General features: G+C 60.0%; 98 protein-coding genes and 22 pseudogenes (1 of these 120 running past the window's edge). 70 read left to right on the top strand and 50 right to left on the bottom strand.

Translation table 11 applies throughout. From position 1 onward, the window contains the following. A protein-coding gene (locus ACVJ5M_RS44125; protein ID WP_354081105.1) for a hypothetical protein crosses the window boundary here: on the top strand, positions 1–72 show its 3' end. It extends 120 nt beyond the left edge of the window; only the last 72 of its 192 coding nucleotides appear in the window; its start codon lies beyond the left edge, outside the window; it ends in the stop codon at positions 70–72. Here the strand turns inward: ACVJ5M_RS44125 and ACVJ5M_RS44120 are convergent. Together ACVJ5M_RS44120 and ACVJ5M_RS44115 are read right to left on the bottom strand one after the other, a co-directional pair. Beyond that, on the bottom strand, positions 69–410 hold the full coding sequence (locus tag ACVJ5M_RS44120; protein WP_354081107.1) for a hypothetical protein: 342 nt from the start codon (positions 408–410) through the stop codon (positions 69–71). The genes ACVJ5M_RS44125 and ACVJ5M_RS44120 overlap by 4 nt on opposite strands. Positions 411–449: 39 nt before the next feature. Next, a complete protein-coding gene (locus ACVJ5M_RS44115; RefSeq protein ID WP_354096700.1) occupies positions 450–701 on the bottom strand; it encodes an ABC transporter substrate binding protein in 252 nt (83 codons plus the stop codon). Between the two features lie 166 nt (positions 702–867). On the opposite strand from ACVJ5M_RS44115, the pseudogene ACVJ5M_RS44110 reads away from it, so the two are divergent. Beyond that, positions 868–1,321 (top strand): annotated as a pseudogene (locus ACVJ5M_RS44110) (AAA family ATPase); the annotation flags it as partial. A 161-nt stretch (positions 1,322–1,482) separates the two neighbouring features. On the opposite strand, the gene ACVJ5M_RS44105 reads toward ACVJ5M_RS44110, so the two are convergent. Continuing rightward, a complete protein-coding gene (locus ACVJ5M_RS44105) occupies positions 1,483–1,773 on the bottom strand; it encodes a WGR domain-containing protein (protein WP_354081111.1) in 291 nt (96 codons plus the stop codon). A 351-nt stretch (positions 1,774–2,124) separates the two neighbouring features. Continuing rightward, positions 2,125–2,385, bottom strand: coding sequence for a hypothetical protein (locus tag ACVJ5M_RS44100; RefSeq protein WP_354081113.1), 261 nt, complete (start codon positions 2,383–2,385; stop codon positions 2,125–2,127). On the opposite strand from ACVJ5M_RS44100, the gene ACVJ5M_RS44095 reads away from it, so the two are divergent. From ACVJ5M_RS44095 to ACVJ5M_RS44085, 3 genes are all read left to right on the top strand, one after another. Beyond that, the gene (locus ACVJ5M_RS44095) at positions 2,375–2,650 is read left to right on the top strand and encodes a TRAFAC clade GTPase domain-containing protein (protein ID WP_354081153.1); all 276 of its coding nucleotides are present in this window, start codon (positions 2,375–2,377) and stop codon (positions 2,648–2,650) included. The genes ACVJ5M_RS44100 and ACVJ5M_RS44095 overlap by 11 nt on opposite strands. 84 nt (positions 2,651–2,734) lie before the next feature. Further along, complete coding sequence (locus ACVJ5M_RS44090; RefSeq protein WP_354081115.1) at positions 2,735–3,046, top strand: GAP1-N1 domain-containing protein; 312 nt, start codon at positions 2,735–2,737, stop codon at positions 3,044–3,046. Between the two features lie 13 nt (positions 3,047–3,059). Continuing rightward, complete coding sequence (locus tag ACVJ5M_RS44085; RefSeq protein WP_354100664.1) at positions 3,060–4,559, top strand: hypothetical protein; 1,500 nt, start codon at positions 3,060–3,062, stop codon at positions 4,557–4,559. A gap of 402 nt (positions 4,560–4,961) precedes the next feature. On the opposite strand, the gene ligD is transcribed toward ACVJ5M_RS44085, so the two are convergent. The 3 genes from ligD to ACVJ5M_RS44070 are packed head-to-tail and all read right to left on the bottom strand — an operon-like array spanning position 4,962 to position 6,755. Beyond that, positions 4,962–5,909 (bottom strand): non-homologous end-joining DNA ligase, encoded by a 948-nt coding sequence (gene ligD, locus ACVJ5M_RS44080; RefSeq protein WP_456679745.1) that lies wholly within the window; start codon positions 5,907–5,909, stop codon positions 4,962–4,964. Beyond that, positions 5,851–6,546, bottom strand: coding sequence for a hypothetical protein (locus ACVJ5M_RS44075; RefSeq protein ID WP_456679744.1), 696 nt, complete (start codon positions 6,544–6,546; stop codon positions 5,851–5,853). Before ACVJ5M_RS44075 ends, ligD begins: the two co-directional genes overlap by 59 nt. After that, complete coding sequence (locus ACVJ5M_RS44070) at positions 6,543–6,755, bottom strand: hypothetical protein (RefSeq protein ID WP_456679743.1); 213 nt, start codon at positions 6,753–6,755, stop codon at positions 6,543–6,545. Before ACVJ5M_RS44070 ends, ACVJ5M_RS44075 begins: the two co-directional genes overlap by 4 nt. Positions 6,756–7,073: 318 nt before the next feature. Between ACVJ5M_RS44070 and ACVJ5M_RS44065 the strand changes: the two genes are divergently transcribed. The 4 genes from ACVJ5M_RS44065 to ACVJ5M_RS44050 all read left to right on the top strand — a co-directional run bounded on the left by ACVJ5M_RS44065 (position 7,074) and on the right by ACVJ5M_RS44050 (position 8,853). After that, positions 7,074–7,535: an isochorismatase family cysteine hydrolase gene (locus tag ACVJ5M_RS44065; protein ID WP_456679742.1), complete on the top strand. Its 462-nt coding sequence runs from the start codon at positions 7,074–7,076 to the stop codon at positions 7,533–7,535. 100 nt (positions 7,536–7,635) lie between these two features. Continuing rightward, positions 7,636–7,944, top strand: coding sequence for a hypothetical protein (locus ACVJ5M_RS44060; protein WP_354100665.1), 309 nt, complete (start codon positions 7,636–7,638; stop codon positions 7,942–7,944). A gap of 62 nt (positions 7,945–8,006) precedes the next feature. After that, the gene (locus ACVJ5M_RS44055) at positions 8,007–8,510 is read left to right on the top strand and encodes a YciE/YciF ferroxidase family protein (protein WP_354081123.1); all 504 of its coding nucleotides are present in this window, start codon (positions 8,007–8,009) and stop codon (positions 8,508–8,510) included. A gap of 190 nt (positions 8,511–8,700) precedes the next feature. Further along, positions 8,701–8,853, top strand: a complete 153-nt coding sequence (locus tag ACVJ5M_RS44050) for a hypothetical protein (protein ID WP_354081125.1) — start codon at positions 8,701–8,703, stop codon at positions 8,851–8,853. Between the two features lie 7 nt (positions 8,854–8,860). Here the strand turns inward: ACVJ5M_RS44050 and ACVJ5M_RS44045 are convergent, their stop codons facing one another. Continuing rightward, complete coding sequence (locus ACVJ5M_RS44045; protein ID WP_354081127.1) at positions 8,861–9,085, bottom strand: hypothetical protein; 225 nt, start codon at positions 9,083–9,085, stop codon at positions 8,861–8,863. A gap of 109 nt (positions 9,086–9,194) precedes the next feature. On the opposite strand from ACVJ5M_RS44045, the gene ACVJ5M_RS44040 reads away from it, so the two are divergent. Further along, the gene (locus ACVJ5M_RS44040) at positions 9,195–9,806 is read left to right on the top strand and encodes a cell envelope biogenesis protein TolA (RefSeq protein WP_354081129.1); all 612 of its coding nucleotides are present in this window, start codon (positions 9,195–9,197) and stop codon (positions 9,804–9,806) included. Positions 9,807–10,158: 352 nt separating this feature from the next. Continuing rightward, the gene (locus ACVJ5M_RS44035; protein ID WP_456679741.1) at positions 10,159–10,719 is read left to right on the top strand and encodes a DUF72 domain-containing protein; all 561 of its coding nucleotides are present in this window, start codon (positions 10,159–10,161) and stop codon (positions 10,717–10,719) included. A gap of 619 nt (positions 10,720–11,338) precedes the next feature. Here the strand turns inward: ACVJ5M_RS44035 and ACVJ5M_RS44030 are convergent. Together ACVJ5M_RS44030 and ACVJ5M_RS44025 are read right to left on the bottom strand one after the other, a co-directional pair. Beyond that, on the bottom strand, positions 11,339–13,012 hold the full coding sequence (locus ACVJ5M_RS44030) for an ATP-dependent Clp protease adaptor ClpS (protein ID WP_354081133.1): 1,674 nt from the start codon (positions 13,010–13,012) through the stop codon (positions 11,339–11,341). Beyond that, positions 13,009–13,287 (bottom strand): hypothetical protein, encoded by a 279-nt coding sequence (locus ACVJ5M_RS44025; RefSeq protein ID WP_354081135.1) that lies wholly within the window; start codon positions 13,285–13,287, stop codon positions 13,009–13,011. The genes ACVJ5M_RS44030 and ACVJ5M_RS44025 overlap by 4 nt, the downstream gene beginning before the upstream one ends. On the opposite strand from ACVJ5M_RS44025, the pseudogene ACVJ5M_RS44020 reads away from it, so the two are divergent. The 4 genes and pseudogenes from ACVJ5M_RS44020 to ACVJ5M_RS44005 form a co-directional block, all read left to right on the top strand. Continuing rightward, positions 13,286–13,483, top strand: a pseudogene (locus ACVJ5M_RS44020) (HesB/IscA family protein); the annotation flags it as partial. The gene ACVJ5M_RS44025 and the pseudogene ACVJ5M_RS44020 sit on opposite strands and share 2 nt — an antisense overlap. A gap of 57 nt (positions 13,484–13,540) precedes the next feature. After that, positions 13,541–14,635 carry an ISAzo13 family transposase gene (locus tag ACVJ5M_RS44015; RefSeq protein WP_354096683.1) on the top strand — a complete coding sequence of 365 codons (1,095 nt, stop codon included), beginning with the start codon at positions 13,541–13,543 and terminating at the stop codon, positions 14,633–14,635. Continuing rightward, on the top strand, positions 14,526–14,846 hold the full coding sequence (locus ACVJ5M_RS44010; RefSeq protein ID WP_456679740.1) for an ISAzo13-like element transposase-related protein: 321 nt from the start codon (positions 14,526–14,528) through the stop codon (positions 14,844–14,846). The genes ACVJ5M_RS44015 and ACVJ5M_RS44010 overlap by 110 nt, the downstream gene beginning before the upstream one ends. 1,544 nt (positions 14,847–16,390) lie before the next feature. After that, positions 16,391–16,859, top strand: a pseudogene (locus ACVJ5M_RS44005) (hypothetical protein). Here the strand turns inward: ACVJ5M_RS44005 and ACVJ5M_RS44000 are convergent. Both ACVJ5M_RS44000 and ACVJ5M_RS43995 read right to left on the bottom strand, forming a co-directional pair. Beyond that, positions 16,856–17,356, bottom strand: a complete 501-nt coding sequence (locus ACVJ5M_RS44000) for a hypothetical protein (protein ID WP_354134758.1) — start codon at positions 17,354–17,356, stop codon at positions 16,856–16,858. The pseudogene ACVJ5M_RS44005 and the gene ACVJ5M_RS44000 sit on opposite strands and share 4 nt — an antisense overlap. An 89-nt stretch (positions 17,357–17,445) precedes the next feature. After that, complete coding sequence (locus ACVJ5M_RS43995; protein ID WP_354081141.1) at positions 17,446–17,685, bottom strand: hypothetical protein; 240 nt, start codon at positions 17,683–17,685, stop codon at positions 17,446–17,448. A 118-nt stretch (positions 17,686–17,803) separates the two neighbouring features. Here ACVJ5M_RS43995 and ACVJ5M_RS43990 point away from each other — a divergent pair, with 118 nt between their 5' ends. Then, positions 17,804–18,298, top strand: coding sequence for a hypothetical protein (locus ACVJ5M_RS43990; protein WP_354081143.1), 495 nt, complete (start codon positions 17,804–17,806; stop codon positions 18,296–18,298). A gap of 105 nt (positions 18,299–18,403) precedes the next feature. On the opposite strand, the gene ACVJ5M_RS43985 is transcribed toward ACVJ5M_RS43990, so the two are convergent. The 3 genes and pseudogenes from ACVJ5M_RS43985 to ACVJ5M_RS43975 form a co-directional block, all read right to left on the bottom strand. Next, positions 18,404–18,622, bottom strand: a complete 219-nt coding sequence (locus ACVJ5M_RS43985) for a hypothetical protein (protein WP_354081145.1) — start codon at positions 18,620–18,622, stop codon at positions 18,404–18,406. Positions 18,623–18,654: 32 nt separating this feature from the next. After that, entirely contained in the window at positions 18,655–19,578 is a 924-nt protein-coding gene (locus ACVJ5M_RS43980) for a transcriptional regulator (RefSeq protein WP_354081147.1), read from the bottom strand. Between the two features lie 107 nt (positions 19,579–19,685). Further along, positions 19,686–20,860: pseudogene (locus ACVJ5M_RS43975) on the bottom strand (type II toxin-antitoxin system HipA family toxin). On the opposite strand from ACVJ5M_RS43975, the gene ACVJ5M_RS43970 reads away from it, so the two are divergent. Next, complete coding sequence (locus ACVJ5M_RS43970; protein ID WP_354081149.1) at positions 20,859–21,194, top strand: hypothetical protein; 336 nt, start codon at positions 20,859–20,861, stop codon at positions 21,192–21,194. The pseudogene ACVJ5M_RS43975 and the gene ACVJ5M_RS43970 sit on opposite strands and share 2 nt — an antisense overlap. A gap of 450 nt (positions 21,195–21,644) precedes the next feature. Here ACVJ5M_RS43970 and ACVJ5M_RS43965 read toward each other — a convergent pair whose 3' ends face one another. Next, a complete protein-coding gene (locus ACVJ5M_RS43965) occupies positions 21,645–22,688 on the bottom strand; it encodes a nucleotidyltransferase domain-containing protein (protein WP_354081151.1) in 1,044 nt (347 codons plus the stop codon). A gap of 139 nt (positions 22,689–22,827) precedes the next feature. Here ACVJ5M_RS43965 and ACVJ5M_RS43960 point away from each other — a divergent pair. Continuing rightward, positions 22,828–23,001 (top strand): annotated as a pseudogene (locus ACVJ5M_RS43960) (histidine kinase); the annotation flags it as partial. Here the strand turns inward: ACVJ5M_RS43960 and ACVJ5M_RS43955 are convergent. Next, positions 22,997–23,356, bottom strand: a pseudogene (locus ACVJ5M_RS43955) (MarR family winged helix-turn-helix transcriptional regulator); the annotation flags it as partial. The pseudogenes ACVJ5M_RS43960 and ACVJ5M_RS43955 sit on opposite strands and share 5 nt — an antisense overlap. Before the next feature lie 458 nt (positions 23,357–23,814). Between ACVJ5M_RS43955 and ACVJ5M_RS43950 the strand changes: the two are divergent. Next, positions 23,815–25,149: an IS5 family transposase gene (locus ACVJ5M_RS43950; RefSeq protein WP_063982113.1), complete on the top strand. Its 1,335-nt coding sequence runs from the start codon at positions 23,815–23,817 to the stop codon at positions 25,147–25,149. An 84-nt stretch (positions 25,150–25,233) separates the two neighbouring features. Here ACVJ5M_RS43950 and ACVJ5M_RS43945 read toward each other — a convergent pair whose 3' ends face one another. The 6 genes and pseudogenes from ACVJ5M_RS43945 to repA all read right to left on the bottom strand — a co-directional run bounded on the left by ACVJ5M_RS43945 (position 25,234) and on the right by repA (position 30,509). Next, on the bottom strand, positions 25,234–25,653 hold the full coding sequence (locus ACVJ5M_RS43945) for a hypothetical protein (RefSeq protein ID WP_354081060.1): 420 nt from the start codon (positions 25,651–25,653) through the stop codon (positions 25,234–25,236). A gap of 174 nt (positions 25,654–25,827) precedes the next feature. Further along, positions 25,828–26,562 (bottom strand): annotated as a pseudogene (locus ACVJ5M_RS43940) (DUF2130 domain-containing protein); the annotation flags it as partial. Positions 26,563–26,573: 11 nt separating this feature from the next. Further along, complete coding sequence (locus tag ACVJ5M_RS43935; protein ID WP_354081058.1) at positions 26,574–26,747, bottom strand: hypothetical protein; 174 nt, start codon at positions 26,745–26,747, stop codon at positions 26,574–26,576. Between the two features lie 48 nt (positions 26,748–26,795). Next, positions 26,796–28,028 carry a plasmid replication protein RepC gene (gene repC / locus ACVJ5M_RS43930; protein WP_354081056.1) on the bottom strand — a complete coding sequence of 411 codons (1,233 nt, stop codon included), beginning with the start codon at positions 28,026–28,028 and terminating at the stop codon, positions 26,796–26,798. A gap of 262 nt (positions 28,029–28,290) precedes the next feature. Then, a complete protein-coding gene (gene repB, locus ACVJ5M_RS43925; protein WP_354081054.1) occupies positions 28,291–29,307 on the bottom strand; it encodes a plasmid partitioning protein RepB in 1,017 nt (338 codons plus the stop codon). Next, on the bottom strand, positions 29,307–30,509 hold the full coding sequence (gene repA / locus ACVJ5M_RS43920; protein ID WP_354081064.1) for a plasmid partitioning protein RepA: 1,203 nt from the start codon (positions 30,507–30,509) through the stop codon (positions 29,307–29,309). Before repA ends, repB begins: the two co-directional genes overlap by 1 nt. A 2,004-nt stretch (positions 30,510–32,513) precedes the next feature. Between repA and ACVJ5M_RS43915 the strand changes: the two genes are divergently transcribed. Then, positions 32,514–33,638, top strand: coding sequence for an RHE_PE00001 family protein (locus ACVJ5M_RS43915; protein ID WP_354100618.1), 1,125 nt, complete (start codon positions 32,514–32,516; stop codon positions 33,636–33,638). 143 nt (positions 33,639–33,781) lie between these two features. Here ACVJ5M_RS43915 and ACVJ5M_RS43910 read toward each other — a convergent pair. Next, positions 33,782–34,309: pseudogene (locus ACVJ5M_RS43910) on the bottom strand (transposase); the annotation flags it as partial. A gap of 238 nt (positions 34,310–34,547) precedes the next feature. Between ACVJ5M_RS43910 and ACVJ5M_RS43905 the strand changes: the two are divergent. Together ACVJ5M_RS43905 and ACVJ5M_RS43900 are read left to right on the top strand one after the other, a co-directional pair. Next, on the top strand, positions 34,548–35,075 hold the full coding sequence (locus ACVJ5M_RS43905) for a hypothetical protein (protein ID WP_354081050.1): 528 nt from the start codon (positions 34,548–34,550) through the stop codon (positions 35,073–35,075). A gap of 536 nt (positions 35,076–35,611) precedes the next feature. After that, entirely contained in the window at positions 35,612–36,187 is a 576-nt protein-coding gene (locus ACVJ5M_RS43900) for a hypothetical protein (RefSeq protein ID WP_354081048.1), read from the top strand. A gap of 859 nt (positions 36,188–37,046) precedes the next feature. On the opposite strand, the gene ACVJ5M_RS43895 is transcribed toward ACVJ5M_RS43900, so the two are convergent. The 3 genes from ACVJ5M_RS43895 to ACVJ5M_RS43885 form a co-directional block, all read right to left on the bottom strand. After that, a complete protein-coding gene (locus tag ACVJ5M_RS43895) occupies positions 37,047–37,208 on the bottom strand; it encodes a hypothetical protein (protein ID WP_354081046.1) in 162 nt (53 codons plus the stop codon). Between the two features lie 50 nt (positions 37,209–37,258). After that, a complete protein-coding gene (locus ACVJ5M_RS43890; protein WP_354081044.1) occupies positions 37,259–37,810 on the bottom strand; it encodes a hypothetical protein in 552 nt (183 codons plus the stop codon). 66 nt (positions 37,811–37,876) lie between these two features. Continuing rightward, positions 37,877–38,215 carry a hypothetical protein gene (locus tag ACVJ5M_RS43885; RefSeq protein ID WP_354081042.1) on the bottom strand — a complete coding sequence of 113 codons (339 nt, stop codon included), beginning with the start codon at positions 38,213–38,215 and terminating at the stop codon, positions 37,877–37,879. 1,420 nt (positions 38,216–39,635) lie between these two features. On the opposite strand from ACVJ5M_RS43885, the gene ACVJ5M_RS43880 reads away from it, so the two are divergent. Further along, positions 39,636–39,839, top strand: coding sequence for a 4Fe-4S dicluster domain-containing protein (locus ACVJ5M_RS43880; RefSeq protein ID WP_354081040.1), 204 nt, complete (start codon positions 39,636–39,638; stop codon positions 39,837–39,839). A 1,958-nt stretch (positions 39,840–41,797) separates the two neighbouring features. Here the strand turns inward: ACVJ5M_RS43880 and ACVJ5M_RS43875 are convergent. Further along, complete coding sequence (locus tag ACVJ5M_RS43875) at positions 41,798–41,992, bottom strand: cytochrome-c peroxidase (RefSeq protein ID WP_354081038.1); 195 nt, start codon at positions 41,990–41,992, stop codon at positions 41,798–41,800. 198 nt (positions 41,993–42,190) lie between these two features. Between ACVJ5M_RS43875 and ACVJ5M_RS43870 the strand changes: the two genes are divergently transcribed. The 14 genes from ACVJ5M_RS43870 to gltB all read left to right on the top strand — a co-directional run bounded on the left by ACVJ5M_RS43870 (position 42,191) and on the right by gltB (position 63,233). Continuing rightward, on the top strand, positions 42,191–42,532 hold the full coding sequence (locus ACVJ5M_RS43870; RefSeq protein ID WP_354081036.1) for a hypothetical protein: 342 nt from the start codon (positions 42,191–42,193) through the stop codon (positions 42,530–42,532). 2,152 nt (positions 42,533–44,684) lie between these two features. Then, positions 44,685–45,158, top strand: a complete 474-nt coding sequence (locus ACVJ5M_RS43865) for a helix-turn-helix domain-containing protein (RefSeq protein ID WP_354081034.1) — start codon at positions 44,685–44,687, stop codon at positions 45,156–45,158. Between the two features lie 1,356 nt (positions 45,159–46,514). Further along, positions 46,515–48,017, top strand: a complete 1,503-nt coding sequence (gene nifD / locus ACVJ5M_RS43860; RefSeq protein WP_354081032.1) for a nitrogenase molybdenum-iron protein alpha chain — start codon at positions 46,515–46,517, stop codon at positions 48,015–48,017. Between the two features lie 81 nt (positions 48,018–48,098). Then, positions 48,099–49,658: a nitrogenase molybdenum-iron protein subunit beta gene (nifK, locus tag ACVJ5M_RS43855; RefSeq protein WP_354081062.1), complete on the top strand. Its 1,560-nt coding sequence runs from the start codon at positions 48,099–48,101 to the stop codon at positions 49,656–49,658. A gap of 110 nt (positions 49,659–49,768) precedes the next feature. Beyond that, a complete protein-coding gene (nifE, locus tag ACVJ5M_RS43850; protein WP_354081030.1) occupies positions 49,769–51,406 on the top strand; it encodes a nitrogenase iron-molybdenum cofactor biosynthesis protein NifE in 1,638 nt (545 codons plus the stop codon). A gap of 9 nt (positions 51,407–51,415) precedes the next feature. After that, positions 51,416–52,801, top strand: coding sequence for a nitrogenase iron-molybdenum cofactor biosynthesis protein NifN (gene nifN, locus ACVJ5M_RS43845; protein WP_456679739.1), 1,386 nt, complete (start codon positions 51,416–51,418; stop codon positions 52,799–52,801). Positions 52,802–52,818: 17 nt separating this feature from the next. Next, positions 52,819–53,214 carry a nitrogen fixation protein NifX gene (gene nifX / locus ACVJ5M_RS43840; RefSeq protein ID WP_354081026.1) on the top strand — a complete coding sequence of 132 codons (396 nt, stop codon included), beginning with the start codon at positions 52,819–52,821 and terminating at the stop codon, positions 53,212–53,214. A gap of 10 nt (positions 53,215–53,224) precedes the next feature. Next, positions 53,225–53,695, top strand: a complete 471-nt coding sequence (locus ACVJ5M_RS43835; RefSeq protein WP_354081024.1) for a NifX-associated nitrogen fixation protein — start codon at positions 53,225–53,227, stop codon at positions 53,693–53,695. Between the two features lie 7 nt (positions 53,696–53,702). After that, on the top strand, positions 53,703–53,903 hold the full coding sequence (locus tag ACVJ5M_RS43830) for a CCE_0567 family metalloprotein (RefSeq protein WP_354081022.1): 201 nt from the start codon (positions 53,703–53,705) through the stop codon (positions 53,901–53,903). Positions 53,904–53,916: 13 nt separating this feature from the next. Then, positions 53,917–54,201 carry a ferredoxin III, nif-specific gene (fdxB, locus tag ACVJ5M_RS43825; RefSeq protein ID WP_354081020.1) on the top strand — a complete coding sequence of 95 codons (285 nt, stop codon included), beginning with the start codon at positions 53,917–53,919 and terminating at the stop codon, positions 54,199–54,201. Positions 54,202–54,346: 145 nt separating this feature from the next. Beyond that, positions 54,347–56,425, top strand: coding sequence for a prolyl oligopeptidase family serine peptidase (locus ACVJ5M_RS43820; protein WP_354081018.1), 2,079 nt, complete (start codon positions 54,347–54,349; stop codon positions 56,423–56,425). An 819-nt stretch (positions 56,426–57,244) separates the two neighbouring features. Next, entirely contained in the window at positions 57,245–57,691 is a 447-nt protein-coding gene (locus ACVJ5M_RS43815) for a TlpA disulfide reductase family protein (RefSeq protein ID WP_354081016.1), read from the top strand. Further along, positions 57,658–58,362, top strand: coding sequence for a hypothetical protein (locus ACVJ5M_RS43810; protein ID WP_354081014.1), 705 nt, complete (start codon positions 57,658–57,660; stop codon positions 58,360–58,362). Before ACVJ5M_RS43815 ends, ACVJ5M_RS43810 begins: the two co-directional genes overlap by 34 nt. 119 nt (positions 58,363–58,481) lie before the next feature. Next, a complete protein-coding gene (gene gltB / locus ACVJ5M_RS43805; RefSeq protein WP_456679738.1) occupies positions 58,482–63,233 on the top strand; it encodes a glutamate synthase large subunit in 4,752 nt (1,583 codons plus the stop codon). A gap of 1,228 nt (positions 63,234–64,461) precedes the next feature. Here the strand turns inward: gltB and ACVJ5M_RS43800 are convergent. Further along, positions 64,462–64,641 carry a hypothetical protein gene (locus tag ACVJ5M_RS43800; protein ID WP_456679737.1) on the bottom strand — a complete coding sequence of 60 codons (180 nt, stop codon included), beginning with the start codon at positions 64,639–64,641 and terminating at the stop codon, positions 64,462–64,464. Between the two features lie 388 nt (positions 64,642–65,029). Further along, the gene (locus tag ACVJ5M_RS43795; RefSeq protein ID WP_354080962.1) at positions 65,030–65,620 is read right to left on the bottom strand and encodes a hypothetical protein; all 591 of its coding nucleotides are present in this window, start codon (positions 65,618–65,620) and stop codon (positions 65,030–65,032) included. A 318-nt stretch (positions 65,621–65,938) separates the two neighbouring features. Between ACVJ5M_RS43795 and ACVJ5M_RS43790 the strand changes: the two genes are divergently transcribed. The 14 genes and pseudogenes from ACVJ5M_RS43790 to ACVJ5M_RS43725 form a co-directional block, all read left to right on the top strand. Next, on the top strand, positions 65,939–66,259 hold the full coding sequence (locus ACVJ5M_RS43790) for an iron-sulfur cluster assembly accessory protein (protein ID WP_354080964.1): 321 nt from the start codon (positions 65,939–65,941) through the stop codon (positions 66,257–66,259). 39 nt (positions 66,260–66,298) lie between these two features. Continuing rightward, entirely contained in the window at positions 66,299–66,568 is a 270-nt protein-coding gene (locus ACVJ5M_RS43785) for a NifU family protein (RefSeq protein ID WP_148774670.1), read from the top strand. Positions 66,569–66,586: 18 nt separating this feature from the next. Further along, on the top strand, positions 66,587–67,780 hold the full coding sequence (gene nifS, locus ACVJ5M_RS43780) for a cysteine desulfurase NifS (RefSeq protein ID WP_354080967.1): 1,194 nt from the start codon (positions 66,587–66,589) through the stop codon (positions 67,778–67,780). After that, positions 67,777–67,998 carry a putative nitrogen fixation protein NifT gene (nifT, locus tag ACVJ5M_RS43775; RefSeq protein WP_354080969.1) on the top strand — a complete coding sequence of 74 codons (222 nt, stop codon included), beginning with the start codon at positions 67,777–67,779 and terminating at the stop codon, positions 67,996–67,998. Before nifS ends, nifT begins: the two co-directional genes overlap by 4 nt. A 384-nt stretch (positions 67,999–68,382) precedes the next feature. Next, positions 68,383–69,933, top strand: a complete 1,551-nt coding sequence (gene nifB, locus ACVJ5M_RS43770) for a nitrogenase cofactor biosynthesis protein NifB (RefSeq protein WP_354080971.1) — start codon at positions 68,383–68,385, stop codon at positions 69,931–69,933. A 16-nt stretch (positions 69,934–69,949) separates the two neighbouring features. Further along, on the top strand, positions 69,950–70,174 hold the full coding sequence (locus ACVJ5M_RS43765; RefSeq protein ID WP_354080973.1) for a 4Fe-4S binding protein: 225 nt from the start codon (positions 69,950–69,952) through the stop codon (positions 70,172–70,174). Positions 70,175–70,446: 272 nt separating this feature from the next. Further along, the gene (locus ACVJ5M_RS43760) at positions 70,447–70,722 is read left to right on the top strand and encodes a hypothetical protein (RefSeq protein ID WP_148774675.1); all 276 of its coding nucleotides are present in this window, start codon (positions 70,447–70,449) and stop codon (positions 70,720–70,722) included. Positions 70,723–71,271: 549 nt separating this feature from the next. Continuing rightward, positions 71,272–71,589, top strand: a complete 318-nt coding sequence (locus ACVJ5M_RS43755; RefSeq protein ID WP_354080976.1) for a nitrogen fixation protein NifZ — start codon at positions 71,272–71,274, stop codon at positions 71,587–71,589. Further along, entirely contained in the window at positions 71,589–71,843 is a 255-nt protein-coding gene (locus ACVJ5M_RS43750) for a nitrogen fixation protein NifZ (RefSeq protein ID WP_148774677.1), read from the top strand. Before ACVJ5M_RS43755 ends, ACVJ5M_RS43750 begins: the two co-directional genes overlap by 1 nt. Continuing rightward, on the top strand, positions 71,840–72,199 hold the full coding sequence (locus ACVJ5M_RS43745) for a DUF3024 domain-containing protein (protein WP_354080978.1): 360 nt from the start codon (positions 71,840–71,842) through the stop codon (positions 72,197–72,199). The genes ACVJ5M_RS43750 and ACVJ5M_RS43745 overlap by 4 nt, the downstream gene beginning before the upstream one ends. 11 nt (positions 72,200–72,210) lie before the next feature. Then, positions 72,211–72,480, top strand: coding sequence for a hypothetical protein (locus tag ACVJ5M_RS43740; RefSeq protein ID WP_187437101.1), 270 nt, complete (start codon positions 72,211–72,213; stop codon positions 72,478–72,480). A 1,338-nt stretch (positions 72,481–73,818) separates the two neighbouring features. Beyond that, positions 73,819–74,574 (top strand): annotated as a pseudogene (locus ACVJ5M_RS43735) (IS5 family transposase). A gap of 202 nt (positions 74,575–74,776) precedes the next feature. Continuing rightward, positions 74,777–75,256: a type IV secretion system protein gene (locus tag ACVJ5M_RS43730; RefSeq protein ID WP_354100579.1), complete on the top strand. Its 480-nt coding sequence runs from the start codon at positions 74,777–74,779 to the stop codon at positions 75,254–75,256. 333 nt (positions 75,257–75,589) lie between these two features. Then, positions 75,590–75,801 (top strand): annotated as a pseudogene (locus tag ACVJ5M_RS43725) (VirB8/TrbF family protein); the annotation flags it as partial. 30 nt (positions 75,802–75,831) lie between these two features. On the opposite strand, the gene ACVJ5M_RS43720 reads toward ACVJ5M_RS43725, so the two are convergent. Then, positions 75,832–76,977, bottom strand: a complete 1,146-nt coding sequence (locus ACVJ5M_RS43720; RefSeq protein WP_456679736.1) for an IS630 family transposase — start codon at positions 76,975–76,977, stop codon at positions 75,832–75,834. Between the two features lie 128 nt (positions 76,978–77,105). Here ACVJ5M_RS43720 and ACVJ5M_RS43715 point away from each other — a divergent pair. The 10 genes and pseudogenes from ACVJ5M_RS43715 to ACVJ5M_RS43670 all read left to right on the top strand — a co-directional run. Continuing rightward, a pseudogene (locus ACVJ5M_RS43715) lies at positions 77,106–77,330 on the top strand (VirB8/TrbF family protein); the annotation flags it as partial. Between the two features lie 65 nt (positions 77,331–77,395). Next, complete coding sequence (locus ACVJ5M_RS43710) at positions 77,396–77,554, top strand: VirB8/TrbF family protein (RefSeq protein ID WP_354080982.1); 159 nt, start codon at positions 77,396–77,398, stop codon at positions 77,552–77,554. Between the two features lie 89 nt (positions 77,555–77,643). Beyond that, positions 77,644–77,802 (top strand): hypothetical protein, encoded by a 159-nt coding sequence (locus ACVJ5M_RS43705; RefSeq protein WP_246207864.1) that lies wholly within the window; start codon positions 77,644–77,646, stop codon positions 77,800–77,802. A 99-nt stretch (positions 77,803–77,901) separates the two neighbouring features. Continuing rightward, positions 77,902–78,347 (top strand): annotated as a pseudogene (locus ACVJ5M_RS43700) (transposase); the annotation flags it as partial. Between the two features lie 785 nt (positions 78,348–79,132). Further along, positions 79,133–80,457: pseudogene (locus tag ACVJ5M_RS43695) on the top strand (lysine N(6)-hydroxylase/L-ornithine N(5)-oxygenase family protein). Between the two features lie 565 nt (positions 80,458–81,022). Beyond that, a complete protein-coding gene (locus tag ACVJ5M_RS43690; RefSeq protein ID WP_148774680.1) occupies positions 81,023–81,802 on the top strand; it encodes a phytanoyl-CoA dioxygenase family protein in 780 nt (259 codons plus the stop codon). 306 nt (positions 81,803–82,108) lie between these two features. Further along, on the top strand, positions 82,109–84,106 hold the full coding sequence (locus tag ACVJ5M_RS43685; protein ID WP_354080985.1) for a class I tRNA ligase family protein: 1,998 nt from the start codon (positions 82,109–82,111) through the stop codon (positions 84,104–84,106). A 30-nt stretch (positions 84,107–84,136) separates the two neighbouring features. Further along, entirely contained in the window at positions 84,137–84,484 is a 348-nt protein-coding gene (locus ACVJ5M_RS43680) for a type 2 periplasmic-binding domain-containing protein (protein WP_354080987.1), read from the top strand. Positions 84,485–84,545: 61 nt separating this feature from the next. Beyond that, positions 84,546–85,499 carry an MBL fold metallo-hydrolase gene (locus ACVJ5M_RS43675; RefSeq protein WP_354080989.1) on the top strand — a complete coding sequence of 318 codons (954 nt, stop codon included), beginning with the start codon at positions 84,546–84,548 and terminating at the stop codon, positions 85,497–85,499. A gap of 84 nt (positions 85,500–85,583) precedes the next feature. Then, positions 85,584–87,065: an alkaline phosphatase family protein gene (locus tag ACVJ5M_RS43670; protein WP_354080991.1), complete on the top strand. Its 1,482-nt coding sequence runs from the start codon at positions 85,584–85,586 to the stop codon at positions 87,063–87,065. Positions 87,066–87,276: 211 nt separating this feature from the next. Here the strand turns inward: ACVJ5M_RS43670 and ACVJ5M_RS43665 are convergent, their stop codons facing one another. The 7 genes and pseudogenes from ACVJ5M_RS43665 to ACVJ5M_RS43635 form a co-directional block, all read right to left on the bottom strand. Further along, complete coding sequence (locus ACVJ5M_RS43665) at positions 87,277–88,578, bottom strand: NAD(P)/FAD-dependent oxidoreductase (protein WP_354080993.1); 1,302 nt, start codon at positions 88,576–88,578, stop codon at positions 87,277–87,279. Further along, positions 88,550–88,825 carry a Rid family hydrolase gene (locus ACVJ5M_RS43660; protein WP_354100578.1) on the bottom strand — a complete coding sequence of 92 codons (276 nt, stop codon included), beginning with the start codon at positions 88,823–88,825 and terminating at the stop codon, positions 88,550–88,552. The genes ACVJ5M_RS43665 and ACVJ5M_RS43660 overlap by 29 nt, the downstream gene beginning before the upstream one ends. A gap of 111 nt (positions 88,826–88,936) precedes the next feature. Next, the gene (locus ACVJ5M_RS43655) at positions 88,937–89,524 is read right to left on the bottom strand and encodes a hydantoinase/oxoprolinase family protein (RefSeq protein WP_354100577.1); all 588 of its coding nucleotides are present in this window, start codon (positions 89,522–89,524) and stop codon (positions 88,937–88,939) included. Positions 89,525–89,662: 138 nt separating this feature from the next. Further along, positions 89,663–91,113, bottom strand: a pseudogene (locus ACVJ5M_RS43650) (hydantoinase/oxoprolinase family protein); the annotation flags it as partial. Next, positions 91,106–92,776 carry a hydantoinase B/oxoprolinase family protein gene (locus ACVJ5M_RS43645; protein ID WP_354080995.1) on the bottom strand — a complete coding sequence of 557 codons (1,671 nt, stop codon included), beginning with the start codon at positions 92,774–92,776 and terminating at the stop codon, positions 91,106–91,108. The gene ACVJ5M_RS43645 and the pseudogene ACVJ5M_RS43650, both read right to left, overlap by 8 nt. Then, positions 92,773–93,891: a hypothetical protein gene (locus ACVJ5M_RS43640; protein ID WP_354100574.1), complete on the bottom strand. Its 1,119-nt coding sequence runs from the start codon at positions 93,889–93,891 to the stop codon at positions 92,773–92,775. Before ACVJ5M_RS43640 ends, ACVJ5M_RS43645 begins: the two co-directional genes overlap by 4 nt. A gap of 45 nt (positions 93,892–93,936) precedes the next feature. Next, positions 93,937–95,202 carry an extracellular solute-binding protein gene (locus ACVJ5M_RS43635; RefSeq protein ID WP_354100573.1) on the bottom strand — a complete coding sequence of 422 codons (1,266 nt, stop codon included), beginning with the start codon at positions 95,200–95,202 and terminating at the stop codon, positions 93,937–93,939. 1,148 nt (positions 95,203–96,350) lie between these two features. Here ACVJ5M_RS43635 and istA point away from each other — a divergent pair. The 3 genes and pseudogenes from istA to ACVJ5M_RS43620 all read left to right on the top strand — a co-directional run. Continuing rightward, a pseudogene (istA, locus tag ACVJ5M_RS43630) lies at positions 96,351–97,841 on the top strand (IS21 family transposase); the annotation flags it as partial. An 8-nt stretch (positions 97,842–97,849) separates the two neighbouring features. Then, a complete protein-coding gene (istB, locus tag ACVJ5M_RS43625) occupies positions 97,850–98,716 on the top strand; it encodes an IS21-like element helper ATPase IstB (protein ID WP_354100572.1) in 867 nt (288 codons plus the stop codon). A gap of 74 nt (positions 98,717–98,790) precedes the next feature. Next, positions 98,791–99,816 (top strand): IS110 family RNA-guided transposase, encoded by a 1,026-nt coding sequence (locus ACVJ5M_RS43620; protein WP_354079412.1) that lies wholly within the window; start codon positions 98,791–98,793, stop codon positions 99,814–99,816. Positions 99,817–100,202: 386 nt separating this feature from the next. On the opposite strand, the pseudogene ACVJ5M_RS43615 reads toward ACVJ5M_RS43620, so the two are convergent. From ACVJ5M_RS43615 to ACVJ5M_RS43600, 4 genes and pseudogenes are all read right to left on the bottom strand, one after another. Next, positions 100,203–100,398, bottom strand: a pseudogene (locus ACVJ5M_RS43615) (IS30 family transposase); the annotation flags it as partial. A 357-nt stretch (positions 100,399–100,755) separates the two neighbouring features. Further along, positions 100,756–102,732: a RiPP maturation radical SAM C-methyltransferase gene (locus ACVJ5M_RS43610; RefSeq protein WP_354081261.1), complete on the bottom strand. Its 1,977-nt coding sequence runs from the start codon at positions 102,730–102,732 to the stop codon at positions 100,756–100,758. Between the two features lie 326 nt (positions 102,733–103,058). Next, on the bottom strand, positions 103,059–104,591 hold the full coding sequence (locus ACVJ5M_RS43605; RefSeq protein WP_456679761.1) for a radical SAM family RiPP maturation amino acid epimerase: 1,533 nt from the start codon (positions 104,589–104,591) through the stop codon (positions 103,059–103,061). A 151-nt stretch (positions 104,592–104,742) separates the two neighbouring features. After that, a complete protein-coding gene (locus tag ACVJ5M_RS43600; RefSeq protein WP_354081263.1) occupies positions 104,743–105,099 on the bottom strand; it encodes a Nif11-like leader peptide family natural product precursor in 357 nt (118 codons plus the stop codon). A gap of 350 nt (positions 105,100–105,449) precedes the next feature. Between ACVJ5M_RS43600 and ACVJ5M_RS43595 the strand changes: the two are divergent. Continuing rightward, a pseudogene (locus ACVJ5M_RS43595) lies at positions 105,450–105,874 on the top strand (transposase); the annotation flags it as partial. 783 nt (positions 105,875–106,657) lie between these two features. Here the strand turns inward: ACVJ5M_RS43595 and ACVJ5M_RS43590 are convergent. The 6 genes and pseudogenes from ACVJ5M_RS43590 to ACVJ5M_RS43565 all read right to left on the bottom strand — a co-directional run bounded on the left by ACVJ5M_RS43590 (position 106,658) and on the right by ACVJ5M_RS43565 (position 111,432). Further along, positions 106,658–106,951, bottom strand: coding sequence for a hypothetical protein (locus tag ACVJ5M_RS43590; RefSeq protein ID WP_354081265.1), 294 nt, complete (start codon positions 106,949–106,951; stop codon positions 106,658–106,660). A 616-nt stretch (positions 106,952–107,567) separates the two neighbouring features. After that, positions 107,568–108,684: pseudogene (locus ACVJ5M_RS43585) on the bottom strand (IS630 family transposase). A gap of 137 nt (positions 108,685–108,821) precedes the next feature. Further along, positions 108,822–109,142 carry a transposase gene (locus ACVJ5M_RS43580; protein ID WP_456679735.1) on the bottom strand — a complete coding sequence of 107 codons (321 nt, stop codon included), beginning with the start codon at positions 109,140–109,142 and terminating at the stop codon, positions 108,822–108,824. A gap of 13 nt (positions 109,143–109,155) precedes the next feature. Beyond that, on the bottom strand, positions 109,156–110,529 hold the full coding sequence (locus tag ACVJ5M_RS43575; RefSeq protein WP_456679734.1) for an IS30 family transposase: 1,374 nt from the start codon (positions 110,527–110,529) through the stop codon (positions 109,156–109,158). A gap of 7 nt (positions 110,530–110,536) precedes the next feature. Further along, positions 110,537–111,133, bottom strand: a complete 597-nt coding sequence (locus tag ACVJ5M_RS43570; protein WP_456679760.1) for an IS3 family transposase — start codon at positions 111,131–111,133, stop codon at positions 110,537–110,539. Further along, positions 111,082–111,432 carry a transposase gene (locus ACVJ5M_RS43565; RefSeq protein ID WP_063981905.1) on the bottom strand — a complete coding sequence of 117 codons (351 nt, stop codon included), beginning with the start codon at positions 111,430–111,432 and terminating at the stop codon, positions 111,082–111,084. The genes ACVJ5M_RS43570 and ACVJ5M_RS43565 overlap by 52 nt, the downstream gene beginning before the upstream one ends. 469 nt (positions 111,433–111,901) lie before the next feature. On the opposite strand from ACVJ5M_RS43565, the pseudogene ACVJ5M_RS43560 reads away from it, so the two are divergent. The 5 genes and pseudogenes from ACVJ5M_RS43560 to ACVJ5M_RS43540 form a co-directional block, all read left to right on the top strand. Continuing rightward, a pseudogene (locus ACVJ5M_RS43560) lies at positions 111,902–112,126 on the top strand (transposase); the annotation flags it as partial. Positions 112,127–112,247: 121 nt separating this feature from the next. After that, complete coding sequence (locus ACVJ5M_RS43555) at positions 112,248–112,496, top strand: VOC family protein (protein WP_354081196.1); 249 nt, start codon at positions 112,248–112,250, stop codon at positions 112,494–112,496. Beyond that, positions 112,457–112,795: pseudogene (locus ACVJ5M_RS43550) on the top strand (VOC family protein); the annotation flags it as partial. The gene ACVJ5M_RS43555 and the pseudogene ACVJ5M_RS43550, both read left to right, overlap by 40 nt. A 59-nt stretch (positions 112,796–112,854) precedes the next feature. Continuing rightward, a pseudogene (locus tag ACVJ5M_RS43545) lies at positions 112,855–113,468 on the top strand (electron transfer flavoprotein subunit beta/FixA family protein); the annotation flags it as partial. Between the two features lie 141 nt (positions 113,469–113,609). Then, positions 113,610–113,815 (top strand): annotated as a pseudogene (locus tag ACVJ5M_RS43540) (FAD-binding protein); the annotation flags it as partial. A gap of 361 nt (positions 113,816–114,176) precedes the next feature. On the opposite strand, the gene ACVJ5M_RS43535 reads toward ACVJ5M_RS43540, so the two are convergent. After that, the gene (locus ACVJ5M_RS43535; protein WP_354081194.1) at positions 114,177–114,374 is read right to left on the bottom strand and encodes a hypothetical protein; all 198 of its coding nucleotides are present in this window, start codon (positions 114,372–114,374) and stop codon (positions 114,177–114,179) included. 1 nt (position 114,375) lies between these two features. Next, positions 114,376–115,343 (bottom strand): hypothetical protein (locus ACVJ5M_RS43530; protein ID WP_456679733.1); only part of this gene is annotated, 968 nt, incomplete at its 5' end.

Here is a 115,343-nt window from a genome sequence, read left to right as displayed (position 1 = left end):
CAGCTCGCCGAATGGATGAACTTAGCGGGCTGGCGCTGCGTGATCGGCAAACAGGATGGCAGGGGAGCTTAGGGTGAAAAGCCGCTTCCCCGGTTGCGTTGAACCACGCTCGTCAGGATCTCGCAATCAGGAGCCTTACCACTCGCCAGGCCTGAACTGCACCACGTTGAAAACGCCCGTGCCTTCTCGCCGGCATAGCGGAGGCGCGAGAACTCGGTTTCGAAAGCGCCCCATCGCCACGGACGCCCCAGGTCGACCAGCAGGAAGCCGCGGCGATACTCGGTCAGCTGCTTGCCCTCACCTTCCAACTCGACATTGCTGACAATCTCGCCGTCGCGGGCGAGCCGGTAGGCGATCCGACGGAGCGCTTTGGCTAGTTCAACTCGCGCGGCGCGATCGGAATTCGGCATCGGCCTGTCCCGGGGCTGGGCAGCCGAAGCAGCCCATCATCAATCCAGCACAACGTCGGAGGCAATCAGAAGAGAGGCTGGCATCGTCAAGTTAAGCGCTCTCGCCGCCTTAAGGTTTATGACCTGTTTGATCCGTGTGGGCTGCTCAGCGGGGATCTCCGCGGGCCTGGTCCCCTTCAGGATCTTGTCGGCCAAGCCCGCCGACAGTCGGAAGAACTCCACGAAGTCGGGGCCATATGTCATGAGAAGGCCGTACGGGACCATTTCAGCGATGAAGGACATCGTGGCCATTTTGCTGTTCAGCGCTGCTCGCCCGACGCGTGCGCGTTCATTAAAGAACATTGACCCTCCAACAAGCGCTGCGCCAAACCCCACTGTGGCGAGCCGTGCAAACGTCGGGTCGATGCTGTCGGGGCCAGCGACCGGCACATCTGCAAACGCGATCCCCAGCGCCTGAGCAGCGGTCCCAGCAGATGCCATCAACATGATGTATGTCGACGACAATCGCCCGATTGATTTTCAAATGGCGACACCCGGTCAGCAGGCTTCCGCTATTGGAGCTCCTGCTGAAGCAGTCAGCCGGGACGTTGATCATAGACCAGCCTGAAGATGACTTGGACAATCGCGTCATCATGCGGATTGTCGAGCTTTTGCGGACGTCGAAGGCCACGCGACAGCTCATCTTCACTACGCACAATGCGAACATCGTCGTAAACGGGGATGCGGATAAGATCATTGCGCTTAAGTCACCCGAGCCATCGCCGAACCCGAACAACAACGCGCCTCGTGTGCAGCTCGATTGCGACGGAGCTATTGAAACTCCGACTGTCGGCAGCACGATCACATCAATCATGGAGGGCGGCCGCGAAGCATTTGACCTGCGCAGCCGCAAGTATCGATTTGACGTATGACCCTGGCATTTGCGCATGGGCAGAGCAGGGACTATACTTATCTAAGTCATTGATAATATTAGCATAACATAGATTATGGAATACTTGGGCAGTCCTTGAAATATGACTGAGGATGACTTCGGATTACTTTGATAGACACTTGCACGGACATTTTGTCCAGATCAGCCAGCTTGCGGCGCGTCGCGCACGGATTCCGCGCGCGAAAAATGCCGCTGGACATAACCATGACGGGTTTTGCGCCTGAGCCAGGACTCGAGGGCCTCGACGGCCTGCACCTGACCATCGAACAGATCGAGCCGCCGTCGGCCGCGCCCACCGAGACGGCCCCATTCACGCACCAAGGCGGTATCGCCAAACAGCGTCGGCTCGATCGTGAGCACATAGAACCGCGCCATGTTGCGGGCCGGATCGCGACGCTCGAGCACGAGGTATTGCACGGTGAATTCGGACATGCGCTAGAATCGCAATTCCCGAATCGACCGTCCAATTAAATAAATGAATCGATCTAAGCCTAAGATTCAGAAATTTTATGCAGGCAACGTGACAGTCGAGGCCGGGCTCGCTAGGCGGCTGAGCTGAAGCCGGCAAGCTCAGGTCTCGCTGGGTAGCGCCGTACTCCCTGGAGATGTCGTCTGAACAAGTTGGCCGGCGCGAGTTCGACGGAGATCCCCTCCTCCGACCTGAGGCATTGCGCAAGACTTTCTCAAGCTGCGTAACGAGCTTCGACCTCTGCTCGGCAGGAAGCTTGTCCAGATTGATCTGCTTCCAGCGCACCGCCGGCAGCTCCGCCGCGCCAGGGAACGTCAGGCCGGCTGATTAGGCCGTCGCATAAACTCGGCGGCGTCAGAACAGATGTCGGTTACTCTATTACCTCGTCGGCTCGGCCCAGCAGCGTTGGCGTCAAACCGGGTTGGCTGTTCTAACGGGAGGTCACTTGGCTTAATCCCTTTGAGGATTTTAGCAACGTATCCTGCGGATCGTCGGTACATTTCAGGAAAACTGGGACCATAGGATATTAAGCCGCCATCGCGGATGTAGGCCACCGCTTCCCAAATCGATGGCAATCGATCTTGGCTCTCAAAACAGCTTCCGCTGCTGGATCAGTTTTTGCGCAACGGAGAAATTGCAACAGAAGTCCGGATGTACGGCGTATCGGCGCAAGGGGGCCTCTGTCGAAAAAAGGCCAAGCTGCCACTCCCGAGCGAGCTTCACTATTGGCCAAGCGTCCTGCCAGTAAGCGGATCCAGATTGTGGGTCACGGTGCGGAAGAACATGACCTCACCCATCCAATACGGTGGGTGCGCCATCAGGACGAGACAAATTGACTAGCAACTTACCAATCGATCAGGCACTTTTTGGCTACGCGGGTGGTCACCGGCAGATTGCGGCATCCGTGCGCATCCCCCGCGTGATATGTATCATCTTGCAGCGGCCAGTGATCTTGCGAGCAATGTTTCGCTAGGACCCGGCGAGAGCTATTTGACCGGCCTGCCGCTTACCGAGCCAGTTAGGTACGCCCTCATCAGAACTTTGCCGGCTCCGGAGATGCCTCGGCCAGGCTGTGTCTGGAGCGATGTCCTGCTGCTTGATCAGAGGCTGCTCACCACCATCGGAAGTCTCGCGAGTCTTCTAGGGGAGTTTCGCCATCCGGGCGAGGTCGACCGATCAACTTACTCCGCTCATCTCAAATGGGGAGGAATCGCCACCCTCTCGACCGGACACTGACATCACGTCGGAGGTGACCGCGAGCTACTACACGGGCTTGCCAACGATTGTGGCTCCAGGAAAGGACACGCAAGCACTTGAAAAAGCCATTTTGGCGGTTTGGTCACAGCAATGGCCCCGGCTTCGAGCGGAATTCTCTTTTCGAACCGCAGTTATGTCGGGCAGGCGTCTGAAGAACAACTTCGCCGTTCAGGTTTCCGCTTCAGCCGTCGCCGATACCCGCCCGCATGGTAATTGGGTTGAGGCCGCAGCATGGGATGCGACAAGCGTAGCGGTGACCCCGCTGCGTCGATTTTTGTGGCGTTACGGTCGCGATATGGCTTTTCCTCGGACGCGCTTCAGGGAATTGGTCGACCTATTTCTAATCGCCGAGCAGCGCGACGAGCTTCCCCTGAGGGTAGCTCAGCACGTCACAGAAGCGATGCCGGAGCTAGCCGACGGCGAAGTTCTGAAGCGGGATATCTTGGGCATTAGAACGATGTCGTTGCCACTGTGCCCGCCAGTATCGCTCCCGAACATGCTGTCGCTTATCGATGACGATCGATGGAGGCCACTGATCGGATCAGCCGACATAAAGCGCCGTCTCGAAGCGACCTCTGCGTCTGATATTGCGCTTGCGGCTAATATCATTGGCGAACGTCCTCAGTATTTCGAGCATTGGCCCGAAGTACTGGACGGCATCGCCGAACGTGCAGACGAGCAGTTGCTGGACCAAAATATCCCGTCCAGAATGATGGTTGAGATTCTCCGCAGGCGTGGAGACCTGGTGCAGGCGCAGAGCGTGAAGTCGCTTCGCAGCGAAGACCTTATGTTGCTTTTCGACTGTCATGCCGATTACGCCATCCGCAATCGACTTGTTCTTGAGGCCCTTCAGCGAGTTTTCGCTCCTGAATTGTTAAAGCTGCTATCTCATGAGTGCGAGAGGTTTATCTTTATTGCGATCGGGGCCCATCGGTCCAATCGGCTGGATCAGTCTTGGATTGCGCCGATTAGCGGTGCGCGAGAGATCATCCTCGCTTCGCAGTTTGTCGATCGAATTTCGTCTCTGGGCGATGTTTGCACCGCCATATATCTCTTGGGATTATGGAACGGCGCTTCCGGGCTGAACAGGGATGCTTCGTTTTGGGCCAACGCGTTACCGCGTTTGAGGCCGGACGCCTCGGAGCTCGATGTGCTGTTTCTATATGCGTCCTTGTTGATTTTGGCTCTTGATGAAAGGTCGCCCGCGAGCTGGAAGCTCATCGAGCTGACGCTGCCGACGGTGAGAGCCGGTGTTCTCCGCGGACAATTACCCAATAACGTTTACTCCTTGCTTGATCGAGCCGTTCCTTCGATCAGGGACAATTGGGATCTGAACAAGCGAATCCTTATGGCGTTGCATCGGCTTTACGAAACGAATCCAGCCACGCGTCAGGAGCTCGGGAGAGCTGGCGTGTGGGACGACGACCTCGACATCGTTTTCTACGGAATGCCGGAGCCGCCGAGACAACGACTGTTTTGGTGGCTGCCATGAGCTAACCGTAAACGGGAATAGCGGTCTCTCTCTCTCGTGAATCACGCTTCTAGATGAAGTCCTAGCGGGACGCCGGCGCGTCTCCTCGCCAAGGAATCACACTAGTCCGGTAATCCTGATCCTGGTGGAAGACGAGCTCACGATTAATACCCCGATGGGTGACATGGTGGGGGTGGCCGGGCCGACGAGGCGAGCCGTACGCGGCACGATGAACGCTCCGGCTTAAGGTGTCCCCCATTTTTCGGCTTTCGAGGTTCGCGCGAGGCAGCTTGGACGAGTTACTCGATGCCTGGGGAACCCTGATCGCCGAAATCGCGGGAAAAAATGCCGCAAGCTCACAGGGAATTCCTCATGGGGTTCAAGCGCGGCGAGCCGGATTGGAGCCTGGCAGGCGATGCCGCGTCATCCGCGCGGCTTTTCGCGTTCCATGACGACGTCTTTTGCCTGCTTGTCTTTTCTCAGGCCGAGATAAACGGGGTGCCGCATCTCGCCGGAGCTCGTCCACTTGGTAACTTTCACCTCGGCGACAATTTGCGGCTCCACCCAGGTGGTGACCGCTTCGTCCTTCACTTTTTTGCCGAAGGGAGATTTGGCGGCTTTGAGCCTGATCATCTTTTTGTGGAGCTCTTCGAGTGTTTCATGACTGAAGCCCGTCCCGACATGGCCGATATAGCGCCAGCCGTTGCCTTCCCGCAGCGCGAGTGTCAGCGCCCCAAAGAAAGGTCTCGTCCTCCGCGGTGCCGTAAACCCGACGATCACCACTTCCTGGCGTTTTGAGGTTTTGATCTTCAGCCAGTCGTCGGTTCGCGCGCCTGACAGGTACTTGCTGTCGGCGCGTTTTACCATGATGCCTTCAAGACCCTTGCGCTCGGCCTCATCGAAACATTTCACGCCGGAAGTCTTCCGATCGCGACTGAACCCGATGAGCCTGTGCTTCGGCAGGATAGCTTTAAGGCGCTTCTTCCGCTCCGTGAGCGGGAGGCCACGAAGATCCTCTCCGTCCTGAAACATCAGGTCGAAGGCAAAGTACTGCAGCTTTGCTTCATGGCGCAGCGCATTCTGCAGGAGCTGGAAATGCGACACGCCGTCCTTGCCGATCGCTACAAGCTCTCCGTCAAGGACGGCATCGCCTTTAATACCTTCGAGCGCCTGGGCGACTTCGATATAGCTGTGGCTGATGATCTTGCCGTTGCGGCTATACAGCGTCACCTTGCCGCCTTCGATCTTTGCAACCATCCGGAAGCCGTCATACTTGTCCTCGAATATCCAGCCCTTATCGTCGAAAGGCGCGTCAGTCAGCGTAGCGAGCATGGGCTGGAGCCGCTTCGGCAATGTAGATACGCGCGCCACTAGGATTCGCCTCCTTCGAGCACGTTACGAAACGTGACGGAGTAGCGCAGGCTTTCGACGCCGGGAATGCTGTGCTGCCATTCAGTGCGCGACGGACCGCGGAGAAGGTAGACAGAGCGCGGCTCGGCAACGAGGGTGCTCCTCTCGAACGACTTAGCCGTTCGCCTGCGGAGCCTGAAGGTACAGGAAGACAGCAGCGAAATGCCGGCAACATCGCCAAAAACGGGGCGATCCTTATGCCAGCCGATCCCGGCGCCCGCGCGTACTCGGTCACGCGAACCTGCTGGAAGCTGCCGGGCGCAACGCCGGCGAATACCTCGGTACGGGCCCGAACCGGGCTCAGAAATTCAGGCATGTCCTCCGTTCTGGTGAGACCACCGCCATTAAGATCGTAGCGCCAGCCAAAGGAAACGGTACGGCGCTTGCCGGTGAAGCCGCGGAATTCAAACTCCCTGAATGGTAGCGTCTCAATATCGGCCAGAAGCGCCAGCTCTTCATCAGCAGAGAGAAACTCCGGCTGATACTTCATGTCTTCGGGAAGGAGACCGCCTCCAAAGAGATCGAGGGTTGCGTTAGTTGCGGCCACTCGATTTTTTCCGCGCCTTGGATTTTGCGGGCTTGCGGTCACCCCGGTCACCCTGCCCCGCTTTCACTTTTCTTTGCCGTCTTGCGCCGATCCTGAGCAAGCGACCGGCTCACATCATCGCTTTCCTCGATGCGGCCTTTCGCATCGCGGCGGACATAGCGCTTGTCCCCGCGAGGGGCGATCAGCTCACGCTTCGCCCCCGCCCGCCATTTCGTAGTTCGCTTCATATGCTTCCCCAGCGTAATTTCCTGCTTTACCAACCTTCCCTGGAGGCTCCCGGTTCCGCGTTGGGCGCGTCCGCCTGCTACGCAGCCGTCCGGGCTCTAGCGCGTCCTTGACAGTCCCGCGCCCGGGTCTTCGTCCCGGCCATCCGGTGACGATCCCTCGCGCGCAAAAGGGGCTGCCGCCACTTCAGTCGTCAAGGGAAAGTCCGCGCGAGCGCGGTGCGTCGGCGCACCCTTGACCGCCTCCCTCCGCTCATTGCCGCGTGGCTGGCCGGGCTGCTGGCCGCAACGCCTTTAAGGACAGGAACCAAGCCCGGGCCGCTCCGTTGGAGCTCACTTTCGAGGACGGCGCCAATGGCGAAGAACGATGAGCTCCGCTATGGGGCACCCGGAGAAAATGCGGTTCATATCTGCGTCGACATGCAGAGGATGTTTGCGGAAAGCACGGAATGGAAGATGCCGTGGCTGCCGCGCGTCCTGCCAAATATTATTTCGGTCACGGCTTCCCATCCCGAGCGCACCATCTCTACCCCGTTCATTCCGGCGCAGAAGCCCGGCCAGGGCGCCGGCATGTGGCGGCGTTATTACGAGCGATGGGGATCGATGACCATCGACGAGCTTGGCCCGGAGATGATCGGTCTGGTCCGGGACCTCGCGCAGTTCGTTCCTCCCGCGCGAATCTTCGACAAGCATGTTTACTCGCCGTGGACAGGGAGCGATTTCCACGAGCGGCTGGGCGCCGCTCATGTCGATACGATCATCATCACCGGCGGCGAGACCGATGTCTGCCGGCGGACGAAACGCACGATTCCATGATGAACATCTACATGAACCGCTTCGGGCAGCAGGTTGAGTGCGTAACCACCGAAACGCTTCTCGGCAGCTGGACGGGCAGCGCCAGGGCAAGGCTCGTGTCATGAATAAATCCTACCTCGTGCAGATTCTCCTGCCGAAGGAGCGCGGTGACGGAGAGCCGGTTTCGCTGGTTCGAGGACTTCCTGGAAGAGCTGACCGGCAGGTTCGGCGGCGCGACCAGCTTGTCCGGGCCCCGGGCCAGGGTCTATGGCGCAACGCCAACGAGACCGAGCGGGACAATATCGCCGTCATCGAGGTCATGGCCGCGAAGCTCGCACCCGAGTACTGGCGCAGCCTGCGCGAGCGGCTCGAACGCGAGCTTTCACAGGAAGAGATCGTCATCCGCGCCCAGGAAATCATCGCGCTGTGAGTCCTTAGGAACGCTATCCCGTGCCGGCTGTTTGCAGTGCAGACGCCACCCAGGAGGACACAATGGGCTTTTTCACCAGGGACATTAAAACGCTGAACGACCTCTTCGTGCATACGCTGCAGGATATCTATTACGCCGAGCAGCAGATCGCGAAGAACCTGCCGGACATGATCGAGAAGGCAAGCGATCCCGCCCTCAAGAACGGCTTCCAGACGCATCTCTCCGAAACCAAGGGCCAGATCACCCGGCTGGAAAAAGTGTTCGAGATGCATGGCGTAGAGGCGAAGGGCGTGGATTGCCCTGCGATCGACGGCATCCTGAAGGAAGCGAGCGAAGTCGCGGGCGATATCGATGACAAGCAGGTGCTGGACGCGGCGCTGATCGCGGCGGCCCAGGCCGTCGAGCACTATGAAATCACGCGCTACGGCACCCTGATCGCATGGGCGAAAATGCTTGGCCGCGATGACTGCGCCTCCGTCCTGCAGCAGAACCTCGATGAGGAGAAGGTGACGGACGAGAAGCTCAATACGATGGCGCTGCGCAGCGTGAACCGGAAAGCCGCTTAACCCGTTAGCAGGATCGAAGTGGAGGGCCGCCGGAAGGCGGCCCTTGGTTTGAGCAGGAAATCATGAGCCTTGAAATTCTGAGAACCCTGGCAGCCGCCATGACGATTATCGCTGCCGCCATGGTGGCGGCGAACTGGAACGCGCGCATCACCGTGTGCGGGTTCGCTCTCTTTATCGCCGCGTCTCTCGCATGGATCGCCGACGGGATAATGAACCGAAGAACTCGCTCATCATCCAGAACGCCGTTCTTCTCGTCATCAACGTACTGGGCGTATGGCGCTGGCTGCCGCGCGCCGGCAAGGAAGCGGCCGCGTCCACGGCCGCGGACCGCGCGACGCGGTAGGATCGCCTCAGGCCTGCTTCCTGTCGGAGATAGCCCGGCGCGCAAGCGCGGCTTCTCCCGCTTCAGTTAAGGCACCCAGCGTTGTCTGCCCCTTCCTCGCGCATGTGACGATGCTGTCAGCTATGAAGGATCTTAATTCATGGTCTGCGCCGTCGGGCCTTCCGTTGCAAATCCGCTCAAGCGCGGCTTCCATGTCTGCGAGGGTGCGGCGATCGAAGCTTTCCAGGATCATGGGCTCTTCTCCTTTCCCGGCTGAACGATCTCCAGAGCCGGGAGTTCCAAATTCGGAACCAGCGTTCCATTATGAGGAACCAAGCTGTATTCTTGATTATTGGACCTGAATGGCCCGTAAACTCAAGGTTTTTCAAACGTCCCAAGGTTTTTTTGATCTCGCGATCGCAGCGCCGTCTATGAAAGCCGCGCTGGAAGCCTGGGGTGCGAGCAGCAATCTCTTTCACCAGGGGTTCGCGAAGGAATCCGAAGACGACGCGGTGATCGCAGCCGCCATGGCAAAGCCTGGCATCGTTCTGCGCAGGCCGGTCGGATCAAGCGCCGCTTTCAGGGAGAAAGCGGAGCTGCCATCCGCCGCATCGCTCGACGCACGTCCGCGCAAGGAAAAGGCCAAGGCGAAGACGGCCGCTTCTGCAAAGCCTTCGAAGCGGGACGGAAAATCTGAGCGCGAGGCGGCCGCAAAATACGCAAAGGAAGAGCGGCAGCGCGACAAGCAGCGCGCGAAGGAAGAGGCGGACGCTGCGAAAGCCCGCGAGAAGCGAAATGCCGCGATTGAGAAAGCTCAGGCTGCGCTTCTCCAGGCCGAAGGCGAGCACGAGGAGAACGCCGACGCCCTCTTGAAGACTCTGGAAGCGGTGCAGCAGCGCGTGGAGGCCGAGGAAGAACGCTGGCGTAAACAGAAAGTGCGTCTCGAAGCAGACCTGCGAAAGGCAAAAGACTGACCAATGCCCCGCTCGCCTGCAGCTCCCGGGATCAAAGAATTGACGCTAGATGAAAGACGCGAACGGCGCCGGCTTCGCCGTGAGAAACAGCGCGAAAATAATATCGCACGCGCAGCGAAGATGCACCGAACCCGGCTAAAAATGGAGAGCGAGGGACTAAAGTCGGCGCCGGCTCTGAAGAAGACCATCTTCGTGGGCTGTTCCGGCTGGCGCTCCTGGAAATGGCGGGACTCGTTTTATGCGGACGTGCCGCAGCCAGAGTGGTTCCAGCATTACGCGTCCGGCTTTGACACAGTCGAGGTCATGGCCGACTGTCGCGAATGTCCAGGCCTGGCGCCGTCAGCCCGGCAGCATGGATATCGTCTACACCGTAAAGGTCTGCGAGCTCATCACACACGTCAAAAAATTCATAGGCACGAAAACGCTGATCCGGGATTTCGGCGTCATCGCTGATATTCTTAGCGAGCGGATGGGCTGCTTTCTTTTCCAGCTGCCGCCGAGCTACCGCTATACCAAAGCCCGGTTGAATTCGATCGTCAGTCAGCTCGATCCGGCCCGCCGCAACGCGGTTGAGTTCCGGCACAAAAGTTGGTGGAACGAAGATGTCTACGGTGCCTTCCGCAAGGCTGGGATTATGTTCTGCTCCTGCAGCGGTCCGCGTCTGCCTGACGAGCTCGTCCGGACGGCAGACGAGGTTTACGTCCGCCTCCACGGGCCTGAGCGCTGGTACCGGCACAATTACTCAGACGATGAGCTCCTGAAATGGGCCCGCAGGATCAAAGAGAGCGGCGCCAAGAGAGCGTGGATTTATTTCAACAACGACTATGACGCCCATGCGCCACGAAACGCAAAAACTCTGCACCGCATGCTTTCGTCTCCGCGGCCCAAACGACAAGGCGCCCGTTCTACTTAGGATCCGCGGCGGCCCGCGGAAGCTTAACCAGGGCGGTCCGCTATATGCTTCAGTGAAAGCCGTCCGGCAGGGGTCGTGCATCTGGCCGGTGCTATTCCGAACCGGAGTTCGCATGCTTTTCTGATATTCAGCCCTAAGGAGTTGGTGTCGCGTCTTGTCGGCTCGTCGGACCCATCATGAGGTATGAGTCAGCCGATGCCATCGGCCGGAGAAACCTGCATGCGCATATACTACCAGGGGGACGCTTTCGCAGTGGGACTTTTCGCCGGCAATCCCGCAGCCGTTGTCGTCCTTGACGGTTGGCGAAGCTCCAATTGATCGTCCGACAAGTGCGCCATTCCAGCCTGCTCTTCCGATAAGAGTTCCATGCTACCGCACCTCTGCTCTGCTCATTGCATGTCGGCTGTGGCGAGGCAGTGCCTTCGTGATATCGAAGCCCGCCTGTAGGGGGCAGGCCGGCATGGAACAGAAATTACGAGCGACGGTTGAGCGGGCAATTTTCGAGGCGGTTCGCGTTCACGAACCGCCTCGTTGCTCATCAATCATAGACGCGTCGTCGACACCCGGCGCATGCGGGAGTTGGCGCAGCCCTTGCCGGGTGATCTTCCTCCCTTCGCCTTCATTCAGACCCCGCAGCCATCGCTCCGGCCCCACCCAAGAGCTTCACGTTGAGGCGGCCGCCGCTGAAAAGCATGTCGTCGAGCGCTTCCTCGATGTCAGCTGTGGTCACTGAGTTTCCGCCGTCACGAGCGATGCATGATTGCGCAATGCGTCGCATCAGCTCCTTAATGAAAGCGGCGCTGACGCCCTCAGTGCGGCGCACCGTCTCGGCTAAGATCTCCGCCTCAAGCAGCAGGCCCGTGCCGTACAGCCGGATCAGCTTGTCGCGGCCGGTCGTATCAGGCAGCGGCATCTCGATCGCCTGGTCGATGCGGCCGGGGCGACCGGCCAGGGCGCCCTCGAGTTGCTCGGGGCGGTTGGTGGTGAGCACGAAGAGGATATCAGCGTCTTCCTTCAAGCCGTCCATTTCATTTAGGAGCTTGTTCAGCACGGCCTCCTCACATGTTGTCAAGTCGTCGCGCTTGCTGGCGATCAGATCGACATCCTCGATCACCACCATGGTAGGCTGCAGCAGGCGCGCGAGCGCCATATAGGCGCTCAGCTCAGCGACCTCGTCGGCGGTGATGATTAGCGTGGTGTGTCCCGGTAGGTTGGTGGCGAGATAGCGGATGGTGTGGGTCTTACCGGTGCCGGGCGGGCCATAGAGCAGGATGCCCTTGCGGGTCGACTGGCCCAATCGGCGGAGTGCGCTGCGCGTGGCGACAAAACTCAACACGTTGCGATCGAGCAATTTGATAGCCTGTTCCCGCAGGATCACGTCCTCGCGCCTCACTGGTGCCAATCGATGCACCATAATGCCTCTTGAGCGGCCGCTGTAATTCGCACCTTTCTCGAATGAGAGGATCTTGCCGCGATAAGAACGTGCCGCGTGTACCGCCCGTTCCAGTTCGGCAAAGCTGCGCTGAACAAAGGCTTCGCCGTCAGACCCCGCAGGGGCAACGATTTCAATCCGGATCCTCGGCTCTTGCTTGTCCTCCAACTCAGTAGAGAGCACGACGGCATAGAACAATTCGCTCGCCCGGCAAAGCCACAGTCCATTGTACAGGCATTTGACCGGCGCCGTCTCGCCCGTATCAACCTGGTGATATTGCGGCGGCACGAGCGAAATCGCATTCCGTCCACGCCGGCTCATCTGAGCGAATGAAAGCGTCTCGTACCTATGTTCTTCATCGGCGCCGAAGAAGCGGACCGGATCGGCGAATAGCTTATCGATCGCGACCTGAACATCGGCCTGCATGTGGCCCGGGAATTGCCGCACAGTAGTGGCGAGTTCGCTCGGCGGTATATTGCTGAAGTGCCACTCAAGCGCTTCGAAGGCATATTCGAATTGCACGTCGGACAGGTCGGGGGCGTCCGCTTCGCCCGCGGCTTCGCCCGTGATCAGCAGGGGACATCCTTCAGCTCGGATGCGCTCTTGCGCCGCCTCGAGGAGCGCTTTTGCGACTGAGTGAGGATAGCGTCCGCAGACGGCCTTGCCATGCTGCAAGACGAGTTTGGCGAGCGCAATGGCATCCCGCTCCTGTTTGTCGAATACCTCGCGCAGCAGGCGTACCACGAAACCGAGAGTCGTCTTGCCGTCATCGTGCAAAACAAGCTGAATGGGCGCACCGCCTGCGCAGATATTGTCCACAAAGACCCCCGGTGCGTGTTCTAGTTGTTCGCCAGTGTTCATCTGGTCTCCGCTCTAAGCTCATCACCGGACACTTCGGCCGGCTTAGACAAGTATGCAAATTGCTTGCCGCCGCGTTCCTTACGCTTCATCGGCGGAATCCATAAAGAAGACACGCAAAGCCGCCGCAATCCCTCCAAGACCTTTGTCAGAAACCCTACACGCGCCGCAAAGCCAACAGGCGCGATCTCGACAAGGTGACCAATGTCAAGCTCGGGCGCGCTGGCATGCGACTTGCCAATTCCTATGCAAACGACCCAGGCAAAAAGGATAGCCATGATCAATCTGACGGATAGCGCAGTGAATGCGCTCAAGAGCGCGATCTCGGCTTCGGCGCAGCCGACGAGCGGCCTGCGCATCATGGTCGAGGCCGGTGGCTGCGACGGGTTCAAATACCGGATGAGCCTGGCGGACGAGGCTAAGCCTGACCACACCGTGATCGAGCGCGTCGGCGTCAAGGTGTTCGTCGTCGACAATAAGGTCCCGTCCATAAACAACTGAGTCATAATTGCCACAGATCGCGAGACTTTTTTGCGCGGGATTCACAATGATGAGTCGCGCGACGTAGCGTCGTGGGATGATTTGAGACAGGCACGCGCCGCGCGGAAGCGCCATCGGGAGATAGCCCCCGTTCTGAATGAACAGGGCCTGCGGCGCTTTGTCGCCCAGGAGGCGAAAGCGCTGGGACACGGCGGGGGCAGCTTGATGTCCGGCATCAACGGATTGGCGCGGTCGACGATTTACCCGCTTCTGGCGGCTGGGCTTCTTGTGAGCGTCGGTCACGGACTTTCTGACATTCGAGACAACGGGGCGGTTCCGGCCGGACCTGTCCGTAAGGCGGGCGGCGGGCACAAGAAGAAGTCGTCCCGGGATCCAACCCTCGCGGCCGATCTCAAGCGCCTGGTCGAACCGGTGACGCGGGGCGATCCGATGCAGCCATTGTTGTGGACGACCCGTAACCTCGTGACCGAGCTGGCGAAGGAGGGTCATAAGGTTTGCCCGGGGGTTGTCAGCGAGCTTCTGCGCGGCAGGGGCTACAGCCTGCAAGCGAACAACAAGACACGAGAAGGCGGCCAGCACATCGATCGCGACGCGCAGTTTCAATACATCAACACGCAGGCCACGACGTTCCTGGCGTCGAACGAACCGGTCCTATCGTTCGACACGAAGAAGAAGGAATTAGGAGGCAATTTCAAGAACAACGGCCGGGAATGGCGCCGCCAAGGCAGGCCTGAGCTCGTCAACATTCATGACTTTATCGATCCCAAGCTAAGCCGCGCCGTGCCGTACGGCGTGTACGACATCAGCAATAATGTCGGCTGGGTCAGCGTCGGCACGGACCACGACACCGCCAGCTTCGCGGTCAATGCGATCCGCCGATGGTGGCGGACGATGGGGAAGAAGCGCCATCCGACAGCCATAACGCCTGATGATCACGGCCAACGGCGGCGGCAGCAACGGATCTCGTGTGCGCCTGTGGAAGGTCGAGCTTCAAAAACTGGCGGACGAGCTCAAGTTGCCGATCACGGTTTGCCACCCGCCTCCCGGCACCAGCCAGTGGAACAAGATCGAGCATCGTCTCTTCTCCTTCATCACCATCAACTGGCGGGGAACGCCACTGCGTAGCTATCGCTCGATCGACCAGCTGATCGCCGCGACGACAACAGATGCCGGCCTCAAGGTGCGCGCCGAGCTGGACGAAAAGAAATATCCCAAAGGCGTCAAGGTTTCCGATCTCCAGATGGCTGCCATCAACCTCATCCGCCACTCGTTCCATGGCGACTGGAACTATACGATTTCACCTCATCGAAAAACTCATCGTTCCAAAGCGAATTGACTAAGTTATTTATGGACGGGCCCTGACTGCCCCGAAGAGAGCCACGTCGATTTGATAACTGCCGTCGGCTTCCGTTTCGAAATGCTTGGTGGCCAGAATCGAAGCTGGGTTCTGAAGTGATCGGATCGCATCCACGTGAAGCTTTGGCGTATTCATGCGCTCGACCCAAGCCTTGAAATCAAGCCGCAACCGAAACGGTGCGACGGACTGGCCTTGAAGTCCGCCCGGGTGATGGCAGCGCTTCCCTCCAGTTGAAGCGCGCACACTATCCATAGCGATATCTACCTCTTGTGAACTACTTCACACAATGTGCATCACACCGGCGCACACGCGCCAAGCCATCGTCCTCTGCACGAAGCCATGCCCGCTCGGCGAAATCGCTCTGAAACAGACGGTGGCGAAAGTGGCGACTTCAAACGCGGGAAACGTCATATTAATGCTGATGAACCAGGCGCCTCTTACTTTGTATCGGCAACACTTCGACGAGCGCACGCGGGCGGGCGACAAATCCCCTACCAGAGCTATCCCGCTCTGGCTGGTAATCAGATTGTCGAGTCGCGGCACGAGGGGCGCTTTTATGCCCGCTGGTCGTCGACATCATCCTGGACCGTCTGCCTTAGCTCACTCTCGCGCTCTGGGTGCCTGATGGGACCTGCGATCAAACGATAGTTCCGGACCCATACACTGTTCCATCTCTCAAGGGTGGCTCCGCAAACTGCGCATTCGAAGCTCGCAATCTGGCGGCCGGGCGCCATGGACTCCGTGCGGCCGTAGATCGCGCCGCACTGACAGGATCGGTGATGAGATTCAGGCATCCCCGCTTATGCGCCCGAAAATGAAAACAGGCCACTAGCGCTTTCGAACGAGCCATTGAGCCTCGACAGGCCAACGCCGGACGGGCGTACATGCTGTCCATGTCAGATGCTCTGCATCGATTCTGCAACTGGCCGCCCGGTTGCGACCATGCTTGGTTCGTAGGCTTGGGCCGTCAACGCTGATTGCGATGAAGGCGCGTTGAGATGCCTCTAGGCTGATGGAACCGCCAACTGAGCTCGCCTTATTCCTCAAGGCGGGGCTCGGAGAGGGTTCCCGTCTGAGTTCACGCCCAGAGGCCCTCCGAGACAGCCTCGACGCGCGACATGTCCCGTCGAGGTAAGCTGGCGCGTCGAGATGCAGCGTGCGGATGTCGCCGGATGCCTTCATCGGATTTTCTCTGTTGAAGGCGGCCACTATGCGCTTCGCACAAGCTGGGACGCGAGCGCGATCGACGCGGCGCTCTCCCAACTCAAGAAAGAGATCCCGACGATTTCGTCGCGAGCACTTCGTTGAAAGTACCGCGGTGTAAGGCTGTAGATTAATCAGCACCGCCACAATGGCCCCTGCCCTCGCGATCGGCAATCTGCGACAGGTACTGAGACCGACAGCATGCCCACCCTGCGCCTGATCGCGCCGAACGACTACGGAGGAGATCGCTCAGCAGCACCGGGAATCTTCATCATTTTAGTCTTAGGTTGATATCTCAGTTGGAAGAGGCACAAAATGAAATCCCTTACGGCCGTGCCGCTTCAACATTTTTGCTCGTCCGCGCCGGCGAGAGCCATGCAATGGTGAGAATTGCCAACGACCGGGGTGGTTGGATCCAAAGTTACCTGGATCGATTTGATGAGTTGAAGGGGACCGGTCAAACTGTGGTCATTGAAGGCCTCTGCGCCTCCGCCTGCACGATCGTACTAGGTCCCATCTGACAGGATCTGCGTTACTGAAAGGGCACACCTTGCCTTCCACGCGGCGTGGGACCTCGGGGTTGGCGGACGAAGTATTATAAATCCAGAAGCTACCCGGATGATGTTTTCGATGTATCCGGCTCCCGTGCGAAATTGGATATCAGCGCGCGGCGGTTTGTCGCCTCACGCAATCTTCCTTCGCGGGATGAAGTTGCAGACCATGTTTGCGCGCTGCTATCTGAATGCCGCTTTTTCCCTCAGGCAATGGCCCCGCGCGTCCACGCCCTAGCTACGCTCGTACTCTGTCGCCAGGCCTCGCTCCGGCAAGCGTTCATTGACGCGAACAGCATGGTCGAACATTGGGTCGGGTCTGCAGGTCTTGACCTGCAGGCACGACAGCCTGGCCGCGAGCCACTCGAGCCGCTGTTCCGGCGTGATGGTGGCCTGCAGCCGCTCCGACAGCGGCAAATCGAGGCGAGCTTGAGTATCGATCTCGCGGAGGTCGGCAAAACTTTCAAGGTGATCCCGCGCACGCGAGAATGCGACATACGCATCGTTTCTCGTCATGGACGGTCCGACCCAGACGAAGGCTTGATGTGACGCGCAGCGCTCGCGCGTGTCTCTCGCAGCGGTCAGCTCCATGCAGGTGGTGAGGCCACCCTGCACTAGCGCGAGATCGCACGCCGCAAGATGGCGGTCGAGGTCCGGCACGAACGAGCGCAGTTCGACACCCCGCGGCGCGGCGAATGCGCCTGGATCGATGCCCGGTCCCGCCACCACGATCATGCGAAGCCCGGCCATCTTTTCTGCCGCCAGCGGATAGCTCTGCAGGATACGGCGGATGAGGTGCGAGCCGACACCCGACCCGCCTACCGTCACGATGCAAACGCGCGCTCACCATCAAGATAGCCAAGTTGATGGCGCAGGTCCTTGCGGTCGCCGAACGTTTGCGGGTGTTCCCCAATGATGTAGCCGAACAAATCGAAGTGCCGCGGGACCCAATCGCGCATCGCCGGCAAACCTTCGCCGAACCAGCGCGGGATCACGTCTTCGACGGATCCGACGAAGATCGCGCGGTGTCGGACCGAGGGATGGGTCTCGACTTGGCCGATCATCTCGGCATTGTAGTCGGTCGTCAGGTAAGCCTCGCGCTCGCCGCCGCACGGCATGGGGAGATAGCCGACGAAGTCGGTGAACCAAGCGAGACCCCGCCCGCTTCAATTCCGGGTGCTCATGCCAATAGTGATCGATGTCCCAGGCTTCGTCGGCGATGACGAGATCGTAGTCGGTCTCTTCCACCGCCTGCTGGAAGTGCATGAAATTCTTGATCAGGACCTCGTCCATCCCTCGCAGCGTCTGGAAACAATTTGTGCTGCTCAGCACATTCCTGATCAATCACTTCGAGCTTTTTGGGCTGGAGCAGGTCTATGCACGTCTGCGGGGCGCATCGTTGCCGTCGCCGATGTTCAAGACGCCGTTCCTGTACAAGCGATCGATGGCCTTGTGGCCATGCGTGGGTGCTCACCGCAGCAAACGCTCCTAAGGAACCTGAGAGGCTTTTGCCTGGTCGAAAAGCTCGGTGATCATGGCCGTGACATATCGAAAGGGCTCAAGGAACATGGGAGCGTTCAGAACGGTGTCGCTGCCGTGCGCAAACATATTGCGTATCATTGTGATCGAACGGACATCGGCGGAAACAACGCCTTCCGCATTGGCGGCTTCGAGTAATTCGCCAAGCATCGCGAGCGGCATTGGCTTCCCTTTGCGCGTCGTGCGGCCGATGAAGTGATGGCCGATGCGAAGCCGCAGCGCCAACTCAAGGCAAGGAAAAGTCTAGGCAGCAGCGAAAGTCAGAAGATCATAAGCGAAGTATGAGTAAATATAGGCGTTGCGGATGCCATCGTGACTGCGCCGAACGGATTCGTGGACGTAATCGGGCAGGGCCAAGGCACTCATATCGCCGTGTAGGGCTTCGAGCGTGCTGCCGACGAAGCCGGCTGAGCCCGCGTAGTAAGGGTCCGGCGTGAGAAGATTGCGACCGTCTTTGAGCACATCAGCCTCGGGATTGATCGGCCGTAAGCAACCTAGCTCCTTACGGAGTGGAATGAATTCTCCGTAAGGCGCCCAACTTCCGCCCGAACGCGCTCGACGGAAAGTCCGCTTACGCCAAATCTTTCGAACAACGAAGCAACGAGCGGATGCAGCACCTCGGCCAGCTTTTCCTTGATGTCCTGAACCGTGACGGTCATTTCGAGCAAAGCTTCGTCGCTGCGTGCCGCCCCAGCCTCAAATATCAAATCGCTGGACGGATTACCCCAGTTGCGGAGAACGCGCCCCATCAGGCCCGAGTAATGCGCGCGCATACGCACCTTGATGTCGGCCGCGACGCGCTTCATGAGCGTTGCGAGCACGGCTGCATGCAGGAGCAATTCACCCATGCGCCAAACTGGCAGAGTTGTGTCAAAGATTGTTGCGGGCGCAAAAGTGTCCTGCGAATCTTCTTGGTAGCCACGGACAATAAAGGCGCGGCCAGATGGAGCGACGCGCCAAAAATCGCAATGGGCGGGATCGCCAAAGGGACGGTCGGCTCCCGTCTCGTCCGTCGGCTTAAGCCAGCATTCGATCGTGCCATCTTTCTCGTAAGGTGCCAGTTCGTGCCGGGTAAGAAACAAGAAAAGGAGCCAACCCGTGTGCCGAATGACAGCCTTCTCCAGAATGTCTTTGAATTTGTGCAGTTCGAAGGTCGGAAGATCTCCTTCGAGCGCGTAGTCAAGTTGGCACGAACCGTTGGGAAAGCGGCCCGGTGAATTGTCGGGAAGATTTTTGGTCAGCTCGCGCCAACGTGTGAGAGCGTCGGATACAAAGGCTCCCTGAACACTGTTGGAGTCGCGCTCAACGACGAGACCAACCACGCGCAAGATGTCGAATACCTTGGCAAGCGTGAGCGTCTCTTCACCGCGATCGAAGGCGACTATAGTTGGAATGGATACCGCCGGCCAATTCGGCATGCTCCTTTTGCGTGAGCTTTTCGGCGCGGCGGCGGCGCATCGCTTCCGCGACAACTAATTTCCAATTGATAGCTTCTACTCTTCCAGGATTCGCAGGCATGCGCCCCTCACAATGTCAGAATACCGATGAACGAACCCGTCGGGCGGCTCACCGCGCGGGGGCTCGATGATGGGGCAGCTTTTTCGACGCGCGCTTTTAGATCCGCATGCGTTTGGTCTACCGCAGTCTGAGACAAGCCAATGCTTAGGCCGAACGAAGACAGCAGGGGCCACGCAACTTCGTCCAAGTTGGGTTTCTTGCCATCGATCGAAAGCGCGATGTTTTGATCGTAGCTGTCGTAGAGGGCTGTGTTGAGGATGTCGTAGGCGGGCGAGAGGCGAAGACCTTGCGATGTTTCAAGCAACGAGAAATTCTTCAAATGAGCATCGCAATTGCCAATCAGGACAAAGACGATCACACGGCGGAAGAATTTTGAAAGGTCAATTTCCGGTCGAACCGAATGTTTTTTGAGAGCCGTGGCGACCTCCTCATAGGAGGCGTCGTACTTGCCGCTAAAATCGGCTCCTCGCGACTTAACGAGTATTTGCGCAAAATCCTCGAGCGCTTTTGATGATCCTGCGTACGATCGAAGCGCGTGACGACGAGGCCCACTTCGTTCAATTTGGAGACCTGGCCCTGCGTGAATGTGTTCACTTCATCGGCGCCGAGCAATGCGGCTGACCATCGCAAACTTAGGGCTTCGTTGCGGACTAGGCTGTCAAGCCGCCCCGAATTGAATTTCGCAATATAAGGAGCCGGACCGGTCGCGGCAGCCGGGGCAAAATGATCGCCCTCTTCGACAACAAGCAACTTGCGCTGCACGCCGGAGATCGTGCGGCCTGGGTTAGCTGTGGCTTCCTTGACCGGCGGAAGGTTTTGAGCAGCACCGTTCTTGTCGCGCACACTGACGGCGCCAATACAGTCGGCGCCGAAGCGCAAGAGCAGGCCTAAATCATCCTGTTCCTGAAGATGGGCGACGTGGGTTTGCTTGTCGCGAAGCCAGCCTTCGGGGCCGAGATCAAGAATTTGCGTTGGATGCTCGCTCCCGACCAGACTGACCGCGCCAACGACCTCTGGCCGGTTCTCGTCGATCTTGTTGGCGCAAGCGCTCGCGCGGCCGGCGCAATGGATCGGCCCACGGTCGTCACGACACTCGAGCAGCAGCGTAGGCGCCTTATCCGGGGTGGATATTCCTTCGGCCAGTTGTATCACGAGAACAATGTCGTCTTCGGCGCGGGCCATGGTTGATGCCTACAAGATCGAGCGCGATATTACGATCTTTCCTCGCATCGTTGTCTCAGACCGCATTCTTAAGCGACTTGAGGGAATTCCGGAGAGTGAACGCGATTTCCTGCCCAGGATACCGTCACCATCGACCTCGCCATTGCGCAAAACGGTGGCCGCGTTCGCGAAAAGTGGGAATGGTTCAAGCGGCACTTTGAAAAAGCGACGACCGCTTGAACAGGCGCGGCTCGCAGCGCATGCGCTCACCGCGCTGTCAGGCGGGTTCAAGAGCATCACCCCTCCTAATCTGTTCAAAAGTTTCCCGAGTTTCCCGATTCGGTACCACGCATAACGTACGATACGTGTCCAGGAAGGCCCACCACCACCTGAGAAGTCGAGTGTTGGTCCACTTTAAGAACGACTCGCTTGGGCTATAAGAGCGACTCGATTTCGGGCTTTAAGCACGACTCGATTTTGTAAGCCGATGCCCGATCGTTGAAAATCAGCGGCCAAGCTTGAAACCAAACATTAACGCCGCGAGGATTTCGCCGTGGGCAAGGTAAGGGTTTTGCCGCGATCGCAATCGATTTCCCATCTGAGCTGGGGCGCCCACAATGCCGGCGGCGCCGATCGCGATACTGAAGCTGATGCTGGTCCTGCTGCTGGCGATGATGATGCGATGATGCCGCGGATAATGACGGTCATCTGTTCATCAGCATGTCGACGGGCAGCATCATGCTGATCATCATCATGGTGCCGCCGATGATCGGCGCCGGCATGCCGGCTTTGCCGAGCCTGGATGCTAGGCTCGCGCCCCTGTGACTTTCTTAACGAAAAGCGGCGCCGCGTTGTCTACCACTTCCCTCGGAAGCATCTTCAGCTGCTCTGGTTCGAACGGCAAGTGAGTGAGATAGTTCGCGACTAGGGCACCCACGGCTTCCGCCTGTGCTGCATCTCGTTGGCGCTTGAGCGGTTCTCTGTCCGCACGACGGGACAACCAAAGCTTATGGGCGCCCCAAACCCGAGGATCAGGCGCGACGATACGCACGGGTTCACCCTTTTCGTCGATCGCAATCGCCTCGAAAGCCGGAGAATTCTGCAGCCAATCGAGTCCTTCGATTTGAACGGCAGTCAGGTCTTCCGGGTCCGAGCCGATCTTGTCCGAAGCCTTCTTCCAAAGAGAACTCTGCATAGGCTTGATCAGATCGACGATATAACCGTCTCGATTTACAGCGCGGAAAGTCTGCTTGGCGCGTTCGAAGCTGGTGTCGACACGTTGTAGTATCTTGAGGAGCGAAGAGTCAGAGACGTCGTCGTCCGCCACGAACGTAAGCCCGCCGCGCGCGTCGAACAGAAGATCGATGTCTTCCGTCGTGGCGAGGCCCGGATCGATTCTGGCGCCGGAAGGGGCTTCATAACCGTAGATCGCGTTGGTTCCGAGAATCCGAATGCCTGAACCCAGCATCCCGAAACCATCGAGAGCGCGCATGATCCGGGCTCCGATAAGCGGTACACGACCCAAGCCGAGCACACGATTGACCGCAGCTTGCCGGTCCATCGTGGCACGCAAGTTCTTCAGTCGGTCCTCTGCCGCAGTGCGCTTGGCCTCAAAGTCGGCCTTCATCTTTTCCTTTTCAGGAGAGCGCGCGCCGAGCGAGCCTTGCTTCCGGAGGCCCCTTTTGTCGTAGTAACTCCGGACTAGGTATTCATGGCCCTTGGATTCTACCCAGGTCAGGGAACCGCGATGAGCGTCGTACGCGTCCTTCGCGTCTCGCAGGGCCTGAAAGCGCTGCTGGCTATTGACCACCTCGCGGCGCTGATCATTGTTAAGTTCTTGAAAATCCATCGTTTCAACACTTCGATCAGTTTTAAGGCCACTACTGTGGAAACCTTAATATCATTTAAACTCAACGGTTTCAACAGTTCCGTCGCACATAAAGCCGAACTGTTGAAACCGGGAACTTCTTTCCCCAATCGACGGCCGTCAGACGCTAGCGACCCTGCCGCCGCTACAGAAATCGCGTGCGCAGAACCGCAACCGGCTGATGGCTTATCTCGGCCGGCTGCCGAGCCAGGACAAGAGCGAGGCGGTCTCGCTGGCAAACCTACGCCTGCCGCGCGACCTGCCGGTCAGCGTGCCATCGTTGCGGGTGCGGCGCGCATTTCCTGCTCGGCTATGTCGACCGCGTCGCGAAACGCATCTAGCCATTTGAGCCCGGCCGGCGTGAACATGACGATCCGGGCGCGCCGATCGCTCGGATCGGAAACTTGATCGAGCAGCCCAAGCTCGGCGCATTGATCGACCAGTTCGCCCATCGCCTGCTTGCTCATGGAGGCGCGCCGGGCGAGCTCGGGAAGCCTCGTCCCCTCGACGTCGAGCTTGCGGGTTAGGCCGACATGCGCGATGCGTGTCGCGACGTGTCCCCTCGCGCTCATTAATTCAAGCACGCGCGCCTCGAAGCGCCGCACCGCGTTGTTGAGGAGGCGACCGACGTTGGCATGCCGCCACGCGGTCCGGTCAAAGTTTCACGAAACCTAACATATCTCCCAGGACGGCCCTTCCATCGGATTGTTGCCGCCGCGTTACGCCGTTTGGTATGGGGTCGTACAATTTTCACTCCGCCCCAAGGCTTGGGTCGCTGAACATTCCCTAGCCTATCGCATCCATCCAAATCCCGTCTCGGAGTTTCCCTTTAAATGTTTGATAAGGAAATCCGAAAACACTCTGATCTTGGCTGGCAACCTGGGATCTTGTACGCGATAGATTTTCCGTCTCTTATTTATGTTTGCATAAACGGAATAGTCGTCCGTGAAGAATGCGGATTGATCTGAGAAATAAGCAGAATTTGTCTTGATGTAGTATTCGATTTTGCAGGAAAGCGGGGTGTTGGACCTCGCTTTCTTGCGTTTTAGGATTTTGCTTTTGGGCGATTCGTGATTCCCTGACGGCGTCGTCGACATTGGGGAATGCGATGAGCAAGCCGAGGGATGATCGCCAGAAAGACCTGTTGCTTCCGGCGCTTGATCAGATCATCGACATGGGTCATCCGCTGGTGCGGTTGGCAGCGCTGATCGACTGGAACATCCTGAATGAGCGCTTCAGTTCAGTGTGCCAAGCAGGGTCGGGCCAGCCGGGCTTGCCGACGCGGCTAGTCGCCGGCCTGTTCATTTTGAAGCACATGCACAACCTGTCAGATGAGGTGCTGTGCGCTCGCTGGATCGAGAACCCCTATTACCAATACTTCTGCGGCGAATTGAGCTTCTGCCACCGTCTGCCGTTCGATCGATCGTCGATGACACGCTGGCGGCAGCGGCTCGGCGAGGAACAGCTCGTCGCCCTGATCCAGGAAAGTCTTTCAGTGGCGCACAAGACCGGCGCCATCGGTCCCAAGGACCTGGAACGGGTGGTCGTCGATACCACAGTGCAGCCCAAGGCGGTTGCACATCCGACCGACGCGCGGCTGCTGCATCGAGCAATCACCAAGCTGGTCGGGCTCGCCAAGTGCAACCGTGTGCCGCTACGCCAGAGCTATCTGCGCCTGGCCAAGCGCGCCGCCATCATGACCGGCCGCTATACCCACGCCCACCAGTTCAAACGCGCCCGGCGGCAGCTCAAGTTCCTGCGGACACGGCTTGGCCGGATCATCCGCGACATCCGCCGCAAGATTGATGGCGATACGGTGCTGGAAGCTCGCTTCGGCCCGTTGCTCGGTTTAGCGCAGCAGGTGCGCAGCCAGGATCAGCATCAGCGCGGTCCGAAGGTCTATGCGTTACATGCTCCGGAGGTTGAGTGCATCGGCAAAGGTAAAGCCCGCGCGCCCTACGAGTTCGGCTGCAAGGTCAGCATCGCCACCCCTGTGACGTCTCCGAAGGGCGGCCAGTTCGTGCTCCATGCCAAGGCCCTGCATGGCAATCCCTTCGATGGGCACACGCTCGGTCCCGTAATCGCCGACATGGAGAAGCTCACCGGGGTGGAGACTCGCCGTATCCACGTCGACAAAGGATATCGCGGTCACAACCACCCGCATCGGTTCAGGGTCTGGATCTCGGGTCAGGTCCGCCGCGTCACAGCTTCCATCCGTCGCGAGATGAAGCGTCGCGCGGCTGTCGAGCCTGTCATCGGCCACGTCAAGGCCGAGCACCGCATGGACAGAAATTATCTCAAGGGACGCCTCGGCGACCGCATCAACGCTGTTCTCGCCGCCGCCGGCTATAACTTCGGTCTGCTGCTGCGATGGCTCGCAGAGCTCTTGCGTGTCATCATCCGAGCCTTCTTCGAGACCGTCCCGGCTCGAAACACCGCTTGAGCCGGGCGCCGCCGCCAGTTCTTCACGAACGACGGAATAAATTCCAATTTTCAGCACGCCGAAATTCGTCCTTAGTTGGGTTTATTACCACGCAGTCGCTTGTCTTCCCCGGATAGCGTCGCGTTGGCGTCGGCTTCGTTTCCGCGTGCGTCGAACTAGAGCTATCGAAGGCATCGGAGACAGAGTCGTGGCTGGCGTCGGCTCCTCGACCGCGCGGACATCAGGCAGTTCCGTGGCTTGTTGGGCGGGTGCGGGCCGAGCCTCCATGGTCTCGAGAACCGCGCGTCCCTTGTCAGTGATACGCCAGCCGCCGTTCAACCGCTCGATGAGACCTTGGGAGAAGATATCCAGGTCAGGCACGCGGGCTGCCAATCGCTTCGTGCGTTCGGTCCAATCCCGCCCGCTGGTCGCCAGAATCGCCATATCGCGCTTGAGGTCCGCCATAATGGCGAACCCGTCTGGATAGCTGACCAGCACCTTGAGAACCGTCACCTGGAAGTTCACTGCCCCACCCGTACCGGCTTCCGCGAACTTACTTCCTCTACATATTAGGAGCATTGGTGAACTTCTGTCGACTCAGGGATGAAGGTCATCGCCGACGATCAACCAAAATGGGGACGCCTATGCAGCAGCGTAGGCGCGGCCAACGGATGCTTCTGGACCATGGTCGCTAACGCTTCACTCGGCAGCCTCGACCTGATTTTTAAGCTCCGCGAATTTCGTCGCCATCGTCGGATTTGCCCGGGTCAGCTTTTTGATCGTCACGTCCTGCGCCTTGTCATTCGCAAGGCGCAGATTGCGGTCCGCCCCGATCAACGCATCCTTCGTCTTCTGCAGATGATCGATAGATTTGTCGATCTCGGTGATCGCCGTCTGGAAGTTTCGGGATGCCAGGTCGTAGTTCTTGGCGAACCCAGTTTTGAACGTCTCCAACTGGTTTTCGAACTGCGTGATGTCGATATTCTGCGCTTTAACGAGCGCCAGCTCGGTCCGGTACTTCAGGGAATTGAGAGAGGCGTTCCGCAGCAGCGTGATCATCGGCAGGAAGAACTGCGGCCGAATGACATACATCTTCGGATAACGGTGGAAGACGTCGACGATACCCGTATTGTAGAGTTCGTTGTCGGGTTCGAGCAATGAAACCAGGATCGCGTAATCGCAACTCTTCTCGTTGCGATCCCGGTCGAGTTCCTTGATGAAGTCCTCGTTCTTACTCTTTGTCGCGGTTCTATCGCTCTCGTTCTTCATCTCGAACATGATCGAGATGATCTCGGTGCCAGCCTCGTCCGAGTCGCGGAAAATGTAATCACCCTTGCTGCCGGTCCGGGCGTCGTTGTCTTTCTCAAAATAGGCTCGCGGAAACGCCATCGACCGCACCCGGTTGAACTCGGTCTCGCAGTGCTGCTCAAGGGCATCCAACGGAATCAGCGTCCCCAAGCCTCGTCCGCAAAGCCCGCCACGTACATCCGTTGCTCCGCGGCGCCTTCATCACGAGGCTGGAAAAACGGCGCGAGGATGATTGGAGGGTGTTTTGCCATGACGATCTCTCCGAACGGCTTTGCGTCGACACAGCGCAGAAGCCGGGTCAGTGCGGGCATTTTCGATCACACAAAAAAGGCAAGGTCTGGGAACGGCGCCTCATTGCCTCACGCCCGCTGTTTGTCTCGCCGGCGAGAATTGATCTGCGCCATCAGGATCGGACCAAGCGAAAATTCGCCGACCTCGGCTTTTCGCGTCAAACCGCGCAGATAACCGCCGGCGGAATTGATCGCCGTCCCGCGCTGCAGGATACACGCGACGACGATGGCTGCGGGCACCTCGCCCATAACCTTTTGCGCCTCCTCCCAGGCGCTCGGGCTGATGCCCAGCATCGATCGCACAACGGCCGCGGTCGCGAGGAAATCGCGCCAGTTCGAAACCCCACCCTTCGCATAATCGACGATGTCTGGGCACGCACTCAGGACCATTCCTAACGGATACGCCCCCTCCCCGACTCGCGAAGGTTGAGGTCTGGGCTCAGCTCCCGCCGCCCTCCCTTCTCGAAGGGCAGGTTCAAGGTCAATAGGGGTGTCTGGATTTGAATTCTGTATGTGGCGCTCAGAATGGGACTCATTGGCGCTCGGATTCTTAGATTTAATATGTGTTTCCAAAAGATTGAGCACGTCGTCGGCGAGCTGCGACAGTTCTTCGGCGATCGGCTCAAGTTGTTGCCGCGTCGCCGTGCGTGGAATCTGATCCACGATGGAACGAAACGCAGCATGGACTTCCTGCCAATCGGCAGGCCCCTGCCCTCCCCTGCGGGTCGGGACGCCTTCCTCAACGCCCGTCTCGATCATCTTGGCAATGTCGCGCCGGCAGAGCGTGATCCGCTCGCGCACAAGTCTCAAGGCGCGCGCCTCCGCCTCCACAGCAGCCGCCAGGCTCTCAAGCTCTTCTGAGCGAACCACGAGGGGCGACAGATCAAAGCCGAATGCGAGCTTGATCTCGCCGTCATCATCCTTGCGCGCAAAGCGTTTGCCGTTCGGACTATCGCGTCGAACGATAAGGCCGGCGTCGACGAGCACGGCCAGATGACGCCGCAGTGTTGACGCGGGCATGCCGTGGGCGCGCAACGAAAGCAAGCGATTGGATGGGAAGACGATCAGATCCTGCTCGCCCGTCAACGCGGTTTCAGGATGAAACGTGAGCAGAGCGTTCAGGACCGACAGGGAACGCTCGGAGACGCCGAGGCGCGGCCGCGCGGTGCAGATAGCCTGGTAGATCTTCCACTTGTGCACGACCTTTTCGGGCGGACGTGTGGCTGCGACCATCTGGCTTGCGACATGTGCAAGCGTCAGCGACCGCCGCCCGAAGGGCGTCGTTGGAGGATGTGACTGCATGTCTTTGCCTCATGCGGGCAAAGAAAATCTGCTCACCAAAACGGCGCCATCGCTAAAGACACTTGACTGCGATTCGCGAAAGTGATTCTCTGTCAGTCGCCAAACGTGACGAGAGAAGGCTTTCGGGCGGAGACGTCTCGGGGGCCTTTTCTTTTTCCGCTATGCTCCTGTGGTTCGAGGACAGAAACGCGGGTACGCATCGCGCCGCCGGGCCACGAGAGGTCCGGACGGCGCCATATCTGAAGCGGCAAGACGCGCGATATCATTCATCGGAGCGTCCTTCCTGAAAAGCCCGGTAGAGTTCCGGCAGGCGCGAAATCACGAAATCTCCAAACGCTGGCGCGGCCCTTTCATCGAGGGCAAGCGTGACGCGATCTTCGCGGCGTTCGATCTTCACAATTTTCTTGCCGTCGTCATTGCTCCAGCTCGTCGGCGCTGGGGCTTTCGGCTTGCGCGGCGCGAGCGCGCCGAATGCTATCGCGAACCGCTCGTCCGAGCTGGCACGCACGAAACCCTCACTAGCCAGGGTGTCCGCAAGTGCCTTTTGGTCGTGGCGCCCCACGATGCGCTCTACCAGCTCCATCCAGCGCCGGCGGCCGGTCTTTGGCGCGGGTCCTATCGCATCAATGAGGCTCCGTGGAAGGGCGCGCGTCACCGAGATGAGGCGCGAGAGTTCAGTCTTGTCGACGCTCAGCGCCGCCATGATGATCTCACGTTTGAATCCGCGGTCCTCGAGCGCGGCGGCATAGGTTGCGCGCTCAATAAAGGACAGGTCCTCCCGCTCGCCGTTCTCTTTTCCTTGCGCAACCACAAGGTCTTCATCGCTGAGGTCTCGGACCACCGCTCGCGCGCGATGGCCAAGTTCGGCAAGCGCACGCACGCGGCGATGGCCGTAGGCGATCTGAAACCGTCCCGGACTGGTGGGATGCGGGCGAAGAAGGACCGGGACCAATTGGCCATTGGCACGGATCGACTCGACCAGAGCGGAGTGCTTCTCGTCGACGCTCGTCATGCGATCCGGAACGATCGACCCATCAATCAAAGCTGGATCGATTTCGACGACGGTTTGACCCGTCGTGAGTTGTTCAGTCAGCGCTATGGCAGCATCGCGCTCGGCCGACAGCATTTCGAGCGAGCGGCTCACGGCGCCGACGGCTCCGCGCGATCCAAGCGTTGGTTGATGTGGCCTGCGATCCTGGCCGGGATCCGCTGGCCCCGGTTCGTTGACCGTGGTCAGCTTGTCGTCCAGCAGGTCAGCAAGCAGGTTTTTGCGCCCCATTACGCCCTCCCCCATGCAGCCTGAATGAGGCTCTGGATCTCGCCGTTGACGCTATCGAGGGATTCCATCGCCCGGTCGTAGGTCGCGCGCGTGAACTGATCCCGGCTGACTTCATAAAGTGTTTGCTTTGTGATGCCGGCGTCGGAGATCGCGGTGCTTTTCAGCATCATGTTGGTGACCATGCGATCGCCGAACAGCGAGCGCATGAAGCCGACCATTTGGGCCTGGGGTCCGTCCCCGGGCTCATAGCGCGTGACGAGGTAACGCATCCAATCGTAGTTCATATTGCCGCCCGCCTTGGCGACGACGGCGAGCAGATCGGATGTCATGATGAGGAATTGGCACATCGACATGACATCCAGCATTTGCGGATGCACGGGGATGAGGATTGCGGTTGCCGCGCAGAGTGCCGAGAGCGTCAGAAATCCAAGCTGAGGCGGACAATCGATGACTACGATGTCGTAGCGGTCCTGAACAGTGGCGAGGGCACGCGCAACACGGGCGAAAAACAGCGGATCACCCGATTGGCGCATGGCCAGCGCCTTCGGGGTCTCGTGCTCGAATTCCATCAATTCGATATTGCCGGGGATGATGTCGAGGCCTGGAAAGTAAGTCTGCCGAATGATATCGCCCAGATCACGACGGGCGTCGTCGTAGCGAATGGCGCCGTACAGCGTCCCGTTTTCCTCGACATCAAATTCTGGCTGATAGCCGTGGAGGGCCGAGAGCGAGGCCTGCGGATCGAGATCGACCGCAAGCACCCGATACCCTTGCAACGTCAGGTGTTGCGCCAGATGCGCGGCCGTGGTGGTCTTGCCTGATCCACCTTTGAAATTGACGACGCCGATGATTTGCAGTTGTTCGTTGCCTATCCGGTGCGGGCGGTATCGGCGCGCGCCCTTACCCGATTCATCGAGATAGGCTCGCAGAGTCTGGATGTCTTCGAATGTGTAGGATCGTCGCCCCGACGGACTGGTGTCCGGTTGGGGGCCCCTCCCCTCCAGCGACAACTGGCGGAGATAGCCGTCATTGACCCCGACGAGCTTGGCAACTTCGCCTGATGTGAAGCGGCGTAGGTTCTTGCGCGCCTTCGGCGGAAATAGCTTCATGCGGTGGGCGTGAAGCTTGGCTGAGAGTTCCCGCGCATCGGCCGCGATCGTGTCATGGATCGACGGGAGTGCGGCCGCAGGAGTTGGCGCCATCGCTGGTTGGTCAGTCAGGGCCACGGCTTTCTCGCGTAGTTACGATTTCCGGATGTGGGATATGCGTAAAGCGTAGCCAGTACGCCCGATTCTGGGCGGCTGCGCAACAAATAAAGGGTTAACGAATTCTTTACGGCTCATTCTTTACGGCTCGCGGCAAGCGAAGTTGACCGCGGTCAACTTCGCTCTGCTCTCCTCCAAAGGCCCCCCCGACTGGAACAGCAACCAGTGCTGCGGCCAGACCGCGTTGAAAGTTGACCGCGGTCAACTTTCTCGAATCAGCCGAGAAGACGCGCGATGGTCTCCCTTTGGCAGGCACGTGTCGATCCGCCTCGCCACTGGTCGGGCCATTTAGGTCAGGGCAGCGTCTTTTTTTCAAGGTCACGCAGAGTAGACCGCAAGCGCAAGAAAGGCGGCGCTCCATCCCTGTGGCCCCGCCGCGCGGCCGCGTTATGCTAAAAGGGGTACCCTGCGCCCCTTCCCCCGGGCCGCAGTCGAAGTGAAGATTAGCCCGCGGTCGATCCACCATGAACAATTTCCTCACCGGTCTAAAGATCAACCTGCACCTTGGCGCCCGAGCCGGGACCCTGGATATTCGGTGTTGTTGTTGCTTCGCACTTGTTTTGCCTCCTCCTTAGATGATGGGCCGACTGACGAACCAAACCCGCATCTCCCCCTTGCCCCAGCCGGCATTTGCGACCCATGCAATCATGGACAGCGGTCTCAACCTTTAAATGTTGATTGATTAGCCTCGAGCGTAGTCCCCAAAACTCCGTTTCAGGTCCGAGAAGCTCGCCTCCGTCAGCCAGGCGCGTGCGGGATAACGTCTGCACGTTCCCGAATCCGAAGCTAGGCCAAAGCGCTAAAGCGGATGATCACAGACAAATGGGGACGGCAACATTGCAGCAGTCTTCTTTAAACAACGGAGATCCGCATACGACAAAAATCCAGCTGCACGTCGCGGAGAGATTCAGTCCGTGCGATCGGATACACGGAGCTGCCGGCTCCGGCTGCAAGCCGGGGCGCAGCGAGGAGGGCTCGCGCCAACACAGGACGGGCTGGGAAAGGTGGGCGACGCCCACACCATGAAAGGTAATTCGTTGAGCTGAGCTGCACTGAACTGCGAGCGCGCGGAGCGCCGTCGCCACGGGTGGAGCGCCTTACCGAGCCCAGAGCAGCCAGAGCGGAGGAGACGTTTATAAGTCGTTAACTATAGAGACGCCCTTGGACGCCAGAGGGAGCAGGCCGGCCCTATGCTTCGTCCACCATCCGAACCTGCTGGAGAACGGGCCGGGCTGGCCTTCCGTCCAAGCTTCCGCGACCGAGGCGCTGGCCCGTGGCTGACCAATCGAATCTGATCGGAGGAGTGGCCAACAGGGCGGGTTGTGCAAGATTAACCTTAACGGGATGTCCTGAGGGAGTTGGCGTGGAGCAAGCGGCCTCCATCTCAAACGCCATCCGGAACTGCCCCCTTTGCGTCTTGAAGAACTGCCCCCACCATCGGGATTATTATCTCGGTTGAAAGTGGTTTCCGCCAGTGACGGGCCGGAGCGACTGGAACGGGATTGGGTAACGGCCTGCCGGTTGAGATGATCGTCTGCCTGCCCATATCATGGGAGCTTGCGTCATCCGCTTAAAGCAGTTGACGACCTGCTGGCGCGCACGCAGCCTGGCGGCGCCTCCATAGAGCGAGCCTCTTCGCCCGCTCCACCACGTCGGAGGAGGGGGCAACCGCGGAGCATCAGCTTGCGAAAATTTTCCAGGTGGGCTTGCGCCCGGCATCTGAATCAGTCCCTGATGGCTTATCGACCCGAGAAACGATGCGGAAGCCGTCTCAGCAACAGCATCGTAAGTGCCGCCTGAGCAGGTGACGTACGGTAGATGGCCGTGGCCGAGGCAACCTCGGCGAGCGCAGCAGCGGCGAGGGAACTTGGCGCCGCTGTGACGGAACTTAATCCCATCTTAGCTTCCGTTTGATTGGTTTCCGTTAGGGTTATCAACCTCTTGCGACTCGAGCACAAAATCCCAGATCCGCTCCCCTGGAGCCTGCTTGCGAGTCCGCTCGCAGCAGCCGAGGATGCGCTCGCGCGGCTCGACGAGCGCCTCGCTAAAAGCCCGATCCGCGAAGCGTGGATTGCGCGGACTCATTTCTCCGACGCGTGTGCGACTCTGTGGCTCGACGGCGAGCTGGTCCACCTCGAAGACCTCGTCCTTCACGACGCTCACATGGACATCCGCGCTCCGACTCATGAGCTCACCCGAGCACATGCCGTGTTGCGCACCCGCCGCCGCATCGCAAGTCGCGACCCGGAGTGGCCGTTGTCGGCGGCCGGGCTCGGCTGCTTGCGTGGCCGGGGCGAGAAGGACGAGTCGGAGGAGGGCTGGGGCAATTGGAATGAGGAGGAGCGAGACTCCGAGCCGGATGACGCCCACCTTGACCCGCTTCTTGAGACCGAGGCCGACCCTCATTTGGCCGCAACCTTTGCTGCTGTTGACGCGGCGAATGCGAAAGCAGAGCGGACGCTTGCAACTGAGAACAGCTCCTGGTCAGAGCGCGCCGGGCTGATCTATGACCCCGACTGGGATGAAGAGGCGCGTCTCACCGAGTGGTCCGCCGTCGTCGAGCAAACCCGCAAATTGCCGCCGACCATCGCGGCTGCGCTTGCGGCGGAGGCCTGGGACAGCATCGCTCCACTGCAACACACGCCTTGGCTCGGCCGATTGTTGGCAGCGGCTCTGTTGCGCGCGCGCGCCAAAACCATCTGGCATCTGCCCTGCCTCTATGAGGGTCAGAAGGCGATCCCGCGTGAGCGCCGCCGGCCACGCGACGTCGCGAGCCGGCTCGCCGTACAGCTCGAGGCGATGACAGCCGCGGCCGCGGCTGGTCTGAAGGACCATGACCGCTGGTTTAACCAGCGAACCCTGCTCGCCCGAAAACTTGCCGGCCGACGCGCCACATCAAAAATGCCAGCGCTCCTGGATTATGTGCTGACCCGGCCGATCGTTTCGGCCGGCATGATCGCGGAGGAGCTCGGCATCACACCGCGCGCCGCGCAGGGCCTGGTCGCTGAGCTCGGCTTGCGCGAGGTGACCGGCAGGGGACGATATCGCGCCTGGGGGATTCTTTGACCCTGAGACTTCAGGCGATTTGGGGCAGGGCAGTTCGGTTATCGGAATACCGAGGCCACGAACGCGAATGATAGGGACCAGTCCGGCAAAGCAAGGACCGTTGAGACGAAGCGCTGCTACCGTAAGCGCGAGGGATGCCTAAACAACGTGGCAATGCGCCCGTTCTGGCGCACCTTCACGTAGGTGGCGTCGATCCATAAATACGGCCAGTCGCCCTCGATCGCGCGGGCGAGGAACGCCTTCACCTTGTCGTCGATCTCGCCACACAGCCGGCTCACCTGGCTCATGGAGATGCCGCTCATGCCCATGGCCTGCACCGGATCGTCCACCGAACGGGTCGAGACACCCTGCACGTAGGCTTCCTGCACCACAGCGGTGAGCGCCTTCTCGGCCATGCGGCGCGGCTCCAGGAAGCCCGGGAAATAGGAGCCCTTGCGCAATTTGGGAATGCGCAGTTCGACCGCGCCGGCACGGGTCTCCGGAATCCGGTCGCGGTAGCCGTTGCGCTGGGCCAGACGCTCGGGGCTCTTCTCGCCGTAGGCCGCCCCGGTCTGGCCTTCGAGTTCCAGCTCCATCAGCCGCTGGGCGGCAAAGCCGATCATCTCGCGCAACAGATCGGCGTCAGGGGTCTTCTCCACGAGCGTGCGCAGGTTCATCATATCGTCGGTCATCGGTGGTTCCTCGGTTGCGTTGGCGTGTCGCAATCCGATCCTACCGGCGAATCGCCGGTGACCACCGCAAAGCCGGCCGCCCGCTACGGCGCTATTTGAGGGCGCGCGTACGGGAGGCTTTGCTCTACCGAGCTACACCATCACTGGGACACGACCCCTGACTGCCCAGTCCATCAACATATTCACAATCCTGGTCGCTGAAGAGAGGCTGACGGATACTCAGGAGCAACCTAGATATTTGAATCCGGAGCGCATCGTATTGCGATCTCTCAGAGGGTGGTCGTTTGGAATCAAGCGCTATCTGAAACCGATTGCCGAGCTGGTCCCTTCGCTCGACAGTCTTTTGCTCGAACAGCGCCTGGCAGGCCTCGGTCATACTGAGCGTCGCCGAACTGGTCTCTATTCCGGTGCAATTCGTTCCCCCGATAACGCCGGCAATGTTCCCATCAATCGAGCCCTCAAGAACAATTTCTGGTGCGGTTCGCATGTCTTCGAATGGGTCGATACGACCAAGACCAGATTGAAGGCATTGTTCGACGATCCGCCCGCCTTGCAGAAATTGTCGGAGGCGGTGCGCAAATATGCGCCCATTGGGCTGGCCTGCCTGTCGGATCGCCTCGGCAACATCCTGGTGCAATTGCCGGTTACTGTTCTCAAATCGAAATTTGGTGAGATGCGCGAGACGGGCGAGTTGACCGTCGATGTCGCCTGGCATCCAAAGGCGCTTCTGAACGTACATGTAGATGAAGAGGGGCGGGGCTGGTAAAACGGTTGTTACGCCGTCCAGGCGGCCCAATGCAGCTGTGGCCCGGTCCAGCAGCCCGACAAGCTTGACCAGATCAATGGGTGGTGCTGGTGGGAGAGGGGCGGCAAAAAGGCTCGCACAGTCTCACCGCCGACGGCGCTTTCGATAAATGTCCCCAGCCGGGTTCCCGACGCATTGGCCAAGGAGCGCTCCTTTCCTTACGATTCACGTAAGCGAAGGATAATGGGTTTTCCTTTCCTTACGTAGCTCGTCGCCCTTCAATTAGGCAATTCCTGAGTCGGGCGTCCGGGGCTAAACGCCGATCGTATCTATCCAAATTCGCCAGATGAATAATAATTACAATTGGTTATAGATTTTCTGCGGCGCGGCTTCGAATCCAGGCGGCATACTGTCGGCATTCTGCCGTGTTCGGTATGGCGAGGGCGACATATGTTTCGTTCATCGGAGGATGACATGAACGCTACATTGCTTGACCCTAAGGTTCTCGGCTTCTGGGCCCGCTGTGTTCGCGAGGCGCAGCATTTGTCCAGGAAGCATTGGCTGCCAATGCGTCGGTGAACATCAGGACGGTACAGCGCTTCGAGGCCGGCCAGCCGATCAACGTGATATCGCGGCGGGCCCTGGCGAAGGCGCTCGGTTACGATAACCCAGACACTTTCGACGATCCCAAGTTCGCGCAGAGCGTGCTGGAAGTGTTCGATGGCCTGAAGACTATGCAGCAAAAGGACCTCGATGACCAACATCCCGATCATGTGCGGATCAAGGCCCGTGCGGTCGTCTCGGGCCAAGAAGCCGCCAAGTTCGCTGATGAAATCAATGCGATATCGTTCACAATCGACGAAGGCTTGGCTGACGAAGCTAAGGCACTTGGAGCAAGCTTCTGCGACTACGTGCAGGATTTGATGGATGTGGACGATGTCCCAATTTCCAGCCGTCTCGGGTTCGCCAAGGATCTTGGAGGAATTTTGCAGGACCTGACCCAGCAGGGGGCCAGCGTTTATGCCGCCACCCGCGACCGAAAGTTTCGCGGAGCACACTGGGGTGACCAGCCGGCGCTGGAGATGACTGTCGGCTACCTAGTCGTTGTTCCTGCCGATCGGGAGAATTGCTGAAATCTACATCCCACGCAAAGCTAGGCTTGGATAAATATCCCGGCCCAGGCTTGGTTTGCCTCGGTGCGCACCAACCTAACTCAGCAATTTTCCTTCGAGCGGTTTCAGGTTCTTCGAAAGCGTCCCTTTCTTTGAAGACGGGTCCATGCACGGGATCACTCGCACTCAGTTCCGCCGAATGCGGAAGGATCAGAAACGCGAGGTGATGATCCAATGGTTCTCAGCCAATTACGAAGATCCCGCCGTGAGCACGCCTTACGAAAGCGCTGAGGGCGGATACCAATACATTTGGGGCGGTCCCTACGAGACGCTGTTGGCGCTGCCGAGTTCCGACCCCTGGCCCGCGCGAGTTACAATTGACGACAACCGTCCCAACTTCTTCGAATGTATCGTCTGACGGACTGTTGCAATCTTCTTTTCGACTCCGTTTGCCAGCGCCCCCCGCACCCTCGCGCCATGGCGCTCTTCGGCACTTCAGCCGACCCGTGGTCCTGGATGAGCCGGGGCCTCTGCGAAGCGCGGTCGCATCGGCGGGTTCCACGTTCGGCGGCGCGAGCGCCTTTTCCATCTCTTTACCTTCCACAATTGCGTGTAGGACGGTCGATATGGCCGAGAAGACCGGCAATCGGTTACGAAGTGCGCTGCCGAGTGCGCCAAGACGGCCTGCAACCGTTCCAGCCACTGAAAGCGCGCGCCGGAAAACTCCTGAAGCGCCGGTTTGTGTCTGGGCCGTCTGCGACGGTGTGGGCGTGGACGACGATGTGGTGGGTGCTGGCGCACCTGCCGGACTTCTCCCCGCCCTATAAGACCTCGGGGAAGGTGGTGCACCGTGGTTCAGTCCCGGGGAATACAAGAAGCTCTATGAAACCACGCGAGCGCACGCGAAGGCAGCGAGATCCATCATCGTTGGAGTGCCGAGCAGCTGCATGATTACGTCCTGTTCCTGGCCAACACCGGTTTGCGGCCGGATGAGGCCAAGAACCTCCAGCATCGCGACGTGACCATTGTTGAGGATGAGCACAACGGAGACCGCATCCTGGAGATTGAGGTGCGCGGCAAGCGGTGTGTCGGCTACTGCAAGAGCATGCCGAGCGCGGTGCGGCCGTATGAACGCCTGCTGGGACGTCCGAAATATGTGAAGCAAGGGAAGGCGCGGGAAAGGGCGAAGAACCTCCAGGCTGACTTGCCGCGCTTCCTGTGGTGCATTCGCATCACAGTCTCGTACTGCGGCTCGGTCAGGTAGCCCTTCGCCTCGTAGTACTCGGACAGCGACGCGAGAAACATGACGGTGCTCGGGTCGTGTCTGCGCTTGGTCAATTCCTTGAGATAGGTTCCGATGTTGTCGTCGTATATCCTCTTGGCTTCGGTCTTCGGGCTCCGCGGATCGGCCCTGCCGTGCTGCCTCGTCCCGCGCTTGCTCGGCGGAGTTCGGTAGTCGGTCGGGGCGGGGGAGCCGTAGGACTTGGGCGCCGGAGCCGCGACGCCGGCCACGACATCCTCCCACGTCTTGCCTGCTGAGCGTATCAGCTTGTTGGCCATGCGCATGGCGGCGATGGCCTCGCCGTCGTGGCCGGACTCCGTGAGCCTCAGAAACTTGAGCAGACGCTCGCGGTCTATCATCATCCCCTCTTCTCCTCTTCGATGGCCATTCTTCTCTCTCTTCGATGGCATCGCGAGCCACGTCCTGATCTACGCTAGGTTCTTGTGACCGACACCCGGAAGAAGCAGCATGTCCCGGTTGGACATCGCCGCCACCGTCTTCAGATCGATTAGCGCGATCCCGAGATGGCGCATGATGGCGTGACCGCTGCGCATCTGCCACAGCGGCATGAGCACCGGGCTGAAGAAACAGAAGCACGCCAGTCGGCGCCCCGATAAGCGGAATCGACAACTGCAGAGGCCCCGAGCGGTCAGTGACCAGACGACAGGCGGCGCGAAATGCGCGCGGAGATCGAGCAGGCGCTGACGGCAGCGCATAAGAAGATAGTGAGTATCTTCATCTGATGCCGGATGTTTGTGGGCTTGCACCTGAGTTTCCATTTCGAATGAGCCGGGCAGTACGCGACGGCCTCCCGCGCCTGGTCGGCCTCGTCGGAGGCCAGTCCATCGTTGAAGCGGGAATTGCCGAAGTTTCCCTCCTCGAACCGGTCCGGCAGGGCTCTGGCTGCGGATTCACGTTTGAGTTCGTGCCCGCGAGTCATCGCCACCGCGGCCTTGGATTTCGGCTGAGGCAAATCCAGTCGACGCCGGCCGGGACCCGCAGCCTGCCGTTCGTCTCGATCACGGTGAGGAACCGAGATTCTCAAGCGCTCGCACGAGATGGTCGCCGGCCTACAACAGTGGTTCTCCTCCCCTCAGGACGCAAAGACGATGGCCTTTGCCGCGCGTCCATTCGGATGCGGTCGCGTCGGCGAGGCTCCCTTGTGCCGGCCTCTTTCGTTCCGTCGGCGCCGATGACAAGCGACGCCGATCCTGCTGGCGTCCGGACCAGAGATCGCAGCCGGAGCGCGTGCAAGCCCGAGAAATTACGAGCAAGAACGAGCCTCCGGTGCTCGTTCATGACGTGTGTCATGCAGACGATGGAGCGTCCACTACAAGATCCGGTAGATGCAAAATCCAACTTAAGGCCCTGGGGTCCCGCCCTGTTACCCCGCCGATCATCACCGAGGAAACAGATGTGAACGCAAACGACGAGAAGCCAACAAGGGGCAGAGCGGCACAATATGACCGGCAGAACCTAGGTGGCCACGCCACGCACACCTCAATCGGGGTCCTTGTTATTCTGTTAAGGGCCCCAGACGGTTACGATAGACGGGGGCGTAGGCCTACGAAAACTCGATCTCCAAAAATCAGCTTGTGAAACGTCAACCGGTCGACTGGACCACGGCGATCGACGGGCGCAGACGAACTTACCCCGCGGCTGTGCAAGATCGGATCCGGAGAGGGGTGCGCTGAGTACGCGATTCAGGGAATTAGCATAGCTCCCGACACACGTTCATCCATGAATGAGCCGGATACAGCATTCGCCATCGACAGCGAGCGCAACGTGAGGGAGGTAAAGTTGCAGCCATGAGCGAGCCTTGCACAAAACCTCCGGTCGGGGCGTGTGACCCGAGGTTTTGCAAGATCTTGCGTAGACGTGCGTCGGCTCGCGGCTTCTAGTCGCGCCGCCGGTTTCGGAATCATCGAGCCGTCGCGTGGCCCCGCACTGCCGTGCCGGACAAACCGACGGAAGCTCGCGGCGGTCGAGTCGCGACTTGCTCTCGGAGTACTGCCGAGGGCTCTCATAGCCTGAGTTGAAGCGGCCTGTTGCTGTAGCAGATGCAACATGGTCTCAGCCCCGGGACAGCACAATTGCGCAAATTGCCCGCCACTGAGCCTGTCTGTGTTTGGCACGGCATTTGAAAGGGACCGCCAATGGCATCGCTCGCCTAAGGAGTCGGAAGGCATGGCTTACAAGATCGTCGCTTCGCAATGCACCGTTTGTGGTGCATGTGAGTTCGAGTGTCCCAACGCGGCAATCACCCTCAAACGCGACATTTACGTTATCGATGCCCAAAAGTGTACGGAGTGCGAGGGCCATTCCGACACGCCGCAATGCGCGGCCGTCTGTCCGATGCCTGACACCTGTGTCCCGTCTAAGACAGCATAAGCAGCCCGCGTAAGGCTTCATCGATGTCGTGAACGAAGTAGTCGAAGTCGAGCTCGAAGGGGCTTTGTCGGAGGACAGCTCGAATTTATCTCGAATAAGGACAAGGCCGCTTCGATGCTCCAGTGGCCGCGTTGAGGCTTGTCGTCGCTGGCTCACTGGACGGGCGTCGAATATCTCAAGATTGCTTGCAGAATATCTAGAACGGCGTCACTTCGAAGCCGAAGAGCCGGTCTCCTCGCGCGACGGGATCGTTCCGGAGATCCTAAAGAGGTATGAGAAGCTCGACCTCCGCTTGCCCGTGGTCACCGTGCACGAGTGCATGGAGTGTAGGGTCATAGCCCGTCCCCCCGCCCGCGCTCTGGTTGCCGCCTCCAGTTTCGCAACTCAGAATGCATCCCGAGGTCAGGAGATGTTCCTGCATTTCGCCCGCGTCAGGCTCTGCTTGCCAAGCGGCGGCGGACGCATCGAAGGCGCGCGCCAAAGTCGCTCAGCACGTGAATACCTGCCGCACCGAGGAGATCGTCCTGACCAACGGCACGGAGGCGATCGAGCTCATGGCTCGTCGCGGGGCCAGCCGTATACCGAGCTGTCCGACCTGATCCTGCGATTCTAGAGTAATCCGGCATTGGCAATTCCTAAGGAGCCTCATGGTGATGTGATCAAACGGACCCCGGCCGAGGATGATCGCAACTTCCTGACGGGCGGGTTCGAGAAGCTGCTGACGGAAAAAACAGGCCCGTTGCGATCACGCAGATATCGAAAGCGGCCCGTGCTCGTTCCGGCCGCGGAGCTCATCCGGTTACCCGAACGGGATATCGAACGCGAACGCATCCACAGGGGGGCCTGCAAGCTGCTTACTGTGTTGGCGCCGCAGCGAGTGTCGTCTGATCGGCGGCTCTGGATCAATCCCGACTGCAGGCTGACACTCGAAAGTGGGAGGAGGTGCGTCCCGGCTCGTCAATATGGTGGCCGCACGCGAGTTGCGGGCTGCGCCACGATGGTGCCGACCGTTTTGCCACGCTTTTGTGAATGAGATGTCCCGCTTTGGGGGCTTGCGATGTCCTTGCGAGCTTCCCAAAGTTCCAGAGACGGGAATGCCGGCCGGCGTTGGCCGAGGCGGTCGCATACAGCCGGCGACAAGCTCGATTCTCGATCCGACGGCCGGTAGCGTGCCGGCGATGCCGATCGAAGTCAGCAACGGTCGATGCTAACCACAGCTCTACGTTTTATTTATCCATCGCGTGGATGCGTCCCATCACAACAATCAATTTTACCTCCCTTCCGGAATGTCATAGGAGATTGGCGCCTTGGCACGATCTTCGGGAAGATAATCGAGCGTTGCTGGTGTTTTGGGAGATGCCAAATGCTGCTGCGCGACGGCAAGCGGCCGCTTGAGTTTCAGGACGCAGCGCCCAAGCCGCTTGCGCGAAGGATCCCAGCTCGATCAAGGCACTGCCTTGCCAACCGGACGCGGCCGAGTGGTGGGCAAGTCCTGAAGTGTCCCACAGGAGCGGAAGGCAAGCGGCTCCAGATTTTGCGCGGAGGCGATATCCGCTTCTCGTTGTTTGACGGCGAATGCCCTTGCCGTAAATCGATCGCCGGTAGTCCTCCCTACCGACGAAAGCTGGTGCGATGCGTAAAGCAGTGTCGCTCCTGCGTGACTTTCGCCCGGCCTCCCGAGTAGGCCGGGCGCTTTTTTATAGGCCTGGCTATGAATGAAGGCACGGGATCATTCACTTTGACGTCATTGCGTGACCCTGGGTACGTGCATAGCATCTGCTACACCAAGCATGCGGCCGGTGCTGTTAATCCTATCTGTCTATGGAGGCGTTGGCCTCGTACTCGTACGCGTGATTAGTGTCGGATACTCGATCTTAGGTACCCGCCCGATCAGCGAATACAGAAACGCTACGATATCGTTCTCTTCCTCATTGCTAAGCTTGGCGCCGAGCTGGATTTCACTCATCAGCGCAACAGCTTGCTTCACGCTCCAAACTTGGCCCGTTGTAGACGGCGGGGGCCCGACGTAGGCCGACCTTCCAGCCGTGACCGACTGAGGTCGGAACGGCATCGACTCCGTCGGTACCGAGATTGTGGCATGTATCGCAGCTAATGATCTCGCTTGCCGATAGCCGCGGATCGAAGGACAGCATCTTGCCAGGCTCGACCTCTTCATATGTGACTGAATGTCCTTTACCGCAGGAATGACTGAGGGGATCGGATGGAAGATCTGCTTGGCGGTTCTCATCAGATCACCGTCCGGACATCAGCAGCCCAGTCGCCAAAACCGATGCTTCGGCCATAAGCCGAAGCTTCCGGATCGATTTGTTCACCCACCTCATCAGCTCTGATTGTTAATCAAGGAACCAGTAGAGAACGAGGCCACCCTCCGCTCCTTCAACGGGTTGGCGCAGTATGCACCGGATCCTCTGAAAGCGAAGCTGCATCAAACGTACGATTTCAAGATGCTCGCTGCCGGCGTGCGCGCACGAGGGTTTTGGCCTTATTTGATTCGCGAGTTCGCTTTGAGCCAGATCACGACGGTCGTGTTGGTAGATCAGACTAGCGCCTCAACCTTCGGCGTGATGGTCGATCTGACAACAACGGGTGTGCCGCAAAAGGGTAAGCTGTCCGGTGGCCGCATCGGTGCTCCATCAAGCAATTGGGTGGCCAATACGCTTCCGCGAAGTTGATCGTATGCGTCTTACACCGCTGGTCGCGCTCAGCCCTCACGGTGTGGCTGGACAATAGCAACCGCTGCCAGTTGTATCTGACGTGCAAGCTGCTGAGTTAGTTGCAGAGCGACTCCGGGCGAACAAACAACGTCGGATGTCTTGGCTTGATGAATACATGCAGTGTTACAGATGCGACAAGCGCCGGTCCCGGCTAGACATCATCGCAGAGAGTTTTGTGATGAGATCGAATTGCCAGCCGAACGCGGGAACGGCGGTAATAAGGTCTACGCAGGTTTGGCGAGACACTGGGCCGAGGCGCCAGGCGGTGCGCATCGCCCACGATTTTGCCGAGGCTTGCCCGACTGAAAGCCTCTCCGACTCATACCGGACCGCTCCGGGGCGCCGCCGCCGCGAAATCCCCCCTCCTTTGTAACGGACCAGCCCCAACCTGAACATGGCTTGCCTTCCACCTGAGATTCGCTGGCATGACAATTGCCGTTCTCAAATCAGAAAGGCGCGGTTACCCAGAGCTTGACGGTGCGACGGTCCGATTAGTCGGATACTCGCATTTCGACACCAGCTTAAGTCGCCGGCCTGACACCGGATCAGGCCGGGTGTTGGCTGGAATAAGATAAACCACTTCGGCCCACTGACGGGCGGGTGGCAGCTTTTGAAGTCCTGCGCGCTGATGGCAAAAGCCGCTGAACTTCTGCAGAAACAACCGTCACTTCGTGCCCTTGCGTTGAACGACTGCGATACAAGAGGACATGCTGGGAGGAGATCGTGACAGATGGCCAGGTCGTGACATGTCATCGGCGTCTTCCCCGGAAACACGTGATTGACCAGTTGTCCATGGCTGGTTCAGGTTGAATATGGTATGCGTGATGGCTTCGATTGACGATCGCTTGAATGAGATCAGATACGTGCGGAATGACATTTGGCGCTGTCGCAGAAGGCTTCAATGTGAGCTGAGTGATGTTGAGCGTAAGTTCCTCGAAGAGCGTCTGCTTGAGCGGCAGTCTGCCTTTGACCGGCTCCTGGCGACCACGTTTCCTTTTACATTGAAACTGTGAAGAAAATTTCGGGACCTGGCAGCCGGGCATTGGCGCGGAAATGGCCTCCGCCCGCAGAACGCCTGCGCCCGCGTCAGGAACGTAGCGCTCCGGCGCCGCGGGCCGTCGGGCCCCTCATAGCCGCCGCCGAGCTGAATGGCGTCGGTCCATAGCCTTGGTTCACCGACGTGCTGGCCCGCTGCGCGGCGTGAACGCGGATAATGGAATCGTTCGGCCACCCATCCAGGGGTGTCGCCGGGGGACACCGAACGCCTCGTTTCTGCGACACCGCGGTCACCGTGATTAGCTTTCATCCGACAGAGCGATCGAAGAAGCTTGAATCGGCCGTAGCGTCAGATTGTACAAAGCAGGCGAACGATATTCCAGACCAGGTGCAGCCGAATGATAAGGCCCGTTCTCGCTTTTGTATTGTGTTCCGCTCTCGAGTTGTTCGGGCCAAGCACGGGCGCGGTTGCGGACACAAGGCGGTACGCGTGCACGATCACTGCCGCCGATCGAGAGCCGGTCGGAGTTCGGAATGAGCGGGTCATTCTCAGCGTTCAATATGGCTGCCGGATCGCGGGTGGTCTCTTGAGCGACGCGGGGATCACAGCAGTGTCGGTCAGCGAGTGGGCTGCTGACAAAGGGTCATACTTGGCTTCCCTGGAATTTCACCGCGCGCTGGAGGGAGTTGCAATTGGACAACTCTCCGAGGCGACCGGATTCTCTATCATGGAAGGCGAGCAGGGCATTGCGGTCGCAACTTCCGGCACGACAGTATTCAAGTTCGCATCTGGCTCATTGGCAGCCCTTTCAGGGAAGACCCTTAAATTTACGACCAAACCCACTGGCCTACGTAGCTTCGAAATGGAGTTCACAGATTGGCCCGAATCTCTTCTACGGAGGTGAACTCGTGTCTTACGCTGATTTCCGCAGGCGCTCGGACGCACGAATTACAGTCCATACTCTTAGCCGCACCCAATACGTGCTCCCCGGCCTGTGTGCTGTTCTCCAAGGCGAGCACACGCGCAACAAGTTAAGCTAAAACTCCGAAGGCACTCGAGCGCTGTAGAGCGTTCAAATTAACCTTCACCCGAGCCGATCAGCAGCTCTTTAAGGTGCTGATCAGCATCAGGGACGAACTGGTCTCGCAGAAGGGGCATCTCTTCGGCAGCGCCTGCGCGACACCGAAGCTATCGACAAGGAACAGACGCAGCCCGATGATGAGCACGAAGAAGAAGAAGCCGCCGGCCCACAGCCGGCGCTCCGGCAACATTTTTGCTGATCTCGGCCTGGCGAACGCCCAGGAGCACCAACTCAAGGCAGCACTCGTCGTACAACTGAAGCGCTTGATGGCGGAGCGGGAGATCACTCAGACCGAAGCCGCGAGGCTGGTGGGCGTGAAGCAGCCCAACCTGTCCAGGATGCTTCGGGGCCAGTTCAGGCTGGTTTCTGTGGTAAAGCTGCTGCGTATGCTGACGGCGTTTCACCAGGACGTCGAGATAAGGGTAAAGCCACATCGGAAGCGTGGCAGAGCGGGCCGGATCACGTTATTCCGGCCTGAGAGCTGCCGAAAAGGGGAGGGTTCATGACATCCAACGCGACGGCGCCCAAAACCGCTCATGACCCCGCCTGTCGTGCCCGAACTGCAATGATTACATTCGGCCGACTGAAAATCCCTCGCCGCCCCTCTCCTCGCGGAGACCTGCCTGCGTTTTCGCGAACAACTGGGCGAGCAAGGACGCGAAGCTTGCCCGAGAGACCGAAGCGCCCCAGCAGGAGCGCGAGAAGCTCCAAACGGGTCGTGAGCAGGTCGTGAACCGACTGGCGGCTGAGTGCAGCCAACTCGCCGTTACAGAAGCAAGGAACGCGGCCGAGGCAGCTCGATGGATTCGGCTGATTCCACTGGACTCCCTCTTTCTCTCGAAGGAGAAGATCTCGGCTTGCAAGACGGGCATCTTTCATCCAGAGCGCAGATCGTAATCGGATATCTTTAGAACGGAATCCCCGGCTGCAGTCTTCGCCAGGCCGAGTGCCGAATACTGTGACATGGCGTCCAATGCCGATTTCCAAGACCAATCAGCGCCCACACGAACAACCCAAGCCCGCCGAGTACGGTGCAGCCACAGACGACGTTCAGGATGGCCAACCCAGGGGTAGTCATGCCGAACCGCCGAAAGCGGCGATGGTTGACAGAAGCTACGCCGCGGCCAGCAGGATCATTCCAACCAGTCTGACGGACATGCTCATCAGAGCGGAAAGCGCGACGATGGCAGCGATGAGTCGGATCCCGAAATGCCGGTGCTCGGTGATGTTCAAGTTGAGCGATGTCTCCTTGGCGATATCTTTCTGCGTCCCTAACTCGACCTTCAATGCGGCGAATAACCGATCTTTGGCGGCGTAGATTTCCCGGAGAGCGCAACTGATTGTCTTGTTTCAGACAGGCCGTTAGCGGGTACGCCTGTCGGTAGCCAACAGGTCAGGTTTCTAACAATCCGCATCCTGCCAACTATCTAGCTCTACAGACGGGGGTTTTTGTCTTCGACCAGCGCTGGCACACTCATTGCAAACCCCTGCGCAAGAGGCGGCTGTTAGCCCTTTGCAACAACATGCAGAGGGACACGCCCCTGATGGCAGGCAGTGAGTAAAGAAGCCGATATGACCACCCGCTGGAGAGTAGGCATGACTTCACCGAGACGCGTCTTGGTCAGCGATCCCGTCGACAGGTCAACAGCGTCACACACACCGCGTTCGCAAGCCCTCAGCCGAGACGAACTGCAAGATCGTGAACGACCGCCGCCGCATGATCCGGAAGGCCGCGAAGTTACGATCGGTAGGACCGGTCACGGAGATTGCACGCTTTACACCTGAATGCCGGATCGGAAATCCGTCGGTCTACCGGAAAAGCGTCGCTTCATGATCTGAGGCGACAATCAAAGGAACTTTGTATGAGCCGAGCAACTAACCAGAGTGTCGCTGAGATCAAGGCGCGCAACAAGCAGCTAATCGATGAGGTGTTGAAGGTCTACCCAGAGAAGACCGCCAAAAGACGCGCCAAGCATCTCAGTGTTCACGAGGCGGGGAGGTCGGATTGTGGCGTCAAGTCGAATATCAAGTCCATTCCGGGCGTGATGACCATCCGTGGCTGCGCCTACGCAGGATCTAAGGGCGTGGTCTGGGGGCCGATTAAGGACATGATCCATATTAGCCACGGTCCGGTCGGCTGTGGTCAGTACTCATGGGGCTCGCGGCGCAACTACTACGTCGGCACGACCGGCATCGACACCTTCGTGACACTGCAGTTCACCTCCGATTTCCAGGAAAAGGATATCGTATTCGGCGGCGATAAAAAGATCACGAAACTCATTGATGAGCTCCAGGAGCTATTTCCTCTCAACAGGGGCATTACCATTCAGTCCGAATGTCCGATTGGCTTGATCGGCGACGATATCGAGGCGGTCTCCAGAGAAAAGTCAAAGGAATATGGCGGCAAGACCATCGTGCCTGTGCGGTGCGAGGGCTTTCGTGGCGTGTCACAATCGCTCGGCCATCACATCGCGAACGACGCAGTTCGAGATTGGATCTTCGACAAGAGCGCCCCAGAGGCCCGCTCCAAATTCGAGCCGACGCCATATGACGTTGCGATTATCGGCGACTACAACATCGGCGGCGATGCCTGGTCGTCCCGGATCCTGCTCGAAGAAATGGGCCTGCGTGTCATCGCCCAGTGGTCCGGGGATGGATCTCTTGCTGAATTGGAGGCGACGCCGAAGGCGAAGCTCAACATATTGCATTGCTATCGCTCGATGAACTACATCTCACGGCACATGGAGGAAAAATTCGGGATTCCCTGGTGCGAGTACAACTTCTTCGGGCCTTCCAAAATCGCGGAGTCGCTGCGCAAAATTGCAAGCTTCTTCGATGATAAGATCAAAGAAGGCGCCGAGCGCGTCATCGCGAAATATCAGCCGCTTGTCGACGCGGTGACCGCGAAATACCTGCCGCGGCTCGAAGGCAAGACCGTAATGCTGTTCGTCGGCGGCTTACGTCCTCGCCATGTCATTGGCGCCTACGAGGACCTCGGCATGGATGTTGTCGGCACAGGCTATGAGTTCGGGCATAACGATGACTACCAGCGCACCGCTCAGCACTACGTCAAAGATGGCACACTGATCTACGACGATGTCACCGGCTACGAATTCGAGCGCTTCGTTGAAAAGATCCGGCCTGACCTCGTAGGTTCCGGTATCAAGGAAAAATACGTCTTCCAGAAAATGGGCGTACCGTTCCGTCAAATGCATTCCTGGGACTACTCGGGTCCTTACCACGGCTACGACGGCTTCGCGATCTTCGCCCGAGACATGGACATGGCGATCAATTCCCCGATCTGGGGGAAGACCGCGGCACCTTGGAAAGACGCTCCGCGGCCGCGCCTCATGGCGGCGGAATAGGAACGCCGACGCCCGAGCCCTTTCTTCCGCAGAGGAGGGGAAGGGCAGGAGAACGAACACAAGAACTTAAAGAGTGCCATGATGACACAGAACGCCGAACACATACTCGACCACTCTGAGCTTTTCCGGGGAGACGAATACCAGCAGATGCTGGCCAATAAGAGGGCGCTATTTGAGAATCCGCATGATCCCGCCGATGTCGACTGTATCAGAGAATGGTCCAAGACGCCCGAATACCGCGAGAAGAACTTTGCCCGCGAGGCGCTAACGGTTAATCCGGCGAAGGCTTGCCAGCCGCTAGGTGCGGTGTTCGCCGCGCTCGGGTTCGAGCGCACACTGCCGTTCGTCCATGGCTCACAGGGCTGCGTCGCGTATTATCGCAGCCATCTGTCACGGCACTTCAAGGAGCCGACCTCGTGCGTCTCCTCGTCAATGACGGAAGACGCGGCCGTGTTCGGGGGGCTCAACAATCTTACCGACGGGCTTGCCAACAGCTACAACATGTACAAGCCGAAGATGATCGCGGTCGCGACGACCTGCATGGCGGAAGTCATCGGCGACGACCTCAACGCCTTCATCAAAACATCCAAGGAAAAAGGTTCAGTCCCCGCGGACTACGATGTACCATTCGCTCACACTCCTGCATTCGTCGGCAGCCACGTTACCGGCTACGACAACACGCTCAAGGGCATCCTCGAGCATTTCTGGGACGGCAAAGCCGGCACGGCACCAAAACTCCAGCGCAAGGCCAACGACACGATCAACTTCATCGGCGGCTTCGACGGCTACACTGTCGGCAACATGCGTGAAATAAAGCGCATATTCGAGCTGATGGGGATCGGCTACACCATCCTCGCGGACAACAGTGACGTGTTCGACACCCCCACCGACGGCGAGTTCCGCATGTATGATGGCGGCACCACGCTGAAGGATGCCGCGGACGCAGTCCACGCGAGGGCAACCATTTCCATGCAGCAATATTGTACGGAGAAGACGTTGGCGTTCATCAAGGGGCACGACCAAGAGGTCGTCGCCTTCAATCACCCCCTGGGCATCAGCGCCACGGACGATTTCCTGATGACGCTGTCGCGTATCACCAACAAGGCAATTCCGAATGCGCTGGAGCGGGAGCGTGGGCGTCTGGTAGACGCAATGGCTGACTCTAGCGCGCATGTTCACGGCAAGAAGTTCGCGATCTACGGCGATCCCGATCTCTGCTATGGCGTGGCCGCATTCTTGCTGGAGCTCGGCGCTGAGCCCACCCACGTGCTCTCGACGAACGGGAGTAAGGCCTGGGAGCAGAAAATGCAGGCGCTGTTCGCGAGCTCGCCGTTCGGTAAACACTGCCGCGCCTTCCCGGGCAAGGATCTCTGGCACATGCGTTCGCTCCTGTTCACAGAACCGGTCGATTTCCTGATTGGTAACACCTACGGCAAATATCTCGAACGTGACACTGGAACACCGCTTATCCGCATCGGGTTTCCCATCTTCGATCGCCATCATCACCATCGTTATCCAGTGTGGGGCTATCAGGGTAGCATGAATGTGCTGGTCAAGATTCTCGACAAGATCTTTGATGAGATCGATAGAAAAACCAGCTCGCTCGGCAAGACAGACTACAGCTTCGACATCATACGCTAAGGCGAGCGCCCCGCCTCATCGTCCGCAGGAACAGCGGCGCTGAGGCGGGGATTATCCGCCGGCCATCCTCTTGGTCTGTGCGGTGTCTTGACATCCCCGAAAGAGACAACATGACTACGCTTCGCACGACCATACTGGACGCCTTTAACGAACCGGGCTGCGCCAGGAACGCGAGCAAGTCGAACGTCGAGCGCAAGAAAGGATGCACCAAGCAGCTGAAGCCGGGCGGCGCCGCCGGCGGGTGTGCCTTCGATGGCGCCAAAATCGCACTGCAGCCCTTCACCGATGTCGCCCATCTTGTGCATGGTCCAATCGCCTGTGAGGGCAATTCCTGGGACAATCGCGGTTCCGCCTCCTCCGGCTCCGATCTGTGGCGCAGAAGCTTCACCACTGACATGAGCGAGACCGACGTCGTGTTCGGCGGCGAGAAACGGCTGTACAGGGCAGTCAAGGAGATCACAGAGAAATACGACCCACAGGCCATCTTCGTCTACCAGACGTGCGTGCCCGCGATGATCGGTGACGACATCGATATGGTCTGCAAGGCGGCCTCCGCCAAATTCGGCAAACCGGTCATTCCCATCAATGCACCGGGATTTGTGGGGTCGAAGAACCTTGGTAACAAGCTCGCAGGCGAAGCACTGCTGGAGCACGTCATCGGTACTGGAGAGCCCGATTACACCACTCCGTATGACATCAACATCATCGGCGAATACAACCTGTCCGGCGAGCTCTGGCAGGTCAAGCCGCTGCTCGATGAGCTCGGAATTCGGATCCTGTCGTGCATCTCGGGGGACGGCAAGTACCGGGAGGTCGCATATTCACACCGAGCCAAAGCCGCGATGATGGTCTGCTCAAAGGCAATGATCAACGTCGCAAGCAAGATGAGGCAGCGCTACGGCATCCCGTTTTTTGAAGGCTCGTTCTACGGTATTGAGGATTCCAGCGATTCACTGCGCCAGATCGCGCGCATGCTAATCGAACGTGGCGCGCCGGCTGAGCTGATGGAACGAACGCAAGCCCTGATCGCACGCGAAGAGACCAAAGCCTGGACTGCGATCGAACGTTTCAAGCCGCGCTTTGCCGGCAAGAGGGTCGTTCTCATCACCGGTGGCGTGAAATCCTGGTCGATGGTGGCCGCTTTGCAGGAGGCCGGGCTCGAAATGGTCGGCACGTCCGTGAAGAAATCGACCGAGAAGGACAAGCAACGTATCAAGGAATTAATGGGCCAGCACGCCCACATGATCGAGGACATGTCACCTCACGAGATCTACAAGATGCTCAAGGATGCAAGAGCCGACATCATGCTTTCGGGCGGCAAGTCGCAATTCGTCGCACTCAAGGCGGCGACGCCATGGCTCGATATCAACCAGGAGCGCTGCCACGCCTATATGGGCTATGTCGGGATTGTCAAGCTCATGGAGGAGATCGAGAAAGCGCTCTACAATCCGATATGGGATCAGCTCCGTCAAGGCGCGCCCTGGGATGAGTTCGATTGGAAGCGTCAGGCAAAGAACGTTGCGCGGATGGATGCGCAAGCCGTTGATCCAGTTCGGGGCGCGAACGGCGTCAAGACGATAAGTTTCTCCAACAAAACTGAGATCGGCGATGGTGAGCGCGCGATTGCGGCGCATGGCCCGAACCTCGTCGAGCCCGCCGAGCCGTGCACCAATTCCACCGCAAGGGGCCTTGCTTGTAAGGACACTCGTTCCGATCTCCAGCCCCCGGCGCTGCAGGCGGCGGAGTAGGAGAACGACATGGCGATCGTCACTGCCTCGAAGAAAGCCTGTTCGGTCAATCCGCTCAAGATGAGTCAGCCGATCGGCGGCTCATTTGCCTTCATGGGCCTGCGCGGCGCGATGCCGCTTTTGCACGGCCCGCAAGGTTGCGCCTCCTTCGGGCTGACGCTGTTCGTGCGCCATTTCAACGAAGCCGTGCCGATGCAGACGACCGCCGTGAACGAGGTTGCCACCGTGCTCGGCGGTCTCGAGAATCTCGAACAGGCGATCCTCAACATCTACAATCGCGTCGAGCCCGAGGTCATTGGTATCAATTCGACCGGCGTCACCGAGACCAACGGCGATGACGTCGAGGCCTTCATCCGGTTGATCCGGCAGAAGCATCCGCAGCTCAAAAAGCTTCCCCTTGTCTACGTCTCGACGCCGGATTTCAAGGATGCCTTTCAGGATGGCTGGGGCAAAACAGTGGCGCGGATGATCGAGGTGCTCGTGGCTCCCGTCGACCCAGCGAGACCGCGCGACGCCGCCCGCGTCAACGTGCTACCTGGCTGCCACCTCACGCCCGGCGATCTCGACGAGCTTCGCACGATCTTTGAGGATTTTGGGCTCAAGGCCTCCTTCCTGCCGGACGTTGCCGGTTCGCTGGATGGCCACATCCCCGACGAATTCACGCCAACCACGATCGGCGGCATTGGAATTGACGAGATCGCGACGATGGGGCAGGCGGCCTGGACGATTGCGATCGGCGCGCAAATGCGCCGTGCGGCCGAGATCATGCAGGCGCGGACAGGCACGCCGTTCCGTCTGTTCGAGCGGCTCTGCGGCCTTATGCCAAGTGACGAATTCATCGCGTTTCTGAGCGAGATCAGCGGCCGGTCGGTGCCCTCAAAATATCGCCGGCAGCGTGGACAGCTGGCAGACGCCATGCTGGATGCCCATTTCCATATCGGCGGCCGCAAGCTCGCCATCGGCGCCGAGCCGGACTTGTTATTCGATCTCTCCAGCTTCCTTCACGACATGGGGGCGCAGGTAACGGCCGCGGTGACGACGACGAACTCACCTGTGCTCCAGCGGGTCAGGACCGAGGACGTCCTGATCGGCGATCTGGAGGATCTTGAAGAGCTTGCCAGGTTACGTGACTGCGACCTCTTGATGTCGCATTCACACGGTCGACAGGCCGCTTCGCGACTCAATGTTCCGTTCCTCCGGGTGGGCTTTCCGATGTTCGATCGCCTTGGCGCTGCGCACCTCACGACCGTTGGCTATCGCGGCGCGCGTGATCTGATCTTTGATATCGCCAATCTGATCATCACCGACCGCGAAACCAACCATGGGCCGACGCCCGACACCTGGCCATCACCTGCGTTGACCTGCAGGTCCATCCGCCCCAATTGCATTGAGTAGGAAGAGAAAACACACGGATGAAAGTTGCATTCGCCACTCAGGACTTGAAGCACGTCGATGCGCACTTCGGCTGGGCCAAGAACATCGCGATCTACGAGGTCGGCCCGGACGGGCATCGGTTTATTGAGGCGGTTCAGTTCGGCGGTGACCTCACGGAAGACGGCAATGAGGATAAGCTGGCGCCGAAGATCCGGGCGATCAGGGGCTGCGCAATCCTCTATGTTGCGGCGATCGGCGGCTCGGGTGCTGCGCGAGTCGTCGCGAGCAACATCCATCCGATGAAGGTGCTGCAACCAGAGTCCATCGACGACCTTTGCGTCAAACTCGAGACCGTGCTGAAGGGGTCGCCGCCGCCCTGGCTGCGGAAGCTGCTCACCAAAAGCTCGGAACGTACGGTGGATTTCGAAGCCTGAAGGAAAGAGGATGCCCGATCAGTCTGAAATCACTCCAGCCGCCCCCGCGGCAGAGCGGCCATTTCTCAAAGAGCTCATCAAGATCTGGCGCGCCCAGGACACCCACGGCGCCTGGGAGAGCAAGAAGGACCTCGACCTGCTCGACCCCTACATTCTGGACAAGCGCAAGCGCCGTGAGTTGCCGATCGTTGGCAATCCCGAGCCCGACACGATATGGCGACTGCAGTTGTTCTTTGACGCCATTGCGCTCTCGATCGAGAAGGCGACGGGCGTGATGATCTCGCCAATGCTGAAGATGCATCAGGAAGGGTTCGGTCGGATCGTGCTGATCGGGGGCCGGCTCGTTGTCGTGAGCAAGCAGCTACGGGACGTGCATCGCTTTGGTTTCAACAATCTGTGTCATCTTGCAGACCAAGGCGACGAAATCATCAACAGTGGTGTTGAGATGATCCGCGAGTTCCCGGAAGTCACGAATTATTGAGGCAAGTATGAGCGATGTTGAAAGCCTGAAAGCGGAAATAAAGAAGCTGTCGGCCAAAGCGACCCAGGCCAAGATGGACCTCCACGACCTCTCCGAGGAACTGCCCGTCAACTGGACCACGATCCTGAGCGTGGCGCAGAAGGCCCACGACGCCTTCAGCGAACTCGAAAGCAAGCGCCAAGATCTCCAGGCGCTACACAAAGCATAACGGACCTCAAGCCATGTCATTCAGGACCCGCGACGGCCGCGATTGGAGGCCGGACTACCTGGTTTGGATCGATCCGAACAAGTGCATCGGCTGCGGCCGCTGCTACAAGGTCTGCGGCCGCGAGGTCATGACGCTAAAGGGCCTGAGCGGGGGCGGCGAGTTGATCGATCTCGATGAGGACGACGATGAGGTCGAAAAGAAGGTCATGGTGATGAAGGACGAGGGGGCCTGCATTGGCTGCAGCGCCTGCGCCCGGGTCTGCCCGACAAATTGTCAGACCCACGCGCCAGCTGCTTGAACCTACTTTTCTCTCGCCATGAACAGGGGTGGATTGTCAGAGACAAAGGTAGCTCGGGAGATCCGGCATCGAGCCGACGACATGTACGGCGCGAAGGCTTGAACCGTGTGGAAAGTGCGCGTCAATGCTAGGCTTGGAGTGAATCATGGTCAAAAAAGGTGTGCCGTTGAAGTCGCGGATTGAAAAGCCAACGGCCTCGACTCCAGATGATGATCCCTATCTATGGTTGGAAAAGATCCAAGGCGGAGGGGCGTTGAACTTCGTCGAGCGGCAGAATAGCAGAACGCTACGGGTGTTCGGCGGACCGGCCGCGGGACGAGATCGCGATGCGCTGACCGCGATTTACGATCGGCCTGACAGGATCCCCTATGTCAGGCGCCGCGGCAGCCATCTTCACAATCTCTGGAAGGATGCCACCAACCCGCGCGGGCTGTGGCGGCGGACAACAATGGCGGACTTTCGAAGAGCCAATCCGGCGTGGGAGATCGTGCTGGATATCGACCAGCTTGCGGCAAGCGAGCGCGAAGACTGGCTACTGAACTCGACAAGCTCACTGCCGGGAAGCCCGCGAAGTATCTTAAGCCTGTCGCGCGGCGGCAGCGATGCCGTCACCTTGCGGGAATTCGACGCCGACACGAGGAGCTTCGTCGCGGGCGGCTTTGCAATGCCGGAAGCCAAGGGCGGCGTCGACTGGCTCGACACGGACACGCTGCTGCTGTCCAGCGCCCATGGCGAGGGCATGGTCACGAGCTCCGGATATTCGAGGACCGTTCGCCTGTGGTGTCGTGGCGAACCTGTCGATCGGGCAGAAGTGATCTTCGAGACCACGGCTGATCACATGCGCGTCTATGGCCGCGCGGACCATACCGGCGTGGTCCCGCGTACCTGGATCATCGATCAGATCGACTTCTTCAACTACCGCATCTGGCTGCGCGATCACGCCGGCACCACCACGAAGCTCGCGCTTCCGACCGGCATTTTGATGGAGGCCCATGGCGACTGGTTTGCGATGAAGCTGCGCCAGCCCTGGTCGACCGGAGGTCGAACCTATGCCACCGATGCCGTCCTCGGCATCTCGCTTTCGGCTTTCCTTGCAGGCAGCCGCGACTTTTCGCTCCTGTTCGAGCCCGGACCGCGGCGCGCATTGCAGGACTTGTTCTGGACTGCCGGCAGACTGGTGCTCTCGATCCTCGACGAACTTAAGCCGCAATTCCAGATCTGCACGCCATTCGCCACGGGCTGGAGCCGCGCGATACTCGGCGGGCTTCCCGAAATCGGCGTGGTCGACGTCTGGCCGCTCGATCGTCATCCGTCTGAGAGCAATGGCGACCTGCTCGCCGAAGTGCAGGACCCGCTCACGCCGCCCTCGCTGCTGTTGATCGAGCGCGGCGTCGAAAGTCCTGTCGTGTTGAAGCAGGCATCAAAGACCTTCACCGCCGATGGCCTGGTGGTGACGCAGCATGAAGCGATCTCGATTGATGGCGAGCATATCCCCTATGTGCAGACCGGCCCCGCAGGCGAAACCGGCGATGCGCCGGTCTATATGACCGCCTATGGCGGCCTCGGTCGCTCGGTGAAACCAATTTACAATTCGTCGCTCGGCAAGCTGTGGCTGGAGCGCGGCGGCACCGTTGTGCAGGCGAATTTGCGCGGCGGCGGCGAGTTCGGCACGCGCTGGCACGAGGCTGGCCGCCTCGCCGGCAAGAAGCTGTCGCATGACGATTTCGCTGCCGTTGCCGCCGATCTCATCCGTCGCGGTGTCACGAAACCGAAACGGATCGCAGCCAAGGGCGGATCGAACGGCGGCATCCTCATTACCAACATGCTGACGCGATACCCGGAGCGTTTCGGCGCGCTGTTCTGCACCGTCCCGCTGACCGACATGCGCCGCTACACCAAGCTGCTTGCTGGCGCGAGCTGGATCGCGGAGTATGGCGATCCCGACAAACCCGAGGACTGGGAATGGCTGAAGACCTATTCCGCCTATCACAACGCAAAACCCGGCCAGCCCTATCCGCCAATCCTGATCGCCACGAGGCGGCGGGACGACCGCGTCCATCCCGGACATGCGCGCAAAATGGCCGCAAAGCTCCAGGCGATGGGCTATGAGGCTTATTTCTACGAGCCGCCTGCGGGTGGGCACGGCCACGGCAAGGACAACAAGGAGCGCGCCGGCCTTGAAGCGCTGGGCTTTGAATTTCTAAAGAGCAAGATTGGCTGGTAGGACGGGGAGGCGTCAGCCAGCTGGCGCAATTGCCAAATGACATTCGTACGATATCGACCAGAGCGCGGGCGATCTGACCGGCGTCAGAACTCCCGCTACGGCCGATTCGAGATCCTGCGTGCTTGAACCAACGCATGGTGGAGTTACTGTCTCGCCGGGACTTTGATAACGACCGTTTCTCTTCACCAACTCTATGACCTCACTTACGTGCTGTATCTCAGCCCGGTGGCTGCGCGTGATCTTCCAGGACCGTGACTAAACTGCGTCTTGTCTTGCCCTTTAGAATGTATCCGCACAAAAGCTCGCGATTTAAAGTTCGAATTGCCTTTTGTACGTTCCGCAGGCGCTCAATTCGGCGACAGGATTATCTTCAGGCAGCCGCGGCCGCGCTTTCTTTAAGAAGCAGGTCAGACAGACAGAGCGAGCGAGGCTCATACTAACTGTTATTTGCCGGCGCTGCGCGCCGGCGGTTACGACAGCGATCCTCAAAACGCCAGCAGCGATCGTCATGATTGGCGGGGCACAAACCCCGCGGCCCGAAGCGCTCGACCCGCGTCCGATGTCTGACATTGAACGAGACCGTTAGCTACAAACGTACGGTCATGTTGAGTTGCCGAGGCAATCTCAGACCGGATCAGGCGCGTGATGTTCGTTGCTGGCGTTGGCACGGCCATTGCTGCTGAGATTGAGCACGGTGTCAGGCGGAGTGCATGCAGACGCGCTCTCTCGTTCATTGAACTCGGGCCGCGTTTCTTAGAGACAGAGACGAGCTTGCGCAAACATTCGCGTGAAGGTTTGGCAATATCTTTGGAGAACAACATGAATCTTCGTATGGAGTCGCCAGCTCCTCCGATCAGGGTGGAGAGCTGGGTACGTGGCGAGCCCCTCACCAACTTTAAGCTGGGTACGCTGTATATTGTCGCGTTTTGGGCGACTTGGTGCGGCGGATGTGTGGCGGAGATTTCCCCCCTCGCGCAGCTGCAAGAGAAATACGACGATAGCGCAGTTGAGGTCATTGCAGTTGCAGCTTCCGAGCGAGGCTCAACGGCCGAGGAGGCGCGAACACACTTGGACGCGTGGTTGACCAAGAACGGCTCGGAGCTGAACTTTCGGATCGCGTTCGATTACGCCGGAAACATGAAGAAGTCTTGGATGGCGCCCAGCCTTTCCAGCACTATCCCCACCTCATTCGTCATCGACCGTGACGGTCGCGTCGCCTTTGTCGGTCCCCGATGCAACTGTATGACGTGTTGCCAAAAATCGTAAATGGCACCTGGCGCACCAGCGATGAAGCCAAAGCAGCGGATGCTGAGCGAATCGCTGAAGCAGAATCTGAAATGCGCGAGAAAGCCCGGGTGCAAGCATTCTGGGGCAAACTTAGACTGGCGCTGAAGGCGAAGGATTCGTCGACGGCGCTTTCGGCCGCTAAAGAGGGCGTCGCAATCATGCCGGATGACATCAACGTTCACCCAGTTCATGAGGATCTAGCCATGCACAAAATCCATGACATGCAAACGGGACCACCCGTTATGCGTCAATTGGCTCGCGATGCGATCGAAAACAAATCCGAGTTGTGGAGTGTGCAAGCGATCCGCCAACTCTCTAATCCAGCGGAGAAGAACTCTGATGTCCCGCATTCTGATCGCTTTGCGATTGGCAAGGACTTGGCCGAACACATCCTCGCGCTGGACTCTCCAGAAGACGGCACCGGCCGCAAGTTCATGTCCTATGTGGCGGTCGCCCAGTATTGTTTCGAAACTGGCGACGACGATCGTGCGGTCGAGTTAGCTGAGTCGGCGGTGAAGTCGCTGGACGGCCCGAAGCCAATGGCGGCTGAAGAGAAGGCACACTACCTGCGGCTGTTGCTTGCGGCCTTGGCCAAGTACGAGGATGAGGAGGCAAAGCCGTTCTCGGGGACGAAGAACGCCTTGGTCTGAATTTAAGAAAATGCGGCTCGCAGCGGACGAGCGGTGACCCAGAGGCGGGTGCCGCGGAACGCCCAAGGTGCGCCGAAGATAGCGGTGAGGCAGCTTGCCGCATGGAGAGGATTGGAACAATGACCGGGTCGCAATTCGAGCGCGCAAACATCGTGGCAGAAGAACTGTCGGCGACGGTCGCCTCGAAAACGACTGATCCGATTCAGGAACACAATTCGCGCCCGCCGGCTGTAGGTCTGTACGATCCGAGCCTGGAGAAGGATTCCTGCGGCGTCGGCTTCATCGCCAACATCAAGGGCAAGAAGTCCCACGAGATCGTCGCGGACGCGCTCAGCATCCTCTGCAACCTCGAGCATCGCGGCGCCGTCGGCGCCGACCCGCGCGCCGGTGACGGCGCCGGCATCCTGGTGCAGATCCCGCACGCCTTCTTCAGCCGCAAGGCCGGGGAGCTCGGCTTCACGTTGCCGGCTCCGGGCGAATACGCCATCGGCGCGCTGTTCATGCCGCGCGACACCGCTTGGCGCAACGTCATCAAGAGCATCATCGCCGACCAGATCAAGGAAGAGGGCCTGACCCTGCTCGGCTGGCGCGACGTGCCGACCGACAATTCCTCGCTCGGCGTCACCGTGAAGCCGACCGAGCCCGCCTGCATGCAGGTGTTCATCGGCCGCAACGGCACCGCCAAGACCGAGGACGATTTCGAGCGCCGGCTGTACATCCTGCGCAAGTCGATCTCGCAGGCGATCTACCAGCGCCGCGACCGCGGCCTCGCGGGCTATTACCCCTGCTCGATGTCGTGCCGCACCGTGATCTACAAGGGCATGTTCCTCGCCGACCAGCTCGGCAAGTACTATCCCGATCTGCACGAGGCGGACTTCGAGAGCGCGCTGGCGCTGGTGCATCAGCGCTTCTCGACCAACACCTTCCCGGCGTGGTCGCTGGCGCATCCCTATCGCATGATCGCGCATAACGGCGAGATCAACACGCTGCGCGGCAACACCAACTGGATGGCGGCGCGCCAGGCTTCCGTGAGCTCCGAGCTCTACGGCAAGGACATCAACCGGCTCTGGCCGATCTCCTATGAAGGCCAGTCGGACACCGCCTGCTTCGACAACGCGCTCGAATTCCTGGTGCAGGGCGGCTACTCGCTGCCGCACGCCGTCATGATGATGATTCCGGAGGCGTGGGCGGGCAATCCCCTGATGGATGAGAAGCGCCGCGCCTTCTACGAATATCATGCTGCGCTGATGGAGCCGTGGGACGGCCCCGCCGCAATCGCCTTCACCGACGGCCGCCAGATCGGCGCGACGCTCGACCGCAACGGATTGCGGCCGGCGCGCTATCTCGTGACCAAAGACGACCGCATCGTGATGGCGTCCGAGATGGGCGTGCTGACGATCCCCGAGGACCAGATCATCACCAAGTGGCGGCTGCAGCCCGGCAAGATGCTGCTGGTCGACCTCGAGCAGGGCCGCCTGATCCCGGACGACGAGATCAAGGCCGAGCTCGCCCGGAGCCATCCCTACAAGGAGTGGCTGGAGCGGACCCAGATCGTGCTGGAAGAGCTGCCGAAGGTGCCGACCACCGGCGTGCGCTCCAACCTGTCGCTGCTCGATCGCCAGCAGGCGTTCGGCTACAGCCAGGAAGACATCTCCATCCTGATGACGCCGATGGCCTCCACCGGCGAGGAAGCCGCGGGCTCGATGGGCAACGACACGCCGATCTCGGCGCTGTCGGACAAGGCCAAGCCGCTGTTCACCTACTTCAAGCAGAACTTCGCGCAGGTCACCAACCCGCCGATCGACCCGATCCGCGAGGAGCTGGTGATGAGCCTCGTCTCCATCATCGGACCGCGGCCCAACCTGTTCGACCTGCAAGGCCTCGCCACCACCAAGCGCCTCGAAGCGCGCCAGCCGATCCTGACCGATGCGGATCTCGAGAAGATCCGCTCGATCTCCGACGTCGCCGAGTCGCACTTCAAGTCGCGCACGCTCGACACCACCTTCCACGCCGGTCTCGGTGCTGCCGGCATGGACCAGGTGCTCGACGAGCTTTGCGCGCGTGCGGAAGCCGCCGTCCGCGAGGGCGTCAACATCATCATCCTGTCCGACCGCATGGTCGGCAGCGACCGGGTGCCGATCCCGGCACTGCTGGCCTGCGCCGCCGTGCATCATCATCTGATCCGCGTCGGACTGCGCACCTCGGTCGGCCTCGTCGTCGAATCCGGCGAGCCGCGCGAAGTGCATCACTTCGCCTGCCTGGCCGGCTACGGCGCCGAAGCGATCAATCCCTATCTGGCGTTCGAAACCATCATCGCGATGAAGGACCGCCTGCCCGGCTCGCTCGACGACTACGAGATCGTCAAGCGCTACATCAAGTCGATCGGCAAGGGCCTGCTCAAGGTGATGTCCAAGATGGGCATCTCGACCTACCAATCCTATTGCGGCGCGCAGATCTTCGACGCCGTCGGCCTCAAGGCGGACTTCGTCGGCAAGTTCTTCGCCGGCACCCATACCCGCGTCGAGGGCGTCGGCCTTGCCGAGATCGCGGAAGAAGCGGTGCGCCGTCATGCCGACGCGTTCGGCGACGCGCAGGTCTACAAGACCGCGCTCGATGTCGGCGGCGAATATGCCTATCGCAGCCGCGGCGAGGACCATGCATGGACCGCGGAGTCGGTCGGGCTGCTCCAGCACGCCGCCCGCGGCAATTCGCTGGAACGCTACCGCGCCTTCGCCAAGATCCTGAACGAGCAGTCGGAGCGGCTGTTGACGCTGCGCGGCCTGTTCCGGATCAAGAACGCGGACGAGGAGAAGCGCAAGCCGATCCCGATCGACCAGGTTGAGTCGGCCAAGGACATCGTCAAGCGCTTCGCCACCGGTGCGATGAGCTTCGGCTCGATCTCGCGCGAGGCGCACACCACGCTCGCGATCGCCATGAACCGGATCGGCGGCAAGTCGAACACCGGCGAAGGCGGCGAGGAAGCCGACCGCTTCAAGCCGATGCCGAACGGCGATTCCATGCGTTCGGCGATCAAGCAGGTCGCCTCGGGCCGCTTCGGCGTCACCACGGAGTATCTCGTCAACTCCGACATGATGCAGATCAAGATGGCGCAGGGTGCCAAGCCCGGCGAAGGCGGCCAGCTGCCCGGCCACAAGGTCGACGCGACCATCGCCAAGGTTCGTCACTCGACGCCGGGCGTCGGCCTGATTTCGCCGCCGCCGCATCACGACATCTACTCGATCGAGGATCTGGCGCAGCTCATCTACGACCTCAAGAACGTCAACCCGACGGGCGACGTCTCGGTCAAACTGGTCTCCGAGATCGGCGTCGGCACGGTCGCCGCCGGCGTTGCCAAGGCGCGCGCCGACCATGTCACCATCGCGGGCTTCGAGGGCGGCACCGGCGCTTCGCCGCTGACCTCGATCAAGCACGCCGGCTCGCCCTGGGAGATCGGCCTTGCCGAAACCCACCAGACCTTGGTGCGCGAGCGGCTGCGCAGCCGCATCGTGGTCCAGGTCGACGGCGGCTTCCGCACCGGCCGTGACGTCGTGATCGGCGCGCTTTTAGGGGCCGACGAGTTCGGCTTCGCCACCGCGCCGCTGATCGCGGCCGGCTGCATCATGATGCGCAAGTGCCATCTCAACACCTGCCCGGTCGGCGTCGCGACCCAGGACCCGGTCCTGCGCAAGCGCTTCACCGGCCAGCCCGAGCACGTGATCAACTACTTCTTCTTCGTCGCCGAGGAAGTCCGCGAGATCATGGCATCGCTCGGCTTCCGCACCTTCAACGAGATGATCGGCCAGGTTCAGCTGCTCGACCAGACCAGGCTGGTCGCGCACTGGAAGGCCAAGGGCCTCGATTTCTCGAAGCTCTTCGTCAAGCAGAAGGAAGAGAAGGGCCAGAAGATCTATCACTCCGAGCGCCAGAACCATCATCTGGAAGCGGTGCTCGACCGCACGCTGATCGAGAAGGCGACGCCTGCGCTCGACCGCGGCGCGCCGGTGAAGATCGAGGCCAGGATCAACAGCACCAACCGCTCCGCGGGTGCGATGCTGTCGGGCGCGGTCGCCAAGATCTACGGTCATGCCGGCCTGCCGCACGACACGATCCATGTCGGCCTCAAGGGCACCGCCGGCCAGGCGTTCGGCGCGTGGCTGGCGCAAGGCGTCACCTTCGAGCTCGAAGGCGAAGCCAACGACTATGTCGGCAAGGGCCTCTCGGGCGGCAAGATCATCGTCAAGCCCCCCGCCAACAGCGGCATCGTGCCGGAAGAGAGCATCATCGTCGGCAACACGGTGATGTATGGCGCCATCCAGGGCGAGTGCTACTTCCGCGGCGTCGCCGGCGAGCGTTTCGCCGTGCGCAACTCGGGTGCGGTGGCGGTCGTCGAAGGCGCCGGCGATCATTGCTGTGAATACATGACCGGCGGCATCGTGGTCGTGCTCGGCAAGACCGGGCGCAACTTCGCGGCCGGCATGTCCGGCGGCATCGCCTATGTGCTCGACGAGACCGGCGACTTCGACAAGCTTTGCAACATGTCGATGGTCGAGCTCGAGCCGGTGCTGTCGGAAGAGCTGATCAACGCCGGCACCAATCACCACACCGGTGACCCCGAGGCGCACGGCCGGGTCCACGTGTTCAAGAACCTGCTCGGTTCCGACGTCGAGCGGCTTCACGTCCTGATCTCGCGCCACGCGAAAGCGACCGGCTCCAAGCGCGCCGCCGACATCCTTGCCAATTGGAAGGACTGGCTGCCCAAATTCCGCAAGGTGATGCCGGTCGAATACCGGCGCGCGCTGCGCGAAATGGCCGCCAACGCGGACGCCGAGCCGAAAATCGCGATCGGGCCCCGGGAGCCTGACAACCACTGACATACCGAACACCGCTCGCGCCCGAGGTGCAGGTATCGCGCTAATGGCGCTCCCACACGCGTCCGCCAGCGCAACCCGAAGCAGATCCTCACCGGGCAGGGCCGGCTGAGACGTTCCTGCCTGGTGATCACGCAAGATCGTTTTTGACGTCCGCACGCGTCGTTCTGAGGAAGGTACGGGATCGGGGCCGTCGCGTCCCTGGAGCGCAATGACAGTGAGGGTTGCACCACAACAGGTGAGGGCTGCTATACGCTCGCCGTCGCCTGGTCAGCTGAATTCCATCGAAGATAGGCCAAAAAGGATAATGATATGATCGTGACTGCCCTGCGGATTGCATCAATCAGGATCAACAGTCGCTTGAAGTAGGCAATCCCGACGAAGGCGCTTGGAGTAGCGCGTGCCGCTTTGCCAGGTAGGCGCACACCAGACTCACACTCTGCGCCGGTGGTCCGTACATGCCACAAGCATCGCAATTGGCGACCCGCAGTTAAAGTGCGAGCGCCGTGTCGCGGAAATGGAGATGCATGGGGGAGATTCAGGTCGCGCCGACAGGAAGGCGAGAAGCGCAGTGACTATTATGCTTCCAACCACGGGTCATCGAGGTTCTGCGCGGTGTGCGGTGGGACGATTCGGGCTTATCCGCTATTACTGCTGGCAAACGGGGCTTTGTTCTAGGAAATGCGTCAACCGCTTCCACGCGCGGCGGGAGGCCGGCAAACAAATGGCTTCGCTTTTTGCGGACAGCCGGATACGTGGCATCCGACTCGCTGCAGCCGCGGCCGTGCTCTCGCAAGACGGACACCGGCAGAATAGTTCTGCTGCAATCATGGACTCAGGCGCGACCCTTTCAAGAGTGAGTGGACGAATCGGATGACGAGACCTCGGCAACAATCATCGACTTTACTGCTTACAGGATGAAGCGCGCTGCGGCCAAGCCTCATCCGACACGGTCGGCTCGATAGCGCCCTGTGAAGCGGTCGCATCCTTCGATTTCTTGCAGTGTCTGCTAGCCTTGATCCCGTTTGCCCCGCGCGATCTGCTCCGGATCGAAACAGCAGCTTCCGTGAGCACTCCTTAAGGACGCCGCGGATGGCCGAAGACGAGGCTGAAGGAGACGCCACACACCTGCTCGACCTCACGCGCGTGCTGTTGATTACAGCGGCGGGCACTCGGGCAGGTATCTCCGATCGAGTCCAGCACCTCCACCAGTTCAGCGACAGCTTCGTCCTCAGACGCTACCTGGGGCGGATCTTGCCGGGCGATCTCGCTGGCGCGCATGCGGGGCGGCGCGGTCCTGCGTCCAGCCGTGCTCCTCGCGCTCGCGAATGGCGCCGGCTTTCCGCAGCACGGAGATCGCCCAGCCGTTGAGCGTCCCGATCGCCGGCAGTCTTTCCTCGAACATCAGCACAGTGATCGCTCCTCGCGCGACCTCTCAGCGCCGCTCACGCCGGCAAAGGCCTGGAGCACAACGCCAAAGCTGATCCATACACCGTCGATCAGCCCTCTGAAATATGACCGCGAATAGGAGCCGATCATCATTGGAATGTTCGGATCCCAATGGACGCAGCCAGCCGGACCCTCGCGGCCAGCCGCCCCTCGGTGTAATTGACGACAGTACTCATGGCCAATACACGCCTAGCAGAGCGGTCGTGTGATCTCCAAAACGTAGGCCGAGAAGTCCATCACGAGGGTTTCAGAGCCAGTCCCAGGCGATGCGGTACAGTGACTCGCTCTGGGTGCAGTGACTCTCTCTGCGGCAGACTCGTCGAGTTGGCGAGGGGGCCTGAGGCGCTGCCTCAGACTGGGCGGTTTTCGCCTCTGTTCTTCACCGGCTCCATTTTGGCCAAGCCGTCCTCGTATGAGATCTCGCTGTATGATCCACCGATGTCCTTGGCCGCGTCGAGCAAGTAGTCGAGCCTACCGGCCGGACCGAGCTTCTTGATGTCATTCTTGTCGACGCCGGCGAGGTCCATCATCTCCTTCCACACAGTTGATTCGTCGCAAGGCAGAATGCGGAAGGTGATGTCGCCTACCTTGGTACGGTACTTCGCGAGCAGATCAATGTTGTTGCAGAACATGAAATAGCTGCCTTTGGGGCTCAGCCTGCCATCCAGCACCTTTGCGGCCTCGGGTAGATACGCGAAGGAATGCAGATATCCGGCAAGGACTGGGATGGTCGGCTCGCCTTCCTGCGCGATCGCAAGAACTTGTTCGATGGAATAGTCCGGTGGTCGTTTTTCGTCGGCGAACTGGGCTTGGAATTTCAGCGCGATGTCGCCCCGGAATCCAAATCGCCCCGACTTCGTTGTTTCACTCTTAAGTACCGCATTCAATAGCCGCCCCTCCTTGTCCAACGGGCCAAGAGCAGTGTTGTCAATCGACGTCATGGAAAGGCTCCTCATCAATGCGTGGTGTGCACGCGTCGCGCAAAGCGACGTGTCCGCTACGCTTATGCAAGTTGTTTGCCGTCACGCTATCTCCGCGGCGTAAGCGGCAGCTTGGCGCTATGTGCATGGATACGTGCTGGCACCGTCGCGAGGACTTGGCCGGATGACGCGGCGGCCGGGAAGCCTCGTGTCGAAATCCCGACACACAGGTCGTGAATCGAACAGTGGCCACCCGCAAATCCTTCATTTCAGCTGCATCTCGACTGGCATGGGATTTGCGAAACGTGCCTTGCGAGAAGACCTGAAAGCGAGCCAAAAATGATCAACCTAACGGATAACGCCATCAACGCATTGAGGGCCGCAATCTCCACGATAGGGCAGCCGGCGAGCGGCCTGCGGATCATGGTCGATGGCGGCGGCTGCGAAGGGTTCACATACAAGATGGATCTCGCGCATGGGCCGAGCTCCGATGATGCCGTGGTCGAGCTAGACGGCATCAAACTCTTCGTCGACAGCGCGACCCAAGAGCATCTCAACGGTACCACGATCGATTTCGTGCTGTCGCCCGAAGGATCGGGGTTCCGATTCGACAATCCAAATGCCAAGTCGAGCTGCTCCTGCGACAAACCGTGCAGGTGAGCCTGTCCTCGACCATCCGCAATAGAAGGGCTTCGAAACATGGGCATCAAGACTGTACCAACGAAGCAGCCTCCGATTTCTGAGCCTTCCGATTGCGAGCAAATTGTCGGAGCCGTGCTCGATGAGAATCGGGCGAGCCTCAGGCGTGATCGTGGAGATCGTGAGCTCATCGTCAGGCTGACCGGCGCCTGCATGTCATGCAAGCTTGCGGGCACGACGCTCGCGGCCATTCAGGCGCGTCTGATCGAGCGGCTCGGCGAGTTCGTCCGCCTGATCCCGCTCCGCGGAGCTGCCAAAGGGCGACATTAAGTGCAGAGCGGACAGTCCGTGCGGCCGATCTACCTGGATAACAACGCGACGACCCGCGCACATCCGTTGGTCGTTGCGGCGATGCTGCCGTTCTTCTCTACACAATTCGGCAATGCGTCCTCCGCGCATGCATTCGGCAGCGAGGTTGCGTCCGCATTGAAACTGGCGCGCCGGAACCTGCAGTCCCTCATTGGCGCGGCATTCGATCATGAGATCGTCTTCACCTCCGGCGGGACTGAAGCCGACAACACAGCGATCCTGTCTGCGCTCGCCGTGCAGGAGGGGCGCGACGAGATCGTCACAACGGCCGTTGAGCATCCGGCCGTGCTGTCCCTTACCGAGGAGTTGGGCCGACGAGGAATCAAGACCCATGTCATTCCGGTAGATGCCAGCGGCCGACTGGACATCGAGACTTATCGCAAGGCATTGTCGAGGCGCACGTCAGTCGCCTCGGTCATGTGGGCCAATAATGAGACCGGTACGATCTTTCCGGTGAAGTCCCTCGCCAAGATGGCGCGCTCAGTCGGCGCGCTCTTTCACACCGACGCAGTCCAGGCGGTCGGGCGAATTCCGATTGACCTGAAGGCTACGGACATCGACATGCTGTCGCTCTCCGGGCACAAGCTCCATGGTCCGAAGGGGATCGGCGCGCTGTATGTGCGCAAGGACGTCAAGTTCCGGCCGCTGCTTTTCGGCGGCGTACAAGAGCGGCGTCGCCGCGCTGGTACCCAAAACGTTACGGGTATTGTTGGGCTCGGCAAAGCGGCGGAACTCGCTGCGGCAAACCTCGCACAAGACCAGACGCAGATTGGCGCCCTTCGCGACCGGCTGGAGCAGGGCATTCTCGCTCACGGCTGTTGCATCGTGCTTGGCCATGTCAAGAACCGCTTGCCAAATACGTCTAACATTGCCTTCGAGCATATCGAAGCGGAGGCCATCGTCCACCACCTGAACCGCAACGGAATTGCCGTCTCACTCGGTTCAGCCTGCGCGTCCGGCTCGATGGAGCCATCCCATGTCCTGCGCGCGATGAGAGTACCACCGCCCTTTTTGCGTGGTGCGGTTCGCTTCTCGCTGTCGCGCGAGACGGCGCCCGATGAGATCGACCGTGTCCTGCAAGTCATGCCGGACATCGTTGCCAAACAGAGAGCCTTGTGGCGTGCGTGTCAGGAGCGCGCGGGCGAGAGCTCACAACGTGCGGAGCTCCCATGAAGGTTATGATTCGCCGTTCGCCCGAGACGGGCCTTTCGATTTATGTCCCCAAGAAGGATCTTGAGGAGCCGATCGTCGAATGGGAGCACGAGACGCTGTGGGGCGGTTGGATCAGACTCGCGAACGGCTGGGTGCTCGACCTACCCGCGATGGCGAGTGACACCACCCTACCAATCACTATCAACGCCAAGAAGCGCGGCGGCGAAGCAACCGAATGATGAATGCTGCGGTTCCACATAACCTCGCCAACCGGCGGATGCGGAAGCTATTCTTGGCGGCGGTCCGCACCTGCAGAACGCGACACCATTCGCCTGGCTTGGGCCTGGCGTGACCGGCCACCCGCCCTTTCGTTTTGCCAAGGGCATAGGTGAAGCAGCCAACCCGTCGTCAAAACAACGCTGCAGCGCTCTTATGATCGCCATCTCTGTCGGCTTTCCAACATGATGATTAACTGACATTCGAGCGATCGTTACCTAACTACTTGAAGCAAACCGCAAAAGTCATTTGTGGCAGGCATGGCACGCCAGTTGCTCTTAGCTTTTCGGAAAACGTCTCTGTGGATGCTTGCCGGAAGGGTTCGGCTTGCGAATAGAATTGGAAACATGAGTACTTCAGCGCAACACCAGGTATCCTGCGGCGGCGGCGAGATCAGCGAGACCATGCAAGCGGTCACTAAGCACAAGGGATGCGGTACCATCGGCGGCAGCGGGAAGGCGAGCTGCGGATCTCAGACCGGCATCAGCAATCTGCCAGATGAGATCTGGGAAAAGGTGAAGAACCATCCCTGCTATAGCGAGGAGGCGCACCACCATTATGCCCGCATGCATGTCGCGGTCGCACCCGCCTGCAATATCCAGTGCAATTACTGCAATCGTAAATACGATTGCGCCAACGAATCGCGCCCCGGCATTGTCAGCGAGAAGTTGACGCCGGAGCAGGCCGCCAAGAAGGTGCTGGCGGTCGCTTCCGCGATCCCTCAGATGAGCGTCGTCGGCGTTGCCGGCCCTGGCGATCCGCTAGCAAATCCGGACAAGACATTCAAGACGTTCGAGCTTGTGAACAAGCTCGCGCCAGGTATCAAGCTGTGCCTCTCGACGAACGGTCTTGCGCTAGCCGATCATGTCGACACGATCGCAAGACTCAAGATCGATCACGTGACGATCACGATCAACATGATCGATCCCGAAATTGGTGCGAAGATCTATCCCTGGATCTTTCACCGCCACAAGCGCTACACCGGCGTTGAGGCTGCAAGCATCCTTAGCAATCGGCAGCTCCAGGGCGTGGAGATGCTCACCGCGCGCGGCATCCTGTGCAAAGTCAACTCGGTGATGATTCCCGGGATTAACGATCAGCATCTGGTTGAAGTGAACAAGGCTGTGAAGTCGCGCGGGGCCTTCCTGCATAATGTGATGCCGTTGATATCGTCGCCCGAGCACGGCACCGTGTTCGGGCTCAGGGGGCAACGCGGCCCGACCGCACAGGAAGTGACGGCGTTGCAGAATAGCTGCGAAAGCAAGATGAACATGATGCGTCATTGCCGTCAGTGCCGGGCCGACGCCGTCGGACTGCTCGGAGAGGACCGCGGCTCGGAGTTCACCATGGAAAAGATCATGGCGATGGACATCAAATACGACGAGCAGCCCCGAAAGGCGTATCAGGCCAAAGTCGAGAAAGCGCGCATCACAAAGCTTGCGGCCCAGCAGGAGGAGCTCGCGGGGCTCGCCGGCGCGTCCAGCGAAATCAAAGTGCTGGTGGCGGTTGCAACCAAGGGCTCGGGATTGATCAACCAGCACTTCGGTCACGCCAAGGAGTTCCAGATCTACGAGCTCTCGACTTCAGGCGCGAAATTCGTTGGTCATCGTCCTATTCATCCCTATTGCCGGGGCGGCCATGGCGAGGACAGCAAGCTCGAAATCGCCATCGGCGCTATCAAGGATTGCCACGCCGTATTCGTGTCAAAGATCGGCGGCTGCCCGAAGGCCGAATTGATCAAGGCCGGCATCGAGCCGGTCGATCAGTACGCCTGCGAGTTCATCGATGCCTCGACGATCGCCTGGTTCAAACTCTATCTCGATAAAGTCAATGAGAAGATCAAGCACCTTGAGCGGGTCGATCCGGCCCGCCACAATGCGCTGATTTCCGCCGCCTGAAGGATGGGTTCAGACAATGCCGTACAAGATCATCACCTCGCAATGCACGGGCTGTTCAGCGTGCGAAACGCAATGCCCAAATCTTGCTATTTCCGAGGTAGCCGGCGCTTTCCTGATCGATTCGGAGCAATGCACCGAGTGCGACGGCTACTTTGACGAACCGCAATGCGTGGCGGTTTGTCCGGTTGACAACACATGCGTGCTCGACACAGCACTGGCACGCCATCGGGCGCCCCCTTGAGGACCACAACATGGATGTCACCACGACACGAACGGTTCAGAAACTCGGGCGGATGATGCGTCGCCTTGACGAGGCGCCGACCGCGGCTGTCGCCCTCCCAAATCGGGTGGACGGCTCGCCCTGGTCGCCGGCTTTTTCGCAGTTGGCGAGCCATATTCTGGCGACGCGAACGTCGAGGGCAACGCGTTAAGCTATTCCTGCCGGCCCGAAGGCTGCGGTCTTGAGCGTCGAGGATCGATTTCGCCGATGGGTCCACCAAGAGCGGACCCGTCTTGCGCGATATCAATCCAGTGACCTCAGCCATCATTGAACAGGCGACATTCATGCTGGAGGTCTTCTTCAGTCGGTCATCCGAGCGAAACGAGGGCGTCCTCACCGAGCTCTGTGTTGGTCGCACGGTGTCGAGCCGGCCGAGCATCATTGCAGGGCGGCAGGGTTCTGAAGATGCAGAAAATCAACCTGTGTCAAGCCAAGGCGTTCGTGATGCGGATATGATTTTGCTGCCGACCGGCGCGGTGGTGCCACCAGCCCGAATTCGGCTGCTATGAGAGTACCTCGCGTGGGTCTTGCTATTCTCGCTCAAGGCTTGTTGCCCACTTGGAGACGCGTCTCGGGCAACTCGAGGGAAGGACGGCGATTTGCCGAGAGACTGCTGGGCCGCAGTCCCGCGCACAAGATTGGCGCCAAGGTTTGCGAGGCACGCTCGAGCGGATGGGCGGGACCATGAGTGATGTCATCCACGATGCCCTCAGTTGCCGGGCAATCAGGTCGATTCTGCCAGCTGCGCGTGTCGCGCTGAACCGCACTTCTTGCTGCCGGCTCAGGTTCGTTGCGTCAACGACGGACTCGCGTGCAGCATCGGCGGCTTCCTCAACATCAATCATGGGCTCGCGGATCGCCATCTCAAGCATCCGTTTTGGGGTGCCGGGCGTTGATGTGGACGCATCGTCATCCCCGTCGGCTCATCCAATACGTGGTCGCAAGCCGCGCGGCGGTGCGGGAATCGACGGAGTTGATCGAGGATCATGATAGGGCGGTCCGTAACGCCGGGCGCTCGCGAAGCGCCGCGCAGTTGAAGCATGGAAAGAGACGGCAGCATGAGCAACATCGCCCGTGATAGTGACATCGTCGAGTTGACGGACGTGCCCTTCTTTGATTACGGCGATAAGGTGCGGGCCAACCGCACCATCCGAAACGACGGCACCTATGTGGGCAAGGAGATCGGTGAGGTTCTCGTCAAGAAAGGCGAGCTTGGCTATGTCGTTTCGATCGGTACGTTCCTGCAACAATTTTATATTTATGGGGTCGAGTTCCTCGCTTCAGGCTATCGCGTCGGCATGAAACGCAAAGAGCTTGACCTAGTCACGCGAGGCAACAGAGGCGAGGAGCCTTGCTTGTCAGGAGGGGCACCCTGATGATCGAACCAAGGGTGCCAAAATACAGCTCAGGCCAACGTGTCGAGGCGGCAATCGATCTGCTCAACGACGGTTCCTTTCCCGCCGCCTCGGCGGAAGAGTGTCTGGTCAGCGTCGGACAGATTGGTGAGATCGTCCAGGTCGGTCTCCATACGGAAGCGAACCTACCCATCTATATGGTCGACTTCGGCAAGCAGTTGGTGGTTGGCTGCCTTGAGGCAGAGATCGCCGCAGTCCAGGATATCGCGCAATGAACGCCGCCATCATCAGGCGACATCATTGCGGATTGCCTGCGCATCCCAACGAGCTCGACCGATGGCGGATCGTGCGCGCGCTGACGGGGCGCGAGCGCTACCGATTTGTCTCGCCAGAGGTGACAGCGGTTGCTGGCGGCTATCTTGTCGAGAGCCGGTGCTGCTCAGGCAATATCGATGCGGAGGGAGGCCTCGTCGACGTCGCGCTATTGCACCACGATAGGACTGGGGCGGCATGGCAGCTGTTCCGCAAAGATCACGGTAAGGGCGTCTGGGAGTGGCATTCGACCCATCAACGGCTTGGCTTGGCGACAGCGGTTCTGAACGCCGACCCTGAACGTTTGTTCTGGCAATAAGGATTATGGAGATGGTGCTCGCCGCAGGCGAATTGACGAACATCGAGCAGACGCTAGCCACTATTGATACAGCGTCTGAGCCCTGCCTCACGCTCCGGCAGACATTTCCACATCTAGCCTGGATTTGTTGCGAGGCCTCTGACATGACGCAGAGTCCGTTCCGCCGCGTTGGACAGTTCGACTTGCATCTGCTCGACAGTGGCGGTCAGTGTGCACAGATTACGGATGATCCGCAGCGTGCCAACGGCATTGTGCTGGCCAAGCGCTCTGGCAACTCATGATCAAGTAATCGCCTGCCGGTGCCAAGCTCACCCCGGACGGCTAGGCCCGCGGCTTGTTTACCACGCGGTAGTGACCAGCCCAGGGAGATCACGACGCTCGTTCGTCGGGTCCATGAGACGGGGCAGGCGATCGTTCCTCTGGCGGAATTGCCTGGGTATCTCAACGTTGCTAATTAGGTCAAGAATACTGCGGCAGATCAATTAGGACGGGCGAGCTGTGCTCGATCCACCGACGAGGATATGGTATCGCAAGATTTGCCTTTGCGAGAACTTTCACTTAAAGCCGCCTTCCTTTGGTAAATTGGACAAGACGTTTGTTCTTCGCGCGGCAACGCCGTGCACTTGCCGTGGAGGCCGGTTGATGATGCGCGCGCAAGTGAGGCAGTGCGAGTGTCCCGGCCGATCCAGCGCTACTTAATGCTGGCGCCTAGTATCATTCTACGAAATGTCTTGGTGACTTGAAGTCGGAGCATTCAAGCAAGCAGCGATTGTCGAGTCGCTTTCGAAGACGGATCGAGCGTCCCTTCTCTGTGGCTTGCTTCCATGTTGAAGCCGGGTGACGTGCATGTCGAGAATCGGGTTTGTCACGCGGATAAAAATGGAGGGAGGACACATTCGCGTGTAGTTCCAGTTCTTATCGCGAAGAGAATAATCCGCCTGAATAGTTGCCGATGACCATTGATATGGTAATGGGAGGCAGTTGCGTCTTTCGCCAAAAAAAACGAGGCGCTACAGACAAATTTGTAAAGCGAAATCGGAGAATATCACGTGGCAAAAGCCGTCAAGCGCAAAGAGTATAGTAAGGATGACGTCAAGCTGCTCAAAGCGCACTCAAAGGCCCGCACTCCTGTAGCGAGGGTTTCAAAGCAGATGAAGCGATCCGAGGGGTCCCTACGACAGAAAGCACGTACCTTGGGGATTGGCTTGGGTCACCAGCGCTGAGATATGACTCAATTTTCGGAAATTGATCGGCGTGATCGTTCCGGCCAGGCGGCTTACGACCGCCGGGCCGGCTGATCGTTCCAGGTCTCTGCGTCCCCGAGGGTCAGCTCGCGCGGTGAACGAGCTGACCGGTCTGCCGATAGACCGCCCACTTGGCCTAGACCTCATCGGTTGTCATGGTTTCGATCAGCGACGGATATAGGCGCATCTGTGAATATAGATCCATCACCGGAAATGCGGTCCGCGAGCGTGCCGGCGGATCATCAGCTCGGCCGGCAGACGTCATTCGGCGCTGAGCTGTCTCTCGCTGCTAGCTAGGGTCTGTACCTAAATAGCGCCACGTGAGTCTCTTGCCTCCGTGTTCTTGATCCGGGGGCGAGAGAAAAGCGCGCCGGCTTGTTTTGGTTGAATGACAGGCAATGGGCTCGTATCGAACCTCATCGCCTCATCTGCCGACGGGACTGACGGGGCCGGATCGGGACGACGATCGGCGCATCATCAGCGGTATTGTTCACAAGCTGCAATCGGGTGCGCGATGACGTGATTGTCCGGGCTAATACGGTCCTTACACGATGATCTACAATCGCTTCAATCGCTGGGCCAAGCGCGAACGATGGTGCGCAATCTTTCAAGCACTGGCCAAACCTGGCGAAGATGCCGTCGTGCTGTCGCTCGACTCGACTTCGATTAAAGCTCATCGGTGTGCCTCCGGCGGAAAAGGGGGAGCACAATCAGGCAATCGGCCGCTCGCGGGGAGCCGTACGACAAAAGTCCATGCGCTGAGCGATCCGCTCTGCCGACCGGTCGTCCTGCATCTGACCCCAAGTCAGGATGCCGACATCGCTGCCGCGCCCGATGTTCTGGCGCTCGCACCGCCCATGAGCGCGCTTCTCGCAGACAAAGGGTACGACGGGGACAACCTTCGCGCCGAAATCGCTGGTCCCGGCGCCAAGCCCGTCATTCCCAATAAATCCAACCGTGTCGTCATTCATCGTTTCAACAAACGCGCCTACGGAGGCCGAAATATCATCGAACGCTGATTTTTGTCGGCTCAAGGACTTCCGCCGCATCGCCACATGATACGACAAGCTCGTCCGGAATTTCTTGGCCGCTGTTCAGCTCGCCGCTCTCGTCGCATATTGGCTCAATTGAGTCTGTACCCTAGTTTGCTGTAAGCGCGGCAGTGGACCGTGAAATCCTCTTGCAGCAGTTGGCGGTAGTCCACCGCAAGTCTCCCAGGGCGCCGCGCGCATTGCCAAAAAGGAATTGCCTTCAATCCGGATCAAGTCCGTGGGGGGTCCTGATCGCTTATTCATTCTGGCGGTGAAGCTATTCGTCACGTTGATCGAGTTCACTGACAACGCTCGCGGGCTTCATCCTCTTTCCCTTCGCCCTCTTCAACAAGACTGCCGTTCTCGCCGAGAAGGTGCTGGGCAATGTCGTCGCCTCCGTGAAGGTGATGGTGCTCGCTGTCATCGTCGGCATCGGCGCCGGACTGTCTCGCAGTTCACCACCACCTATGGCGGCTGCCAGCCGACGATCGAGCAGACGTTCTGTCGTGCTCGCCGCACTCGCCATGCTCGGCCCCCGGCGCCGGGCATCGCTAACGGTCTGTTCTCTGGCGCGCCGCAGCTTGGCGCGGGCGCTGCTGTCGGAACTAGCCTCGCCGTCGCCGGCGCGGCGATGGCGGGCGGCGCTTCGCTCGCTCTCGCCGGAAGGGGAGCGTTGGCGGCCGCCGCGTTGGTGGTACGGCGATGGCGGGAGGCGTGTCCTCCCCCTACAGCCTCGCCTCGGCCGGTCGGTCCAGCGCAGGCCGCGTTTCGTCCGGCTTTAGCGGCGCGGGCCGTGCGGCGGCCAGCATTGTCGCCGCACCCATCAGGCGCGCCGCCGAGCAAGCAACCGGGCAATGCAGGAGAGCTTCGCCTCAGGCGCCCGCGCCAGTTTCGCCAACACGGGTGGCTCCTCGACTATGGGAGTCGTTGAGGGTGGCGAGGCCGCAAGAGGGAGCCGCTTCCCAAGGAGCGAGCGAGGTTTGCCCGCCTGGGTCCAGCGCATGAAACGCAATGAGGCGGTTGTTCACGGCGCGCAGTCCGCCGCGCAAGCCCTCAAATCCGGCGATAGCCATGGCGGCGGCCACTCCGTCGACCTCTCGGGAGGAGAATAACGAATGTCAGTCTTTCGGCGATCGTCGGCCGCTACGGCCGAACACCCGAACCCGCAACTCCATACCAGCGCGCGGCGCAGGTTTGGAATGAGCGCATCGGCTCGGCCCGCGTGCAAGCCAAGAACTGGCAGCCGATGGCATTCGGTTCGCTGATCGTGGCTTGCGGCCTCGTCGGCGGGCTCGTCTGGCAGTCCGCGCACGGCACCGTCGTTCCCTAGATCAGCGTTTTCTTGGTTCGAATCATATCAGGCGGCGTCGGCGAGTTTGTAGGACCAGGTATGGATGACGGGATGGCGATTGACGTCGTCGATTCCGGCCATGATGCGCTCTTTGAGTTCATACTTTGATGTAACCCGGATGTGACGCAGGACGGAGCGGGCGAACTTGGAGAAGAAGCCCTCGATGAGGTTGAGCCAGGAGCCGTGCTTGGGCGCGAAGGTAAACTGGAAGCGGCCTGCCGGTCGTGTATCGAGCCAGGCTCTGCTTTCTCTCGATATGTGCGCGGAATGATTATCGAGGATCAACTTGATCGCGGTTCTGGCCGGATAAGCGGCATCAAGGAGCTTGAGAAATTCTATGAACTCTCGGCTGCGGTGGCGGTCTTTGACGAGCGCGTGGACCTTCCCGGTGAGCAGGTCAATCCCCGCCAACAGGCTGAGCGTGCCGTGACGTTTGTACTCATGATCGCGCGCGAAGGTCGCATGCACGCCCGGCACTGGCGGCAGATCCGGCGCTGTCGTCGCGATGGCCTGGATCCCCGACTTCTCGTCGTAGGAGACGATCGCTACCGGTTTGTCCGATTTCTTCGACTTGGCGGCGGCTTTTTTCAGGACCTGGACCTCGCGATAGACATACAGAACCTCCGCCATCTTCTGCTCGAACTCGGCGTCGCGGTTTTCAAGATAGTAGCGCACCTTGTGCGGCTTGATTTCCTCCTGACCGAGAAGCTTGCACACCGTGCCCTGAACCAGGCGGGCGAGACATTCATGTCCGGCCTCCGGTCCGTGCTCGCGGGCATGGCGAGCCAGCAGCCGCGTCGTCCACAACTCGTGCGGATAGCCGTGCTCCCTAGCTTTGTCGCACGCCAGAGAAACCAGCCAGGCCTTGGCCGCCGGCGTGATCACCGGCTCCTTGCCCGGTCGCGGGCGCTCGTCGAGCGCCGCCAGCGCGCCATCGGCCGCCGCCCGCTCGACGCAGCGTTGGACCGTCTGATGATGGGCGCCAAGTCTCCGTCCCACCGCAAAGAACGACGGGGTCTCGCGGTAGGCAAGCAGCATCGCGGCCCGCGACACCCGGCGCGCCGGTTCGGTCCTCGACCGCGAAAGAGCCGCCAACGTTTCGATCTCCTCATCGGTCATCGCCAACTCGACCGCCTGCCGCCATCCTGCCATGATGAAACTCCTCGTTCAGTCAATCGCAAACGAAGAATCCACAAACAAGCGTCCCGTTCCATGACTGCAAAGTTCATGGAATCGGTCGTCTAGGTGTACAGGTCGACGAGCTCGGCGAGGCGCAAGCTATGGCGCCGGCTGCGGCCGACTACAGGCCGAGCGGCCCGCAGATTGCCTGGTACCTCGCCCACTTCACCACGATGGTGCGCTCGCTTCCAGCCGATCCGATCATCGTGCAGCAGAAGTGGCCGCAGGCCTACGATTTCACGACCAGGGCGCGCGCATTGGCGCTGAACGACTACGCCCGCGCCAATGACCCCTCGCCAGTCTCGGCAAGGAGCAGGTCGCGATCGACGTCTCCAGCGTCATTCGCGATTCGCCCGACAGCTTCCGCGTCGCCTGGGTCGAGCAGGGCTAATTGGCGCTCGCCGGCACCACACTTTGGGCTGCGATCCTTGCCATCGCGATTCAGCCTCCAACCGACGCCGATCGGCTGCGCAAGAATCCGCTCGGCATCTACGTCAACGCCATCAACTGGTCGAAGGAGCTGGGACATGACCCCCGCCGATTTCCGTAAGCGCCGGCGGTCCGGCTTCGCCTCTCTCAATCGTTCAGCAAAGCCGGGAAGACAGGGATACGTGCTTCCGTAAATCCGCACTTACGGCTTTGCTGCTGCCCGTCGCGACGCACGGCGGCTGCGCGCGCACAATCTCATCCCCCGACATCAACTACGATACCGCGGAGCCGGCGACGCTCACCGCCGATCCGCCGTCGCCCGTCAAGATCGTGGAATTGCCAAACCCCTGCCGCTATCAGGGCAGTTGAAACCGCTCGCCGCCGGCAAACGAATCCCGAAAGCTGCTGAATCGAAGGTTCTCGTCAAACAGGCCAACGCCGCAGCACGGGTGCAGCCGGTCCGCACCGGCCAAATCCTTCGAGGGCAATCCGTATGACGGCCACACGCTCGCAGCGACGGTCGATCAGGCGGTGGAGATTGGGGTATCGATCCGGACCGCATCTACGTCGACAAGGACTATCGCGGCCATGATTACGCCGGCTCGGGTTCGGTGATGATCGCCGGCAGCAAGCGCGGCCTGACCGCCACCATGAAGCGGGAGATGAAGCGACGATCGGCCATCGAGGCCACCATCGGTCACATGAAAACCGATGGGCGGCTGGACCGAAACTTCCTTCTCGGTCATGGTGGCGACGCGATCAATGCTCTGCTCGTGGCTGCCGGCCACAATCTGCTCCTCATCCTCGCCACACTTGGGCTTTGGCGTGCGCTCATCCTGTTCGCTATCGCTGCTTGCGCCGCCAAACCGGATACTTCCTCCCGTCGCCGCGGCACTGCCGCGTCAATGGCTTAGCCATTGTTCAAGGCGGACTACGTAAACCAGGGTTGCTAGCGTGGAACGGATGTCGTCCCACCTTGCGTTCTCATTGGCCTTCGTCGCGAGGCCGAGCCCAGCTCAAGACGTTCACGCAGCTAGCCCGATCGTGCGCGACGCCCGATAGTCAGCTGCGCAACGGAAATTCCTTTTCAAGGGATCGATACTCGTCGCCGAGGCCATTCCTCGATGACGATCGTGGAAAGTGCCAAGAGCGCCTGCAACGCCATGAAGCCGAAAAGTACGACTACGAGCAAAATCGGCGCCGGTGCAGGGTTTCGGCCTCAATGTCGGATACTCGACAGGTTCGCATACCTGCTTTCCGTTGCTTTGCTGCTGTGTTGCTCTGGCACGTTCGATGCAGAGGACCTCCCGAACGCAGCAGCGGATGTCTTCTATGATCAAACCGACGGGAAAATGCTGTCGCCGCACTCATGACCGTGTCCCCGCTGGTCGCCAAGCAGGCCGAAGGTCGGCCCATCACGGTCGAGGCGGGCAACTGAGCCCAATTGCAATGAGGGATAGGCTGGGAAAGCATGTCACTGATCACGCCGAGATCATTGAGGCGGGATTCTCGATACCAGTCACGCGGCACATGTCGCCGGCATGAGTGCCGATCTCATCACGGAGCCCGGATCCGCAGGCGGGACACGCGATAATACGAACGCGCGGACAAACTGTCGCAAGTCGGGCGGCGTCGACGATGCCTGCGGGGAGGGTAAGCCCAACGGCCATGGCCGACATTCGCCGCGCACAGCGCATGTTTGGAAACGTCAGTAGTAGCAAGGCAACTGGAGCTCTCTTGCATTGGGATCGGTGCTGGCCCGTCCAATTTGAGCCTTGCGTGTCAGATACACGAGCAAATCGGGCACGGGGCACTGTTCCTGGATCGGCAAGTTGACTTCCGCTGGCATCCAGGAAGCGCATTCGATTCCTCAGAACTCCAGGTCAGCCACGTCAAGGATCTGGTCACGCTGGTTAATCCGCGATCAGCCTACACTTTCATAAACTACCTGCACGAGAACGGGCGTCTCTACCACTTCCTGAATGCACAGTTCGATGCTGTTCTCAGGGCTGAGTTCGAGCAATACCTGAACTGGGCGTTCCGCAGGAAGTCCGCGGCGGCGAGACGGTGCGCGAAATACGCTATGATGGCGAGTTTCGGGTGCGAACCGACGATGCAGTTCTCAGTGCAAGAGACCTAGTGGTCGGCATTGGCAAGCAGGCGCAAATTCCGCCTCAGTTTCGGGGCTGGATTGGACGCAACCTGTTCCACTCATCTGAATTACTGCACATCCATCCTGAGGTGCACAAAAAGCATGTTTATGTTGTCGGCGGAGGACAGTCGGGAGCCGAGGTGCTGTTGCATCTTGTCGGCCGGCCGGAAGAAAGGCGGCCTGCCTCGATCACCTGGATCTCGCAGCGCGAAAACTACCTGCCGCTCGACAACAGCCCGTTCACAAACGAGTTGTTCATGCCCTGTTTTTCGGATCGTTTCGCGGCCATGAGCGAGCCGCAGCGCAAGTTGTTTCTCCGGCGTTTCGTGCTTGCCTCGGACGGGATTTCGGAAAGCACGCTGCGCGCTGTGTATCAGACGCTGTACCGCCACGCATTTCTCGAGCCAAACCCGTGCGACATCACACTGCGGCCGGGCTGCACCGTCTCACACTGCATCAACGCCGGCGCGGGTCACAGGCTGACCCTCCAGCACGGCATGGAGGAGGTCGAAGAACTCACGGCCGACATCGTCATCCTGGCCACCGGTTACGTGAACGCGGTGCCAGACTTCTTTGAACCGATGGCGGACCGGCTGGAACATATCGACAATGAGTTGGCCGTTCGCGAGGATTTTTCGGTGTGCTGGGACGGACCACGTGACAGACGCATCTACGTACAGAACGCGAGCCTCGGGCAGCGCGGGCTGGCCGATCCGAACCTAAGCCTGCTGGCCTGGCGAGCTCGCCGCATTCTTGACAGCCTTCTACAGCGCGCACCGCGCGCGAATCCCGAGCATCCTGGCTTCATCAGCCGTACCTCCGTCGAGGGCTGGCCCGACCCAGTAGCCGAAGAAATGGGCAGCGGGATATGACTCGCCGACGACTGATCATCGGCGGGGGCTTCCAAGGAATGATGTCCGCCTCGGCTGCGGCGAAGGCCGGAGCCCTCTCCGAGCTCATCGTGACTGAACAAGCCATTGGACCTGTCGGCGCACCGCGTTGTTCTGCGGGGCTGCATTTGCGTAAGGATCCCAGCAGTTCGCTCACTCGCAGTTGCGCAGTGGCCTTGGTGGTCATGGCTGGGTCGGCGGTCAGCGGCGTGTTCCGGCCCGTAGCGGTGCGTGTCGAGGCTGGCCCGGGTGAGATAAGCAATGATCGGGACCAGTTTAATGCCTACCGAGTAGCCGCATCATCAATAGCATGCTTGGCCGTGATCACCGTGCAGACGTACCGGCCCCACAGATCTTTACGGGCCCGGACGATCTCTCCAGTGAGGAGAGACAACAAAGTCCTGCAATACACCCGGGGCGGAACGCACTTAGCACCACCGTCCACATACCGTGGAGTACCGTCAGCGTCGACCCACAATCTGACCAGCGCCCGACTCCCCTGCCCGGAATGTTCGACCAACCAGTCTTACCAACAGGAGGCTTTCGCATGTTGACTGATGCACAAAGAGAAAAGTGGCAGAAAGTTGGATACCTTAAGCTCGAAACGTTCTTCGATCCCGCGGCTCGGGAGGGTATTTCCAGCTTTGTCGAAGATATCTCACGCTGGGATGTCAGCGACGATAAATGGCTCATGTGGTTCGAGAAGACAACGGACAATCGAAAGATCATCTCTAAGGTCGAGAATTTTCTCGATTTTCACGATCCATTGCGTTCTCTTCTCCTAGAAGATCAGCGCATAAAGTCTGTTGTCGAGGAGCTGCTTGGCGAAGATTCGCGCAGGCTCAAGGAGTTGCTTATTTTCCACTATCCCGATAGCGGCGGCTATCGCCCGCATCAAGACATTTATCACATTCCACACAGGCTGCCCGACCGGATGGTCCATGCGGTCGTTGCCATAGGCATTGACGACTCCGACCCGGACAACGGCGGCCTTTTCTTCAGCCCCGGCAACCACAAGAAGGGGGTATTTCCCATGGACGCCGGCGGGGTGATCGATCCTGAAGTCACCGAAACGTTTTCCTGGGAGCCCATAGTATGGAAGGCTGGCGACATCTTCATCTTCGACGATTACGCGCCGCATTACTCACAACCGAACAAAAGCAATCGTTCTCGGCGGACACTCTACTTGGTGTTCCAGCGTGCTTCAACCGGTGGACCGACCCGCGCCGAATATAACGTGCTTAAGCGCGCCGTTAATCCGCCAGAGGGCAAAGTGGCCGATCTCGACAACCTCAAGCCCCCCAACGGCATTTTCTATCGGGATTGAGCTCACGGACCAGGCTCGGCATGCACACGAAACTGATCGACCATAAAGATGCGGGCGGAGAGCGTGGCGTTCTGATTGCCGGCTACTGGAGCACCGCGCGCAGTCCGGTATGTCGGTTGTGGAGGTGTCGCCGGGTCGACGCTAAAGCCCTACTGGCCCCCGTCGTCGCTCGCCTGAGGCCTCAGCGCCGGATTATTCTAACGGGGGCGGCCAACCTGTCCGGCTGCCGTCTCTCTTCGCAACTTGCAGCAGAGGCTGTTTCGTTCGCAGCTGGAGATACCACTGCTTCAACAGCTGAGGTTCGTCATGCGGAAATTTACGTTTTCTCGAACGGAGCTGTCGCGGGCGTTCGGTATTGACGTGGCCACCCTTGGAACGGGAAGCGCTGGCACCGGGTTTTCATTCGGCAAGGTGGCACCGGGCGCCACATCCGAGCCCCATCGGCACGACGAAATCGAGGCTTTCGTAGTCCTGTCCGGAGCGGGCAAGGTCAGGACCGACCGTGGGGAAATCTCAGTCGCGGCCGGCGATGTCGTTCTGTTCCACCCTTTTGAAGCCCATGTGCTGCACAACGATAGGGACGAAGACCTAAATTTCGTCGATGTCTACTGGCGCGACGGCAAGGTCGCCCTCGAAGCTTCTGGACAGGTAGCCACTCCCCGCGGGCCGATCTTCGTCTTCTCCGCGCCGCCGACGCCTAATGGCGATCTGCATCTGGGGCATCTTTCTGGCCCTTATTTTGGCGCCGATGTCTACACGCGTTTCCTGCGCATGAAAGGGGTCGAAGCCTATCACCTGACTGGAAGCGACGATTACCAGAGCTACGTCGCCACGCATGCCGATGCCGATCAATCGACGCCCGCCAAGGTGGCGCGCCATTACGCCGACGAGATTAGAGCCACGCTTGCGCTTCTCGACTGTGAGGTCCACAACTTCCTCCTCACTTTGGGCGATAGCGCTTATGCAGAGTTTCAAGCCGCGTGTTTCCGTAGTCTTCTGAGCAGCACGGCGGTAGATCTGCGCCAGAGCCCTGCGCTCTTCGACGCTGTGACGGGCGACTACCTTTACGAACCGGATGTAAGCGGCCTCTGCCCCGATTGCGGCGGCTCCGCTGCCGGCAACATCTGCGAGGAATGCGGCGCGCCGAACTTATGCCACGACCTAGGTGCAGTCCGGTCGCGGCACTCGGCCGAGGCGCCGGTGGTCGGCTCCGTGCGCCGTCCCGAACTTGCGCTGGAACGGTGCTACGTCAATATCGACCGGCATTTAAGGGCGTCGGGCGCCCCCTTACGGATCATGGACCTCTTCGCGCGTCTACGCCAACGTGGCGACTTTTCCGTGCCCATCACCCACCCATCGGACTGGGGGTTACCGGCCGAGGGGCTCCCGGGGCAGGTGACCTGGGTCTGGCCAGAGATGGCGTTTGGTTTTCTTTACAACATCCAGGCGCTGGCTCGCTCGGTCGGTCGTGACTGGGATGCTTCCTTGCCCAGCGATGATTGGCAGCTTGTCCATTTCTTCGGCTTCGATAATTCCTTCTACCACACGCTACTTTATCCGGCGCTTTATGCTGAGGTATTCTCCCACTGGACGCCGCGCATCCGGTATCATGTGAATGAGTTCTACTTGCTCGACGGCCAGAAGTTCTCGACCAGCCGTGGCCATGCGGTCTGGGGCAAAGAGGTTCTTGGCCCAAAGACAGTCGATGTCGTGCGTCTTCATTTGGGCCTGACACGCCCGGAAGGTGAGCGGACGAACTTCACGCTGGACGCGCTACGCCGCACCGAAAACGAGGTGTTCCAAGGGATCTGGCTGAATTGGCTTGATGCGTTGCACCGGGAAATCAAGCGGGACTTTGGCGGCTGTGTGCCCGACGCAGGCGACTGGGCTCCCGCCGATCGCGATTTCTTTGCTCGGATAGAGATCCATCGCGCGGCGATGGAACGCGCCTATTCGGACGATGGCTTCTCGGTCCGGCGCGCGGCCGCGCAGGCCTGCGATTTCGTGAGCGATTGTGTAGTCTACCGACAGGCGCAAGACTATGAAGCGGCGCGACGTCTCTATCCCGCCCGCACCCGCACTTCGCTCGCCCTTCAGACGACGGCCGCTGCGATCCTGGCACAGACACTCGCGCCGCTCATGCCCCGATTTGCCAGCACTCTCGCGCGAGGCGTCGGCGGCGTGTCAACAGAAACATGGCCGCGGTCGGTCCAGAGGCTTGCGCCCGCAACGACCTTTGATCTCGGGCCCTTGCTGGCGTTCTATGCCAAAGCAGACATTCCTGTTCTCAATGAGGAGGCATAATAGCCTATCGTAATTTCCACCAACTGCGTGATGATGGTCGCCCGCAAGCCCGAGCACCAGAAAGCTGCCTGGACGTTCATGAAGTTCGTGGCGAGCCCACCGGCACAAAGCATCGTCTCGGACGTAACGAGCTATTTGCCGGGCAACCAAATAGCCATCGCAGCGCTCGAGGCTTCGACGCCGCCCACTGACCCGCGGATGGCCGCGATCCGGGCGGCCGGCAAAGCGGGCGGATGGTATTCCTTCCCCGGCGACAATTCGCTTCGAATAACGGACCGGATTCGCCTGCTACTGCAGGATGTGGTGACGCTGCGCCGCTCACCCGAGGACGCCATGAAGGCGATGACCGAGGCGGTCCAGCAGCTGCTTCCAAAATGAATTCGACGCTGAAAGCGGGGGCCTTTGCCCAATCTTACCGCTCACACCAGCCGAGGCGAGGGTGCAAGCAAGCACCGACCCGAGTCATCTCGCATGCAATCATCGCCAGCCTGCAATCCTGCATCAGATTCAAGCTGTTCCAGGTGCGGATCTTGCTGATCCCAGAAGCCGCAGCGACAAGACTTCGCTCTCGTTCCCGGAGGCAATTGCCATGAGTGATTCAGTTTGCAACGTTCGATATCATGGTGTTGCCGCCTATGAAATCGTAGCAGCCGACGGCAGGCGGATTCTGCTTGACCCGTTCTTTGCCGGCAATCCGGCCTCTCTGGTCAAGGCCGAAGATTTTGAGCGTGTCGACCTCATCCTTGTCACGCATGCTGCCCGCGATCACCTCGGGGACACGCCGGCGATTGCGAAACTTACGGGCGCAACGGTCCTGTGCGGCAATGAGGTCCAGGCCTATCTCCGGGCAATGGACGTTTCGGCATCCCAGATCAGGCCGACAGCCTGGGGCATGCGCCTCGAGATTGCAGGATTTGAGATCCAGACTCTGGAATGCCGGCACTGCTCGGGCGCGACAATGCCGGACGGATCTTTCGTTTCCGGCATTCCCCTGGCCTTCATCATTGAGCTCGGAGCGGGCGTGCGCTGGTATCATCCCGGTGACACCTCCTTGTTCTCCGACATGCGCCTGCAGGGCGAGCTCTACCAGCCGACCATCGGATCGCTCGGTATTGCCAATCCGAGCGGCATTGCAGATCCAAGGCCGGGCCGCAAACTCACCACGGATCTTTCGCCGCGGGAAGGCGTCCTGGCAGCGCAGTGGCTTGGCCTGAAGACGGTTCTGCCATGTCACTACACCGATCCCGACGATCCGCTGGTCCATCAATTCCAGCGCTGCCTGGCTGATGCGAAAGCTGCGGGTGAGAGTGTTCCTGAATCGCTGGTCTTGGCCCCCGGAGATTGGATTAGCCTTGATGCGAGCGCGTGCATCAGGCGGCGTGAGAAGGCTTGAGGCGAACAGCGCCAGCATGTTCGAGCCGGCTGCCGGATCGGGATCCTAACCTTGGTCACGTGCGAGAAAGAACGGATTTGAAAGATGCTTGAATCACCTCGGATTCTCGTGGTCAGCTTTGACGGCCTGCGCCCCGATCTGATCAGCCGGGAACTCACCCCCAATTTGTGGCGACTGAAAGCGGCTGGCCTGACGCTTGCCAATCACCGCACGGTGTATCCGAGTGAAACCCGTTCTGCCTTCCCAAGCTTCGTAACAGGCGCAACGCCAGACCGCCACGGGATGGTCGGCAACAAATATGTCGATCGCACCACCCTGCCGCCTCGCTATATCGACACGTCCGATGCGGTTCTCTTGCGTGAACTCGATGTCGCGAGCGGCGGCCTTTTGTTTTCGGTGCCTTCGCTTGGCGAGCTCCTGGCGAAGAGTGGCCGGAGCCTTGCCGTCTTGTCGACGAATACGCCCGGCACGACGCGGCTGTTTCACCACAAAGCCGAGGACCTTGGTCACGTCCGTCTCTCCGGTCACTTCCGCGAGGCATGCACGCCCTCCGAAGTCCTCGCTGACATCGAGGCCCAGCTCGGGCCCTTGCCTCCCGCGCCCCCCAAGATCGAGCCCGACCGCGCCGGCCAGAATTGGATAACATCGGCCTTCCTCGACTATGTCTGGCCCAGATGCCGTCCGGATGTCACGATTCTCTCGTTCGGCGAGCCCGACGTCACCTCGCATTTCCACGGCACGGGAGCCGATCAGACTAGGTCCATCATCGCATATTGCGACCGCCAGTTCGGCCGCGTGCTCGACTGGTGGGACGAGGAGGGGAGGGCGGACGGCGTCCAGCTGTTCGCCCTGTCCGATCACGGCCACATCACGGGCCATACGCGGATCTCCGTTGCGGGTAGCCTGCGGGCGGCGGGCTTTTCTCCGGGTACGGCGCCTGGTCCCGGAGTCGACGTCGTGGTCGTTCCCGGGCAAGTTGGCGCACTCTATCTTGATGAGATGGATGAGGCGACACTCGCGCGGCTGGTCGCAAGCCTTACGGCCGAGCCGTGGTGCGGGCCGGTCTTCACGGGGGCCAGGGACGAGGTCAACGGGATTGCGCCGGGCAGCCTCTCGAAGCGGCTCGTCTTTGCCGACCATATTCGAGCGCCGGACGTAGCGTTTTCCTTCCGCACGGACGACAGCGATGATGCCTTCGGCCTTGAGGGAGGCACATTCTACGACAATGATCGCCGCACTGGCCTCGGCCTGCATGGTGGTCTTCATCCGAAAGAGCTTGCAGCAGTCGGGATCCTCGCAGGGAACGCGGTTCCGTGCAGCGGGGCCTCGTCTTCTGTGCCGTCCGGAATCTGCGACATCGCGCCCACCATTCTCCATCGGCTTGGAGTTTCGGCCACGCCGACGATGAGCGGGCGGGTGCTCCACGAGGCGCTCGCATTGGCGCCAAATCTCATCTACCCGCGCGAGGAAGTCTTTGAGGCCCGGCTTGGGGACTATCGCCAGATTCTCCGGCGCGAGCATGTTGGCGGTGCGAGCTATATCGCCGGCGGCTGGATCGAATGTTGAGGCGCTGAGACGCCAAGCGCCGCAATCCAGCGGATTTTTCTGGCTTCTGTCGTGAGGATGACCCTCTGCTTGATAAGGGAACCTGGACAGCCGCTGACGAGCAGTGGAGGGCCGTCCGCTTCCGTCTCACAAACAAGGAGGCTGGGATCGTCAGAATTCCAGGAGAGGAAGACGCCGCCGTAGCTCACTGGCCGGTCGAATCCACGTCCACTTACTGCGGGTGTGCACCGCCTCCAAACCGACGCGCCGAGAACGGCCCAGGATCGATGCAATGCGTTTTCTCACTGATGATCTCCGCGACGATGCGGCCCGTCACGGGGGCGGCAGTCATGCCGATATGGCCGTGTCCGAAGGCATAAATCACATCCGCGCATTTGCTTGCTGAGCCTATGACCGGGATGCCGTCGGGCGTAGAGGGGCGGTGCCCCATCCAAAACGTTTGCCGAGTGTGAGGCAAAGTCTTCGGCATGCCCGGAAATGCGTTGAGCGCGAAATCGCGAAGGACGTGCGCTCGCGTCCAATTCGGCTTAGCCCATAGACTCGCCAATTCGACCTGTCCGGTCACGCGCAAGCCGGAAGGTGTGGTGGTGATGGCGAGCTTTCCGTCGGTGAACAAGATCCGGCTCTTCAGCTTGATTTCCGGGTCTTGAATGACGGCGTGATAGCCGCGCTCGCTCTCCAGAAAGACGCGGTCGCCCAGCCCTCGAACGAGCTCCTTCGACCAGGCCCCGGCCGCGATAACAGCTCGATCGCATGCGAGCTCACCGTCGGCTGTCTGAACCGCCTGGAGCCGACCGCTCTCGATCTGAAAGCCGCTCGCTCGTCCTTTGCGGATCGTTGCACCTCGTCGGCACGCGTGTTCAACAAGGGCCGCGACGTATCGTCCGGGATCAACACATGCGCTTCCGTCCACGGCTATGGCAAAGGTGTAGCGGGGATCGAGGTCAGGCTCTAGCGAGGATAGCTGTCCCTGATCCAACTCGCGCCATGTCGTGCCGTTCTGCTGTCTGAGGCGCCACGCAAGCGCATTGGCGTCAAAATTGCTTCTTTTCCGGAACACATGAAGAAGGCTTGTGTCCTGCAGCAAATCTGGCACGCCAGCCTCTTGCGCCAATTTGCGATGCCGTTCGGCACAATCCGATATCAGACCAGAAATGGCTGCGGCTGTTCTTCCGACCCGCTCGATGGTCGAGCCAGAATGGAGGAAGCGCCACAACCATGGAAGCAGGCCCGGAAGATAGCGCCAGTGGATCGTCAGCGGGCCGAGCGGATCCATGAGGTAGCCGGGAACATGTCGCCAAAGGCCGGGGACAGACGTTGGAACGACGAGGCTGGGGCTGAGCCAACCTCCATTGCCATAGCTCGCCGCATGATCACCGCCGATCTCCCCGGGCTCAAGAATCGTGACCTGATGGCCTTCGCGCAGCAACTCGATTGCGGTCGCAGCGCCGACAATGCCGGCGCCAATCACCACGACATATCGCTCAGATTGGTGCATCAATCGCACCACCATCTGCCCTCGCAGCCAGCAGCATGATCTCCACAAGTGTGGCACCGACCAGCTGAGCGCCGACGCAGGTCCGCTGCGGCCAATGGCACGGATCATCACCTATCCACCTGCACCACGCCTCGTCAAACGAGGCCTTGTGGCTCAAATCCGACAGGTACACCGTGGCGGAAAGAATCCGCTGCTTGTCGGTGCCGAGCTCCGCCAAAAGGCGATCGAGCTTCATGAAAATGTCGACAGATTGCTCCGAAATGCTTGCAGTCTTTCGGTCTGGGATCGTGGCGACCCAGACCAGCTCACGATAGGCACTTCCGGCGTTTCGGCCGATAGCTTTCCCGCCAGCCGATCGATGACATGGGCACGCTCAGACACGGGACACCTCCTTTATTTTGACAGTTGATGGCGCAGGTTCTCCGGGTGCGTCGCTGCGCTGCTGCGGTACTTCCGCAATGTCGATGATAAGATTGAGCGAGGCGTCAACTTCGGCCTTGCAGTGAGGTCCGATGATGGTTGTCGACTCGCGTTCTTCGACGACCGCAGGCCCCTCGAACCGCATTCCTGGACCGAGCCGATAGCGATCGAGGACATCGGCCGTTACAAATCCGGTCTCGGGGAAATAGACCATCCTTGAGCTTTTGTGGGGTCCGGCCTCGGCGCGGTCGGGAGCCGAGAACTGCAATGACACCTCGGGCGCTGGACCGACGGCGGCAAGCCGCCACGTCAGCGCTTCAATCGCAATCCCGGCGACGCTTCGCCCAAACCGGATCTCATACGCGTTCCGGAAACTGCCGGCGAGCGTATCTGCGGTCCGTGCGTCCAGGATACCATCCGGAACGTCGACTGGGATCTCGAAACCCTGTCCCAGATGGCGCATGTCGACGCAGCGTCGAAAGCCGATGGCTTCAGATGCAATGCCGCTCCGGGTCAGAAAACGACTTGCCTCCCGCTCCATGGCTTCGAGCAGGGCGTTGACGCGCTGCCAATCCAGATCCGCAACACGGCCGGCATAACTGCGCGCCAGGTTGATCGCCGGCGCGGCCACCAGAAAGCCAAGCGCGGACATCACTCCTGCGCCAAGCGGAACGACTACTCGCTTCACCCCGAGCAACTTGGCGAGCGAATGCGCGTGGACGGGACCTGCGCCACCAAAGGCGAGAAGCGCATATTGACGTCGATCGCGGCCCTTCTCTGCGATGTACATCCGCGTTGCGGCCGCCATGTTTTCATCGACAATCCTGCGGATGCCAATCGCGGCCTGCAGGACGTCAATATTTAGGGGTTCGGCGACATGCTCGTGCAGCGCACGCTGCACGGCATCCATATCGAGCTCTATCTCCCCGCCAAGGAAGTAGGTCGGCGAGAGATACCCAAGGACAAGGTCGGCATCCGTGACCGTTGGACGCCTGCCTCCGCGTCCGTAGCACACCGGCCCCGGCTCGGATCCCGCGCTCTGAGGCCCGACCTTGAGCAGGCCCATCTGGTCGATGCGAGCGATCGACCCGCCTCCGGCACCGATTTCGATCAGGTCGATGACAGGGATTTTGAGAGGAAGCCCCGATCCCTTCTGGAACCGGCTGACCCTGGCCGCCTCGAACTGGTTCGATCGTTCGGGCTGACCAGCCTCAATGAGGCACATTTTTGCAGTCGTGCCTCCCATGTCGAAGGAGATCAGATCAGCGATCTGAGTGATCCGGCTGTAGAAGGCGGCAGCGGTCGCTCCGGCGGCGGGGCCCGACTCTATAAGATGAATGGGTTGTGCCTCGGCAGCCTCGATACCTGTGAGACCCCCACCCGACAACATCAGAGACAGCGAGCCAGCAAAGCCGGCCTCGCGTAGCCTGCTATCGAGCCGCGTCAGATAGCGGTTCATCATGGGCTGAACATATGCGTTGGCGCATGCCGTGTTGGCTCGCTCGTATTCGCGAATCTCTGGTGAAATCTCGTGAGAGAGGGTGATCGGCACTCCTGGCAGTTCGGATTGCAGAATCTGCCTTGCACGCTGCTCATGAACCGCATTGGCATAGCTGTGCAAGAAACAGACGGCGATGGCCTCGACATCATTCGCCTTGAACTCCTGGGCGGCAGCCCGGACGCTGGCTTCCTCGAGCTCCAGGAGAATCTCGCCCGCCGCATTGATCCGTTCGCCGGCTTCCTGGCGCAGGCGTCGACAGACCAGAGGCTCCGGCCGGCGCAAAAACAAATCGTGCCGGTCGTGGCGGATTTCCTTGCCGAGTTCAAGACTGTCGCGGAAACCTCGTGTGGTCAGAAGGCCGACCTTGGCGCCCCGTCTCTCGATGATGGTGTTGGTGACCAGCGTCATACCGTGCACGAGATCGTCGACGCTCTCTATCGTGCGGCCAGATTCCTTCGCAATTCGCTCGAGCCCCCCAAGATCGCGCGGCTTGGGTCGGCATGTGTGGTCAGACGCTTGCCTAGAAAGATCTTCCCCGTATTCTGGTCGACGAGAACGAGGTCAGTGAACGTGCCACCGACGTCGACGCCCGTCCGAACCTTGCAAGTTTCACTCCCGACGTTACTCACCTGCGATCTCCTCGAGCCGTACGCCGTAGTGATGCTGCAAACCCTCCACCGTCACATACCCCTCTTCCAGATCCAAAAGCATGTCGGCGCGCGCGCGCTTTTTGGGATCTCCGAAGCCGCCGGCACCGGCGTAACGCAAGATCAAGCGCTGCCCTGGCGCGAGCAGACTGCGAGATTTTGGATGCGGCTGCGATCCATCCCTCAGCCGAATGGCAACTGGTGCGCCGTTCCGTCCACCCATCAGACCCTCGGGTGGGTGTTTCTGTCGGTCAGCCATGAGGGAGAGCTGGATATCTCCAGCGGAAACCACCTCGACCTCAATTTCCTGGCACAGTCCCCCGCGGTACTGGCCAGCTCCACCGGAGTCCGCGATGAGCTCCTTGCGCCAAACGATCAATGGCGCCGCCGCTTCGAATGCCTCAATGCTTCCAGAGCCCGTGTTGGTCGGAAATGGCGTACAGGAATGACCATCGGAGTAAGCGCTTGCTCCCATTCCGCCGCTGCCAAACAAGATTTGGGAGAAGCGGTTTCCAAAGCGATCGATGCCGCTGTAGACCGAACGCAGGGTTGGTGCAGTCCCTGACTCGGCGACGACCTTGTCGGGGATGACCTGAGCGAGGCATTTATAGATCGCGCCCGCAAGCAGATGGGCTGTGAGCTGCCGCGCATTACACGCTGCAGGGTGAACTGGGTTGAGAATGCTCCCTTCCGGGGCTGTAACCCTAATCGAGCGGTAGGATCCCTCGTTACGAGGAGTCGTAGGGTCGAGCACGCATTTCAATGGATACACTGAAAGTGCATAGGTGAAGTTCATGACGGAGTTCAGACCACGGCCGATCTGCTTCGAGCTACCTGCATAGTCGACGTGAAGCTGCGAGCCGGCAACGGTCACTGCGCATGCGATCCGCGTCTCCTCACTGTCATAGCCGTCGGCTGTGAGGACAGCGCGATAAGTTCCATCGGGTACCGCCTCTATCGCGGATCGCATCGCCCTGTCGGCGCGATCCTGCAATGCAGCCGAGATCGCGGTCAGATCTTGAAGGCCGGAGGCCTCGAGAAATTCGCCAAGCTTGCGTGCGCAGACTGCGTGCGCAGCAACCTGCGCGTAGACATCACCCAGAACCTGCTCCGGTACTCTGACGTTGGCGCGAATGAGGCAGGCGAGGTCCCGATTTTCCTGTCCTTGCCGCAGGAATTTGGTTGGCGGAATGCGTATTCCTTCCTCGAACACTTCCCGGCAATCTGCTGAAAACAGCGCGCCGCCGATATCGGGCAGATGAGCAATGGATCCAGAAAATCCGACCAGCCGGCCGTGATGGAAGATGGGCGCGAGCATTGCCAGATCCAGCAGGTGACCCGCCGTCATCCAGGGATCGTTGGTGACGATGCAACCCCCTTCTTGCCAGTCCTCGATCGGTATGTGAGCCAAGCATTGGCGCAGAGTTCTGGGAAGAATTCCGACAAACGACGGAGTCCCGACATTTGTATCGGCGATACTGGCCCCTTCTGCATCCATCAGGACCACTGTGAAATCGTTGGATTCGCGAACGACGGTGGAGAATGCAGTCCGAAGCAACGCAACCGCAGCCTCATCCACCACTGACAGCAACCTACTCCAGAAGATCTCAAGCTCGATCGGATCGAAGTCGACATTCGCTTTCATGTGCTTGTCCGCAAACCTTTCAAACCACCAAATAACGCGCAAGCGCGCTGTACTTCCTCGTGAAGGTCTACGAGATGAGACATGGTGGCGCTTGCGCCACGTGCTCCGACGAAGAAAAAATGTCCACCCGGCAGGTGCCTAACCAGGCGCCGCGGCAGGTCGATGATACGCTCACGGAGACGAAGCCAATCGTGCGTGGAGAGCTGCCCGGGGGGTACCTTCGCCACGACATTGTGCAGAAGGCCCTGGACGGTGATGGATCCCCAGACCGCTTCATCAGCAAGAGCGTGCCGGTAGTCCCGTGAGTCCATGGGAACAACCGCAGCGCATATAGGGTAATCGTCGCCCGAGAACGAGCGGGCCTCACGAAGCGCGCAGAACAACTCTTGATATGTCTGTCCTTCAAAAAACCGGCCCAGCTCTGGTCCCCACAACGCCCTAGGGACATTGGTCCGGTAGAGAGACCTGAACAGGTCCGGATCGATGACACTGTGCCCTTCCAGATTCGCGATTGCGAGTAGCTCTTGCTGCCAGCGCTCGTCCCTGGTCAGGCCATCCCTCGTTCCGGCCGAAAGGTCCCAGAGTCCGTTCGGCAACATTCGCTCCGGTGGGATCGGTCCGCCGTCTAGGCGAGGGAAGGGGGGCGTTGCGCAGAAGGAAACGAAGCACGCGAGGGCAAGCCCCTTCAGGCGCAGCGCACGGGTCAGCGCAAAAACGAGCTTGCCACCCATGCTCCAGCCACAGGCTATGATCGGCCGTTTTGGACCGCTGCCCGACATCTCCGCGACGAGTGCTGCGAGCGCCGCCGCCCAGTCGTCCAACGTCAGATCTGGCTTGGATGTCGTGAGCGCCGGATGATCGCCAGGATAGGTGGCAGTCAACAGACCCCATCCTATCCTCTCGAGCCAATGATCGAGGAAATCGCTCGCGTTTGAGCCTGGGTGGCCGTAGGCAATGCGCGCCATAACACCCCCGCCAGTGAGAAACAGCACGAGCGGTTTGCCCACATCTCCTGGCCTGCAGTAGGTAAGCACGGGCACGAGGCCAATGGTCGACCGATGCTCGCCTTTGAATAGCGCTGCCTGGAAGTGCCTTAATTGCTGTTGATCAGCCATTGCGGGCTTCACCTCAGGTGCCGCAGGTGCATACGGGGCGGCGCACTAGAGCAGCTTCCTGGTTTGCTCGACCATATCAGCCAAGGCTTGCTTCGGCTCTGAACGTTGCGTGACAACCTTGCGCATTTCCTCGGCCATCATGTCGACGATCTTGACGGTGTTGTCGCTCGGAAATGAAAACTGATCGCCCGTTATCGACATCCGCTCGACGACAGAGCGGTGATATGGATGATCGCCAAAATAGGATTCGAGAAACTTCGAATCGTTCAGAGCGATCATGTTGATCGGCAGATAGCCGGTGTGTTTCGCAAGGATGGCCTGGCCATCGCGATCCGCCGCAAAGCGGATGAAGTCCCAGACCCGCCGCTGGCGCTCTGGATCCTTGGTGAACATGAAGAAGCCGTGCCCGGCTCCAACAAGCCTTCCCTGCGGACTGGGGACAGGAAGCTGTCCGACCTGCAACTCGAACTTTCCCGAAGCTGCTTTGGCTACCGAGTTGATGCCGCTTGCAGTTCGGATATGGATCCCGCTGATTCCGGAATTGAACGCCTGGCGCGCCTGGTCCTGCGTCATGTCGACATTGTTGGTCCGGCCGAATTTTGCAAGTACCTCGAGTGCCTGCAGCCCTTCAGGCCCGGCAAACGTGATTTGCGTCTGCTCGGGATTCATCATGCGGCCGCCGAGCGTGCCGAGAATGTTCTGCAACATCCACGCGTTGGTGGACATATACTCGATATAGCCGCCATTGACGCCTTCACCGAGCGAGGCAACCTGCTTTCCGATCGCGGCGATTTCGTCCCAAGACGATGGCAGCTCGCTTTTCGAGTAGCCGGCCCGCCTCAACAGCGTCATATTGTAATAGATGACGGGAATGGTCGTCCCGAAGGGCAGAGAATAGGTCTTTCCTCCGACCTGAGTTGCATTGATCAAGGGCTGCGAGAGTCCCATGGCGGACAGGGCTTTGACGTCTCCCGTGAATGCGTCCATCGGTTGCGATATGCCGCGCTTTGCGAGAATCCCTGCATAGGTAAGGAACTGCCACGTCGCATCCGGTAAATCACCGACCAAAGCCGAGCGAAGCGTGCTTTGCAAGAGCGGATCCCAGTTTTCGCCGCCGGCGATGAAGTCGACCCGTACGCCAGAATATTTGGCGGAAAATTGCTGCCCAAGCTCGGCGAGCATCTTGAGATAGGCCGGTGCGCCGTGACTGATCGTCAGTTTGGTGGTCGCGGCACGGACGATCGCTGGAACGGCGAGTGAGCCGATAGCGCCAGCAGCAGCCAGCAGCACTTTTCGACGTGTGGTCCGCATCGCGTCATCCCTAGAGGTTTCGCCTGATCTCGTCTGGCGCGCCAGTTTCAAGCCCGCGTGGTGTGGTGGTCCATCTCTCGTTCAGCCAGGAGTGGCAGCTCGCCATTTGACGCCCGGATCGCTGAATGTCGGAAACACCTTGGTACTTAGGACCGTACCGCTAGTCTCCTTGCCAGCTTAGTCTGCTGCTCACGTAGCCTCGCGCTGGCCTCGGTCCACTCCAGCAAGGGGTCGTGGTGGCGGAGCCCATTCGGTGTACCGCGGCTTCGTAAAGACATTCCGGACAGTGAACCGATCAGCCGCAACCGCGGAAATCGCGTTTCATCCTCTCGCTGTCTGCCTGCACATCTATCAGGGGCACTTAAAGGCGGTATTTGCTACGATCAAATGACATACAGCGAATTATTCGATGCCATTACTCCAATATGCGATCCAATCTGGGAGGCGCTCGCGGCAGATGCACGACGCGTGAATGTCGGCGGCGCCCCCAATACGGTAGCGGTCGAGGGCCGAGGCGCAATTCAGCCGCCTCGCCCTTTCAAAGCTCACGCTAGCCGGGCGTGATCCGCATTTGACCAAGATCGCCATCGCGAAACACTCTCTCGAGAACACCACTTACGCTCGCAGCAACAGCGTATTTGACAAGATGTCCCGTTCGACGTGCTCTGCGGCTTCCCTCGGCTTTGTCGCATTATCATGCGCGGATGGGGCCAGTTGCACCGAGCGCCGGTCCGCCCAGCTGGTGCTGGCCTGGGAAGCCCATGAGCGTGCGGGATCGCGTATCGTGCGGCTTCTCATCGAATTATTCGATGAACGTCATCCCGCTGTTGCGGTCTCAACGCGATTGGAGCCCCCGTCACAAGATTCACAATCTCCTCGGGGGCGCTATGCGAGTAAAGCGAAATCGTACTGGACGGGTGGGCGCGCAGGTTACGCGCTGCGGGCAGGTCAAGGCATTTGGCGATGCGCCTGAGCTTTTTCCAAAGCAGGGAAGCCGCGTGGTCGCGCTTTCATTGGCAGTTAGTCTGATCAGCTGTCATTCGGCCTGCAATATTGACCCCCTAAGCCGGGGGATCGGCGTCCAAAATTGACCCCCTATAGGTTGGTCTGTTGCGCTGCCTGCTTTGGAATGAAGCAGGTGGTCGAGGATGCTGATCGTGGAGACGATTGCGCGGATTCGGCGCGAGCACTTCATCAAGGGCAAGACGATCAAGGAGATTGCCCGTGACCTGAAGGTGTCGCGGAACACGGTCCGGAAGGTGCTGAGGTCAGGAGAGACCTCCTTCGAGTACGAGCGGCAAGTGCAGCCGCGGCCAAAGCTGGGACGATGGGCAGTAGAGCTCGACGGACTGCTGGCGGCGAACGCGGCCAAACCGGCTCGTGAACAGCTGACGTTAATCCGGATCTTCGAAGAGCTGCGCAGCCGTGGCTATGACGGCGGCTACGATGCGGTGCGGCGTTACGCCAGGCGGTGGAGCAAGGAACGCGGGCAATCGACCGCGGCTGCTTATGTCCCACTAAGCTTTGCCCCAGGCGAAGCCTACCAGTTCGACTGGAGCCACGAGGTGGTCTTGCTGAGCGGCACCACGGTGATGGTGAAGGCCGCCCATGTCCGGCTCTGTCACAGCCGCATGCTGTTCGTGCGGGCCTATCCGCGGGAGACGCAGGAGATGGTGTTCGACGCCCACGACCGGGCGTTCGCCCTGTTCAAAGGCACCTGCACCCGCGGCATCTACGACAACATGAAGACCGCCGTAGAGACGATCTTCGTCGGTAAAGGGCGTCTCTACAATCGCCGCTTCCTGCAGATGTGCAGCCACTATCTGGTCGATCCGGTCGCCTGCACGCCAGCGTCGGGCTGGGAGAAGGGGCAGGTCGAGAACCAGGTCGGGCTGGTCAGGGAACGCTTCTTCACGCCGCGGCTGCGGTTCAAAAACCTCGACGAGTTAAACGCCTGGCTGCTCGACAAATGCATCGCCTACGCCAAGGTTCATCGCCATCCGGAGCTGGTCGATCAGACGATCTGGGAAGTGTTCGAAGCCGAACGCCCCAAACTCGTTCCCTATGCCGGCCGCTTCGACGGCTTCCATGCGGTGACAGCATCGGTCTCGAAGACCTGCCTGGTGCGCTTCGACAACAACAAGTACTCGGTCGCAGCCAGCGCAGTCGGACGACCGGTCGAGGTTCAAGCCTATGCCGATCGCATCGTAATCCGTCAGGATGGACGCATCGTTGCCGAGCACCCGCGATCCTTTGGCCGCGGCGATACCGTCTACGACCCCTGGCATTATGTGCCGGTGCTCGCCCGCAAACCCGGCGCCTTGCGCAACGGTGCTCCCTTCAAAGACTGGGTGCTGCCAGCCGCGATCGAGCGGATCCGGCGCAAGCTTGCCAGCACCGACGACGGCAATCGGCAGATGGTCGACATCCTCAACGCGGTGCTGACTGACGGTCTGCCCGCGGTGGAAGCGGCCTGTGCCGAAGCGCTCAGTCACAGCGTCCATTCGGCCGATGTCGTTCTCAATATCCTGGCCCGTCAACGTGAACCCGCCCCACCGGCCAACATCATGACGCCGGCCGCACTGACGCTCCGTCATGCACCGATCGCCGATTGTGCCCGCTACGACAACCTCCGGAGGACCATCTGATGGAACGAACCCAAATCTTCGACCTCATGGGCGAACTCAAGCTCTACGGCATGAAGGCTGCCTTCGACGAGATCATGGCAACTGCCGTCAAGCGCCAGCACGAACCTCAGCGCATTGTCGGCGACCTGCTCAACGCCGAGATCAACGAGAAGCAAGCCAGGTCGATCAAATACCAGCTCACCATTGCCAAGCTTCCGCTTGCCAAGGACATCGCCGACTTCCAGTTCGACGGCACGCCGATCAATCAGACTCTCGTCAATGATCTTGCTGGCGGCGGCTTCATCGCCCAACAACGCAACGTCGTGCTGGTTGGCGGCACCGGCACAGGCAAAACCCACCTGGCCATTGCCATCGCCAGAAGCTGCATCCGATCCGGTGCCCGCGGCCGCTTCTTCAACGTAGTCGACCTCGTCAATCGCCTCGAGACCGAGACCCGCAACGGACGGCAAGGACGGCTCGCCGAGCATCTGACCCGGATGGACTTCATTGTGCTGGATGAACTCGGCTATTTGCCCTTCGCCCAGTCCGGTGGCCAGCTTCTCTTCCACCTCGTCAGCCGGCTCTATGAGCGCGCCTCCGTCATCGTGACCACCAATCTCGCCTTCGGCGAATGGCCGAGCGTGTTCGGCGACGCCAAAATGACCACCGCGCTGCTCGATCGGTTGACCCATCACTGTGACATCGTCGAGACCGGCAATGACAGCTGGCGCTTCAAAAGCCGCGACGACGATCACGCCACCCGCGCTCGTCTCGTCTCCGCTATCCCGGCCAGCTCCAACGAGCCGAGCGCTACCGTCAAACCGCGGCGCACGAAGGGGTCAAAATTGGACGCCGATGAGGGGTCAAATTTACAGACGATGACGTAATTGCGGTCAGCGCTCGGGGCACGAAGCTCCCTTATCGTCGAGCTCTCGCAATCAAGCGATTCGGAGGAGCTGTCATGAGGCAATACGTCGGCCTGGATGTCTCGCAAAGGGAAACTTCAGTGTGCGTAGTCAACGAGACGGGTCAAGCGATTTTTGAAGGAAAGGCCAAGTCTGATCCCGGCGATCTGTCCAAGCTGCTTTGTAAACATGCGCCACTGGCGGAGCGTATCGGCTTTGAGACAGGCGCGATGGCGAGCTGGCTTTGGCACGAGCTTCGTAGGGTTGAACTCCCCGTCGTTTGCATCGATGCAAGGCATGCACACGCAGCACTGTCGGTCCGCATGAACAAGAGCGATCGGAATGATGCTCGGGGCATTGCCGAACTGGTGCGGGTTGGGTGGTATCGCGAAGTCAAAATCAAGAGCGAGGAGAGCCAGAAGGTTCGAGCGATTCTTGTCGCGCGATTCCGCCTTGTGTCCATGCGCCGGGATATCGAGAACCAGGTCCGCAGTCTGATCAAGGAATGTGGGTTGCTATTCCCTCGCGCCATTGGCCAACAGTTCCGTAACCAGGTCGGCGAGCTATTGGGCGAAGGTCATCAACTCCTCAACGTGATCGGGCCGCTCCTGTCGATTCATGAGCATATCTGCCAGCAGCAGCGCAAATTCGACGACGAGGTCCGCCGATTGGCAAAGTCTGACGAGACGACGCGTCGCCTGATGACGGTTCCTGGTGTCGGCGTGGTGACTGCCTTGACGTTCCGCCATACGATCGATGACCCGTCCCGCTTCCGATCGGCCTCGACAGTCGGCGCCTATCTCGGCCTCACACCTCGGCGCAACCAATCGGGTGAAACTGACACTAGTGGCAAGATCTCCCGATGGGGCGACAGGCTTCTCCGAACCTACCTGTTCGAGGCAGCGACCGTCCTTCTCCATCGGACCAAAAAATGGTCTTCCCTCAAGGCCTGGGGAATAAAGCTCGCGAAGCGGGTCGGTATGAAAAAGGCAAAGGTCGCCATTGCGCGCAAAATCGCTGTGATCCTCCACTGCATTTGGGTCGATGGTACGTCGTTCGACTGGGGCCACGCGCCGGCCTGACCTCATTTTGCAAGTTCCTGGCCCGGTCCGCCGGGCCCGGCGATGTCCCGCTGGGACGGTGGTCGTGGTGACCTCGGTCAATCGGCTGGTGGCGGGCCTCGCCCGCACGCCGTTGCAAACGATGAGGCACCCGATCCGGACATCATCATGAGGCGCTTGCGACCTCGGAAAGGACCATGACCCCAGCGACGGGCAGTTGATCGCATTGAGATTTAGGTAACGGCTAAGCGGCCCACGACTACCGAGCTGGCTATCGATCTACCAGCCGCGCTCGCCCCCGTCTCCGCAACCCCGACCCGCTCCGACGGGTCGAGCGCTACCGTTTTGCCGAATGGCTTTCAAAAAGAGAATTGACATCAATCCGCAATTAAAGGGCCGATTGACAGCATGCCGCCCGCCTTTCGGAATAATCTGCCTCCGACAGGTTGTGACAATCCGGCTTCCAGCGCAGCATCTTCGCTACTTAGCCCCGCGGCAATCGCCCGCCTAAACTTTATTCTGTTCATTGCGTCCTGCAACAGACGGCCGTCCTGACGATGGCAATGGGGCTCGTCCTGATTGCGCCGATCGGCGCAGAACCATGACCCCAAGCGAAGACATCAACCAGCCCGGGCGAGTCCAGTGCCTGGCCCGCAAAGTACGTATCAGCCGCGCTCGCGCCGTCTCCGCAACTGACCAGCTCCGACGACGCGAGCGCTACCGTCGTGCCGTCGGAAAGTTCAAAAGGTGATTGACAACAATCCGCAATTAAAGGGCCGAATGACAGTGATATCAGCACCACTCTGATTCAGGCCACTCGGCCGCGGGTGAAGCGGTTGCAATTGTTCCGAGTCGCCGCCTACAACAATACCCCACGCAAATGCCTTGACTTCAAGACCCGGCGGAGGTCTTTGCTGCTCAAGTGTTGCACTTCGAGTGTGAATTCAGCAGCCGCAGGTGTCATTGACGAGGGGTACCCACGGGCGTGGCACGTCGGTCGAGATAGCCTCCAGGGAACGCGATCAGCGCGGGCATTGGCGTATATGGATGCCAAAGGGGGAGCCCAACCAGCCGCGCGTCGAGCCGTATGATCAGTTTGCGAGCGATCATGTCCGCTATTGCAGCGTCAATCTCAGCCTGTATTACATTTGCCGTGGCCAGCCGTTTGCGCAGGAGCGTTTCAGGCACGCCTTCGTCCGCGGCTAGAAGAATTTCGCGCTTGAGGCCCTTGACTCGGTGTTCGCGCTCCACTCCTATGGCTCGCGTGTCCTCGACGGTGATCTCTTCGCCGCTGTCACGCATCGACAGCATGGGCAGCTTCGGCTCGTACCAGGCTTTTAGCCAGGCATCGACACCCAGGGTAACGGCCTGCAGCCCCGGGCGGCGGTTCGCGTCGCGCGCTGCGAAATGGCCGCCGACATCGTTGTCTTCACTGTCTTCGAAGTAATAAACCTGATCTGCGAGATCACGCTCCGACAGCGGATAGACGTAGCGATAGGAGGCGGTCGGGAGCAGTTTCAGCCCATATTTGTCGGCTGCGTAGTGATAGGGGCTATAGCGCTGGTACCGCAGCCGCACCGTCCGTCCTGGCTGCAGATGATGCAACAGCGGCAAACAAGCGGCCATTTCCGAATACCATGTGTCGCTCTCGCCCGGGAAGCCCCACAGCACACTCCAACTGACGCGCACGCCGTACTGACGGCACCATTTCAAGAGCTGAACATTATGCGCTGACGTCGTGCCCTTGCCCATTAGCTTCAAAACACGGGTATCCAGGCTTTCGATACCTGGCTGGATCCAGCGGACGCCAGCGCTAGCCAGCTTCTCCACTTCGTGGCGCTTCAGATTCGCTTTGACTTCGAAAAAGATCGTGAGCTTCCTGGGTGCTGCGGCGAGGCGGGGCAACGCCTTTTCGACGTAGTCACGCGCCAGAATATTGTCTACCGCTTCGATACGCGACGAGCCGTAGCGCGCCGACATCTCAATCATTTCCTCTACCGCCTGCTCGGCTGGTTTGTGGCGGTAGGTGATCGATCCGCCGTTCAGCCCGCAGAACGTGCAGGGGCTGCGCTCGCCCCACCAGCAGCCACGAGAGAACTCCATCGGCAGTCCGGGATGGATCCGGTCCGCGTAGAGCGATCGCTCAAGTTCTGTAAAATAATCCGAGAAATCGGGCAACGGCAGGTCACGCATGTTATTAACCGCCGCGCGGGGCACCAAGTCGCGAATCGACGTCGCGGGATAGCCGGTCTCGCGATGCGCCGGACCGAAGACGCCGGATGGCAGGTCGGCCGACGGAATGTCTTTGCCGCGATTGAGGATGTCGCGACACAGCGCTCCCATCAGTGCGTCGGCCTCGCCCGATACGATATAGTTGACCCATGGAAAACGCGCGTGAGTGGTTCGCCCCATCACCGACTCGCAGTTTGCCCCACCCATGAGAGTGACAACGCTGGGTGCGCGCTCGCTTAATCGGCGCAGCAACGCGAGCGAGGGGACATGCTGGGTAAAGGTCGAGGTGCACCCGACGATGGCCGGACGATGCATCAGCACCTTTTCCGCCGTCCAATCGACGAACTCCCCCATAAGCGACCGCAGCTTTTGGAAACTCGCACGACGCTCGGCCATGCCTTTCCCAGCGTGCATCGGGTTGCGCTTGAAATACCGGTCGAGAAACGCGTTGTGGTCAGGTTCGAAGTCGGGAAAGGCGACGCCGGCGAACAGCCAGTCAACCAGCGCTTCCTCAGGCGGGCAACCCTCGAGCAGATGGTAGTCGGGAAGGCCTATGTATTCCAGGAACCAAATGTTGGCACATGCTGTGCTGGATCGCAGTCCGGCCCGGGTCAGCGCCGTCTTCAGTAGACCAAGCGCCAGCGATGGCCGTTCAACCGCCGACATCGGCATGTTGACCAGCACGATTGGCACATTAGTGCTCATATTATTTCATCTTCTTCAGGGAGCTATGCGGGATGGTGTACGATGATGGCCTGAGATAGGCAGCGCAATCGTGACCGGTGTCGAACATGCCTGACTCTCACATCGTGGTGCAGGCCGCTTGGTGAGCTCGCTTAGCCACACAGTAGCGGGCCGCAGGCTCGCGATAGCCGCGGCATCTTTAACACCATTGGCAAGAGCGTGTGGCATAACAGTTTGTTTCCACCAATCGGCACCAGCCGTTCTTCACGAATAACCGTGCGGCATCTTGGTTAGGCTAGCCGGCCCGGAAATGACAAGCCGCAGCTCCTTGAAGCCGACCTAATGTTTTAACGCGAATCGGCATGATCCACTCCCATATTGTGGGCCGCGTGGTTGGCCGCTTCGATGCGGCTCGCCACGTCCTTGCTGGTCTGCGAGGCGAAACGATCGTCGAGATCCTCTTCGATTACTCCGGCCCTGTACAGTTGGTCCAGCAGGTCAGCGACTGCAAGGACGCTCGTTCCGTCAGCCGTGATCCGCATGACCAGCTCGGACGCTGTGCAGTTGCCGCACACGATTAGATCGCCAACGGAGATCGGAGCGAGGTTGTCGACCACCCGGTGTTGCATGTTGCGTGAGCGAAGATGGAAGTGCCGGGTCCCTGCCTCGTATTGCAGGTCTCTCCGGAAGCGGATCGGTAGGTGGCGAGGGAGGCATTCGAACATATGTTGATCGATCATGCTCTGCAGCCCGCTCCGGAACTCGCTTAGCGTCCTGAAGAAATGTTCAGCCACAATGCGGTAGCCGAGAGGCCAACGTTTGCTGCCTGGCACCGGCGTCACTAGCTGCACACGTCCCTGCAGCATATTTACAAGGAATCCGGAAACGCAGGCGATCGTCGTATGATTGCGTTGCGGCACCCGAGTTGCATCGTCTTTGTTGGCTGCTCCGAGCCTCTCCCTCCGCTCGCGCGCGCGCCCGGCGAACGCTTTTGCAGTCAGCGCCTCCTTGCCCTGCAGTATGAGTTCGACACCTATCAGCTCCTCAGGCGCAAACGCCGCGTGAATCTGATTGAGGTGAGTTTTGCTCAGCACGGAGAAGCGATTCGTCACAGTACGATACCGCCTAAACAGTTCGAGCACGCGCCTGGTGAGCGCCTGATCTTTGAGCGGGGCGGCCGTCGTTGTTTGTGGCAATGCGCCAGTGATTTGATAGTAGTCGAACAGAAAGCGGTCGTAGTGCGGGTTGTCCATAGGATCCGTGGCCCAGTAGCAAAAGCCAGTTCGGGCTGCCGAACCAAACATCTCGCTGGCGACACCAACCACGCCGCGCCAAAGCTCTGCATGCTCTTCGCTATATTCGTAATATCCTTTGAAGCGGCCGGCCGAGAGGCCGCAGAACCAGCAACCGACAGTGCAACCGTCGCTCAGCTCGAAAGCGATGATGGGGTGCGTGACCGACAACGCCGACCCTCCCAACTCGCCGTTGCAGCGGCGAATTTGGCGCTCGCGCCAAGCATGAAAGCGAGGGTTGACCGTCGACATTTCGCCCTCATCGCGCAAGAGGTCGCGATGACGCACCATCTCGCGTATATACTCGTCCCACATCACAGCCAGCGGCCACAACGCACACTCCGGCTTGAAGCGGTATTTCAGGTGGGTACCGCGCCAGAGCGGCAGCATTTCCATCGGGTCGATTTCGATGCCGTAGCGCTCACTTACCGACCGAGGGGCGTCGACACTCTCCGAAAGCCCCCTGCGGAACTCCATGTCCCCAACCAGCCGCTCCATGAAGCGCTTAACGTGTGACAGGGTGCGCAACTCCTCGGGGGTGCGCCGGTCAAAGATCTGTCGATAGTGTTCCGCGGCAACGGGGCGCATGTCGTTACGCGTGAGCGCTGAGCCGCATTCTTGCAGGCTAGATGGCGCAACTTTCATGGATCCTCCCCGGATAAGACTCACTTTCATGGCCTCTGCGCGCCGGCTCGTCATTGAGCACGAGCCGATGCGCTCAGCAGCTAAGAACACGCGCTCAAACCAGGACTACAACGACCTCGGCTACCGCAGCCACGCTAGTGGCCGCTTCCGCGTCTTGCACCACGCTCGTGGCAACCTCCGCTGCCTCCACAACAGAAGTAACAACGCCCACGGTCTGCACGGTTGCACTCGCAGTATCGCCCACTACCGCGTCGAACTGCTTATTCGTCGCCGCCTGTATGCTGGTTGATCGGAGGTGATCTTTAGCTTCGTCAATCGTGAAGCTATAGCCGTGGCCATTTCCGATCGCTACAAGCGCTCCAAGGCCTGTAGCACTCGGCCTCACCTTTTCGAGCAGACTAACGTCATTTGACAGATCAATTACGAATCGCTCCACCTCAGCTCGTGACATATCTCGCCCTTCCTGATTGCTCAACGTTGCCAAACACCCCGACCGCACTGCAAAGGAATCGGTGATGACGTTGTGAACAGAGCAACCGGCGTGCCAAACTGCAAATTGCTGAAATCCGCGTTGCTTCGTTGTGCGTAGCTTCCGCTTGTCGACATAGGGGCTCGAACCCGACAATTGGCGGTACGGACTCAATGTTGGCGTCTCTCATGTCGTGGGTTTATGCCGTGGGGATGGGAAGTCTTTCGAATGACAGTCGCGAGACGATCGCCTGCAACGGTTTGAACTCTCTAAAACCAGCAAAACGAACTCAACTTCGCCGTGGACCGTGCTTGGGTGCATCGGAGGGGACGATGCGGCCGAAGAAGCACAAGCGGACGGGATCGATCGATCTGTTCCGGGCGCTGCTGGACCAGATCATCAACATGAAGCACGAGTTGGTTCTGCTTGCCGGCAAGATCGATTGGGACCGGATCGACGACGAAATTGCGCCGCTCTACAGCCGAAAACGGCAGGCCGGGGATCGAGATCCGCTTCATGGTCGGGCTGTTGTTGCTCAAGAACATTTACGGGCTGCCCGATCGGGGGCGTGCGAGCGCTGGGCCCACTACCCGTACTTCCAGCTCTTCACCGGCGAAGAGTTTTTCCAGCACGCTTTCGAGCGCTCGGACCTCAGCCATTGGCGCCAGCGGCTGAGCGATCGAGCGGTTGTTGCCCGAGAGCCTTGGCGCACGAGGCCGGCGCGTTGCGCAGCCAAGACCTCAAGCGGGTCACGGTCGGTCGAGTAGCCCCGGGAAGTTGCACCCCGAGGCTCTCCCAAACCGGACGTGAACCTCTCGATTTGTCCGGCTTCTATCTTCCAGCCGCAGGTCGAATGCCGATTCGCCACAAATAGAACAGGTTCGGATTGCGCTGTGCGAGCCGTCCCAACCAATATACTGGGGCGACTTTCCTGCCTTTCAACCGCTTGTATTTCCGCCTCGGCCTAACGGGCGAGCGCGTCGTAACGTGACGAAGGACGTTGACACATTCCGTGCGGTAAAAACCGTCCGGTGCGCCCCGACGGCGCGCATCACCAGTGGAGGAAGGATCCACCCAGAGAGCTGTCGATTGATCTGGTAGCTGACGAGCGGTTTGGGCGAGCAATCGGACGGATCGAAGCCTCGTGACAAAGGTCGCTTTTGCAGCGGGCCGTAACGTGAGTGAAGCCTGAGCACGCCTCGAAAGTTACGATGTGAATGCCGACCCGATCGTACGGCGGGGAAGGCCGTGTGGACAGGGAAGCAATCGACACATGCACTTGTCTGGTTCACCGGGGTAATGGCACGGCACGTTGGTGATCTTCCCCCGAGAAAGTGGACGGGCTTAGGCGGCTTTTAGCTCCATTTCGATCAAGCTGACCGACGTCCGCTCTTTCTCAATGAGCTGACCTACCGTCAGGTCACCTGCCAAGCCGTTTGGAAGGCAACGGGCTCTTGTCCATTAACCGTTCGTCATTCCTGTCGCCCCTGATCGGCGAGCCGTGGGCCTGGCAATCTCGCAATTGCTGGGACTTCGCCTGTCATGTGCACGGTCTGCTCGTGGCAATTTGCCGGAGAGGAGAGATTGCAGAGCACGGCGATGATCTTGATCGCGGCTGGAGAGCCCCATCGCTGCGATGAGCATTTGCCCGGATGATCTTGATGGCCTTGGCCACCGTGCGCGGATTCAGGCCTAGCGCGCGGATCACTTCCATCTTCTTGCAGCCGAGATTGCATTCGAGGTAGCCGCGCACGCGCTCGACGTTGAATGCCTCCAGCTCCTTCGAGCCGGGGCGCAGGTTCAGCGCTTCAATGGTACAGAATTCGGGGAACATGTTTGAAGCCGCCCACCCGGTCATGCACGCCATTCGCGTTCAGCGCTATCAGCCGATCGGGCGGATGCTTTGGACGCATCAACATGCCAAGCTTTCTCAGCACGCCGCTCGTAGTCGTCGGCAAGGGCCTTAAGCTGACCCGCACTCGCTGAGTCGGTCATGGTTTGGGCTGCGCGGAGCAAAGTCCAAGCTGTCTCTAAATATGCCTTGCCTCGTTGTGGAGACCTCGACCATCACAAAGTCCTCGCGCGGTGCTCTAGCAGCTGGTTGAAGGTGATCCGGAGCCAACCCACCCAATTGCGGTCACTTTCCCTGCGAGCTCTGAAGCGATCGGCGCACTTCTTGGAACAAATTCGCCACGAGTAGTGCCGGACGAGACCGAACTTGCCATCACAAACTGCGCATCGCGCGGCACTGCCAGATTTAATGCTTTCGGAGCAGTTGAGCATTGTAGTCTCCTCTTGGCCTTATCGCAGCTGTTCGTCGATTATCCTTTTTCACTGTCGCACTTGATGAGCCTGTGCGCCTTTCCAACGCATGCAGCCTAAGACGACCACGATCAACAGCTCAACTGAACGTAGGTATTCGTCCGGCATCTAGTGGCTCGGCACAGTGATTATGATTCTTTGGAAGTAGCGCGATATGCGCGGCCCATTTTGGCGCGGGCCTTGTCTGTTGTGAATCCATTTGATGCGGGAGCGGGCGGCGTTTCGCTTCCGTTCCCAAGCGGCTATCTCGCGGCGCAGTCGCTTGGAATCGTCGATCCTGCGATCCAGGCACTGGCCGCGCAGGACGCCGATCTCGATCTCAACCATGTTGAGCCAGCTTGCGTGCTTGGGGGTGTAGTGGAACTCGAGCCGTCGCAAAATCCGCCTGGCTTCGGCGGGCGGGAACGCCTGATACAAGGCGCCTGCGGAGTGGGTCGATAGATTGTCCTGAACGACCCGGATGATCTCGGCATCGGGATAATGGATGTCGACGAGGTCGTGCATGCATCGGGCATAGTCTTCCGCCGCTCGCCGTTCGGTGACTTTGACCTTGCGCCAGGGACGATGCACGTCGACGAGGACAAAGAGATTGACCGTGCCATTGCGACGATACTCGTAATCGTAAGGTTCGAGCTGACCCGGCCTGGCCCGGATGGGCTGACGCGCCTCGCCGATGAGTTGCACCGGGCTTTCGTTGAAGCACACCACCGGCCGCTTGGGGTCAGGCGCCTCGACGTAGAGGTCGAGGACGTCCTCCATGCGGGCGACGTATTCGCCATCGACCTGCGGAATGCACCACATTCCTTGCGCCAGGGCTTGTGGCCATTTTCAGCCAGGCGCCCCCGAACGGTCTCGTGCGACAGGTTCCTGTGTTCGGTCAGCTTGACCATCGCGCCTGCCAGCAGCTCGAGCGTGCAGCGGGCGCGGCCTTCCGGGGGACTGGCGCAGGCGGTCGCTACCAGCAGGGCTTCTTCCTTGACCGTGAGTTTGCGTTCCGCCCCGGGACGGCTCGTCGCTCAGCGCCCGTTCCAGATTGCCTTCCACGAAGCGGCGCTTGATCCGGTACACGGTCGAGCCGCCCACGCCGACGCTCTTTGCGATCTCCTCGTCGCCGGCACCGGCATCGGCGGCCAGCAAGATCTGGGCTCGCTTGAGCTTGCGCGACGCATGCTTGCCGCCGCTGAGCAGTGCCCTGAGTTCCGTGCGCTCGATTTGGCTGAGATCGACCCGATAGCGTACATTCATGGCGTGCCTCCGTGTTCGAGGCGCGCACAAACAACTGAATCGGATGGCCGGCGTGAGTCCTTCGGCAAAACCCTTCACGCCCACGCAGGGGCAATATTTGACCTTTATCTGGAGTGGGCCCCTCGGAGCAGACGGGGTCAGGCTGCTGGTTTGACCGTTCGCCGGGTGTGTTGATCCTCGAATTGCACAGGACTGAGATAACCGAGTGCCGAGTGAAGCCGTCGACGGTTGTAAACCTCCTCAAGGAAGCGCGGAAGGTTTTCGGCAACGTCGATGAAGGTTTCGAATGCCATCGGATAAACGGCTTCGACCTTGAGTGTCTTCATGAAGCTCTCCGCCGTGGCGTTGTCGTATGGGTTGCCGCGCCGGCCCATGGAGCCGATCAAGCCGTGGGCGGCAAGATGATCGCGATAGGCAGCCGCAGCGTATTGGGCGGATTCAATCGGTCGTCGCAACACCAATTAATTTCACTCATGACAGCAGTTCGTCAAGCGCCTCCGCTGGCGTTTTCCAGCCTAGTGTCTTTCTCGGTCGGGCATTGAGGGCCGCTGCCACAGCGGATATTTCGTCGGCGCTGTGGATGCTCAGGTCTGTGCCTTTCGGAAAGTACTGCCGCAGCAATCCGTTGGTGTTCTCGTTAGTGCCGCGCTGCCAAGGGCTTTGCGGGTCGCAGAAGTAGACCTGGATACCCGCATCGATCTTGAGACGATCGTGCTGAGCCATTTCGGCTCCCTGATCCCAAGTCAGCGATCGACGCAGTTCTTCGGGTAAGGTGATGACGGTGCGCGTGATCGCATCGCGCACGGCTTCGGCCCCGTGTCCCGCGAGCGCAGGTCCGTTCTTCACGCGCGGAGCTTCGCCATGCCCCGCCAACCGGGGAAGGTGCAATAGCATCGTGAAGCGCGTCGTGCGCTCGACCAGCGTGCCGATTGCCGAGCTGCCAAGACCGAGGATGAGGTCTCCCTCCCAATGTCCCGGCACTGCTCGATCGGCAGCTTCAGCAGGGCGCTCACTGATCATGATCTCCGGGGAGACAAAACCCTTGCCTCGCCTGCGTACGCGCGCTCTGGGCATCCGTAATACACGCCCTGTTCGCAAGCAGGCCGTCAGCTCGCGGCGTAGCGCCCCACGGCCCTGGACGAAGAGAGCTCGATAGATAGCTTCGTGGCTGATGCGCATCGTCTTGTCGTCCGGGAAGTCGATCGGCAAGCGTCGGGCAATCTGCTCGGGGCTCCAGGCTTTGGCCCATCGCCGATCCTTGCGCGGGCCATGCCGGCGCCCCTTCCACGGAACGACGGGACCAAGAACGGGAGCGCCGCTCGGGGCTACGACGTCGCCAGCAAGTCTCTCCTGCACATAAGTGCGCAAGGTTGCATTGAGCGCAAGCTTGGTCGGCTTGGGCCGGCGGGCGGATCGATCCGCATGCCATTGGGCAGTTGTTGCCCGATACTCCAACCCGCCGCCGCGGGTGGCCGCGTTGCGCCGCAGTTCACGGGAGACTGTCGAAGCAGCCCGCCCCAGGCGACGTCCAATCTCCTGTATGGAATGGCCCTGCACCTTGAGCAGTGCGATCTCCTCGCGCTCAACCAACGAGAGGTACCGCCCGGAGAGCGCATTTGCCGAAGATCTGAACATCGCTGGTGGCATGCCGCCCGCCTTTCGGAATAATCTGCCTCCGACAGGTTGTGACAATCCGGCTTCCAGCGCAGCATCTTCGCTACTTAGCCCCGCGGCAATCGCCCGCCAAAATTTATTCTGTTCATTGCGTCCTGCAACAGACGGCCGTCCTGGCGATGGCAATGGGGCTCGTCCTGATTGCGCCGATCGGCGCCTTACAATGTTCATCGCAACCTCAAACCTCCGAGTGTTGCGACGACCGATTGAATCCGCCTTGTGATCCACGATCGGAATGATGCACGCAGCCGGGAGGTGGTTTGCGGCCTTCGATCGCGGCGGCCAGGGCCGCGAGCGTCAGCCGGGCGTCGATCGAGCGGCTGATGGCGTATCCGACCACTCGCCGTGACCAGGCATCCAAGATGACGGCGACATAGACAAAGCCGCCGGCGATGGCGACATATGTGATATCGGCCACCCAGAGTTGGTCGGTACCGGTGGGAGTGATGTCGGTGGCGAGATTCGGGAAGGTCGGCTGACCGTGATCGCTGTCTGTTGTCACCATGAAGCGGCGACGTAATCTCGGCTGAAGGTCATGCTCACGCATCAGGCGGCGGATCTTCTTGTGATTAACGATCAGGCCCTGCTGGCGAAGCGCAGCCTGGACGCGACGCCAGCCATAGTGCTCGAACTCGTCGCAGATAGTGGCGATCGCCTCAACGATCGCAGTATCATCGGCCGCCTTCTCAGAGCGGTCATAGTAAGTCGAGCGCGCAATCCCCATCAGCCGACATCCTTCCGTGACGGAGAGGCCGCGGGGCCGGTGATCGCGGATGTAGGCTCGCTTCTCCTCCGCGGTCGTGCATGCAGAGCCCCCTTTAGAAACTCGAGCTCCAGCGCCTGTTTCCCGACCAGCCTCTCGAGGGCGGCAATTCGCGCCTCATAATCCTGGAGAAGATCGGCCGCCGCCAAATCTTCATCGAGAGCGCCTGCCTGAAACTTCTCGACCCAGATCCGGATCAGATTGCGGGAGATGTCATGCCGCTTCGCGAGCCCGTGCAGCGTCTCGCCGCTCAGATACTCTTGCGACACCTGCCGTTTGAACTCGACGCTGTGGGTTCGGTGCTTTGCCATGGGCCTTCATCCTCTGAAAGCCCGGCCGTCCGGTCAATTACTGAAAGCCAACCTGTCCCCCCTGGAGGGCCCACTCCAATCCACCTCTACACGCGGCTCCACCGCACACCTCCGGCTGAAACCGACATGCAAGAATATTTCCGCGTCAGCCCGCCTTCGGTTCATCAGATGGTGCTGACGCTGGAACGAGCCGGCCTCATCAGGAGGCAGCCAAGAACTCCTCGCAGCATCGAGGTCCTCGTTGATCCGAAACTCCTGCCGGAGCTAATCTGATCGCCGGGTCCAACCTGTCAAAATCACTGTGCAGAGACACTAGAGGGGTGAGCGGAACGATACGAAGGTTTAGGGCGCCCCCCTTTCCGCAATGGTCCCAGGCCGTGTGAAAAGTCCGCCTCTGCTATTATTCGCCGGGGGCGAGCGATGACGGGATCCGTGGAAGGGCTTGATCGCGGACAAAGCACGTTGTCTCGACACGGGTCGACCCGGCCACCATCCCGGCATGATGCTCAAGCTCTACATCTACGGCTACCTCAATCGCGTGCCGTCGAGCCGACGCCTGGAGCGGGAATGCCAGCGCAATATCGAGATGATCTAGCTGACCGGGCAGTTGGCACCGGACTTCAAGACAATCGCAGATTTCCGCAAGAACAATGGCAAGGCCATCCGTGGGGTCTGCCGTGAGTTCGTCGCGCTCGCAACGTCGTGCACGCAGAGGATGAGGGCCTGCGGGCGCTCGTCTGAATCCAGGCCAGGGAGACGAAGATGACCGCACAAGGCAAGTTCGTCGCGCCGACGCGCCGTCCAGGAAGTTGGGTGTGCATTCGATCGATGAATTCGTATTCACGGTCCCGCCCCTCACCGTGGCGTCGGACTTTCACAAGGCGTTCGGTCTCGACGTCCGCGAGGAGGGGCAGGGCATCGGCCTCTACACCAAAGGGCATCCCCATCGCTGGGCCACCGTTCGCGAGGGCTCGGGTCGGACCAAGCGGCTGCATCACCTCAGCTTCTGCCTCTCGAAGAGGACATGGCGGCCTTCGCGGCCCATCTGCAGGTTCTCGGGGTGAGACGCATCGACCCGCCGCCCGGCTTCGAGACCAACGGGATCTGGTTTCGTGACGACGATGGGACGCCAATCGATGTCCACGTTGCCGAAAAGTCGTCTCCTGCGGAGAAGACCCGGGCAGAGGTTGCCGACCCGCCGCCGCGCGTCGGCGCGGGCGCGGCCCCTAAGCGGAGCCAGGCAGGCACGACAAGTCCCAATCGGTTGGCCCACCTTCTCCTGTTCACGCCGGATGTAGATGCCGCCGTAAAGTTTTATGGACGCGTGCTCGGGCTCCGCCTGTCCGACCGGTCCAGCAACAACATCGCCTTTATGCATGGGATCCACGGGAGCGACCACCACATGGTCGCCTTCGTCAAGTCGGATGCGACCGCGCCGTTCTGCTCACCGACCGCTACTTCGCGGGCTCCGACACGCTGCCAACAACTTACGCATTGGCAACCGCCATCCGAAAAATTGGCAAGGAATATGGTCCGCCAGATCTCATCTTTACCGGCAAGCAGACCATCGACAGCGACACCGCGCAGGTTGGGCCGGGCATTGCTAAGCGTCTCGGCGCGCTGCAGCTCACCTACGTCACCAAGATCAGAGCGCTAGATCTTACCGCGCGTACCATTGAAGCGGAGCGGCGCTCCGAAGGCGGTGTTCAGGTACTGCACACCGACTGCCGTGTCTCATCACCATGCTGGAGGCGACCAACCAGATTCGCCGCGGTGCGATGGCGGATGCATTGCGTGCCGCCCGCGCACCAATCGTGAAATGGAGCGCGCAGGACGCCGGCGTTGAGGACATCGCCAAATGCGGTCTCAAGGGCTCACCGACCGTCGTCAAGCGGGTGTTCGCTCTCTCCGCGCGCGCTGAGAAAGCGACGCTGGTGGAGGCCACCGAGCAGCCGGCGCAAGCATTGATCGACGCCATGTTCAAGCACCAGCCCAACCTTGAAACCGACCTTGCGGCGCTAGCTCGCGATGTCTGATCCGGACAGCCTTGGCGACGAGCAACGTGTCGGAGCACACGCGTTGCTCCGCGGAAGGAAGGGCGCCACCCACTAAGATGCCGGGGCAATTCAGAGCGTACAAGTATGTGGGCCTTCATCGAACGACGCATGCTCTACCTCGAGTATGGCTGCTTCCGTCCGCTGATGCAGGAGGGCAGATCGCCAGATTGGACAGACCGGAAAGGCCATTCTTCCAAAGCTGTATATTGCTGCCGGCGTTTCCGGTGCGATCCAACATCGCGTCGGCGCCGAGAGGCCGACTTTCGTTTCCATCAACGGATAAGAACGCCCCGATCTTCGATTTCGCTGATATCGAGATCGTTACCCGTTGCGATCCGCCCGTTAACCGAGCCGCTTTGCGTCTCGGCCGCGCGGCGTCGATCCCTCGCGCAAAGGGATACCGAGCTCCTCGCCGGGGGCACTCGGGAAAGGGGCCCGCCGTCATGAAGTATGCCGGCGTCGCTATCACTGCCCCGTTCCCGGGTGCCCTCTTAACCGGTCTCGTCGCTGCACTCGGTCCCGCGTGTCGCCTTCGGCGTCGCTATGCTCACGCTCCTGCGGGTACCATTTTCCGCTGAGGCGATGCGCCCCTGGCGCACGCCTGGTCGGGCCTTCGGCCTGGGTACCTCAATATCAAGTCCCATGTAGAATCGGACGGATGACGGGTCGCGTCGCAGATTTCGCATTCTAATACTTGGAGGCCAGAGAGTAAGAGTGTCGGCCGGGTTTGCCGTGAAAGGCGTCAGGCGTGCGCCGCTTCAGGTAGACAGTGATGACGATGCGTTCGTTCGGATCGACCTCGCCGACATAGCTCGCACCAAACGGTTCGGCGCGATAGCTGCCGGCGAGTTGTATCTTTTGTCCGGTCACGGATGCATCGGCCACCTCACTTCCCGGCGCATTTGCTGGGCTGCGGCGGGTTCTGCGTGTCATCGATGGCGCAGAACGGAACCGACCACACGAAATCGGCGGAGGTCGCGACTTGCGTCAGTCCCGGCATACCCTGGAAGATCGGCGGCTGGGCCGAGAAGCTCCAGAACCAGTTGGGCTGGATCGGGCCGAGCGGTGCACCATTGTTGTCGAAGCCGGCGCCGGTGGTCGCAGCGCCGGTGTTGTCCCACGCTGCCCGGCCGTGGCAGGTCATGCAGGAGGATTGATCGACGAAGCCTTGCTCGGTGACCGAGTTGCCGGCGCGAATATCGAGACCGGTCGAGTCAACGAAGTCGGCCTGCGTTCCCTTCAGGCAGTAATTGGCGAACGCCGGATCCCAATCGGCGGATGCAATTATCGCCGCCAGCGCCGGCGTCTTCACGCAGTCAGGATAGCCCTGGCCCGGTTGCGGATCCACCGGATTGGTCTGCGCGCCGAACGAGTCGTGGCAGCCGGTAATGTCGCAGCGCGCGGGATTGAACTTGTGCTCGAAGGTCGCCCACGTCCAGTTCGGGACCGCCTTGGAGATGATGTGCATGGACAAGAAGGCGTATTGCTGACCGTCGGCGCCGGTGTTGACGTGGTAGAACTTGGGCACGTCGGCGAGCGTCACCCTGCCGCCGGTGAATGCCGGAATCTCCGAGACCAGCTTCCAGTTCGCCTTCACCTCCATCGCCGCAACCGGGAATGAGAGGGTCTTGCCGAACGCGGCGCGCAGACCGGACAACTTGTACAGATTGTTCTGAACGATGAAGTCGAACGCGTCCTTGTTGCGGCGCGTTTCCTCGAGCACGCCCTCGCCCACGCCGGGCGGAATCGCTTGCAGCAGCTTGCCCGCGCGTTGCTGCGCCAGCCGGCCCAGGTTCGGCACCACGGGCCGGCGCAGCGCAAGCGGTGCCGGGGCGGTGGGGAATTGCGGATTCG

This window comes from Bradyrhizobium sp. S3.7.6 (genome assembly GCF_054061875.1).
The sequence above is the reverse complement of the archived record's forward strand: the minus strand, read 5'-3'. Positions and strand labels throughout refer to the sequence as shown.

Excerpts from the sequence above, each read along its gene's own strand:
- ACVJ5M_RS44120 (WP_354081107.1), bottom strand. The coding sequence starts at position 410 with ATGCCGAATTCCGATCGCGCCGCGCGAGTTGAACTAGCCAAAGCGCTC.
- ACVJ5M_RS44115 (WP_354096700.1), bottom strand. The coding sequence starts at position 701 with ATGGCCACGATGTCCTTCATCGCTGAAATGGTCCCGTACGGCCTTCTC.
- ACVJ5M_RS44105 (WP_354081111.1), bottom strand. The coding sequence starts at position 1,773 with ATGTCCGAATTCACCGTGCAATACCTCGTGCTCGAGCGTCGCGATCCG.
- ACVJ5M_RS44090 (WP_354081115.1), top strand. The coding sequence starts at position 2,735 with ATGTATCATCTTGCAGCGGCCAGTGATCTTGCGAGCAATGTTTCGCTA.
- ACVJ5M_RS44065 (WP_456679742.1), top strand. The coding sequence starts at position 7,074 with ATGGCGAAGAACGATGAGCTCCGCTATGGGGCACCCGGAGAAAATGCG.
- ACVJ5M_RS44060 (WP_354100665.1), top strand. The coding sequence starts at position 7,636 with ATGAATAAATCCTACCTCGTGCAGATTCTCCTGCCGAAGGAGCGCGGT.
- ACVJ5M_RS44055 (WP_354081123.1), top strand. The coding sequence starts at position 8,007 with ATGGGCTTTTTCACCAGGGACATTAAAACGCTGAACGACCTCTTCGTG.
- ACVJ5M_RS44050 (WP_354081125.1), top strand. The coding sequence starts at position 8,701 with ATGGATCGCCGACGGGATAATGAACCGAAGAACTCGCTCATCATCCAG.
- ACVJ5M_RS44045 (WP_354081127.1), bottom strand. The coding sequence starts at position 9,085 with ATGATCCTGGAAAGCTTCGATCGCCGCACCCTCGCAGACATGGAAGCC.
- ACVJ5M_RS44040 (WP_354081129.1), top strand. The coding sequence starts at position 9,195 with ATGGCCCGTAAACTCAAGGTTTTTCAAACGTCCCAAGGTTTTTTTGAT.
- ACVJ5M_RS44035 (WP_456679741.1), top strand. The coding sequence starts at position 10,159 with ATGGATATCGTCTACACCGTAAAGGTCTGCGAGCTCATCACACACGTC.
- ACVJ5M_RS44030 (WP_354081133.1), bottom strand. The coding sequence starts at position 13,012 with ATGAACACTGGCGAACAACTAGAACACGCACCGGGGGTCTTTGTGGAC.
- ACVJ5M_RS44025 (WP_354081135.1), bottom strand. The coding sequence starts at position 13,287 with ATGGCTATCCTTTTTGCCTGGGTCGTTTGCATAGGAATTGGCAAGTCG.
- ACVJ5M_RS44000 (WP_354134758.1), bottom strand. The coding sequence starts at position 17,356 with ATGATCGTGGTGGCGGGACCGGGCATCGATCCAGGCGCATTCGCCGCG.
- ACVJ5M_RS43995 (WP_354081141.1), bottom strand. The coding sequence starts at position 17,685 with ATGATCGGCCAAGTCGAGACCCATCCCTCGGTCCGACACCGCGCGATC.
- ACVJ5M_RS43990 (WP_354081143.1), top strand. The coding sequence starts at position 17,804 with ATGCCAATAGTGATCGATGTCCCAGGCTTCGTCGGCGATGACGAGATC.
- ACVJ5M_RS43980 (WP_354081147.1), bottom strand. The coding sequence starts at position 19,578 with ATGCCGAATTGGCCGGCGGTATCCATTCCAACTATAGTCGCCTTCGAT.
- ACVJ5M_RS43970 (WP_354081149.1), top strand. The coding sequence starts at position 20,859 with ATGGTTGATGCCTACAAGATCGAGCGCGATATTACGATCTTTCCTCGC.
- ACVJ5M_RS43965 (WP_354081151.1), bottom strand. The coding sequence starts at position 22,688 with ATGGATTTTCAAGAACTTAACAATGATCAGCGCCGCGAGGTGGTCAAT.
- ACVJ5M_RS43950 (WP_063982113.1), top strand. The coding sequence starts at position 23,815 with ATGAGCAAGCCGAGGGATGATCGCCAGAAAGACCTGTTGCTTCCGGCG.
- ACVJ5M_RS43935 (WP_354081058.1), bottom strand. The coding sequence starts at position 26,747 with ATGCCCGCACTGACCCGGCTTCTGCGCTGTGTCGACGCAAAGCCGTTC.
- repC (WP_354081056.1), bottom strand. The coding sequence starts at position 28,028 with ATGCAGTCACATCCTCCAACGACGCCCTTCGGGCGGCGGTCGCTGACG.
- repB (WP_354081054.1), bottom strand. The coding sequence starts at position 29,307 with ATGGGGCGCAAAAACCTGCTTGCTGACCTGCTGGACGACAAGCTGACC.
- repA (WP_354081064.1), bottom strand. The coding sequence starts at position 30,509 with ATGGCGCCAACTCCTGCGGCCGCACTCCCGTCGATCCATGACACGATC.
- ACVJ5M_RS43890 (WP_354081044.1), bottom strand. The coding sequence starts at position 37,810 with ATGATGATAGACCGCGAGCGTCTGCTCAAGTTTCTGAGGCTCACGGAG.
- ACVJ5M_RS43880 (WP_354081040.1), top strand. The coding sequence starts at position 39,636 with ATGGCTTACAAGATCGTCGCTTCGCAATGCACCGTTTGTGGTGCATGT.
- ACVJ5M_RS43875 (WP_354081038.1), bottom strand. The coding sequence starts at position 41,992 with ATGCTGTCCTTCGATCCGCGGCTATCGGCAAGCGAGATCATTAGCTGC.
- nifD (WP_354081032.1), top strand. The coding sequence starts at position 46,515 with ATGAGCCGAGCAACTAACCAGAGTGTCGCTGAGATCAAGGCGCGCAAC.
- nifK (WP_354081062.1), top strand. The coding sequence starts at position 48,099 with ATGACACAGAACGCCGAACACATACTCGACCACTCTGAGCTTTTCCGG.
- nifE (WP_354081030.1), top strand. The coding sequence starts at position 49,769 with ATGACTACGCTTCGCACGACCATACTGGACGCCTTTAACGAACCGGGC.
- nifN (WP_456679739.1), top strand. The coding sequence starts at position 51,416 with ATGGCGATCGTCACTGCCTCGAAGAAAGCCTGTTCGGTCAATCCGCTC.
- nifX (WP_354081026.1), top strand. The coding sequence starts at position 52,819 with ATGAAAGTTGCATTCGCCACTCAGGACTTGAAGCACGTCGATGCGCAC.
- ACVJ5M_RS43835 (WP_354081024.1), top strand. The coding sequence starts at position 53,225 with ATGCCCGATCAGTCTGAAATCACTCCAGCCGCCCCCGCGGCAGAGCGG.
- ACVJ5M_RS43830 (WP_354081022.1), top strand. The coding sequence starts at position 53,703 with ATGAGCGATGTTGAAAGCCTGAAAGCGGAAATAAAGAAGCTGTCGGCC.
- fdxB (WP_354081020.1), top strand. The coding sequence starts at position 53,917 with ATGTCATTCAGGACCCGCGACGGCCGCGATTGGAGGCCGGACTACCTG.
- ACVJ5M_RS43820 (WP_354081018.1), top strand. The coding sequence starts at position 54,347 with ATGGTCAAAAAAGGTGTGCCGTTGAAGTCGCGGATTGAAAAGCCAACG.
- ACVJ5M_RS43815 (WP_354081016.1), top strand. The coding sequence starts at position 57,245 with ATGAATCTTCGTATGGAGTCGCCAGCTCCTCCGATCAGGGTGGAGAGC.
- ACVJ5M_RS43810 (WP_354081014.1), top strand. The coding sequence starts at position 57,658 with ATGCAACTGTATGACGTGTTGCCAAAAATCGTAAATGGCACCTGGCGC.
- gltB (WP_456679738.1), top strand. The coding sequence starts at position 58,482 with ATGACCGGGTCGCAATTCGAGCGCGCAAACATCGTGGCAGAAGAACTG.
- ACVJ5M_RS43795 (WP_354080962.1), bottom strand. The coding sequence starts at position 65,620 with ATGACGTCGATTGACAACACTGCTCTTGGCCCGTTGGACAAGGAGGGG.
- ACVJ5M_RS43790 (WP_354080964.1), top strand. The coding sequence starts at position 65,939 with ATGATCAACCTAACGGATAACGCCATCAACGCATTGAGGGCCGCAATC.
- ACVJ5M_RS43785 (WP_148774670.1), top strand. The coding sequence starts at position 66,299 with ATGGGCATCAAGACTGTACCAACGAAGCAGCCTCCGATTTCTGAGCCT.
- nifT (WP_354080969.1), top strand. The coding sequence starts at position 67,777 with ATGAAGGTTATGATTCGCCGTTCGCCCGAGACGGGCCTTTCGATTTAT.
- nifB (WP_354080971.1), top strand. The coding sequence starts at position 68,383 with ATGAGTACTTCAGCGCAACACCAGGTATCCTGCGGCGGCGGCGAGATC.
- ACVJ5M_RS43765 (WP_354080973.1), top strand. The coding sequence starts at position 69,950 with ATGCCGTACAAGATCATCACCTCGCAATGCACGGGCTGTTCAGCGTGC.
- ACVJ5M_RS43755 (WP_354080976.1), top strand. The coding sequence starts at position 71,272 with ATGAGCAACATCGCCCGTGATAGTGACATCGTCGAGTTGACGGACGTG.
- ACVJ5M_RS43750 (WP_148774677.1), top strand. The coding sequence starts at position 71,589 with ATGATCGAACCAAGGGTGCCAAAATACAGCTCAGGCCAACGTGTCGAG.
- ACVJ5M_RS43745 (WP_354080978.1), top strand. The coding sequence starts at position 71,840 with ATGAACGCCGCCATCATCAGGCGACATCATTGCGGATTGCCTGCGCAT.
- ACVJ5M_RS43740 (WP_187437101.1), top strand. The coding sequence starts at position 72,211 with ATGGTGCTCGCCGCAGGCGAATTGACGAACATCGAGCAGACGCTAGCC.
- ACVJ5M_RS43720 (WP_456679736.1), bottom strand. The coding sequence starts at position 76,977 with ATGGCAGGATGGCGGCAGGCGGTCGAGTTGGCGATGACCGATGAGGAG.
- ACVJ5M_RS43690 (WP_148774680.1), top strand. The coding sequence starts at position 81,023 with ATGTTGACTGATGCACAAAGAGAAAAGTGGCAGAAAGTTGGATACCTT.
- ACVJ5M_RS43685 (WP_354080985.1), top strand. The coding sequence starts at position 82,109 with ATGCGGAAATTTACGTTTTCTCGAACGGAGCTGTCGCGGGCGTTCGGT.
- ACVJ5M_RS43680 (WP_354080987.1), top strand. The coding sequence starts at position 84,137 with ATGATGGTCGCCCGCAAGCCCGAGCACCAGAAAGCTGCCTGGACGTTC.
- ACVJ5M_RS43670 (WP_354080991.1), top strand. The coding sequence starts at position 85,584 with ATGCTTGAATCACCTCGGATTCTCGTGGTCAGCTTTGACGGCCTGCGC.
- ACVJ5M_RS43665 (WP_354080993.1), bottom strand. The coding sequence starts at position 88,578 with ATGGTGGTGCGATTGATGCACCAATCTGAGCGATATGTCGTGGTGATT.
- ACVJ5M_RS43655 (WP_354100577.1), bottom strand. The coding sequence starts at position 89,524 with ATGGAGCGGGAGGCAAGTCGTTTTCTGACCCGGAGCGGCATTGCATCT.
- ACVJ5M_RS43645 (WP_354080995.1), bottom strand. The coding sequence starts at position 92,776 with ATGAAAGCGAATGTCGACTTCGATCCGATCGAGCTTGAGATCTTCTGG.
- ACVJ5M_RS43640 (WP_354100574.1), bottom strand. The coding sequence starts at position 93,891 with ATGGCTGATCAACAGCAATTAAGGCACTTCCAGGCAGCGCTATTCAAA.
- ACVJ5M_RS43635 (WP_354100573.1), bottom strand. The coding sequence starts at position 95,202 with ATGCGGACCACACGTCGAAAAGTGCTGCTGGCTGCTGCTGGCGCTATC.
- istB (WP_354100572.1), top strand. The coding sequence starts at position 97,850 with ATGGAACGAACCCAAATCTTCGACCTCATGGGCGAACTCAAGCTCTAC.
- ACVJ5M_RS43620 (WP_354079412.1), top strand. The coding sequence starts at position 98,791 with ATGAGGCAATACGTCGGCCTGGATGTCTCGCAAAGGGAAACTTCAGTG.
- ACVJ5M_RS43610 (WP_354081261.1), bottom strand. The coding sequence starts at position 102,732 with ATGAGCACTAATGTGCCAATCGTGCTGGTCAACATGCCGATGTCGGCG.
- ACVJ5M_RS43605 (WP_456679761.1), bottom strand. The coding sequence starts at position 104,591 with ATGCGCCCCGTTGCCGCGGAACACTATCGACAGATCTTTGACCGGCGC.
- ACVJ5M_RS43600 (WP_354081263.1), bottom strand. The coding sequence starts at position 105,099 with ATGTCACGAGCTGAGGTGGAGCGATTCGTAATTGATCTGTCAAATGAC.
- ACVJ5M_RS43590 (WP_354081265.1), bottom strand. The coding sequence starts at position 106,951 with ATGTTCCCCGAATTCTGTACCATTGAAGCGCTGAACCTGCGCCCCGGC.
- ACVJ5M_RS43575 (WP_456679734.1), bottom strand. The coding sequence starts at position 110,529 with ATGAACATTGTAAGGCGCCGATCGGCGCAATCAGGACGAGCCCCATTG.
- ACVJ5M_RS43565 (WP_063981905.1), bottom strand. The coding sequence starts at position 111,432 with ATGGCAAAGCACCGAACCCACAGCGTCGAGTTCAAACGGCAGGTGTCG.